Source organism: Flavobacterium okayamense, from assembly GCF_019702945.1.
Lineage (GTDB): Bacteria > Bacteroidota > Bacteroidia > Flavobacteriales > Flavobacteriaceae > Flavobacterium > Flavobacterium okayamense.
Map to the genome: position 1 here is coordinate 2,536,832 of NZ_AP024749.1, position 115,343 is coordinate 2,652,174.

Below are 115,343 nucleotides of genomic sequence, written 5' to 3' on the forward strand. Positions count from 1 at the left end.
ACATCTAAAATTAATTTTTTTTTAACAAATACAAAACTTTTGGAGATATTTTTTAACTTTTTAACGAATAAATTTAACTAATCAAAAAATTCCCTTTTAAAAACATTATATAAAAATTAACAATTTGGTATCCTTTTTTTATTTTATATTTGAAAAATTCAATCATGAAAACTAATAAATAGTATTAGAATGAAAAAAATTTCACTTTTCGCTTTAGCTATAATCTTAGCAAGTTGTGCTTCTTCTAAGTCTCAAAAACAAGCAGATGTATCAAAATACATGAATACAATTACACCAGACGAATTAAAAACTCATTTATATATAGTTGCTTCAGACGAAAATGAAGGTCGTGATACAGGTAGTAAAGGACAAAAAAAAGCTGGTAAATATTTAATTTCTCAATATGAGAAAAATGGAATTAGTTACCCTAAAGAAGGAAATGGATGGTACCAAAAAGTTCCTTCAGAATTTATGGCAAGAGGATTTGCTCCAAAACTTCCTGATTCTGAAAACATTTGGGCCTTCATTGAAGGAACTGACAAAAAAGATGAAATCGTTGTTATTTCCGCACATTATGATCACGTAGGCATGAAAAACGGTGAAGTTTATAATGGAGCTGATGATGATGGTTCAGGGACTGTCTCATTGCTAGAAATTGCTCAAGCATTTAAACAAGCTGAAAAAGAGGGTTTTAAACCTAAACGCTCAATATTGTTTTTACATGTAACAGGGGAAGAGCACGGACTGCATGGTTCTCGATATTATTCTGAAAATCCATTGTTTCCAATGGAAAAAACTGTTGCCGATATTAATATTGATATGATTGGTCGTCGTGATACGCTTCACCCAGATACAAATAATTATGTTTATGTAATTGGTTCGGACAGACTAAGTAGTGAACTTCATGCAATTAATGAAGAAATGAACAATAAATACACTAAAATGGAGCTAGATTATAAATACAATGATAGAAATGATCCTGAGCGTATATATTACAGATCTGATCATTATAATTTTGCTAAACATGGAGTTCCTGCGATTTTCTATTTTAACGGAATTCATGCTGATTATCATATGCCTAGCGATACTCCTGATAAAATTGAATATGATGCTTTAGCCAAAAGAGCTCAATTAGCATTTTTAGTGGCATGGGAATTAGCAAACAGACCTGAAAAAATTAAAGTCGATAGAGACGGGAAGTAATTACAATTAATTAAATTACTAATTATGATATAAAAAATCCGAGCATTGCTCGGATTTTTTATATCATAATTAAACTATTTAATTTTCAATTAAAAAACAAACATAGGCTTATCAGCCATAAAGTCGTTTACTTCTTCAGCTACTTGCTCTAATACAGCTTCATCTTGGAAATTCATAATAACCTTATCGATTAAAGCAACGATAGTTTCCATATCCGCTTCAACTAATCCTCTTGTTGTAATTGCTGGAGTACCAACACGAATTCCAGATGTTACAAATGGTGATTTATCATCAAAAGGAACCATATTTTTATTAACCGTAATTTCAGCTTTTACCAAAGCATTTTCTGCTTCTTTACCAGTAATATTTTTATTCCTCAAGTCAATTAACATCATATGATTATCTGTTCCACCAGAAATTATATCATAACCTCTACTCACAAATGCATTAGCCATCGCTTTTGCATTTTTTTGCACTTGAAGTGTGTAATTGAAAAAGTTTTCAGTTAAAGCTTCTCCAAAAGCCACAGCTTTAGCTGCAATAATATGCATTAAGGGTCCACCTTGGTTTCCAGGAAAAACAGCCATATCTAAAACATGACTCATCATTCTGATTTCACCTTTTGGAGTTTTTAACCCCCATGGATTTTCAAAGTCTTTACCCATCAAAATCATACCACCTCTTGGACCTCTTAAAGTTTTATGAGTTGTAGTAGTTACTATATGACAATGTGGAATTGGATCGCTTAACAAACCTTTCGCGATTAAACCAGCTGGATGTGATACATCAGCCAATAATAGTGCTCCTACACTATCAGCTATTTCTCTGAAACGTTTAAAGTCCATATCACGAGAATAAGCAGAAGCACCGGCAATAATTAATTTTGGTTTTTCAGCAGAAGCAATTTCTTGAATTTTATTATAATTTAATCTACCTGTCTCCTTCTCTACACCATAGAAAACTGGACTGTATAATTTCCCAGAAAAATTTACAGGAGAACCGTGCGTTAAATGTCCGCCATGTGATAAATCAAATCCTAAAATTTTATCTCCTGGTTGTAGACAAGCAGCAAAAACAGCAGTATTAGCTTGTGAACCTGAATGCGGTTGAACATTAACATATTCTGCTCCAAAAAGTTCTTTAGCTCTATCAATTGCAATTTGTTCAACAATATCAACTACTTCACATCCACCATAGTATCTTTTACCAGGATACCCTTCAGCATATTTATTAGTTAAACAAGATCCTGCAGCTTCCATAACTTGGTCGCTAACAAAATTTTCAGAAGCTATTAATTCAATACCGTGTTGTTGTCTATCTTGCTCGTCAAGAATTAAGTCAAAAATTTGTTCGTCGCGTCGCATTTCTTTAGTAATTCGTTAAAATTTGCTCAAAATTACGAAAAAGGTTTGTTAAATAGACAGTAAAGTTTATATTTGATTTATATTTTTTCAACAACAAACTAACAACTTATTATGCCAAATATAGCAAACGACCCAAACAGAAAATCTTGGATTTATGTGAAAGAAAATTGCGATTTCCCAATCCAAAATATTCCATTTGGAGTGTTCATAACAAAAAACAACGATATCACAATTGGAACCCGAATTGGTGAAACTGCTATCGACATGGGAGCTTTACAGCGACTTGGTTATTTTGATGGGATTGAGCTAACAGACGACATGTTTATGCAAGATACCTTAAACGACTTTATTTCTGATGGAAAAAAAACATGGCGCTTGGTAAGAAATCGCCTTGCAGAACTTTTTGATGCTGAAAATCCAAAATTAAGAGATAACGCAGAACACAAAGAAATAATCTTATTCAATGTTTCTGAAATTGAGATGCTATTGCCTGTTCAAATTGGAGATTATACCGACTTCTATAGTAGTAAAGAACATGCGACAAACGTTGGTAAAATGTTTCGTGATCCAGAAAATGCTTTATTACCAAACTGGTTACACATTCCTGTAGGTTATCATGGTAGAAGTTCTACAATTGTTCCTAGTGGTGTTCCAGTGAGACGACCAAACGGACAAACGTTACCTGCTGGTGAAACTCAACCTGTTTTTGGGCCTTCAAAATTAGTAGATTTTGAATTAGAAACTGCTTTTATAACAACTGATGCTAATTTAATGGGAGAACCAATTCCTGTTTCAGAAGCCGAAGATTATATTTTTGGAATGGTGCTTTTCAATGATTGGAGTGCTCGAGATATTCAAAAATGGGAATATGTTCCTTTAGGGCCATTTCTTGCTAAAAATTTTGCGTCTTCAATTTCACCATGGATTGTAACCATGGATGCTTTAGAACCTTTCAGAGTTAAAGGCCCTGAACAATCTCCTACTCCTTTATCGTATTTACAGCAAGAAGGAGCACACGCTTTTGATATTAATTTACAAGTTGCAATTCAACCAGAAAATAAAGAAGAAACAGTAGTTTCAAATTCAAACTTTAAATATATGTATTGGTCAATGTCGCAACAATTAGCACATCACACAGTTAATGGTTGTCGTGTTAATTCTGGTGATATGATGGGAAGTGGTACAATTTCTGGACCTACAGAAGATAGTTTTGGTTCAATGCTTGAATTGACTTGGGGTGGAAAAAATCCAATTCAAATGAAAGACGGAAGTGAAAGAAAATTCATCAACGATAACGATACTGTTATTATTCGTGGTTATTGTAAAAATAATGATGTAAGAATTGGTTTTGGAGAATGTTCTTCGAAATTACTTCCTGCAGTTGAGATAAAATAAAAAAGTAAAAAAACCGGAAATTAATTTCCGGTTTTTTTTTAATTAAAGAATTGGCATCTTTTTTGTTTTGAGCATTTAAACGAAAGATATAAGCAATTCTATTTTCTAGCAATCAAAAAATTATATCTTTGCCAAAATCAATATTTTATGAAGAAAATTACCTTCCTATTTTTAAGCCTAATTGTTATAAGTTGTGGAGTAAAAAGTACTGAATCTTTACTTAACACAGGAAATTATGACGCTGCAATTGATAAAACTGTAAATGCACTACGTACAAATAAAACTTCAAAAGGAAAGCAAGATTATGTTTATCTTTTAGAAGAAGCTTTTGCAAAAGCAAAAGCAAGAGATCTTGAATCTATAAAATTATTATCAGTTGAGAATAATCCTGCAAACTATGAGCGAATTTTTAATCTTTATAACCAACTTCATAACCGTCAGGAAAGAATAAAACCTTTACTTCCACTTCCATTACATAATGAAGGAAGAAATGCAATTTTCCCAATGGATAATTATTCTGAAAAAATTGTTTCAAGTAAAAACAATTTATCTGGATACTTATATTCTAATGCAAGAAAATTGATGCAGTCTAATAATAAAATGAACTATCGTCAAGCGTTTGATGATTTAAGTTATTTAGATCAATTAAATCCAAATTATAAAGATGTAAGAACTTTGATGGATGAAGCTCAATATAAAGGTACTGACTTTGTTCACGTTTCTACTAAAAATGAAACGGGAATGGTAATTCCGAAACGTTTACAAGATGATTTATTAGATTTTAGCACTTTTGGATTAAATGACAAATGGACTGTTTATCATAATAATCGCCAACAAAGTGTTTATTATGATTATGGAATGATTGTTAACTTCCGCCAAATAAATATGTCGCCAGAACAAGTTCGTGAAAAGCAATTTATCAAAGAAAAACAAATTAAAGACGGTGTAAAAAATCTTCTTGATGCCAATGGTAATACTGTTAAAGACAGTTTAGGGAACCCTATAAAAGTTGACAACTTCAAAACTATTTCAGTAAATATTTATGAATTTACGCAATTTAAATCGTGCCAAGTAACAGCAAAAGTAGATTATATTGATTTTAGAAGTAATCAGTTAATCGAAACTTTCCCACTAGCAAGCGAATTTGTTTTTGAATATATATATGCAAACTACAATGGAGATAAACGTGCTTGTGAAGAAACGTATTATCAATATTTCGACAGAAGAGCTGTTCCATTTCCAACTAACGAACAAATGATATTTGACTCTGGTGAAGATTTAAAAGCCAAATTAAAAGCAATTATTACAAATAATCGATTCAGAAGATAAATAAAAAAGCAACTCGGTGAGTTGCTTTTTTTATACATATTTTTCTAAAGCTTCTGCTTCAATATCACTGTGCGAAGCATCATAAACTGCTACTCCATTTTTAATTACAATTAATTGTGGAGATTGATGAATTACTTGAAAACGATTTGCAATTTCATTTGAAACATCACGATGATTTAATAAATCGAGAAAATACAAGTCTACTTTATTTTCTATATTATATTCGCTCTCAAATTGTTTTAAAGTAAACCTACTTATACTACAACGTGTACTATGTTTGAAAATTCCAATAGTTTTATCATTCGAATTTTCTACAATTTCATCTAATTGAGAAAATTCTGTTAAAGGAATCCAATTCACTTTTGAATTTACTTCGCTGTTCTCGCTACCAAATATTTTATCAAAAAAACTCATGATTTGTCATATTTTACGACATTTTGACCGATTAAAAAAGTATAAATCACTTAAAATCAGTCATTTTGTCTTATTTTTTACATTGGAACATAAATTGACTTATGCTATACAAAGTTAGTAAAACAACTTAAAAATAACTTGAAAGGAAAATTTTATATATGAACTTAAAAAACTTAACTATTAAATCGCAAGAAGCCTTACAACAAGCACAACAAATTGCCCAAGGTTTCGGACATCAACAACTTGAAAATGAACATATTTTCAAAGGTATTTTAGAAGTTGATGAAAATGTAACGCCGTTTCTTTTGAAAAAACTAAACGTAAATGTTGACTTATTTAAACAAATTTTAGACAGCACTTTACAAAGTTTTCCAAAAGTTAGTGGTGGAGAGATTATGCTTTCTCGAGATGCTGGCTCTACTTTAACAGAAGCCAACATTATTGCAAAAAAAATGAACGACGAATATGTTTCTATCGAGCATTTAATTTTAGCCATTTTTAAATCTAAAAGTAAAGTAGCACAAATCTTAAAAGATCAAGGTGTAACCGAAAAAGGTTTAGAAGCTGCCATTGCTGAATTACGCAAAGGAGAACGAGTAACCTCAGCATCGGCCGAAGAAACGTATAATGCATTAAATAAATATGCTAAAAATCTATGCGAATTAGCTAGAAATGGAAAACTTGACCCAGTAATTGGTCGTGATGAAGAAATTCGTAGAGTTTTACAAATTTTAACACGTAGAACCAAAAACAACCCAATGTTAATTGGTGAACCTGGTGTTGGTAAAACGGCAATCGCAGAAGGTTTAGCGCATAGAATTGTAGATGGTGACGTTCCAGAAAACTTAAAAGATAAAATCATTTATTCACTCGATATGGGTGCACTTATTGCTGGTGCAAAATACAAAGGTGAATTTGAAGAACGATTAAAATCGGTTGTAAAAGAAGTCACTTCTGGTGATGGTGAAATTGTATTATTCATTGATGAAATTCACACACTAGTTGGTGCTGGTGGTGGCGAAGGCGCAATGGATGCGGCAAACATCTTAAAGCCAGCTTTAGCACGTGGAGAACTAAGAGCAATTGGTGCGACGACTTTAGATGAATACCAAAAGTATTTTGAAAAAGATAAAGCACTTGAAAGACGTTTTCAAAAAGTAATGGTTGATGAACCTGATACGGAAAGTGCGATTTCAATTTTACGTGGTATTAAAGAGAAATACGAAACACATCATAAAGTTCGCATTAAAGATGATGCAATTATAGCTGCGGTAGAATTGTCGCAACGTTATATTACGAATCGTTTTCTACCAGATAAAGCTATTGACTTAATGGACGAAGCCGCTTCTAAATTACGTATGGAAATCAATTCGAAACCAGAAGAATTAGATGTTTTGGATCGTAAAATTATGCAGTTAGAAATTGAAATTGAAGCGATTAAACGTGAGAACGATGATGTAAAATTGAAAACATTAAATCTTGAATTGGCGAATTTAAAAGAAGAACGTAACGAGATTTTTGCCAAATGGAAATCAGAGAAAGATGTAGTTGAAAATATTCAAAATGTAAAACAAGAAATTGAAGATTTCAAATTGGAAGCTGAACGTGCTGAACGTGAAGGTGATTATGGAAAAGTGGCCGAATTACGTTACGGAAAAATTAAAGAGGCTCAAGAAAAATTAGATGCTTTTCAAAAAGAATTACAAGAAAATCAACAAGGGCAAACTTTAATAAAAGAAGAAGTTACGCATGATGATATTGCTGAAGTTGTCGCAAAATGGACTGGAATTCCTGTAACGAAAATGCTTCAAAGCGAACGCGAAAAATTGTTGAAACTAGAAGACGAATTACACAAACGCGTTGTAGGCCAAGAAGAAGCTATTGAAGCCATAAGTGATGCCGTTCGAAGAAGTCGTGCTGGTTTACAAGATGCGAAAAAACCAATTGGTTCTTTCTTATTCTTAGGAACAACTGGTGTTGGTAAAACTGAATTAGCCAAAGCATTAGCTGAATATCTTTTCGATGATGAAAATGCTATTACGCGTATTGATATGAGCGAATATCAAGAGCGTCATAGTGTAAGCCGATTAGTTGGTGCACCTCCAGGATATGTTGGCTATGATGAAGGCGGACAATTAACAGAAGCGGTTCGTAGAAAACCCTACTCTGTTGTATTGTTAGATGAAATTGAAAAAGCTCATCCTGATACTTTTAATATTTTATTACAAGTTTTAGATGAAGGTCGCTTAACAGATAATAAAGGTCGTGTAGCTGATTTTAAAAACACTATTATAATTATGACGTCTAATATGGGGAGTCATATTATTCAAGAAAAATTTGAAAATCTAAAAGGTAGTATTGAAAGTGCTGCTGAAGCAGCAAAAGTGGAAGTTTTAGGTTTATTAAAACAAACGGTTCGCCCAGAGTTTATTAATCGTATTGATGAGATAGTAATGTTTACTCCATTAACGCAAGCTAATATTAAACAAATTGTTGGCTTACAATTAAAAAGTGTTACTAAAATGCTAGCACACCAACACATTACAATGGATGCAACTCCAGAAGCTATAGATTATTTAGCTATAAAAGGATACGATCCAGAGTTTGGAGCACGACCGGTAAAAAGAGTTATTCAAAGAGAAGTTTTAAACGAACTTTCTAAAGAAATTCTATCGGGGAATATTAAAACCGATAGCATAATATTATTAGATAGTTTCGATGGAAAATTAGTTTTTAGAAATCAAGAATAAAATAGTTTTTTTTCATACAATTAGGTTTGGTTAGTTTTTAAAAAGGCTTGGAAGTTATCCAAGCCTTTTTTGTATTCAATTTCAATTAATCCTTTAAAATCTCACCTGATGGTGAAAGTATAATTCGTTTTGTTTTGTTACCGTTTTTAATTTTTAGTTTATATTGTTTTTTTAAAACATCTCCATCTGCTTGAGTATATAAATACTTGTCGTTTACGATACCCCAACCTGGATAATTTTTAAAAACAGAAAATATAATCTTATCTGGTAATGTTACATTCTCATATTTTTCAACAACATGTACTAACTTTCCGTTTTGATTATATGTTGCTGTTAAAGTACCTTTATCATTTCTCATTAACACTAAAAAATTATCATATCCTTGATAATCTTTGCCTAAGTTGTATGCAATGAAATGGTTTTGTAAATTTTGAACACTTAAGTCCGGGTTTTTATCTGTTAAATAAAATGAAAAGTCATCACCAATTTTAGTAATTACAATTTCTGGAAGATCTTCTAATTCAATATTCTCTTCAATTATTGAATTTTGTGAATTAGATTGCGCGTGAGTTAATAGCACAGAGCAAAACATAAAAATGATTGGAATTGTCTTCATAATGTTGGCCTTTTTATTCGATTAACTCATTAAGATTAGTTAATAACAGGACTTACAAGGTTTATAATTTCTTCCCCTTTTTGTTAATTAATAAGACATCATTTTAATTGCATTCTATTTAAATTTTAGTTTACCCAAAATTAACTACTTCTATTAATTTATCACGTTAATTTATTTTCTAATTATACTTAATAAAATGTTATTTATTCTTTTAAACAAGCATTAAATCGATATAAATTATAGCTGTAAAAATTTTACTAATAAATACGTTAAAAAGGCTTAGTTAAACTAAGCCTTATAAATTTTATCCTTTTAAAATTTCACCATTAGGTGTTACAAGTAATCTTTTTGTTTCTCTCCCTTTTTTTATTTTAACTTTATAATGTTTTTTTAATACATCACCATCAGTTTGGGTGTACATGTATTTATCATCAACAATTCCCCAATCTGGAAATTTTTTTATGACGGAATAAATAACACTACTCGGCAACCTAACATTTTCATATTTTTCAACAACTTTTATTAATTTACCTTTATGATTATAGGTAGCTGTTAAAGTTCCTTTCGCATTATTCATAATAACCAAATAATTATCATACCCTTCAAAGTCTTTTCCTAATTCATAAGCTATGAAATAATCTTGAAGTTGCCTAACATCTGTGTCAGGGTTTCTATCTGGTAAGTAAACTGAAAAATCTTCTCCAATTTTCTTTAATACAATTTCGGGTAATTCTTCAATTTTAAAATCTTCGTTTTCATTATTATTGGTTGTTTGAGAAAAACCAATTGTAGAAAAACTAACTAATAAAAATAAAATAATTGCTTTCATAATTGTCCGTTTTTTGATTAATGATTGTGATATAATTAAATCAATAACAAATAAATGAAGGCTTAAAAATTTCTTCCCCTTTTAGTTGAATTACTTTTGTTACTGACAGATTTTAAATCTTTTTCATTGAGGCAAAAAGGACTTGTCTCAAAATTACCCAATAAACTAAAATTTCAATGTTAACAAATACCTTATAATTAGTTAATTAACAATCTATTGGATTAACAAAAAACTTTGTTAAAAGTATATTTAAAATTAAAAAATTATCACGATTTTTACCTTATGCTAGAATTAAACTTTAAACCTTTTCCTAATTTACAATCTGAAAGATTAACTTTTAGAAAATTGAAAGATAGTGATGCTCCTGAAATTTTAAAATTACGCGGAGACAAGGAAACTATGAAATTTATACCTCGTCCGTTTGCAACTTCTCTTGAAGATGCACTTAACCACATCAAAATAATCAATGAAAAAATCAAGGAGAATGCTGATATTAATTGGGCAGTTACTGAAAAAGGGAATAATAAATGTATTGGGATAATGGGTTTTTATAGAACACAACCTGAAAACTATCGTACAGAGCTTGGTTATATGATATTACCCGAATATTGGGGAAAAGGTTATGTAACTGAAGCTGTTAAAACATTACTTAATTATGCTTTTAATACTTTAAATTTTCACTCTATAGAAGCAGTTATAGACTCAAGACATATTGCTTCAGAAAAAGTTTTAATTAAAAATGGTTTTCGAAAAGAAGCACATTTTAAAGAAGATTTTTTCTATAACAATGAATTTAGTGACACCGTAAAATATGGTATTTTAAAACGTGAATTTAATCGATAATGATTTATACAATTTCAAATAATAACACTTCAGCAGAAATTAACACAAAAGGTGCCGAATTAATTCGATTAACAAAAGGAAATCAAAATTACATCTGGGATATTGATGAACAATTTTGGAATAAAACTTCACCAATTTTATTTCCAATTGTAGGTAGGCTAAAAAACGATGAATATCGTATTGAGAAAGAATCGTATAATTTGCCGCGACATGGTTTTGCTCGTGATTTCGAATTTGAAGTTGTCGAAAAAAGTGATTCTAAAATTGTTCTCGAATTAGTATCAAATCATACTACTTTAATCAATTATCCTTTTGAATTTCGTTTGAGATTAAGTTATGAATTAATAGAAAATAATATTGTTTTGACTTATGAAACAAAAAATTTTTCGAACAATAAAATGCCATATTCTATCGGAGCACATCCAGCGTTCAAAATTGAAAACATTGAAGAATATAGTTTAAGTTTTCCTAATGATAACGAGCTAACATTTTATTCATTAGAAAATGAATTATACAATACTAAAACAAATAAAATTAGTCTAGAAAATAATAAACTAGCCTTACATTACAACCATTTTAGAACTGATGCATTAGTCTTAAAAAAATTTAATTCGAATGAATTTAGCCTTTTAAAAGCAGAAAAACCATACATAACATTTAGATTGACGAATTTTCCTCATTTAGGAATATGGACTAAAAATAATGCCCCTTTTATTTGTATTGAACCTTGGAATGGCTTCGCAGATTATAATGATTCAAATGGTAATATTTTTGATAAAAGAGGAATTACAATTCTTGAACCTGAAGAATTAGCCACAAACAAAATTGAAATTACCATGCATTAAAAAAATCCCTCAGTTGAGGGATTTTTTTAAATAATCTTATGAATTCTATTTATTGGAATTACAACGCCTTGCTTTAGTATAATTCGGTCAGAAGTTACTCCCCAAACTGTAGTTTCTACTACATGACCACATATGTCATCTTCAAAATAAATTTTCATTTTCACATGCTCTAAATTACCTAAAGTTAGTGCTCTCTCTAAATCAGTTTTACGTTGAAGAACTTCCTGTGCATCATTTAAAACCTCTTGCTTAGGAAATGATAAAGACGCTACTGCTTCCTTATCAATTAATTGATAATCTACTACCATAATTATATTTAGTTAGGTTAATTAACATAAATATAGTAATTATTTTTAATTAAATTGTTAATTATTTAATTTTAACAATCAATAAATCATTCATTCCTTTATTTTCTTCTACATCAAAATCTGAACTTTGTGTTTCTCCAACAATTATTAAATTGTTATCTAATAATTGCGTACAGTCATAGGCAAAATCAAAACTTGTTCCCCCAAATGTTTTTTCCCAAAATAATTTTCCTCCTGAATCTATATTCAAAACCCAAAAATCATTTTGACCTATATTATTAGAAACATCACCATCGTTGCTTCTCGTATGACCAACAATTACAAAACTTTCATCATGAATTTTTTTAATAGAATTTGCAGTTTCATATTGTAAACCTCCAAATGATTTATCCCAAATTTTTTGTCCCATATCGTTAATCGCTAAAACCCAAATATCGTTACCTCCTATATGACTAGAAATATCTCCATCTAAACTACTAGATGTACCAACGATAAGATAATTACCATTTCGCGTTTTAGAAATTCCATATGCTTGATCTAGATCAGATCCTCCAAAAGATTTTTTCCAAATTAAATCTCCCAAGCTATTTACTTTTATAACCCAATAATCATAGCTACCATGATTGTCTGTTGCATCAAAATCATTACTCTCAGAATATCCAACCATAACATAACCTCCATCATTAGCTTCTACAACATCAAAAACTCTATCATTTTGTGTTCCTCCAAAAAACACATCCCAAATCATATTACCATTAGAATCTAATTTCATTCCATAGAATTCACCTACACCATGTAATATATTTTTATTACCTATTCCTCCACTATAGTCTGTAAAACCTACTACAAAAAATCCATTATCCGAAGTTTTTATAATTTTATGAGCATGATCATGACTCGTGTAGCCATATGTTTTAGACCAAATTAAATTTCCATTAAAGTCAATTTTGAAAACAAAAAAATCATGCATACCTAAATTGCTTGAAACATCACCATCAATACTTTTAGTATAACCAGCGACAACAAAATCTCCATTTTCCAATTCAACTGCACTATAAGAATAATCATCTAAAGAGCCTCCATATGTTTTACTCCATAATAAATCGCCTTCTGAATTATATTTAGACAACCAAGCATCTTCAATATTATCATTAGTATCAACTATATCTCCATCACTACTTTTTGTGTAACCAATTACCAAAAACCCACCATCTTTAGTAGTAATTACACTTTTAATAGTCTCATCATTTGAGCCTCCAAAAGTTGTCGACCAAACTTTTTCCCCTTTAAGCTTGTAAAATGAATTATCACCAAAATCTTCATCTTTTTGACATGCAATGATGACAAGCAAACAACATATTAAAATAATCTTTTTCATATTTTTAATTGATCACAATTTTTTTAGTGGTAGCGTTATTAATCTTAACAATATAAACACCTGAATTTAAATCCGAAATATCTAAATCTAGTGTTAATAATTTATTTCCGTTACCATTTTTTACTTGACTACCTAAAATATTATACATACAAACTTCATCTATTTCATTTGAAGCTTCTATCTTCAATAAATTTGATTTATTATCAACGTAAACCCTAAATTCATTTTCATTAAATGTATTTGAACTTAAAGTATTGGATTTTTTTAAAACAAAAAGTCCTCTTTCTATATCACTAACAATAATAGATCCACTAGCAAAATAAGGATAAACACTCCATGCACCATTATAGTTAGCCGTATTACTAGTTGGATATGTATCAAAAAAAGCTACTTCATTAAGATTACCATTATCAATATCTGCAATATCAATTATTCTAAGACCAGCTCTGTAATTTGCTAAGTAAAAATCATTACCATCAACGTATCCATTATGATCTATTGCATTTGTTGGACCAAAATAATTTGTTTTAAGCACTGGATTATCCAAATTACTCATATCAATAATAACTGATTTTGTATTAAACCCATAAGTAGATTCATCAGTTTCATCTCCTAAAATAAAGTATTTTTGATCATCTGTTAACCAACCTTGATGTACATAATCTGCATTTGTGTAAGTAAACGTTGATAACAAAATAGGATTAGCTTTATTTGAAACATCAACAACTACAACCTGATTTTCATTTGCTCCAAAAAATATTTCTTTTCCGTTATGTTCAGTATCAGGACCATTATAAATAACAACTTGAGCATCATGAGTATAAGCTTCTGCACTATATCCACCAGCAGCTGTAGGGTTCAAAGGGTCTTGAATATTAATAAAATGTGGTCCTCCACTAAATGTCAAAGTTCCAACAGCATATGCAAATCCAGTAGCTTCATTTATAACAATGTTATGACATCTACCAAAACCATTATAATAAGCATCTTGAGTAAAATTCACTGGTGGTGAAACAACATTTCTAAGCTTTGTTAAATCAAATACTTGCATTCCATGATTGGAAGCTTCACTAACAATAAAAGCATAGTTATTGTAAACTTTAATGTCTCTCCAAATACTATTAACTGTTGCAGTTGGCAATTTACCTAGATAAATTGGGGTAGTTGGATTTGTAATATCTACAAAAGCTGTATGACTCGTCAAACCAATAATTGCATATTCTTTATTATCTAGCGGATCTGTCCATCCCCAAATATCATTCCCTTCAGCAGTTGCAGTTCCTCCTAATTGAGTAATAGTTAAATTTGAATAAAGATCAATTTCATTACAAGGAAAAGAAGATGCAAATCCACCACTACAAGGTGTTTGAGAAAATACTTGTATACAAAATATTAGAGTTAAAGTAAAGAAAAGTTGTTTCATTTTATTATTAATGTTTAGACTTGGGCTATAAAAATACTAATTTTAAAAAAGATTTAATCAAATAAAATTATATTTTATCTTAAATTTGCATCCCTATGCAGAAAACCATAAACATACTCAATAAAAGAGCAAAATTCGATTACGAAATTTTAGATAAATACACTGCTGGAATAGTACTTACAGGAACCGAAATCAAATCAATCCGTTTAGGTAAAGCTTCTATTGCTGAAAGTTTCTGTGAATTTCATAATGGCGAATTATTTGTAATCAACTCTAATATAGAAGAGTATGCTTTTGGAACACATTACAACCATAGAGCTAAAAGCGAACGCAAACTTCTTTTAAACAAAAAAGAATTGCGTAAGCTTGAAAAAGATGCTCAAAATAAAGGATTAACTATTGTTCCATTACGTTTATTCACAAACGAAAAAGGATTAGCTAAACTCGATATCGCGCTTTGTCGTGGTAAGAAAAACTATGACAAACGTGAAACTATAAAAGATCGCGATACCAAACGTGATTTAGATCGAATTAAGAAAAGTCATTAATTCGTTATGAAAGATTTACTTAAAAAAGGTCGAGAAACAAAAGGTTATTCTACAAGAAAACTTGGAGAATTAGCCGAAATTGACCAAGCTTTGATAAGTAAATTTGAAAATGGTTTTCGTATTCCTACTAAAAAACAAATTCAAACCTTATCGAGTTTACTTGAAATTGATTTAAAACAATTATTAGTCGCTTGGTATAAAGTTAAATTAGATAAAAACTTCGATTTAAATCCGTTTGCCATTCAAGCAATTACTGAAATTCTTCAAGAAAAAGGAATTGAAGTTAGTCCAAAATCGAAAGAAAAAGAAATTGCTTCAATCTTAGACGAAATCGAAATCTTGAAACAAAAATTAACGGGATTAAAATAATCAGTTACGTTTTTCATTTTACCCAAATCTAATTTTTATCTTCTAAAAGTGGAACAAATCGAAATTCACCAAATTCATGCTTTTCAAACTGTGTTTCATTCTTGCGAATTAAAAGTGTCATAATTTGTTCTTTATCACCTAAAGGAATAACTAGCCTTCCTCCTACTTTTAATTGCGCCATCAATGGTTCAGGAATAAATGGCGCTCCTGCCGTAACTATAATACTATCAAACGGAGCTTCTTCTGGTAAACCTTTATAACCATCTCCAAAAATTAATCGTTTTGGGCGAATATTCAACTTTGGAAGTAATAATGATGTTTTTTTAAATAATTCGTTTTGTCTTTCAATGGAAAAAACTTTGGCTCCCATTAAACATAAAACAGCGCATTGGTAACCACTTCCCGTTCCAATTTCTAGAATTTTATCGTCTTTTTTAACTTCTAAAAGCTGACTTTGAAATGCAACTGTATAAGGTTGTGAAATGGTTTGTCCTGCTGCAATAGGAAAGGCTTTATCTTGATAGGCAAAATCTTCAAAACTCGACTCCATAAAGTTGTGCCTCGGAATTTTTCGAATGGCTTCCAATACTGTTTTATCGGTTATCCCTTTTTCTTCTAAAAGTGTAACCAGTTTATTACGAAGTCCTTGATGTTTTTGGGTATCTCTCAATTTTGAAGGATTTAGTTTCGGTAAAATTATAGCTTAAAAAACAAAAAATCAAACAGAAAAACTTTAAACTTTAAACTTTTAAACTCAAAACTAAAATAGTACATTTGTTGAAAATACTTTGTTTATGTTAAAAGTTGGTGTTCTGGGTGCTGGCCACTTGGGAAAAATACATTTACGATTACTTAATCAATCTTCAAAATATGAATTAGTTGGTTTTTATGACCCTTTTGAAGATAATGCCAATAAAGTTTCTAAAGAGTTTGGCTATAAAAAATTCAATACTATTTCCGAATTAATTGCAGCCGTTGATGTTGTGGATATTGTAACACCTACATTATCCCATCATGATTGTGCTTTAGAAGCAATTAGAGCTGGAAAACACGTTTTTATTGAAAAACCTATTTCAAACACTGTTGCTGAAGCCGAAGAAATTATTGCTTTGGCAAAAGAATACAATGTAAAAGGTCAAGTTGGACATGTAGAACGCTTTAATCCTGCTTTTACTTCGGTTAAAGATAAGATAGAAAACCCAATGTTTATTGAAACGCATCGTTTAGCAGAGTTCAATCCAAGAGGAACTGATGTTCCTGTGGTTTTAGACTTAATGATTCATGATATCGATGCTATTCTAAGTGTAGTTAAATCGAAAGTAAAATCAGTTAATGCTAGCGGTGTTGCCGTAATTTCAGACTCTCCAGACATTTCAAATGCACGTATCGAATTTGAAAACGGTTGTGTTGCGAATGTAACGTCGAGCCGAATTTCAATGAAAAATATGCGTAAATCGCGTTTCTTTCAAAAAGATGCTTATATCTCTGTTGATTATTTAGACAAGGTTTGTGAAGTTGTAAAAATGAAAGACGCTCCAGAAGTTCCTGGTGATTTTGATATGATTCTTCAAAATGCCGAAGGCGTTAAAAAACAAATCTATTTCGATAATCCACAAGTAAGTGCTAACAACGCTATTTTAGACGAGTTAGAAACATTTGCTGATGCTATCAATAACAACACCACTCCTATTGTTACATTAGAAGATGGAACGGAAGCATTACGCGTAGCCTATATGATTATTGAATCAATGGAAAATAAAAAATAGTTTAAAAATTTAAGATTTAATTAGTTCAAAAGTTGAAACAACTTTAAACAAATTATTAAACAAAATTAAAACTCAAATAAAACAAACAAAACTTAAAAAATGAATACAATCGCAGTTATAGGTGCAGGAACTATGGGCAACGGTATTGCTCATACATTTGCACAATCAGGATTTACAGTAAAATTAATCGATATTTCAGAAGCCGCTATTGAAAGAGGTATGAAAACTATTGCAACTAACTTAGACAGAATGGTTGCTAAAGGTAGTATTACCGAAGACGATAAAATGAAAACCATTGGCAACATCATTACATATACTGATGTTAAAGATGGCGTTGTAGGTTGTGATTTAGTAGTTGAAGCGGCTACAGAAAACATTGATTTGAAACTTAAAATCTTCAAACAGTTAAGTGACGTTTGCGACCATAATACTATTTTAGCAACAAACACATCTTCGATTTCAATTACACAAATTGCAGCTGCTGTGGTTCATCCAGAGCGCGTTATAGGAATGCACTTTATGAATCCGGTGCCAATTATGAAATTGGTTGAAATTATACGTGGTTACAATACTTCAGATGAAGTAACTAAAATCATCATGGACTTATCAGTTAAATTAGGAAAAGTTCCAACAGAAGTTAACGATTATCCTGGATTCGTTGCGAATAGAATTTTAATGCCAATGATTAACGAAGCTATCGAAACGTTATACAATGGTGTTGGTGGTGTAGCTGAAATTGATACGGTAATGAAATTAGGAATGGCACATCCAATGGGTCCATTACAATTAGCCGATTTTATTGGACTTGATGTGTGTTTATCTATCTTAAACGTAATGTACAACGGATTTAAGAATCCTAAATATGCTCCATGTCCATTATTAGTAAACATGGTAATGGCAGGAAAATTAGGAGTAAAATCTGGTGAAGGTTTCTACGATTATTCTGAAAGTAAAAAAGCAGAAAAAGTAGCTTCTCAATTTAGTAAATAGTAAAAAGGGATTAGGGATAAGTATATTTTGCTTATCCCTTATTTCTTATCCCTGACAACTTAAAGTAAATGGCTAAAATCATTCCTTTTAAAGCGGTTCGTCCTGCTGAAGATAAAGTTTCCTTGGTAACTTGCAGAAATTACGACGATTATAGTCAGGCTGAATTAGCGGCTTGGTTAAACTTTAATCCGTATTCATTTTTACATGTTATCAATCCGGCTTATGTTCATTCACATACCACAAGTTGGGACAAACGTTTTAAAGGTGTAGCGCTAAAATATCAAGATTTTAAGCGAGAAGGTGTTTTTGTGACTGAAGAAAAGCCTAATTTTTACATCTACGAAATTAAATCGAAAACCAATTCTTTTACTGGAATTTTAGCAGGAACTTCGGTTGATGATTATCAAAATAATCACATAAAAAAACACGAAGACACTTTACAATATCGTGTAGAATTGTTTAAAGATTATTTGCATCAAACACGTTTTAATACTGAGCCTGTTCTAATTACGTATCCTGATAGTGTTGAACTGAATACTTGGATTTCTCTCAAGAAAAAAAGCAAACCTTTATATTCATTTTCAACAACTAACAAAGAAACACATACACTTTGGAAAATTGATACTGAAAGTGATATCGATTGGTTAGTACAACATTTTGAAAATATTCCGAATCTTTATATTGCCGACGGACATCATCGTTCGTCATCGGCAGAATTGTTAAGACAACAGGACCAACATCTAAACAATCCTAATTTAGATTATTTCCTAAGTTTTTTAATTGCTGAAAGTAATGTAAAAATTTACGAATTCAATAGAGTAATTCGCGATTTAAATGATTTTAGTAAAGATCAATTTTTAGAAAAATTAGGAGAAAATTTTAATATTGAATTAAAGGAACAAGAACTTTGGAAACCTTCTAAAAAGGGGAAATTCGGAATGTACTTAGATGGAAAATTCTATGCTTTAACATTTAAAGACTCTGATTTTCTGGACAAAAATGCTTCGGTATTAAACCAACTCGATGCGCAAATTTTATACGATACGGTTTTACAGCCCATTTTAAATATTGGTAACTTACGTAACGACGAAAGAATCGATTATATTTCTGGGAAACAACCCATTACTGAAATTAAATCTGCTGTTGATGGTGGCGAATTTGCCGTTGGCTTCATGTTATATCCTTCTGATATTAATGAAATTAAATCAATTGCCGACGCCGATTTAATTATGCCTCCAAAATCTACTTACATCGAACCTAAATTTAGAAGCGGTTTGGTTGTTTATGAATTATAAACAATGGATAATATATTAAAAATACAATTTAAACCATTAAAGGTAATTCTATTATTCACCTTTTCATTAATAATATTGCTTCTTGCAATCTATGGCTTTTTAAATACAATTTATTTATTAATACTCCCTTTTATTATTTTTATATTTCATATTTTATTCTATGTAATTAACTTTTATCATCTTTTAAAATATAAATACGTTTTAGAAATAAATGAATCTGAAATAATTTATCTTCCATTAAACTTAAAAATAGAATTTACAAAAGTTGATTACATAGAAATTGGTAGTTATTCTAGAAGTGATTTGTTAGTTATAAAATTATCGGATTTTGCTTTAGTGAAAAAGCTATTAACTAGTAATTTATTGAGGTATTTGTTTTACATTAATTTCAAATCAATGGGAAAAAATATCATTTTTTTTCGCTTTTCAATTTTAGATATATCTGAAATTGAATTAAAAAAACATCTAATAAAATATATTTCTAAAGAAAAAATATCAATTTAACAAACAATGTCAATCTCACAAAACCTAAATAACATAAAATCTTCACTACCAGAACACGTTACTTTAGTTGCGGTTTCAAAAACAAAACCAAATGCTGATATTTTGGAAGCGTATGAAGCTGGTCAACGTGTTTTTGGAGAAAATTATGTACAAGAATTAGTCGAAAAACACGACCAACTTCCTAAAGATATTGAATGGCATTTTATAGGACATTTGCAATCGCGTAAAGCCAAATTAATTGCGCCTTTTGTAAGTTTAATTCATGGCGTTGATAGTTTAAAATTACTTCTTGAAATCAACAAACAAGCGCAAAAAAACAATCGAGTAATCGATTGTTTACTTCAAGTTCATATTGCCGATGAAGAAACGAAGTTTGGTTTAGATGAAAGTGAGTTAGAAGAGATTCTTCACTTCGTTCAGAATGACAAAAATGAGATAAAAAATGTTCGAATTGTTGGTTTAATGGGAATGGCAACCTTTACCGAAGACCAAAACCAAATTAAAAAAGAGTTTGAGAGTTTAAAATCACTTTTCGATAAATTCAAGACTCAAAATCCCGATTTCAAAACGCTTTCATTGGGTATGAGTGGCGATTATGAATTAGCAATTTCTTGCGGAAGTACTATGGTTCGAATTGGAAGTAGTATATTTGGAAACAGAAATTACAATTAAATTACATTTTTTAAAATTACTTGTACGCTATTCTCGACATAGAAACAACTGGAGGCCAATACAACGAAGAAGGTATTACCGAAATTGCTATTTATAAATTCGATGGCCATGAAGTTGTGGATCAATTTATAAGTTTAGTTAATCCCGAAAAACCTATCCAACCTTTTGTTGTAAAATTAACGGGTATTAATAGTGCTATGTTACGTAGTGCTCCAAAATTTTATGAAGTTGCCAAAAGAATCATAGAAATTACAGAAGGTTGTGTTATTGTAGCTCATAATTCATCTTTTGATTATCGAGTAATCCGTACAGAATTCAAACGTTTAGGCTACGATTTTAAAAAACCAACACTTTGTACTGTTGAATTAGCTAAAAAATTAATTCCAGAACAAAAATCGTATAGCTTAGGAAAATTGGTTCGTGGATTAGGAATTCCAATTGCTGATAGACATAGAGCAAGTGGTGATGCTATGGCTACCGTAAAGCTTTTTAAACTTCTTTTATCGAAAGATAAAGAGAAAGAAATAGTAAAAAGTTTTGTAAAAACGGAAGTTAAAGCTGGAATGTCGCCAAAACTTTTAGACATTGTTGAAAGTTTACCATCCAAAACGGGAATTTATTACATTCACAATGAAAAGGGTGAAGTTATCTATATAGGTAAAAGTAAAAACATAAAGAAACGTATAAATCAACATTTTACTGGAACTTCTAGTAAAAGTAAGAAGATTCAGCGTGAAGTTTATGCAGTAACTTTTGAAGAAACTGGAAGTGAATTAATTGCTTTACTTAAAGAAAGTGAAGAAATAAAAATTAACAAACCCATTTATAATCGTGCACAAAGGCGAACCATTTTTCAATGGGCTTTGTATCAAGAGAAGACAGAAAAAGGATATATTTCTTTAAAAATTCAAAAAGCTGACGGAAGAAAAAAAGAAATAACTTCCTTTAGCACTTTACAAGAAGGAAAAGCATTTTTGTTTAAAATTACTGAGAAATACAATCTTTGCCAAAAAGTAAACGGATTGTATGATACTAAAAAAAGTTGCTTTCAGTACGATATAAAACAATGCTTTGGTGCTTGTATTGAAAAAGAAGACCCGAAAACATACAATGAAAGAGTAAACCAATTTATCACCGATTATTCGTTTACAAACAATAATATGGTTATTATTGATAAAGGAAGAACTCACGATGAAAAAAGTGCTGTTTTAATTGAAAATGGTATATACAAAGGCTATTGCTTTTATGATTTAAATTACCAAATAACAAATATCGATATACTTCGAAATTTAATCATCTCTATGCAGCACAATAGAGATATTAAAACCATTATTCAAAGCTACATGAAGAAAAACAAAGTAAAGGTTGTTTCATTTTAAATCTCTATTTTTGTTTTATGACTTCGAATAAATCAAAGTGGGAATCTATCCAACAGAAAATTAACATTGTTATTTATGGCACAAGTACGCCAGCTGGAAGATTATTCGATTTAGTGTTACTTGGTGTTATTTTACTTAGTGTTATTTTAGTTATGCTTGAAACCGTTCAAGGTTTTGATGCAAAATATCACGATGAAATCATTTTACTAGAATGGATAATTACTTTTTTCTTTACAATCGAATACGTTTTTAGAATAATAGCTTTAAAAAAACCTTGGAAATACATTTTCAGTTTCTATGGAATTATCGATTTAATTGCGGTTTTACCCATGTATTTGTCTTTATTCTTAACAGGAACAAGTGTTCTAACTATTATTCGAGCTTTCCGATTAATTCGATTATTCAAAATATTAAATCATCCACAATTTACTGGTCAATCGATACATTTGATTGATGCCTTGTATGCAAGTCGCGGTAGAATATTTGTCTTTATCTATTTCGTTTTAATCAGTACTGTCTTTGTAGGTTCACTTATGTATGTGATTGAAGGTCCTGAAAATGGATTTACAAGTATTCCTACAAGTATTTACTGGACAATAGTTACGTTAACAACTGTTGGTTATGGCGATATTTCACCAGGAACTCCATTAGGTCAGTTTTTAGCTTCTTTTGTAATGATATTAGGTTACGGAATAATTGCAGTTCCCACAGGAATTATTACTTCTGAAATAGCTTTAAACAGTAAAAAAGGCGACACAAAACCAAAACAACATCCATGTTCTAATTGTGGGATTGAAGGGCATCAAAATAATGCTAGCTTTTGTTTTAATTGTGGAAGTGAATTAAATGATGAATAACTACTTAATTACAATAATTGGTCCAACAGCCATTGGAAAAACAGCTTTAAGCATAAAATTGGCACAGCATTTCAATTGTGAAATTATTTCGTGTGATAGTCGCCAATTTTTTAAAGAAATGAAAATTGGAACTGCAGTTCCCAGTGAAGAAGAATTAGCAGCTGCTAAACATCATTTTATCCAAAATAAATCCATTTTTAAAAACTATTCAGTTGGTGATTTTGAAGTTGAAGCTTTACAAAAATTAGACGAACTTTTTCAAACCAATACCATTCAAATTATGGTTGGCGGAAGTGGTTTATATGTTGATGCAGTTTTGAAAGGTTTTGATGAGTTTCCAGATATTGATGCTTCGGTTAGAGATGAAATCAATTCAAAATATGACGAACTTGGAATTGAATATTTACAATCGACTTTAAAAGACTTAGATTCCGATTATTATCAAAAATTAGAAACCGAAAATCCACAAACATTAGTCAATCCGCAACGCATGAAACGCTTTGTTGAAGTTTGTTTAGGAACAGGTAAACCCTATTCTAATTTTATAGGGAAACGTTCAGTTAAGCGAGATTTTATTCCAATTATAATCGGTTTACAAGCCGATAGAGAAATAATGTACGATAGAATTAATCAGCGCGTTGATATAATGCTTCAGGAAGGACTTCTGGATGAAGTTCAACAATTATATCCACATAAAGATTTAAATGCCTTACAAACGGTTGGTTATCGTGAATTGTTTGATTATTTCGATGGGAAAACTACTTTAGATTTTGCCATAGAGCAAATCAAAATGAATACACGCCGATTTGCCAAACGACAAATCACTTGGTTCAAACGAACAGAAAATACTTCTTGGTTTGATTATAAAACGGATGTAAATGAAATCATACATTCCATAGAATCAAAAATCAATAACTTTTAATTTATATTTTTTACATGCCTATTTCACCTGAATTCACTTCAAAATTTGAACAAAAACACGAAATCAACTTTTTACAATGTTATCCTAATGGTTGTTTGAAGTATACTGATTTGTGCAATTTATTACAATTAACCGCAGGAAAACATGCCGAATTAGGTGGAATTAGCTTTAAAGACATGATGCCTTTTAATCAAACTTGGGTTTTGAGTAGAATGCTTGTTGAAGTAAAGAAATTACCTAAATGGAATGATACAGTTGTGGTAAAAACTTGGATAAATTCGTTAGAGAATTCTAGGTCTATACGCTGCTTAGAAATGTATTTAAATGATGAAAAGATAGTAGGTTGTGAAACATTATGGGCTATTTTAAATACAAAAACTAGAAGACCTGATACATTAGCCGTTGAACATGAACATTTTGAAAAATTTCCGATTAAAGCAACTGAAAAAAATGTAGACCGAGTTAATTTAAACGATGTAAATACAACAATCTTTGAAAGAGAAGTACACTTATCTGATTTAGATGTAGTAAATCACGTAAACAATGTTAAATATTTAGAGTGGTGTTTAAATTTAATAAATCCAAAAGATGTTTTAAATCAAAACATTACTTCTTTTGAAATGAATTTCCTTAAAGAGCTTTCACTTTTCGATAAAGCTTCTATAAAACAGTTTGAAAATAGTTTTGCTATTACAAAAGATGATAAAGTTTGTTTTGCTTTACAACTTACTTTAAAATAAAAAAGCTCTGATTAATCAGAGCTTTTTTATTATTTTTTAACTACTAGTCTAAAACCTTCACCGTGAATATTTAAAATTTCCACGTTTTCATCTTGTTTTAGATATTTTCTCAACTTCGCGATATATACATCCATACTACGAGAAGTAAAGTAATTATCGTCTCTCCAAATTTTAGTTAATGCTAATTCTCTTGGCATTAAATCATTTTCATGAAGTGCTAACATTTTTAAAAGTTCACACTCTTTTGGTGATAATTTCACTGGTTCTTCTCCATTATATGACAAGAAACGTAATTTTGAATTCAAATGAAACTTACCGATAATAAATTCAAACTTAGTATTATCAGGCTTAATTTCAGTTGCTTTACGTTGCATAATAGCCTTAATCTTCATTAGTAAAACTTCTGAATCAAATGGCTTATTTAAATAGTCATCAGCTCCTACTTTATATCCTTTTAAAACATCTTCTTTTAGTGTTTTAGCAGTTAAGAAAATAATAGGCACTTCTTGATTCTTTTCACGAATTTCACGAGCTAAAGTATATCCATCTTTGTAAGGCATCATTACGTCTAAAATACACAAATCATAAGTGTCTTTTTTAAACTTTTCAAAACCTTCCATTCCGTTTTTAGCCAAAGTAACATCAAAATCATTTATAATTAAATAATCTTTTAGTACCGCTCCAAAGTTTGGATCATCTTCAACTAATAATATTTTTCTTGCTTCCATAGTAATAGTCGTTGTGTTATTTCTTAATTTATTAATGGCATTTTTAAAATAAAAGTACTGCCTTTTCCTTTTTCACTTTCAACAAAAATTTGTCCGTTATGATCGTCAACAATTTGTTTAACATAAGCTAAACCTAATCCGTGACCTTTAACGTTATGTATATCACCTGTATGTTCTCTATAAAATTTCTCAAAAACTCTTTTTTGAGCCACTTTACTCATTCCCGCACCTTGATCTTGAATTTTAATTAAAATAAAATCTTTTATATTTTCAGTATACACATCAATAATTGGTGCATCAGGCGAATATTTAATAGCATTATCTAGAATATTTACCAATACATTAGTAAAATGCATTTCGTTTAACAAAATTGTTGTTCTATTTGCATTAAAATGTGTATTGATAACTCCTTCCCTATCTTCTACAATTAAACTAATATGTTCAATTGCATTTTCAAGTGTTTCGATTACGTCAGTTGGTTCTTTAGAAATATCTAATTCATTTTTTTCTAGTTTCGAAATTCTGAGAACATTCTCAACTTGTGCATGCATTCGTTTGTTTTCATCCTTAATCATTTGAAGATAACGTTGAACTTTTTCTTTATCATCTATAATTTTAGGATTTTTAATAGCATCTAAAGCTAAATTAATTGTAGCAATAGGTGTTTTAAACTCATGCGTCATATTATTTATAAAGTCAGTTTTAATCTCAGAAATTTGCTTTTGTTTCAATAATTGATTTAAAGCACTCGAATAAGTTAAAACAATTACCAATGTAAACAATATCGACAAAGCAGTAATTCCAACGATAGAAGAAAATAAAAATTTACTCTTTTGAGGAAATGAAACTAATAATTGATATTGTGCTACACCATCTCCATCTTTAAATATGGGTACACCATAAGTTGATTTTTTATCGTAACGAAATAAATTTGATCTTACTTTTGTTGCTAATCCGTTACTATAAACACCAAATTCAAATGGAGTGTTTACACCATATTTTATAAGTTCTTCTGTCAATAAAGCTTCTATTTCTTCTTGTGATATTCTTTGTTGTATAGGTCTAACGCTAACAATATCTTTACTATACAATTCAAAATATGCTTTTTCTAAAGATGAAATTCCACCTTTCTTTTGAATGGTAACATCTGGTGTTGGATTCATCGATACCCCTGAGTTGTCAATAGGATTTCCTTTATAAATTTCAGTTTTTCTATCAGCAACTAAACCACTAACATTAACCGAATCTAAACTTTTATCAAAGAACGAACCACTTATCCCATAATTTTCAGCAATTAATGTATTCGTGTAAATTATGGTTTCTTTAGTTTTAGTATCTTGTTCTAAGAAGAATATTTTTCTTAAAACTGATGTTTCAGGCTCTTTACCTATACTGTCTTTAAGTTCCTCGAATTTTGTAACAAACTCTTTTAACTCTTTATTATTAATCTTATCCGCAACGCTACCTATAACTTGCTGAACATGATACTTAAACTGTTCATCATTTTTTGCAAGAGAAGTATTAATCCAATATAATTGTACTAATATTATTCCAATTAGCGACAAGCTCATAAAAAAAACTAGTAATCGGAATCTTTTCTTGTTCATCGATACAAATTTAACTTTTTAACATTTATAGTTAAAATACATTAACCAAAGATTAACAATTAATTATTTTTTTGAGGATTTTATATAATTTTAAGTAACTTATCTATTTGATTATAAGTATCATTTAACACTATATTATGAATAACATAATCAGATTTTGATATTTTTTCTTCCTCAGACATTTGATTATTCATTCTGGCTAAAACATCTTCTTTTGAAACATTATCACGTTGCATTACTCTCATTAGACGAACATCTTCAGGAGCTGTTACTAAAATTACCTTATCACAATCTAAATGTCCATTTGTCTCAAATAAAATAGCAACTTCCTTAACAATAAAAGGTTCGTTTTTATGTAACAAAACCCATTCCATAAAATGCTTTTTTACTTTAGGGTGAACTATGCTATTTAACTTGTTTAATTTCTCTTTATCGCTAAAAACTAAATTTGCTAATGTCTTCCTTTTTATTTTTCCTTTTTTGGAAATAACTTTTTCTCCAAAGTAACTTTTAATTTCGTCAATAACTTCTTTTGATTCCATTAATTTTCTTGCTTCAACATCTGCAATGTAAACAGAAATACCTTTCGAAGCTAGGTATTTAGCTACAGTAGATTTACCACTACCAATTCCTCCTGTTAAACCAATAATTCTAGTCATTACTTAAAAAATAATTCTGGAAAAGCATTCTCTGGTTTTTTCTTTAAAATTGAAACTTTATAAAAAGACAATAAAAATCCTTTACCATATCCATAAAACTGTATAATAGCAGCTATAATACTATATAACGCAATTTTAATGCTCTTATTTTGAATTAACGATAAAATTCCTACTAATATAAAATATAAAACGTAACAATAAAGCAATTGATTTATTCCAAAAAACAAAAGTAAAATTGCTAATGTAAATCCTAATAGAAATAATGAAGGAAGCCAAAAAGTTGGTTTAGCATATTTTGGATACCAGTGATTTAAAATTGGTCTTGCTTTACCAAATTTATTTACTTGTGTGGAAAACCTTTTCCAATCGATTCTTCTTTTATGATATACTGAAACATTCTTTAAGAGTTTTGTTTGATAACCTAAACTCCAAAGACGGATTGATAAATCTGGATCTTCACCAGGATGAATATTTCCAAAACCTCCTGACTTTTCAAAAGCTTCCTTCGAAAGTCCCATATTAAAACTTCTAGGCTGAAACTTTTCTAATGCTTCACTACCTCCTCTAATTCCACCAGTAGTAATGAATGAAGTCATTGAAAAGTTGATTGCTTTTTGTATGTCAGAAAAAGAAGATAATGCATTATCAACTCCTCCAAAACAATGAACATAATCTGTTTGAAGGCTATCATATGCGTTTTTCAAATAATTAGCAGGTAAAATACAATCTGAATCAAGAATAAGAAAATAATCTCCTTTTGCAACACGCATTCCAAAGTTTCTAGAATCACCTGGCCCAGAATTTTCTTTATAGAAATAAGAAATTTTAAGTTTAGAATTGTACTTTTTAATTATATCCTCACAATTAATAGATGAACCGTCTTCAATTACAACAACTTCAAAATCATTTTCATAATTCTGATGTGTTAAACTTAGAAGTAATTCATCTACTTCTTCAGGTCTATTATATACAGGAATAATAAAAGAGAAATACATTTATTAAAATTTCACCAAAGATAATCTTAAAAAAGAAAAGTCCCGAATAAATCGGGACTTAACATTTTATATTTAGTGTACAATTATTGTTTTACAACTTTAATTGTTTTTTGAACATCACCTGAAGTAACATTTACTAAATAAGTACCTGCTGCTAATTGAGACATATCAACTTGAGCAGAAGTTGCATTAACTGTTCTTGTTAATACCACTTGACCTAACATATTAATTACGTTAACATCAGTAATATCAGAAGAATATTCTAAAGTTAATACATCTTTAACAGGGTTTGGATATGCAACAAACTCATTAGAATTGAATGTATTTGTTGATAATGAAGCATCGTATGCAGAAACTTGGAAAGTATCTTCAGTTCCTCCACCAAACTCCCAAACTACAACATAAAGAACTTGGCCTGGTGTTAATCCCATCAAAGAAACTAATGAGAAGTTACCATCAGCACTATCATCATCATCACACTCAATTAATGTTAAAGAACCACATGTACCACTATAAACTGCGATAGCTGTGTCAGTTAATGAACTTGAGTTGTTATTAGTCTCAATTGTAATATTACCTGAAGCAGGAACTGTAACTGAATACCAAACATCAGCTCCAGCATAAGAACCGCAACCTGGTGCTGGTACTCCAGAATTTGTACCGCCAACTAATGTACCTACTACAGAATTATCTGCAAATACTGCACCTGGAGTTAAAACTTGTGCATTAGTACAGTCATTGTTTGCTGGAGGACAAACTGCATAATTAAATGTTCCTACTGGAATATCACAAACGTTATCTGAACCATGAAGTAAAGTTAAAGTAACTGGTGTACCATAAGTAAATGGACCAACTGTAACAACACCTGTTCCAGAAACTGGCCATGATGAAGTACCATCTGTAATTGAAGGAGAACCACTACCTAGAGCAGTAATATCTATATCAACACTAAATTGTCCATTTCCACAATCATGAGAAACTGTAGCTGTTGCAAATGCAGGTGGTGTACAAGATGGTGCTATAATGTTAACAGTAAAGTCTGAAGTTACACCCCAAGTACCATTATAACAAGGATTTGGTGGTACTTGACCTGAATCAGCAGTTCCAATTCTCATTCTATGTTGTCCTAATGGAGCTCCACCAGGCATTAAGAATGATGCATCTAAAGTTGTTGGATTTGTAGCTGTAGAAACTCCTGTATAAACTAATTCACCAGCATCGTCAAAATCAAAATCATCATTAAAATCAATCCAAATGTTAGTATCATAAGTAAATCCTGTAGCAAATGTTATTTGAACATTAGATGTTACACCTTGCGCTAAGTCAACAACTGTTGCAGTATTATCATAATACGTTAACACACTTCCACTAGGGAAACTTGTTGCTCCTAAATCCACATTTGTAATACCTGAAGCATCTACAGATGAAGGATTTGATGTACAATAACATCCATTAGCATTTGTAGTAAAAGAAACTTCTGAACAACCCGTAGCAGGTCCATTAACATTATATGGAGAAACCGTAAAATAATATGTAGTTCCAACTGTTCCTGCAAAAACATAAGAAGTAGTTGAACCTAAATCTTGGTTGTTAAGAATATCTGTTCCACCTGTAGTAGTACCAATGGTTAAATAGTATCCATCAGCTCCAGTTACTGCATCCCAAGTAAGCGTGTTATCAAAATTACCACAAGAGGCATCTGGTGTACCAACAACATTTGTAGCACAAGCTGGTGGTGTTGCAGGTGTTAATCTAATTTCAAAGTTATCAACTGAAAAATCAATATCTGCAGAACCATTGGTTGCACCTTCAACAGCTCTAAAAGCAAATCTTACAGTTTGACCTGCATAAGCATCTAAATCAATAATGTTTGTTGTTCCAGTGTTTGAAGGTACGTTTGCATCATTATATGTATAAAGTACAGTCCAGTTTGTAGTACCAGTTGAAACTAAAACCTCAACAAAATCATCAGATTCCCAAGGATTTGTAGGTGGATTTGTACTTGCAAATTGCGTTGCAGCAGCATCAAATTTTAATTCCCATCCTGTCGCTGGGATATCATATAACGGTGATAATACCCAATCATTAGCTCCAGTTGTGAAAATATTATTTTTTATGGCTCCAGTAGTTCCAACATTTCCAAAACCATCAACAACCCAACCACCTGTACCGAAAGTATTTGGTCCAGCTACAAGATCTCCACCATCAGCTTCTTCCCAACAATCTGGTAAAAACACAGCAAAATCTTCTAATTCAGGAACTGAATAAACACCACATTCAGTAGTAATTGTAAGAGGACCAACCCAAGTAGTACTACAATCTGCTCTAACATATACTTCATAAGCTGTATTAGATGTTAACAATGTATTAGCACAATCAGTAATATCTGTACATGTAACCGTAAAAGGTGTACCACTAGAATAATCGTAATAGTTTTCAGGGTTTGCTACTGGTAAACCTGTACCTGCTGGTTGTACAACATAATAAAAATCAAACTGCGAACCACCTGAACCATCTACCCAGTCTAAATCAAATGAACCTGATGTTACATTTGAAAAAGCTAAATTAACAGGATTAAAACATGTTGGTGCTTCATTAATTCTCACATCATCGATAGCTATATCATCATAAAAACTTGAAGACTCAACAATAATAAAACGAACTTGAATATCACCTGTTATAGTTAATGTAGATAAATCAATTATTCTTTCTACCCAACCATTTGTGTTAGTATTGTATGTTGCAACAGCATTCCAAGCAGCACCATCCCATACTTCAACATTTAATGTTGAGTTTGGATTACCGCCCTCATTATCACTTAATTCATAAAAGAATAATGTCGGAGTTGTTAATGGAGTAACATCAATAAAAGGAGAAGTTAAACTAGCATCAGCAGTATCTGGGGTTGAATCATCAACCCAAGCAAAATAACCATTTGAAAGTGTTGTACCTACAATTGTACCATTATTTCCAATGTGATTTCCTGCACCTGTATTAGAAAATCTCCAGTTTTCACTTCCAGACATATTCCAACATGATGGAATCGTTCCTCCATTTTCAAAATCTTCAGCATATGGAGCAATAAATGTAGAACACAAAGTAGTTACATTTAAAGGACCAACCCAGTTTGCACTACAATCAGCTCTCAAATAAACTTCATAAGCAGTATTTGAAGCTAATAATGTATTAGCACAATCAGCTAAATCAGTACATGTAATAGTAAAAGGCGTTCCACTTGAATAATCATAATAATTCTCAGGATTAGCTACAGGTAAACCAGTACCTGCTGGTTGAACAACATAATAAAAATCAAATTGTGACCCACCAGAAGCATCAGTCCAATCTAAATCAAACGAATTTGAAGTAACATTTGAAGCTGCTAAATTAATAGGATCAAAACAAGAAGGAGCTTCTGTAACACTGATATCATCAATAGACATATCACTTTCAAAACTTGATCCTCTAATTCCTCTAAATCTAACTTGAATATCTCCAGTTATTGTTAATGAGCTTAAACTTACTACACTAAAAGTCCATGCGTCAGTATCAGCTGTTTGTTGTTGACCAACAACTACAAACATATCGTTATTCCAAGCAGCACCATCATAAACATCAACATGTAACTCTCCCATGTTTACACCATACATATGATAATAAAATTGTACAGTAGGAGTTGTTAAGCCACTAACATCAATCATTGGTGTATATAATTCAGCTACAACACCAGCTGTACCACTTGTAGCTTCTGTGTAAAAATATTTAACTCCACTATAAGCACCAGAAGGACCTGTTCCAGTAGAAGGCGTTGATCCCGAAGCATCTACATCCCATCTGAACGCAGCAGTTGTCCCTGTTGGATTTGATGACCAACAATCAGAGATTGATGAATTCGTTGTTGCTGCAGCAGCTTCAACATCATAAGTCCATGGAGCTACAAACGTTGTACATAAAGTTGTAAAGTTAAATGGTCCTACCCAATTACCGTTACAATCTGCAGCGACATAAATTTCATAATCTGTATTTGAAGACAGAGAAGATACTGGAATCGAATAATTGATTCCGTCAACAGAATTTGAACCATCTTCATAAACACCTGAAGGAAAAGTAGCTGGCACACCAGTTCCAGCTGGTTGTACCACATAATAAAAATCAAATTGAGAACCACTCGAAGCATCTGTAAATAAAACATCAACACTATCTGAGGTAATATTTGCTACACCTAAATTAATAGGATCAAAACAAGCAGGAGCTTCTGCAAAACTAATGTCGTCAATTGAGATATCTCCAGTTATACCTGTACCCCTTAATGCTCTAAATCTAACCTGAACATCACCAGTAATAGTTAAAGAATTTAAACTTACTATACTTAAAGTCCATGCATCAGTAGCAGCAGTTTGCTGTTGACCTGTTAAAACTAAAAGATCATTATTCCATGCAGCACCATCGTAAACATCAACATGTAATTCACCCATAGTTGCGCCATACATGTGATAATAAAATTGAATTGTAGGAGTTGTTAAACCACTTACATCAACCATTGGAGAAACTAACTCTGCAACAGCACCTGTAGTCCCACTTGATGATTCTGTATAAAAATATTTAACTCCACTATAAGCAGCAGAAGGACCAGTGTTTGCCGTAGGTGTAGAACCTGCACCATCAACATCCCATCTAAAAGCAGCTGTAGTTCCTGAAGGATTTGATGACCAACATTCAGCAATTGTAGAGTTTGTTGTATTCGCAGCCGTTTCAATATCATAAGTCCATGGAGCCATCATAGTACCACAAGATGTAAAAGTTGTTTCTGAACAACCCGTTGCATCCCCTATTCCATTATAAGGAATAACAGTGACATAATATGTTGTTCCTGGCAAAAGTGAACCTAAATCATAAGATAATACATTTCCAACGTCAAAGTTGTTTAAAATATCTGTTCCTCCTGTAGAAGTACCTACATTTAATCTGTATCCTGTTGGAATACCTGGAGCTAGTGTCCATGAAATTACTGATGAACTTACATAAATTGCGCCATCAGCTGGTGTTGATAATACAGTACATGAAGGTACTGCAGTTGGAACTTGGGTTGCAGAGATATTATCAAAATAAATATCATAATCTCCTGACACCCATGTCATACTAAATCTCATTCTAAAATCTGAGCCAACTGGTAAGCTAGCAGCAGGAATCACATTAGTAAAAGTAGCACAAGTATTTGCTACTACGTGATTACCATCATCAACAGTAAAAAAGGTATTCCAGTTTGTTCCATTATCAGTTGAATACTGAACAACAAAGTTACCCCAACCTGCTGGAGCTGCTGTAGTACTATTCCAGTTTTCAATCTTGTAATCAAAACTAACCGTTAAATCGGTACCGTTTGAAGCTGCAACTTGATTTGGAGACACTAAAGTACCCGTTGTACTAGAACCATATAAGTTATCTCTAATAGAATTTCCAGCACATGCATCAGCAGCGGCAATAGTTTTACCACCAGTTTCAGTCCATCCCGTTGCAGCAAGGGAGGTGCCTGAATCGAAATTCTCTACTATATTTACTTGTGCAGTGGCCTGCAAACAAGCAAATACAAATAATAGCCATAAAGTAATTTTCTTCATCTTTTATTTAGTTATGTTTATAATTAGCTAATTTACAATTTTTTAATACACGTTTAAAGATGAAGAAATCTACAATCGTTGAACTGTAAGGTTTTAACGATAAAAAACAACGCCTGTCCTTTGAAGGACAGGCGTTTAACAAAATTATTCAAAAATGTGAGATTTTTTTTATAACAAAATTATCGCACAGTGTTATTATTCTTTAACAAAAGCTTCCATAACTTCTTGACTTACTCCCATGTTAGAGAAACCTCCATCATTATATAAGTTTTGTAATGTAACTCTTTTCGTTAAATCTGAGAACAATGAAACAGTATAATTAGCACAATCCATTGCAGTTGCATTACCTAATGGTGACATTTTATCAGCATATGCGATAAAACCATCAAATCCTTTAACTCCTTGCCCAGCAGTTGTAGGCGTAGGCGACTGAGAAATTGTATTTACACGAACTTTTTTATCTTTTCCAAAGAAATATCCAAAACTTCTAGCTATAGATTCTAAATATGCTTTATTATCTGCCATGTCATTATAGTCAGGAAAAACTCTTTGAGCCGCCATATATGATAGAGCAACAATACTACCCCATTCATTCATAGCATCTTTTTTATATAATACTTGCATTACTTTATGAAAAGAAACTGCAGAAACATCCCAACCTTTGTGCGTATAATCATAATTTTGATTAGTATAATGATTCCCTTTACGAACATTTACAGACATCCCAATTGAATGTAAAACAAAATCAATTTTTCCACCTAAAATTTCCATTGCCTTTTCAACTAAATTTTCTAAATCTTCAATTGAAGTTGCATCTGCTGGAATTACTTGTGAACCTGTTTTATCTGCTAATTGATTAATTGTTCCCATTCTCATAGCAATAGGCGCATTTGTTAAAACAAAAGTTCCTCCTTCTTCATGAACTCTTTCAGCAGTTTTCCATGCAATTGAATTCTCATCTAAAGCTCCGAATATTATTCCTCTTTTTCCTTTAAGTAAGTTATACATCTTTGGTATCGTTTATTTGTTAGTTTATAATTTGTTTAAACAAAAGTAATAAATTTAGTTCAATAAGTTTTTTGCATGTATTAAAGCAGAATCAGAAATATTTTTACCTGATAACATTTCTGCAATTTCAACAATTCGTTCATCATTTGAAAGTAGCTTTAATTCTGATAAAGTTGTTTCTCCTTGATTGTATTTAAAAACTTTATAATGTTGGTTTCCTTTTGCTGCTATTTGAGGTAAATGAGTAATAGCAAAAACTTGCATATTTAAACTCATTTTTTCCATTATTTCGCTCATTTTTAAAGCAACTTCACCTGAAACCCCAGTATCAATTTCATCAAAAATGATTGTTGGCAGTTCTGAATGTTGAGCTAAAATTGATTTTACCGCAAGCATTATTCTTGACATTTCGCCTCCTGAAGCCATTTTCTTTATTAATCCTAGTTGCATTCCTTTGTTTGCTGAAAATTTAAGATTCACTATATCTTGTCCAAAATTATTTAGCTTATCTTTTTCAATGGCGAACTCAATCTTTGCGTCTGGCATACCTAATTGGGTAATAATTTTTTCTATTTGAGAAGAAACTTTTTGAGCAACAATTAATCTTTTAGTAGAAATGTTCTCCGCAATTTGTATGACTTCACTTTCTTTTTCCTCTATGTTTTTTTCCAGTTTCGAAATTAAACCATCTATTGAATCTGATTGTTGTACTTTTTCATCTAAACTATCTTTAATAACCAATAATTCTTTTATAGTACTAACTTGATGTTTCTGTTGTAAATTATAAATCGTTTGAAGCTTAGTATTTACTAACTCTAATCGTTCAGGATCACTAACAACTTTTTCTGATATTGTAAAACATTCATCAGAAATATCTTGGAATTCTATTAAAAAGCTTGAAATACGTTCAAAAAGTTCTTTGTATTCTTTTGAGAAATTTGATAATCTTCCTAAAGCATTTTTAATCTCTTTTAAATTAAAAATCACACCAATTTCTTCTTCATTAGAAATAGCTAAAACTCTATCTAAATTCTCTTTGATTAATTCAACATTGTTAAGCTTTTCAAGTTCTTCTTCTAGTTCAATTTGTTCATCTGCTTCAAGATTTGCCGCTTCAAGCTCATTAAATAAAAATGAAACATAATCTTGTTCTTTTTTTAATTCTTCTCTTTCAGAAACTGCCTTACTAAGTTCTTTCTTATATTGCTTTAAAAGATTTAGTTCACTTTGATAACTCTCAACTTCATCTTTTAAATTAGCAACACTATCTAAAATATTTATTTGATAACTTTCTTCAGCTAAATCTCTAGTTTCATGCTGGGAATGAATATCAATAAGATATTGTGCCAAATTTTGTAATTCTGAAAGATTAACCGGACTATCATTTACAAAAGCTCTTGATTTTCCAGAAGGTAAAATTTCTCTTCTGATGATTGTTAAATCTTCATAATCGAAATCATTATTTTCAAAAACCTCTTTTAGGTTATATTTGGATACTAAGAATTGTGCTTCTATTACACACTTAATCTCTTTATCTTTTAATGAACTTAAATCGGCTCTATTTCCCAAAACCAATCCTAATGCGCCAAGTAAAATTGATTTACCAGCACCGGTTTCACCTGTAATAATTGAAAACTTATCAGAAAAATCAATTTCCAACGATTCAATTAAAGCGTAGTTCTTTATGGAAAGCGATAAAAGCATATAAAATAAGAAAGAAATTAACGGATATTATTCCACTTACTAGAGTTTAATGGAGAAATTCTATTAAGTGTATCTACTAAATCTGCATTATTCATTGCGGGACCACCTGTAAAGATTTGTACAATCTCATCGGTCTTTGCATCGAAGAAAGTTCTCGTTAATAATGCATTTGGTCTCGACTTTTGAATTTTGGCTAACTCTTCTATTGAACCCGCAATATATTCTTTTCCTTTCTTTAGATCTTGATGCATAATATCTAAGCCTTCATTATGAAACATAAATAAAGCTTTTCTATAAGGTACAAAAGTATTAGATAACAAATCTGAAATTAAGAAATAACGATTGTTATTATTTTTTTCACCTTGCGTCCATCCAGAAAAACCAGATGTTTGAGCAACATTTGCAATATTTGAAGCGGCAGAAAGATATTTTGTACCGCCTAGCTCTTCAAATGAATCTTTATCTAAACCAATAATGACATTTGCATAAAAAGCAACAATAGAAACTAAGTTAGAAGTAAATGAGTTTTGATCATAAATTAATTGCTCAAATTCTAAAAACCTAAAATTAACATCTTTATCATTTATATTAAGAATAGGTGATGAATATGTTGAATTAAAAATTGGTCTTGATGATTGAACTTGTAAAGTGGCTTCAAAATTATTGTTATTGAATTTTGAAACATTTATAAAAAAGTTACACTCTATCTTTTCTTCAGGTAAGTAGGTTTCATTAGTCCATTTTGTGTTATTTAAAAACTCTCTAACTTTTGTTTCAAGGTTTTTAAAAATTTGCGGACTAACATCGGTCATTCTATCTGCATTAACAGAAACAGTTGCATTAAGTTCTTGACCAAAACTAAATGACACAAAAAATAATAAAAATAAAACCGAATATAATCTACGCATTGAAATGTTGAATTATTTTATTTACAATATCTGAAGCAACTTCTTCTTTTGATTTTAAATCCATAGGTTCAATGTTTCCATTGCTATCAATAAAAGTAACTTTATTTGTAGCATGTCCAAAACCAGCACCTTTATCGTTTAATGAATTTAAAACTATCAAATCTAAGTTTTTTTTCTGAATTTTTAGCTTAGCATGTTCAATTTCATTTTCAGTTTCTAAAGCAAAACCTATTAAAAACTGATTTTTTTTCTTTTCACCTAATGATGCTAAAATATCTTTTGTTTTTTCTAACTCAATAACAAACGTAGCTTCATTCTTTTTTATTTTCTGAGATGCAATATTTTTTGGTCTATAATCCGCAACAGCGGCAGCGGCAATAGCAACATCAACTTTTTCAAAATACTGATGACAGACATCATACATATCTTGAGCCGACCGAACCCTAACCAAGTTAATAGAAGTATTTGATGTGCTTAAATGAGTAGGTCCTGAAACCAAAGTAACCTCAGCCCCATTCATTGCCAATTCATTTGCAATATCAAACCCCATTTTTCCTGAAGAATGATTACCTATAAAACGAACAGGATCTATTGCTTCATATGTAGGCCCAGCTGTCACTAAAACTTTTTTCCCTTTTAGAGGTAGTTTTGATAAAATATCTGCTTCTATAAACGAAACTATTTTTTCAGGTTCTGCCATTCTACCTTGACCAGACAATCCACTTGCTAATTCTCCTGATTCAGCTGGAATCATAATGTTTCCAAATTTTTTAAGTTTAGAAAAACTATCTAAAGTCGATGGATGTTTGTACATATCCAAATCCATTGCTGGAGCAAAATATACAGGACATTTAGCTGAAAGATAAGTGGCAATTAGTAAATTATCACAATTGCCATTAGCCATTTTAGAAAGTGTATTAGCTGTAGCAGGAGCAATCAACATAAAATCAGCCCAAAGACCTAATTCTACATGATTATTCCATAAATCATTTTCTTCTTCAGAATAGAAATCAGAAAGTACTGGATTTTTTGAAAGAGTAGATAATGTTAAAGGGGTAACAAAATCTTTAGAAGCAGGTGTCATTACAACACGTACTTGAGCACCTGCTTTTATAAAAAGTCTAACTAAATGAGCCGTTTTATAAGCAGCTATACCTCCCGAAACACCGAGAATTATTTTTTTTCCGCTTAGAACAGCCATTTGTAAATTATTTTGCTTCTCTATAGTAGATTTTATCTTCTAACCACTCTTGAACTGCTAATGCATGCGGTTTTGGCAGTTTTTCATAAAACTTTGAAACTTCGATTTGCTCTTTGTTTTCAAAAATTTCTTCTAAACTATCGTTATAAGTAGCAAACTCATCTAATTTTTCAATTAATTCCTTTTTAATTTCAGTATTAATTTGGCTTGCTCTTTTTGCCATAATTGTAATGGCCTCGTAAATATTTCCTGTAGGTGCTTCAATTACACTTTTGTTGTAAGTGATTGTATTAACAGGCGCAGTCGTCTTTTTTAAATCCATGACTTAATTACTATTTGTATATTGTTGTAACTCTTTATCTATATCTGCCAATATTTTATCGGCTTTTTCTTTATATTCTGTTTCTGGTCTAAATTTTACTAAACTAGTGTACGTAGTTTTAGCATAGTTTAAACGTTCTTCCTTTTTACTTGGAATACTCTTCATCGCCATTTTATATGCAGAATCTAAACGATAAAACATAGCTTCTTCCTTAAATGGTGTTCCAGGATAATCAGCAATAAAATTTTCTAAAGCTTTTAAAGCTACATTATACTCGTAGCGATAATCTGCTAACATATGGTATTGTTTAGCAATTTCAAAAGCTTTTTTCTCTAGTTTTTCGTTTAAATCTTTGAAATACTCATTTGCTTTTGGTAAATATTCAGAGTTTGGATAAGTATCGATAAATTTTTGTAACTTACCTAAAGCTTTATCAGTATCTGTTTGATCTAGACTATAAACTGGAGATAATTTATAATAACATTCAGCAGCTAAAAAAGCAGCTTCTTCTCTTTTTTCACTTTTTGGATAACTAGCTACAAAACTTTCAAACTGATATCCTGCTAAATAATACTGTTTTGTTTCATAATATGATTTTGCATAAAAATAAAACATCCTTTCTGCATTTGGTTTACCTTTAAATGCTGGAGCTACTTGCTCATACAAACGCAAAGCTTTTTTATATTTTCCATCATTAAATTTTGCTTCAGCCACTTTACTTTTAAAAGCGTTATCTTCACTTTTTAAAGCTTTTTGATATTCGCTACAAGAAACAAAAGTCAATGCAACAATTAAGAAACTTAGTATTCTATTCATTTTATCTTTCATATTTTTACGCAAAAAAAGCGTCTAAAAAAGCAACTGCAAATTTAGACATAATTTCTCTACTAGAAAAACTTTTTTTATTGTATAGATTTTGTAAAATTATTTAAACGATTGGCTAAATCTTCATTTACATTTACCAAAGGAAGTCGGACAGTATTTTCAGAGAGACCTAGTGATTTAAAAACTTCTTTAATTCCTCCAGGATTCCCTTGTTCAAAAATCATATCGATGGAATCTGCAAGTTTATAATGTAACGCATAAGCTTCGTCTACTTTTCTTTGTAAACCCAAACGCACCATTTCAGAAAATTCTTTTGGAAAACCTTCTCCAATAACAGATATTACACCTGCACCTCCAGCTAGAACCATTGGCAATGTAATCATATCATCTCCAGAAATCACAAGAAAACCTTTAGGCTTATTTTGAATTAATTTCATAGCTTGAACAATATCGCCTGCCGCTTCTTTAATTGCTATAACATTTTCAAAATCATTAGCTAAACGTATAACTGTTGCAGGTAACATATTACTTGCTGTACGTCCTGGAACATTATATAAAATAACAGGAAGCGGTGAAGCTTCTGCCACAGCTTTAAAATGCTGATAAATTCCTTCTTGCGTTGGTTTATTATAATACGGAGAAACTGATAAAATTGCGTCAAATGCAGATAAATCTCTAGTTTTCAATTCTTCTATAACTTTAGCAGTATTATTCCCACCTACTCCTAAAACTAGAGGTAAACGTTTATTGTTAGCCTCAACAATCGTCTTGATTACTATTTCTTTTTCTTCATTTGAAAGTGTGGCACTTTCTGCAGTAGTACCTAAAACTACAAGATACTCTACTCCTCCTTCAGTTACATAATCTACTATTCTTTTTAATGCATCAACATCAACAGAACAGTCTTTTTTGAATGGTGTTACTAATGCCACACCAGTGCCAATAAATTTTTGCATTTTAGACTTTATTAAGTATTCTTAAATATTTTACTAATTCTGAAGTAAAAACTTTTACATTTTCTAAATCACAATCAATGATTAAATGATTAATTCTTTTGTCAATAGTTGAAAATCCAACTTTAAATTTAGCTTTCGACTTTTTAGCAATTACATTTAAAGAAGCCTTAGGCTCTTCATAAAAATTAATTAATAAGTCAAAATCAGCTTCAATAAACTTTTGTACCTCTAACTTATTAATTTTACCAGATAACGATAAATCTTTTAATGTGTAGAAAGGCTCTTGAATTACTTCTTTATTCTTAATTTTTTCTTTAAACACTAAAACCTCAATAGCTTCTACTTCAAGATTATAACTTTTTAATTCCCTGAGAATCGTATCTCGATTCAAAATTTCTGATTCATCAACTAAAATTCCAATCGTTTTAATTTTTTCTTCTGAATCTTCTAATTTATATCCTAATAAGCCTTTGCTAACAACTTTTTTTAGAAAAAACTCCTTTAAAATTCTATAAAACATAGTAACTTTACCTATTCGACAAAAATAACTATTTAATACTAGTTACACATGGTAAAAATAAAAAAGAATAAAACGATAATTTCGTATTTTGTTTTTTTATTAACATTTTTCATTCTGATAGCTTGTCAATCACAAAAAGACATAGTCTACGAAGTTAACGCCAAGCAAATCAACATTAATGAGAAAGCTGAAACAGTAAATGCAATTGATTCATTTATTACTCCTTATCGTTATCATATAAATGAAGATTTAAATCACGTTTTAGCTTATAATCCTATTGATCAGGACAAAAGCAAAGGTGAATGGGAAACCAACATTGGAAACTTATTTGCAAGGGCTACTTTTGAATTATCAAATCCAATTTTCCAAAAAAGAGAAAACAAAAAGATAGATGGTTGTATTTTAAATCATGGCGGAATTAGATCTGTTATTCCAAAAGGAAACGTAACAACAAGAACTGCTTACGAAATAATGCCTTTTGAAAACAGTATTATTGTTGTAGTCTTAAAAGGAAGTGAAATTTTAAATTTAGCCAACTTCATACTAAAAGAAAAAAAACCACATCCACTCTATGGTATAACCATTTTTACCAATGAAGATTTTTCCGTTGTAAAAAAAGTAGAAATACAGAATAAGGTAGTAGAGAAAGATAATATTTATTACATCGCAACTTCAGATTACCTAGCCAATGGTGGTGATAATATGACTTTTTTAAAAAATAGCACTCAAAAATATGATCTTGATTACAAATTAAGAAGTTTATTTATTGATTACTTTACTAAAGTTGACACATTACCAAACATCACTACTAAACACGTAATAACAGAATAATGAAAAGGAGAGATTTTATACAAAAAACAGTAACTGGTTCGGCATTAATTACGGTTGGAAGTTTGTCTTTAAGTAGTTTTAGTACAATAGAAACTTCTTCAAAAACAAAAAAAATTACTATTTTACATACAAACGATACGCATAGTCATATTGATGCTTTCGAATCTGATCATCCAAAATATCCTAATATGGGAGGTGTTTCTAGAAGAGCTAGTGTTATTAATAAAATTAGAGAAGAAGAAAATAATGTTTTACTTTTAGATGCTGGTGATATTTTTCAAGGCACACCTTATTTTAATTATTACGGAGGCGAACTAGAATTCAAATTAATGAGCATGTTGGAATATGATGTTTCCACTATGGGCAATCATGATTTTGACAATGGAATCGAAGGATTTTACAAACAACTTCCCCATGCAAATTTCGATTTTGTTTCAGCAAATTATGACTTTAAAAATACTATCCTAAACGGAATAGTAAAACCTTTTAAAATCTTAGAAAAAGACGGAATTAAAATTGGGATATTTGGTCTTGGAGTTCAACTTAATGGTTTAGTTGACAAAAAACTTTATAAAGAAACTGAATATAATGATCCAATAGAAGTTTCCAAAGATATTGTTAGCCAACTTAAAAAAGAAGGTTGTGATTTAATAATTTGCTTATCTCATTTAGGTTATTTATACAAAAACGAACCTGATAAAGTTTGCGATATTACATTAGCTAGAAAAACAAAAGACATCGATTTAATTATTGGCGGACATACGCATACTTTTTTAGACAAACCAACTATTGAAACTAATTTAGAGGGAAAATCGGTTTTAGTAAATCAAGTAGGTTGTTACGGAATTAATTTAGGGAGAATAGATTTCTATTTTACAAATGATAAAAAATATGATTCATCAACTCGAAATATTGTTGTCTAGTTTTTCTTGTTCTACATCTCTATTAATAAAATAATTTACTAAAAAGTAATAACAAGGTAATTCAATAAAACAAGCAATTATTATAAATGCTTTATTAGAATAATAATATTGGTTAACAACATAAAAAATATCTGATAAAAAGAGAGATAATAATGTTAACAATAAGAAACGGGAACTTAAAGTTTTATGTTTAAAAAAATTATAAAAACTAAAAATCAAAACTGTTCCAAAAACTATAATATAGTTTGTTACAAAATAATAACTATGAAATTTTTGTTTTACAATATATAATGAAACAATTTTCAAAAGTAAAAACGAAACAATTCCAACAATTGTTGCAATACCTAAATATTTGTCAATTTTTGAACCTTTTTTTAAAAGCATAGAATCTCTTAAAATCAAATACATGAAAACAAATAATATAACTAGATAAAGAGACAGTGCCAATTGATAAAAAATTGTTTCCATCAATAGATTTACATTATCTGCAATAAACAAAATTCCAAGAATAATAAAATGCAATTTAGATTTATTGTGTGTATTATTATAAAAATAGTAATAAAATAAGATTGAAGCTACAATCATTGGTTTAAATAATAAAGCGACTTCTTTATCTATTTTTAACCTAAAAAAAATCTGATAAAGTATGTAAGAAACAAAATAAAGTATTAAAGCCGGATTTTTTAATTTCATTTGGTTCGTTCTAAAAAGTATTTTACATAAAACATATAAGAAACTGTTTGAGTTAAGCCATTTATTATTTTAAAAATCATAAGCTCGTGCAAATTTTTGTTTAAAATAAAAAACAAGTCAGACATAATAAAAGTAGGCACAGCAAGAATTAAAAAAAAACTTTGTTTATTAGCTTCATTATAATAAACTACTGAAGTTAAAACTCCCATTGTTACTAATTGTAATCCTAAAAACAAGAATATTATAAATTCTAAAGTAGATTTAATTTCTAGATAAGACAAAACTGTGCTCAATAAAATAGAAAGAATAACTAGAATAACTAAAAAAGTAAAGTCATTTTGTTTCCCTCCATTTCTTTTAATCAATAAAATATCTTTAATAACAAAGTATATAACAAACAAATAGGGGACAGAAAAAACCAATAAACCAATATAATACAACTCCTCAATTTTGAGCATATAAAGCATATCTCCTAAAAAAAACAAAAACAAAGAAGCAAGAAATGCTAGATTATATTTCCTTTTAATTTCAAAGAAATAATACATCACAATTGATGGAATTATCGCAGGTTTAGAAATTAATTCTAAAAACTCTAAATTAAAGAAAATAGAGATTAAGAAAAGTAAACCTGCAACTAAAAAAAACTGTAAAGCAACTTTAGATTTATTCATTCAATAAATTGGTAAATTCTTGTTCAGAAATAATCGGAATACCTAATTTAGATGCCTTATCTAATTTAGAAGGCCCCATATTTGCTCCCGCAACAACATAATCAGTTTTAGAAGAAATTGAGCTACCAACTTTACCGCCATTATCTTCAATAGCTTTCTTTAAATCATCTCTAGAAAACGTTTCAAAAACACCAGATACTACAAAAGTTTTACCTTTAAGTTTTTCTGAAAAATTTCCGTTCTCGTCTTGAACTATTTCAAACTGAACTCCAAATTTTTTGAGCTCATCAATAATACGTACATTTTCTTGATTTTCAAAGAATTGAACTACACTTTGTGCAATTTTCTCTCCAATCTCATCTACTAAAACTAAATCTAATAACGATGCGTGTGCTATTGCGTCAATATTTTTATAATGTTTAGCTAACTTTTTGGCTACAGTTTCACCAACATATCTAATCCCTAACGCATATAAAACTCTTTCAAATGGTACTTCTTTCGATTTTTCAATTCCATTAATTAAATTTTCTGCAGATTTCTCTGCCATTCGCTCCAATGGAATGATTTGTTCTTTTTCCAACTTATATAAATCAGCATAATTTTCTATAAGTCCATTATTATACAATAATGCAACCGTTTCTCCACCAAGTCCATCAATATCCATTGCTTTTCGGCTAATATAATGTTGTACTCTACCAATAATCTGCGGCGGACATCCATAAAAATTCGGACAATAATGTTGCGCTTCACCCTCATTACGAATTAACTCAGTGTTACATTCAGGGCAATGTCTAATATATTCAACTGGTTGTGAATTGACACTTCTTTGTGTAACATCTACACCAACAATTTTCGGAATAATTTCTCCTCCTTTTTCAACAAAAACAGCATCGCCAACTCTAACATCTAACTTTTCAATTTGGTCTGCATTATGTAATGAAGCTCTTTTAACTACTGTTCCTGCCAATTGTACCGGCAATAAATTAGCAACAGGTGTAATTGCCCCTGTTCTTCCTACTTGATAAGAAATTGATTCCAATGTAGTAACCGCTTGTTCCGATTTAAATTTATAAGCAATTGCCCAACGTGGCGATTTTGCCGTATATCCTAATTCTTCTTGATACTGAATTTGGTTTACCTTAACCACTACTCCATCGGTTTCATAAGGTAAATCATGTCGATGTGTATCCCAATAATTAATAAAATCAAAAACTTCTTCAATAGATTTAGCCAATTTAGATTGTTTAGGAACTTTGAATCCCCAGGCTCTAGCTTTTTCTAAACCTTCATATTGATTTTGTATTGGTAAATTATTTCCAATTAATGAGTATAACAAACAATCCAAAGGGCGTTTTGCAACTTCTGCTGAATCTTGCAATTTTAAACTTCCAGAAGCTGTATTTCTCGGATTTGCATAAGGCGTTTCTCCTATTTCAATTAAATCTTGGTTCATTTTTTCAAATCCAGCTAAAGGCAGAATAATTTCTCCACGTATTTCAAACTTTTCTAGAAAATCACCTTTTAATTTAATTGGAACCGATTTAATTGTTTTTATATTATTGGTTACATCATCGCCTTGAAAGCCATCACCACGAGTTACAGCTCTCTTTAGCATTCCTTTTTCATATAAAATACTTATTGAAGCTCCATCATATTTTAACTCACAAGTGAATTCTAAAGGAACATCACCTAAAATCTTTTGACAACGCTGAACCCAATCTAATAAATCTTCTTTTGAATACGAATTATCTAGTGAATACATCCTGTATTCATGCTGAACAGTTTCAAAGTTTTTAGTAATTGCTCCACCAACACGTTGTGTAGGTGAATTTTCATCAAAAAACTCAGGATACTTAGCTTCTAATTCTTGAAGTTGCTTCAGCTTTTGATCAAATTCAAAATCAGAAATGGTTGGATTATCTAAAACATAATAGCTATAATTATGTTGGTTTAATTCTTCACGTAAAGCATTTATTGTAGCTAAAACATCCATATTTATTGATTTAAAAGCAAATCTAATTTATTAAAAAGCTCTCCTTTACTTATTAAACCTCCTTGCTTAATAATTTCAAATAAAGAGCCATTTCTATCATCTGAAATATCTTTCTTCCCTTTTTGAATAACTACTTCATCAGAACTCATATTTTCGCTAAGCCAATTTATTCCTTCTTGACTTAAAAAATTTATTTCATTAGATGTTGCATTAATAACATATGAGAAAACTGTTGCTCCAACACACTTAAAAAGAAAAATATAATTTCTAGAAAAATGATCTATATAACTTACATTAGTTAGAGCTCTTTCCCAGATCATATCGGAAAAAACATCAATCTCTTGTTCAGCAATTTCAGGTTTGTTTTCTTTTAAATCGTCCCACTCATTTTTATCTATAGATTGAGTAGCCAAAAAAGTTATAAACTCTGGATGGAGTTCTTCTAATTGTTCTTTTGTTAATCGAGCGTATTTCATAGGGTATAAATATAAAAAAAGCTCCGCTAATTGCGGAGCTTTCAAAATATATTTTTTTTACAAAATTAAGCTTGTTCAGCAACAATTTCGTAAGGTAAATCTACAATAACTTCTCTGTGTAATCTTACAGAAGCTGAGTATTTACCAATTCTTTTCACAATACCACTTGTGATGAATTTTTTCTCGATTGATTGCCCATTAGCTTCTAGTGCAGCAGCAATATCAGCATTAGTAACAGAACCGAATAATTTTTCACCACCTGCTTTAGCAGTAATTTTGATATCTAAAGCTTTAATAGCTTCTGCAATTGATTGTGCATCAGCAACTAACTTAGCCTCTTTGTGAGCTTTTTGCTTTAAATTTTCAGCTAAAACTTTTTTAGCAGAAGGAGTTGCTAATACAGCAAAACCTTGAGGAATTAAATAATTACGACCGTAACCATTTTTAACAGTTACTACATCGTCTTTAAATCCTAAATTTTGAACGTCTTTTTTTAAAATTAGTTCCATGTTGTTGTCCTTATTTTAGAAGTTAGTTCCGATTGTATCGGAACAACAACTATATTAATATTATTTTAATAAATCAGCTACGTATGGCATTAAAGCTAAGTGACGAGCTCTTTTAACAGCAACAGACACTTTTCTTTGATACTTTAATGAAGTTCCTGTTAAACGACGAGGTAAAATTTTACCTTGCTCGTTAACAAATTTTAATAAGAAATCAGGATCTTTATAATCTACATATTTAATTCCTGATTTTTTGAAACGACAATATTTCTTTTGTTTGTTAGTTTCAATATTTAATGGAGTAAGATATCTAATATCTCCCTCTTTTTTACCTTTTGCAGATTGCTCTAAAGTTGACATAATTAGTTTGATTTAGATTTTAATTTTTCTCTTCTTCTCTCAGCCCAAGCAACTGCATGTTTGTCTAACGATACAGTTAAGAAACGCATAACACGTTCGTCACGACGGAATTCAGTTTCATAAGCTCTGATGATATCAGCAGGAGCTTCAAATTGAAATAAGTGATAAAAACCACTTTTCTTGTGTTGGATTTCATAAGCTAATTTTTTTAAGCCCCAATCCTCTTTAGAAACCATCTTTGCCCCTTTTGAAGTAAGAAAATCTTCAAACTTGCTTACTGTTTCCTTTATCTGTTGCTCAGATAAAACGGGATTTAAGATGAAAACAGATTCGTAATTGTTCATAATCTTATGTTATTTTTATTAAATTGGGTGCAAAAATAGTGATTTATTTCTAAGTAACAAACAACATTATACTTATTTCACAAAAATTATAGAATTGTGTTGTTTTATATCGATATTTGGTATATATTTATCGCTACTAAACTTAGGCTTATGAAATTAAATTCTATTGTGGTTGACGATAGCGCCATCCAAAGAATGACAATTACAAAACTAGTAAATGAAACTGCTAACTTAAACTTAGTGGGTGATTTTGCTAATGCCCTAGAAGCCAAAAACTGTATTAACCACCAAGAAGTTGATTTAATTTTTTTAGACATTGAAATGCCTCTAATTAATGGATTTGATTTACTTGATGGATTAAAAAACAAACCTCAAATTATTTTTATCACTTCTAAAGCTGATTATGCTGTAAAAGCTTTTGATTATGAAGCAACTGACTTTCTACAGAAACCTATATCAAAAGAACGTTTCCTGAAAGCTGTTAAAAAAGCAACAGAATTACATCAACTTAAGCATGAAAGTCATGAAGATTTAGGTGAAGCTATTATTATTAAGAGTAATCTTAAGAAATTAAAAATTTATACCTCTAAAATTAAATGGGTAGAAGCCTTTGGTGATTATATCAAAATTATAACTGATGAAGAAAGTCACTTAGTTCTGTCTACAATGAAATCTTTTGAAAACGAACTTCCTGAAGGCAAGTTTGTACGTGTTCATAAATCCTACATTGTTAATGTAGAACGTGTAGATAAATTTAATAGCAAGTTTGCTGAAATAGGGCAAACTAAAATTCCAATTAGTAGAAATAAGAAAGATGTAATTTCTGAAGCAATTGAAAATCTTTAATAATAATCTACGTTAGTTGTAATCTTAACACTTTTATAAAAAGCAATAGACTCAAAACTATTCAATATTTTTTGGATAGTTTTTTTTGTATTTCCTAAATGTGCTTCATTTGGTATTTTAATCAATATAGTTCTTATATACTCATTTCGAACTCGACTAATTGGTGGTTCTTCAGGGCCCAAAATTGGCATATCCAAATTTTGTTTCAAAACATTATATAACCACATTGAAGATTCTTTTAGCTTATCAAAATCTCTATTTTTTAACGTGAACTTTATTAGTCTATAAAAAGGTGGATAATTAAAATTGCGTCTTTCATAAATTTGCTCTTTAAACATCGACATATAATCGTTATTTAGAACTTGTTGAATTGTATTATGATAAGGATTATACGTTTGAATAAGAACTTTCCCTTTTTTTTCGGACCTTCCTGCTCTACCAGAAACTTGTGTTAACATTTGAAAAGCTCTTTCATAAGCTCTAAAATGAGGCTGGTTTAACATGTTATCTGCATTTAAAACACCAACTAAAGTAACATTATCAAAATGAAGTCCTTTAGCTAACATTTGAGTTCCAATTAAAACGTCGTATTCTTGATTTTTAAAAGCGTCAATAATTTTCTCATATCCAAATTTTCCACGAGTAGTATCTTGATCCATTCTACCAATCTTTTTATTAGGAAACAAAATTTTTAACTCTTCTTCTATTTGTTCCGTTCCAAAACCTTTCGTTGTTAAATCAACTGAATTACAGGCATGACAATGAGAAGGATTAGCAATTGTATGTCCGCAATAATGACATTTTAATTGGTTTTTGTATTTATAATACGTTAAACTAACATCACAATTTGGACAATGTGGAACATGTCCACAAGTTAGACATTCTAGATATGGAGAAAACCCTCTTCTATTTTGAAACAAAATTACTTGTTCACTTTTCCCCAAAACCTCAGTAATATTTTCAAGCAAAACATCAGAAAAATGTCCGTTCATTCGTTTACGAAAATATTTATCTTTCAAATCAATTAACTCAATTTCTGGTAATACTACATTTCCAAAGCGTTCCGACAAAGTAGTTAACCCATATTTTGAAACCGAAACATTATAATAACTTTCTAGACTTGGAGTAGCACTTCCTAAAAGCACTTTAGCTTGATGCTGTTTTGCTAAAACAATAGCTGCATCGCGCGCATGATAGCGAGGAGCTGGATCTTGTTGTTTAAAAGTTTGCTCGTGTTCTTCATCAATTACAATTAAACCCAAATTTGAAAAAGGCAAAAACAAAGCACTTCGTACACCAATTACAATTTTTGCTTTTTCTAAAGATTCTAAAACTTGATTCCAAACCTCAACACGCTCATTATTAGTATATTTTGAATGAAAAACCGCTACTTGATTTCCAAAATATGCAGTTAAACGCTGAACTAATTGAGTTGTTAAAGCTATTTCTGGCAAAAGAAATAACACTTGTTTATCATGCTCAATGTACTTTTCTATTAGTTTTATGTAAACTTCTGTTTTCCCAGAAGCAGTTACACCGTGTAAAAGATTAACATCGTGATTTTCAAAATTACTTTCTATAGATTGAAGAGCATTATTTTGAGCTAAACTCAAATTAATTTTTAAATCTTCCTCTTCTTCAAAAACAACTCTGTCTTGATTTAAATGATATTCTATAAAAATATCCTTATCTATTAATGATTTTAAAACCGATGCTGTTGTGTTACTAAACTCTAATAATTCTTTAACCGAAATTGGTTTTTTCTCACGAGCGTTAAGTTGGAAATAACTCAACACTAACTCACGTTGTTTTTTGGCACGCGATAGAATTTCAAGTAGTTCTGTAAGTTGTTCTTGATTAGAATAAGCTTCATGAAGTTTTACATAACGAATTAGTTTTGGCTTATAAACTTCCTTTATTTCTTCCTGCAAAACCAAAACACCTTTTTGAAGCATTTTATTCAAAATAGGAAGCACAGTTTTTTTTCCTAAAATTTTACTAACTTCTTGAATTGATATTGAAGATTGATTTTCTAGCGCTTCCAGAATTAAAAACTCATCATCTTGCAGTTCGCTTTTATCAATGTTTTCATCATTTGACGAAGAAACTATTGTTTCACTTTCAAGAATAAAACCTGTTGGCATTGCCGCACGAAAAACCTCTCCAAGGGAACACATATAATAGTTAGCAATCCACTTCCAGTGTTCAATTTGAATAGCATTTACAACAGGCTTTTCATCTAAAATTTGATGAATTTCCTTTGGTTGATATAATTGTGGAAGATTGTGATGTTTAGAAATTACTAATGCTGTATAAATTTTAGTTTTACCAAACGGAACTGCCACTCGCATTCCTTCTTGAATGTAGTGAAACTCGGTTTGTGAAACTTGATAAGTAAAGGTTTTACCTACTGCTAATGGTAAGACAACTTCAATAAAATACAGCATAAAGCAAATATACTTTAAAAAAGAGAAAAGTTTAAGGAATTAAAAAAAGAAATGCGCCCATTTCTGGACGCATTTTGATATTATTTGTATTAAAATTATTTTCCTAACATACCAGCTTTTAAGTCTTTATCAGCAGGTTTGTTTGATAACCAAATTCCAAATAAAGCTTTTTTGAAATCAGCCCCATCAATAGTACCTTTAGCTACTCCATTTTTAGAAACCATAACTCCTTTACCTGGAACATTTGCAATTAAAAACTCATCTCCTTTTTTAATTTCATCTTTAAAAAATGATTTAAACTTATCAATTTTAGCTTTTAATGGCGCTGTTTTTCCACCCGTTGCATTCTCAAAACCTTCGTTAACTGCATTTATCATTTTTTCAGATGTAATCATACCTGAAACAATATTTAATTTAATTGCTTGGGCATCATTACTACTCATAATTTCAGCTGCATTACTTGATTTTTTTGGCAAATACAATGATCCAACGTAAAGATCAATCCACATTTTCTCTCTTAAACCAGCTCCATTTAGCATTAGATCATGTCCTTCAACTACTAAATTGTTGCTTACTTTAACACCTGAAACTTCTTTTTGTGCATTTACTGAAAAAACTGTACTTACTACTAGTAAAACAGCCATTAAAAATTGCTTTCTCATAATTTTAAGATTAATTTTTGTTAAATATATAAATTTTTTCTTTTTAATTTACTGAGTGTTGCATTTAATTCGAAACCTAAAAGCAAAACCACACAGTTTATCCATATGTAGAACATTAATACAAGAAGTGTACCAATTGAACCATAAAGCTCATTATATCTTGCAAATTTTTCTACATAAACTCCAAAAACATAAGAAGAAATTACGAACAAAATAGTCGTAAATACTGCACCATAACTAATAAAAGTAATTTTTGAAGTTTCCTTAGTTCCAAACTTATAAAGTATTGAAGTTGTAATTAAAATCATTAAAATTAAGAAAACATATCTGCCTAATTCTATTAAATAAACATCATCAGATATTAAACCTCTACTTTTAATTTTTTGAATTAACACTTCAAAGAAAATGATAGCCACAACAGTTACAATCAATATTAATGAAAAAGCTATTGATATAGCCAATGCAATAAAATATTGTTTAAAGAAACCTCTTGTGATGGTTATATGTTCTGACAATTCAAATCCTCCTAAAATAGCATTAATCCCATTAGTCATTAAAAAAATTGACAAGATAAAACCCGACGATAATAATCCTTTGTAACTATTATTAAGAATATCGTAAACTATTTCTTGAATTGCGTCATAGGTATTAGGTGGCACATTTTGAGAAATAAAATACAAAAAATCATCTTGGAAATTTTCTATAGGAATATAGGGTATTAAGTTTAAAATAAATAAAGCAAAAGGAAATAGTGCCATAAAAAAACTAAATGCAATAGCACTTGCTCTATTTGAAAAGGCTCCTTTTAATATTCCTAAAATATACATCTCAATAATATCATAAAAAGATAATCCTTGTAAAGATTCAAATGTTATTTTCTTTGCAAGAACAACCAATTGTTTTATTATTGGGATTTTGTTTAATCTATTTTCTATAGCTTCTGACATCTATTCGATTGCTTTCAAACTTAAATCCATATTATGAACCGAATGTGTTAAAGCGCCAGAAGAAATATAATTTACACCACATTCTGCATAATGTCTAATGGTATTTTCATTAATTCCACCTGAAGACTCAGTTAAACATTTAGAGCCAATTAAGTGAACAGCTTCTCTTGTCATTTCATAATTGAAATTATCAAGTAAAATTCTATACACTCCATCAGATTGAAGAATTTCTTTTACTTCATTTAAATCTCGAGCTTCTACTATAATTTTTAAATCTTTATGATTCGATTTTAAGTAATTCTGCGTTTTTTCAATTGCTTTTGTAATTCCGCCAGCAAAGTCAATGTGATTATCTTTAAGCATAATCATATCGTATAATGCAAATCTATGATTTTCGCCACCACCAATTTTTACTGCCCATTTTTCAATAGCACGAATTCCTGGTGTAGTTTTACGTGTATCTAAAATATTAGTATTTGTTCCTTCAAGCAATTTTACAAACTCACGTGTTTTAGTCGCTATTGCACTCATTCTTTGCATCGCATTTAAAACTAATCGTTCTGCTTTTAAAATAGATTGAGAACGACCTGTAACATGAAGAACAACATCACCATAAACTACTTCTTCTCCATCATTTATAAATGTTTCAACATACATATCTTTATCTACAAAATTAAAAACCATTTTAGCAAATTCAACACCTGCAATTACACCCTCATCTTTAACTAAAAGCTTTGCCTTTCCTTGAGCTCCTGATGGAATACAGGCTAAAGAACTATGGTCGCCATCTCCAACATCTTCTCGTATAGCATTACTAATTATTATCTCTAATTCTTTTTGAAATTGTTCTTCTGAAATCATACTCATATTATTGTAATGCTAAATTAGGAATTCATTAGTAGATTAAAAATTTTTGTATAAAAAAATCCCGACAAAATGCCGGGATTAATCATTTATAGTTTAATTTTATTTATAAACCGATTCTTTTTTGAAATGCTTAGTCAATAAATAATAAACAACAGCTCTATATTTACTCTTATTAGATCTGCCGTATTGATCTATAACTGCATCAATTCCTTTGTCTAAATCAGCTCCATCTTTTAACCCTAATTTTTTAATTAAAAAGTTATTTTTCACTGTAGCTAATTCTTTCTCATCTGAACCTGCAACAGTAGATGAATCCGCATTATAAATTGAAGGACCACATCCAATTGTTACTTTTGTTAACAAATCCATGTCTGGAGTTACACCACATTTATCTTTTAAATCAGCAGCGTATTTTGCAATTAGTTCATCTCTTTTACTCATAATATTAATGTTTTTGTTAATTAAGATTTTACCAAATATACACTTTTTTTGTAATAAAATAAGCTGATTTTTGTCAGATTTTTACTTTTATAACAATTTCTTAAAATAGTCTTTTAAAATTTTATCATTTTCTTTTTCTGGAGTGAAAATTTCAAGCAATGAAGGTTTTTCATTTTTTTGAAAAAACTCATGTAAATTACTATTTACATCGTTCTCATTTATAGCAGAATAATAATCAAAGTTAAACATTTGACATAATTGACTGGCATTTAAGTTGTGCGACGTTTCAAAATACTTCGTAAAAGTTTCCGTTTCTTGGTGACCTGGCAAAATCCTGAAGATACCTCCTCCTCCATTATTTACTAAAATAATTTTGAAGTTCTTCGGAATATAATTATTCCACAGCGCATTACTATCGTAAAAGAAACTTATATCACCAGTAATTAAAACCGTAGGTTTGTTATTTGCTAAAGCGGCACCAATAGCCGTTGTTGTGCTTCCATCAATTCCACTAGTACCACGATTACAAAAAACTTCTACTGATTTGTCTAAATCAACTAATTGTAAGTATCTAATTGCCGAACTATTACTAACTTGAAGTTGGATGTTTTTAGGCAACGCTTTTGTTATTGCATCAAACACTTTAAAATCGGAATATGGAACTGTAGATAAGAAATCAAATTGCTTTTGTTTTCGTACCTCAACAATTTCTTGTATTTTAGCATTGTAAGTTCTCGACTCCGCTCGAACTGACAAATCAAATCTTAACAACAATTCATTAAAAAAATGATTCGGATTTGTTTTAAAATGATTTGACAAACATCCAAAAGTATCATAAGCTCTTAATTCATCAATATGCCAATGATTTTCGGGTTTATATTTTCGTAGAAACGCTTTAATTCGTTTTGAAACTATCATTCCTCCAAACGTGATTAATAAATCAGGTTGAAATTCCCTAAAATCTTCTTCGGTAAATGGCGTTATAATAGTATCGATATTCGAAATAAAACTTTCATGATGTAGGTTTGAAGTTTTTTCTGTGAAAACAACTACACTTTCATCTTTTGCTAAAAAATCAATAATTTCAGATTCAATAGTATTTGGATATAATTCGCCAACTAAAATCAATTTTTTTTGAGCTTTTTCCCAAACATTCAAATCTGATTCAGTTATTGTAAAAGAATTTTCCAAAGCAACTGCTTCTGTCACATTTGGCTGAGCCGAACAAAAATCTTGAGTATCGTATAAAGGTTCTTCAAACGGTACATTAATATGCACAGGACCTTTTTGAATTATTGAAATAGAAATTGCTTCATCAATTAACTTATCATTTTCAGTAGATGCGTCTTCGGTGAGATTTGCATTAAACAAACTATGGTTTGCGAATACATTTTCTTGACGAATAGTTTGACCGTCTCCAATATCAATTTTATCGTGTGGCCTATCTGCCGAAATTACAACCAAAGGAATTTGACTATAAAAAGCTTCAGCTAAAGCTGGATAATAATTTAACAACGCGGAACCCGAAGTACAAACTACAGCGACTGGTTTTTTAATTTGTTGCGCAATTCCTAAAGCGAAAAATGCAGCACATCGTTCATCAACAATGCTATAACATTGAAACGCTTCATTATTGGAAAAACCAATGGTTAAAGGCGCATTTCGTGAACCTGGTGAAATTACGATATGTTGAATTCCTTTTAATCGGCAAATTTCGATTACACTTTGTGCCAAAGGAATTTTAGGATAAATCATATTATTTTAATTCTTAAAACAAAGATACAAAGTAACTACTCTTTTATTATTTTTACTTCATAAATATTTTAGCAATGTCAATTGAAATCCGTTCGTATAGCAAAAATGATTGCTCAGCAATATTAGAAATTATCAATTTCAACATTATTAATTCAACTGCACTTTACGATTATAATATTAGAACACTTGAACAACAAGAGTCAATTTTTGAAGATAAAATTTCGAAAAACTTTCCAATTCTAGTTGCTGTTGAAAACGAAACAATTGTTGGTTTTGGTTATTACAGTGAGTTTCGATTTAGAGAAGCTTATAAATTTACTGTTGAACATTCGGTTTATGCGCATCCAAACCATCAAGGCAAAGGAATTGGAAAACTTATTTTATCGGAATTAATCAAAAAAGCGAAAGCACAAAATTTACATACAATGATTGGAGTTATTGATGCTGAAAATACAGGAAGTATTTCCTTTCACGAAAAATTCGGATTTAAACAAGTTGGTTTTATTAAAGATTCTGGATACAAGTTTGACCGTTGGTTACATTCTGTATTCATGCAATTAATATTATAAAAAAAGCGACTAAAAAGTCGCTCAAATTATTTTCCTTCTATCCAATTCAATATTTTTTCATCATTAGGTAATGTTCTTGGTGAAATAATCATTTCAAGTTCTCCCTTTTCATTTAAAAGATATTTTTGAAAATTCCATTCTACTTCGCTATCTGCAATTCCATTTTTACTTTTTTGCGTTAAAAACGTGTACACTTCGTGCATATCATCGCCTTTTACAGAAATTTTACTCATCATAGGAAATGAAACACCATAATTTCGTTCGCAAAAAGTTGCAATTTCTTCATTTGTTCCTGGTTCTTGACTCATAAAATTATTTGCTGGAAAACCTACGATAACAAAATCATCATCTTTGTATTGCTGATAAACTTCCTCTAACTGTTTGTATTGAGGTGTTAATCCACATTTTGATGCAGTATTCACCACCATTATTTTCTTTCCAGATAAATCGTTAAAACTAAATTCATTTCCTTCAATATCTTGAACAGTAAATTGATGTATTGATTGTTTTTCCATTTCGTTTTCACCTGTTAGTTTTTTGTTTAAACTCTCTTGTTGTTTACAACCAATAATTGTTAAACCGAACATAAAAAGTTGTACAAATTTCTTAATCATAATTTTCTTTTCTTCAAAGTTACCAAAATAATTATCTTTACTTCGTTAAACAACTCATAATTCTTACTAAATTAGTACAACATTATTTTAGCATGTTTTTCTTTAAAACTATTATATCATTTTTACAAGACGATGAATATCGTGATTTATTGATTACAACAATTATAATATTAATGGTTGGAACACTAACCTATCATTATCTTGAAGGTTGGAGTGTTGTTGACTCTTTGTATTTTTCGGTTGTAACATTAACAACAATTGGCTATGGTGATTTTAGCCCTAAAACAGATGCAGGAAAAATATTCACCATAATATACATTGTTGTTGGCATTGGAATGATTTTAAGTTTTATCAACACCATTCAACATCATTACACCTATATGAGATATCGAGAAAAGAGAGAAATTCTTAAAAATAAAAACCGAACCAATATTCATACAAAAAAAAGGGAGAAATATTAATTTCTCCCTTTTCATTTATACTTTTAAATACTTTCTATACTTGAAATAGGACGCTATTGACAATAAGGTTACTAAAGCCACCGAAACATAAACAAATGTTGGCGTAACAACTTTTTCACCACTTGCATAAGAGTGTAATCCTGTTAAATAAAAATTTACACCAAAATAGGTCATCATAATCGAATAAAACGCAAATACACTCATTACATTGTAAATCCATCGTCCGCGTAAACCTGGAACTAATCGAGCGTGAATTACAAAAGCATATACCATAATACTAATCAACGCCCAAGTTTCTTTTGGATCCCAACCCCAATAACGACCCCAACTTTCATTTGCCCATTGCCCTCCTAAAAAGTTACCTATAGTTAGCATAACTAAACCAATTGTTAACGCCATTTCGTTAATGTAACTTAATTCATCAATTGCTAATTTTAATCTTTTTTTATTTGATTCATTGGTTAAAAGCATTAATAATAATGTAACGACTCCTAATATCATCCCTAAAGTAAATGGCCCATAACTGGCAACAATAATTGCTACGTGAATCATTAACCAATATGAATTTAAAACGGGTTGAAGGTTTGCAATAGAAGGATCCATCCAATTCCAATGTGCTACCATTAATATCATGGAAGTTACAAATGCTGTAGCCGATACAGCAAGTTTTGATTTCTTACCAAATAAAACTCCGAATAACATGGTTGCCCAAGCAACATAAATCATACTTTCATACGCATCACTCCAAGGTGCGTGACCTGAAACATACCATCGCGCAATTAATCCTAAAGTATGAAGTATAAAAAAGAAAATGATAATTCCATAGAATGTATTAACTACATAATTTATTGTTTTATTTTTTGTAAACAATTGTAAAATTGCAAAAATCAACATAAAGACTCCAGCCAACATATATAAATAATACAGACGTTTAAAAATATCGTATTTATTATAAAGTATCTCTGTATCAATTCTCTTTTGAGAAGGAATAACTTTTGCTCCAAATTTTGCCTGATATTTTTGCAAGCCTACTAAAAGTGTATCAGGAAATTTATAATTATTTGTTTCAGCTGATTTTGTTATTGCATCTAAATAAACTGGCATCAAATTTTTTACTGTATCTAGAGCTGTTCCTGTAGGTTCTTGAATCTCTAAATACGAAACCCATTTATTATTTGGATCATTAGGAATTGGATAAACTTTTAAAATTTCTCCACTTAATGCACTATATAATAGATTAACACGCATATCGGTTTCTTTAATGTCTTTTTGAAAAACATTAGGCATATTTGTAGCGTATGCTTTTTCTAAAAAAGGTGCTAATTTATAATTACCTTTTTCATCAAAGAAATCAATTAGTTTAGCTTTTTTAATTGAAGTTTCAATACCAATTAGCTTTCTAATACTATCATTTCCTCTTTTTAAATAAATAATTGGAACATTGTACCAATATTGAGGGAATTGCGTCATAGATAAAAGCACTTGATCAGAATCCATTCCTTCAAAATTGTCACTTTTAGAAACTTTACGAAGTAATTCTGAGGAAAATGTATTGATTGGCTTCATCCTTCCTCCTTGATCTTGGATAACCATTTTTCCAAAATTATCAGCGTGTTCTTGAGAAACTTTATACTTATTAATCAATTCAAGAGCTTTTGATTCTTCAGTAATTTGATGATCGTGATCTTGAGCAAAAGTTAAAAATGAAGATAAAAACAATAGAACTGATAAAGCAGCTTTTTTACTTTCAATTTTATCTATTTTTTTTATTAAATCTCTAAAACGAGAACCGTTTAAGAATAAAATCAACATTAAACCTAAATACAACAAAAAGTATCCTATGTACGTAATATTTGTTCCCCATGAATCGTGATTTACAGATAATATGGTTCCTTTTTCATCAGGATCAAAGCCTGCTTGAAAGAAACGATAACCTCTATAATCTAAAATATTATTCATAAAAACGCTATCTCTAAATATTTTATTCTGTTCTGAATCTTGTATTTCTAATTTTGATTTAAAAGCTGCATAACTTTTTTCAGTTCCTGGATATTTATCGGCAATAAAATCTTCTAACTTAATTGAAAATGGTAATTCGTAAACTTTACTACCAAAGAATAAAGTAAACTCTAAATCACCAACTTTTACAGTTTGAGGAACACCTTGTTTCCCTTTAGAGCCTACAAGAGTTATTTTTTCTTCTTTACTTTGTGTTTTAACGGTTACAGTCAAAGCATCATCAGTTTGCTTATCTTTATAATCATTGTTTGATTGATATTCTAATCTACCCGCCATTGCTGGTTCTGGAAAAACAAATTGAGTACCTGCAAGTGAATATAATGAACGTAAATTTAAAGGTTGTACAGAATCTTTTACTACTTCGCCTTTCATTTGATCAGCCATTCGCATAAAGTTACCTTCAAATGGTGTTTGCAATAAATAAGCCCCTTCTAAGATTGTTACATTTATAGCTCCTTCTGTATGTTTATTAAAAGCAAATAAAACATTGTGAATACTTTGAACTTCTCCTGATTTTAAGTAATGCTCATGTCGAGTTCCATCTCCAGATTCAACCATTTTTAAATACAAATCCCCATTTCCATCTTCAACAAGTACCTGCTTTGCATTCATTATGTAATTATCATACGTAACTTCAAAAGGAATTGAACTAAAATCTCCTTTAATTGTAAAGTCGTTATTTGTAACAGGAGAAAAATACTGAGACATTTCAAAAGGTCTACGTCTCATTTGCCCTTCATGCATTCCATCAACAAGAACTGTTACATATGTTTTATCCGAATACATTACATTTGAAGACTCGCCTTCTCTTATAGGCATTACACCTTCATAGCTAATGTAACGAGTAATGAATGCTCCAACTAGAATAAAAATGAAAGACAAGTGTAAAATTAATGTTGGCCACTTTTCTCTTTTCCATAATTGATATCTTCCAATATTTCCAAAAAAATTAATAACGAAAAATGCCATGATAATTTCAAACCATTTTGCATTGTAAATAAGAATTCTAGCTGTTTCAGTATTATATTCACTTTCAATAAAAGTACCAGCTGCCATTGCTACAGCAAAAACAATAAATAAGACAGCCATTAAACGAGTTGAAAATAGAAAGGAAAATATTTTTTTATCCATTTTTATAGATTGAGTTTTTCAAAGTCTGGCAAATTTACTCAAAAAGAAAAACTTTTACATCTATTTAACATAGGTTTAGAATGAATTAATCATTTGTTTAATAAAGTAGAGATACTTCTTTCACTTCAAAACTTTGTAAATTATCATCTTCTAACAATACTTCTAACCTACCTTCTTCGTTAACTTTTGTAATAATCCCTTGAAACTTTAAGCCATTAACATCCTGAAAAACAGAAGGAATATCTTTTCTAAATAAAAATTGATGATATATATCCCAAAAAAAATCTTCTTTGTTTAAACCATCAAGAAGTGATTGATAATTATTTTTGAGTTGTAAAATTATTTTTTCTAATAATTCATCCTTGTTTTTAAAATGACCTGATAAAAGCAAAATAGAGCTTGCTTTAGGAAGATTATCAAAATCAGATTGGTTAACATTTAAGCCAATACCTATTACAGCTTCAATAAAATTTGTCTTCTTAAAAGTATTTTCAATTAAAATTCCGCCAATTTTCTTATTTTCTGCCAAAATGTCGTTAGGCCATTTTATCTTCAAATTATGCAAGTCATACTTTTCTAAAACTTGAACAATACTTACTGAAACTAAAATATTTAAAAGAAAAGGATTAAATTTTAAAAGTGAAAAATCTTTGATTAAAGTACTAAAAGTAAGATTTTTACCCTCTTCAACGTGCCAAATATTTCCACGTTGACCTTTTCCTTTAGTCTGGAATTCAGTAACAACAGTAGTGAAATTTTCAAGATTTTCAGTGGCAGATAATTCCTTCAAAAAAGTATTTGTAGAAGGTATGGCATTGAGTTTGATGATATTCATCTAAAGAAATTAAATTTAATCTTATGTTAAGGTTCAAAATTAATAACAAAAAATGATAACTTTGCATAAATATAAAACTTTTAAATGACAAAAAACTTAGTAAGTAAAGACGATTTGTTGGCAAATATCATAAAAGGGATAGAAGATGTTAAAGGAGCCGACATTGATATTTTAGATTTAAGAGAAATTGAAAATACAGTTTGCGATTATTTCATTGTTTGTAATGGTAATTCAAATACTCAAGTTGTTGCAATTTCAAATTCCATCCAAAAAGCAGTTTCAAAAGAATTACATGAAAAACCTTGGCATGTTGAAGGTTTAGAAAATGCCGAGTGGGTTTTAATGGATTATGTTAATATTGTTGTTCACATTTTCCAAAAACATGTTCGTGAATTTTATAATATAGAGAGTTTATGGGGTGATGCAAAAATTACCACAATACCTAATAACTATTAAGAATGTCAAAAGAAAACAATAAAAAAAACAATTCAAATTTAAAGTTTAGCCCATGGATGATCTACGGATTATTCATTGTTATGTTTTTGGGTATTTCGTTATTTGGTAACGGATTCGATTTTAGTAACCCAAGACCTACAACTTTGTCTAAATTTCATCAATATTTAGATTCTGGTCAAGTTGCAAAAGTTGTATTTACTAACAATCGTGCAAATATATTTTTAAAAGAAGAAGCTTTAAAAAATAAGACTCACGAAAAAGTAAGCAAAGATGTTTTTGGAAAACCTAACACTAAAGGCCCTCAATATTTTACAGAAATTGGAAATTCAGAACTTTTCCAAAAGTCACTAGAAGAGCAAGGAAAAAAAGATCCAAATTTCATTTATGAAAAAGAACCTGAAAGTATGTGGGGAGAGGTTTTATCTATACTTCTACCATTCTTACTTATTGGTGCTTTATGGATTTTCATGATGCGACGTATGTCTGGAGGCTCAGGAGGTGGTGGTGGACAAATTTTTAGCATTGGGAAATCTAAAGCTAAACTATTTGACGAAAAAACTGATACAAAAGTAACATTTGAAAATGTAGCTGGTCTTGAAGGTGCAAAAGAAGAAATTGAAGAAATAGTTGAGTTTCTTAAAAACCCAGACCGATATACATCATTAGGTGGTAAAATACCTAAAGGAGCTTTATTAGTTGGTCCTCCAGGTACAGGTAAAACTTTGTTAGCAAAAGCAGTAGCTGGAGAAGCAAAAGTACCATTTTTCTCACTATCTGGATCAGATTTCGTTGAAATGTTTGTAGGTGTGGGTGCATCACGTGTAAGAGATTTATTTAAGCAAGCTAAAGAAAAATCACCTTCAATTATATTTATTGATGAAATTGATGCTGTAGGTCGTGCACGTGGTAAAAACAATATGACTGGTGCTAATGACGAACGTGAGAATACATTAAATCAGCTTTTGACCGAAATGGATGGTTTTGGTGGTAATTCAAATGTAATAGTATTAGCAGCTACAAACCGCGCAGATGTTTTAGACAAAGCATTATTACGTCCGGGTCGTTTTGACCGTCAAATTTATGTTGACTTACCAGATATTAGAGAGCGTAAAGAAATATTTGAAGTTCATTTAAAACCAATTAAAAAAGCTGAAGAGTTAGATGTTGAATTCTTAGCAAAACAAACCCCTGGTTTTTCTGGTGCTGATATTGCAAACGTTTGTAATGAAGCAGCTTTAATCGCTGCTCGTAAAAACAAAAAAGCGGTAGATAAACAAGACTTCTTAGATGCTGTTGATAGAATTATCGGTGGTTTAGAAAAGAAAAATAAAATTGTTACTCCAGAAGAAAAAAGAGCTATTGCAATTCACGAGGCTGGTCATGCCACTGTGAGTTGGATGCTTGAACACGCTGCTCCTCTTGTAAAAGTAACTATTGTTCCTCGAGGACAAAGTTTAGGAGCTGCTTGGTATTTACCGGAAGAGCGTTTAATTGTACGTCCTGAGCAAATGCTTGATGAAATGTGTGCAACTATGGGTGGTCGTGCTGCTGAAAAGGTAATCTTCAATAAGATTTCAACAGGTGCTTTGAGTGATTTAGAAAAAGTTACTAAACAAGCCCGTGCGATGGTTACTATTTATGGTTTAAATGATAAATTAGGTAACATCACTTATTATGATTCATCAGGACAAAGTGAATATAACTTCTCTAAACCATATTCTGAAGAAACTGCACAAATTATTGATAAGGAAATTTCAGAATTAATTGAAACACAATATAAAAGAGCAATTAAAATTCTAGACGAAAACAAAGATAAATTGAATCAATTAGCTGATATATTAATTGAAAAAGAAGTTATTTTCAAAGATGATTTAGAATCAATTTTTGGTATGCGTCCTTTCGAAAACAACAGTAATACAAAGGCCGAAGAAAAATCTGACGAGATTGGTAATTCACCTTCTGAAAGTGCTTAATTAAATTTTATATAAACTTATATTAAAAATCTTAACTCTTTTTATTGATTGAGTTAAGATTTTTTTATCTTTGAACTTTACTAGTGAAACAAAAAAAAAACAGCTGTAATTTTTAATGAGTCTTTTTAGAAAAATTTTCGGAAGCTCTAACGACACTTCAAAAAGCGATAAAGAAAAAGAAGAAAAAAGCCCTTATACGCCAGAAGTTAAACTTCCCATTGATGAAATGTTTATGCTCAATTTTAAAAAAAATGGGGGTAAATTTATCTATTGTGAAAATTTAGATGAAATTTCTGATAACTTCATAAACATATTGGAAGAAAACGATTGGTTTGAAAAAGATGCTATTTGTTACGATTCACGCTTACATTATCTTTTAGATGACAATAAAATTGAACATAAAAATGTTCAACAACCTTCTTTTATTTTATCAACTTGTGAAAACTTGATTGCAGATGAAGGTTGTATATTATTTTCATCTAATCAATTTAGACACCATAAACCAAACGATTTACCTACTAATATGATTGTTTTTGCCACTACGAGTCAGTTAGTTGGAAACAAAAGTGATGGTTTACGTTTTATTAAAAATAAATACGATAAAGAATACCCTTCTAATATTACTACTATTAAATACTTTGAAGAAGTAAAAGAAGAAGATTTTTTACATTATGGTAGTTGCCATAAAAATCTTTATTTACTTTTACTTGAAGATTTATAAGAATGAATGAAACCCTAAAAAGAGCTATTTCGGGTGCAGTTTATATCATCTTGTTACTGACCTGCATATTATATTCAAGAGAGAGTTTAGCTTTGCTTTTCGGTATCTTTTTAGGAATAGCTGTTTACGAATTTTCAAAAATTTTACATCTTAATTTTTGGGTTTGCCTTATTGTTTCTATAGCTTCATATTATTATTTATGGGATAAAGAGAACTGGTTTATTACAAGAACAGTTTTAACTGTTACAAGTTCTACTGTTGCCATTAAATTGATATTTTATCTTTTCAATTTAAAGAAAACTAATTTCCATTTCATTACAAGATACTTTTTATGGATTGGTTATTTATTATTTACATTTATTTTAACCAATTATGTACCAATGGGAATTAATGGATACAATCCGAAAATCTTAATTAGCATATTAATTCTAATTTGGACAAACGATACTTTTGCTTACTTAGTTGGTAAAAATTTTGGAAAAAGAAAATTATTTCCAGTAATATCACCTAAAAAAACAATTGAAGGTTTTATTGGCGGATTAATTTTCGCTGTAATAAGTGGATTAATTTTATCGCATTATTACATTGGAGCAAAAAACCTTTACTTTTGGGTTATCATAGCCGTTATCGTTAGTATTTTTAGTACACTTGGCGATTTAGTAGAATCTAAATTTAAACGTGTTGCTGGAATCAAAGATAGTGGTAAAATTATGCCAGGTCATGGTGGCATATTAGATCGATTAGATAGTATTATATTTGTAATTCCATTCATAAATTTATTTTACTTAATTTTACATTATTTACAATATGTTTCATAAAGAAGGCGCTAAATCCATTTTAATTACGCTGTTACTTACAGTTGTAATCTTATTTGCAACCGATTATATTTCAATTGCTTGGTTGCGAATTGCATTAATAGTTCTTGCTATTTTAATTTTAATTTTGGTTTTACAATTTTTTAGAAATCCAAAACGTGAAGTTGATAATAGCGATAATCATATATTAGCACCTGTTGACGGAAAAGTTGTTGTAATTGAAGAAGTCTTCGAACCTGAATATTTTAACGATAAAAGATTAATGGTTTCCATTTTCATGTCACCCATAAATGTTCACGTTACTAGATATCCAGTTAACGGAGTAGTTAAATTTAGTAAATATCACCCTGGAAAGTTTTTAGCTGCTTGGGAACCAAAATCGAGTACCGAAAACGAACGTACTACTATTGTTATCAACAATAGAATTTATGGCGAAATAATGTATCGTCAAGTTGCAGGAGCTCTAGCTCGTAGAATTGTAAACTACGCAGAAGAAGGAATGCGTGTTGTTCAAGGTAAAGATGGTGGTTTTATAAAATTTGGTTCTAGAGTAGATATATATTTACCATTAGGTACTGAAATAAATTTAAAACTAGGACAAATAGCTATAGGAGCGAAAACAATTATTTGTAAAAAATAATGAGTGAAAAAGATTTAGATACTTTATTTGATGAAGCATTTGAAAATGCAAACTTAATTCCAAAAGAATCTGTTCCTCAAAATGTGCAATTGGTTCTTTATGCTTTGTACAAGCATGCAATTTCGAGTCGATTAAATGCTTTTCCAAATTATTATCAAAATAGTGATGATACTGGCGAAGATTTACGAAATGCATTTAAATTAAATGCACTCATGCAAGTAAAGAACCTATCTATTGATGATGCGAAGCTACAATACATTGATATCATTAATCAATTAATGAAAGAAAGAGGAATATCTAAATAAGTTTTCATAAAATGAAAAACTTACTTTCTGAAATACAAAACTGTACACTTTGTAAAGATTACCTTCCATTCCACCCTTCCCCTATTTTAAGAGCGAGTAAGACTGCTAAAATTATTATTATTGGACAAGCTCCAGGTATTCGAGTTCATAATAGTGGTATTCCCTGGAATGATCCAAGTGGAATTGAACTAAGAAGATGGTTAAACATTGACTCAGAAGTCTTTTATGACACTTCTGAAATCGCTATTATTCCAATGGGATTTTGTTATCCTGGGACAGGCAAAAGTGGTGATTTACCACCTAGAAAAGAATGTGCACCAACATGGCATGAAAAGCTTTTTAATTTTATGCCTAATGTTGAGTTAATTTTGTTAATAGGACAATATTCACAAAAGTTTTACTTAGAGAAACCCAAGAAAAATTTAACCGAAATCGTAAAAAGTTTCGAAGAATACTTACCAAAATATTTTTGTTTACCACATCCTTCTCCTCGTAATCGAATATGGATGAAAAAAAACTCTTGGTTCGAAGAAGATGTAATTCCTGTTTTAAGGCAAAAAATTGAAACTATTTTAAAAAAATAAATCCCGATTTCTCAGGATTTATTTTATTTATTCAAACTCTTGAAGTGTTTTAGTTATAATTGAAATACAATCTAACAATTGCTCTTCATTCATTACTAAAGGCGGAGCAAAACGAATAATGTTTCCGTGAGTTGGCTTAGCTAACAAACCATTATCACGTAGCTTCATACAAATATTCCAAGCAGTATCACTTTCCTCAGTATCATTAATTACGATGGCATTTAATAAACCTTTACCACGAACTAAAGTACAAATATTACTTGTTGATATATATTTATCTAATTCATAACGGAAAATTTCACCTAATTTTTCAGCATTTTCAGCAAGCTTTTCATCTTTTACAACCTCTAAAGCAGCAATTGCAACCGCAGCAGCAACAGGATTTCCACCGAAAGTTGAACCATGCTGACCTGGTTTAATCACATTCATAATAGCATCGTTTGCTAAAACCGCTGAAACAGGATAAACGCCACCCGATAATGCTTTTCCCAAGATTAATACATCTGGTTGAACATTTTCATGTTGAACCGCTAATAATTTTCCTGTTCTAGCAACTCCTGTTTGAACTTCATCTGCAATGAATAAAACATTGTGTTTTTCACATAAAGCTTTTGCTTTTGCTAAATAACCTTCACTAGGAACATAAACTCCAGCTTCACCTTGAATTGGCTCCACTAAGAATCCAGCGATATTAGGTGATGACGTAATTGCTTTTTCTAGAGCATCAATATCATCATAAGCTATTTTAATAAATCCAGCTGTATATGGTCCGAAATTTTTACGTGCATTCTCATCATTTGAGAACGAAATAATAGTTGTTGTTCTTCCGTGGAAATTATTTTCACATACTATAATTTGTGCTTCATTTTCGTGAATTCCTTTTTTCTCATAAGCCCATTTTCTACAGATTTTTAAAGCCGTTTCAACAGCTTCTGCACCTGTATTCATAGGTAAAACTTTATCGAAACCAAAATATTTCGTTACAAACTCTTCGTAAACTCCTAATTTATCGTTGTAGAAAGCTCTGGATGTTAATGTTAATGTTTGTGCTTGTTCCATCATTGCACCAACAATTTTCGGATGACAATGACCCTGATTCACAGCAGAATAAGCTGAAAGAAAATCGTAATATTTTTTCCCTTCAACATCCCAAACATACACACCTTCTCCTTTGCTTAAAACAACAGGTAATGGATGATAGTTATGAGCTCCATATTTATCTTCTAACGCAATAGCTTCTGCAGAATTTAATTTTTCTAAAACTGACATTCTTTTATTTTTTAATTTTTGAATATGCAATTCCTTCTTAATTTGGAGAGAAATCATCCATACTTGCAAAGTTAAGAATTAAAATATTTTATAAAAACCATTTTAATTTAAAACTTGAAAAATAAAAAATATCTATATATTTGATTTCTAATCAATTTGCAATCTATGAGAAAAAAATTACTACTCCTCTTTTTACTATTAACTCAATTTTTATTAGCCCAAGAATGGGAAATTAATTCAAACAACCGCTATAATTCTTTTTTCCAAGAAGCTTATAATTTATATCCTTCAATACCAAAAGGAATTTTAGAATCTGTTGCATATACAAACACTCATATTCGACATATTCAGCCAGAAAATGAAGCGCCAAGTTGTAGTGATTTACCACAATACTTTGGAGTAATAGGATTAGTTGAAAATGGAAAAGGTTATTTTAGTGAAAATTTAAAAATAGTCGCTCAACTATCAGGCTTTTCTGAAAAACAAATTAAAGATAATCCGAGAACTAACATTTTAGCATTTGCAAAGGCCTATGAAATTTTAAGAATTAGGCTAAATATCGATTCGAAAATAGAAAATCAATATCCTATTCTATTAGAATTGAGTGAACTACCAAAATCATCAGAAAAGAATGAAGCATTTATTTTTGATACGTATGCTTATTCCGTTTTCAAAAACTTAAATTCTGTTACGTTTCAAAATACACATCAATTGCCTCAATATGAAATTGATTTGAAATTGATATTTGGTGATGAGAACTTAAAAGTTTTAGAAGCCAAAAAGGTTATTATTGAAAATAATAGAATTTCAAATCCAAACGGAAATAATTATAATCCATATAATAGTCGTTTTGCTCCACCATGTGGAGATGTTTCAGGAAGTTTTCCTTATACTGTTTTATCAGCTCCTGCAGATCCTTCAAACTATAGCTCAAGAAGTGGAACTCCAATTACTCATGTTACTATTCATACTATGCAAGGAAGTTACGCCGGAGCAATTTCTTGGTTTCAAAATCCATCTGCAAATGTTTCTGCTCATTATAATATAAGAGCTTCAGATGGTCAAATTACACAATCGGTTTGTGAAATCGATAAAGCTTGGCACGTAAGTAATTCAAACCCTTATGCAATTGGAATTGAACATGAAGGTTACATTGCAGACGCAACTTGGTATACCAACGTAATGTATACTGTTTCTGCAGAACTAACAAAAGATATTGCTTCAAGAAGAAGTATAAATTTAATTAGAACATACGATAAAAATGGAGATAACGGATTAAATCCTTTAAGTGATGGCTGTTTTAAAATTAAAGGTCACCAACATTTCCCAAGTCAAACACACGTTGATCCAGGTCAGTATTGGGACTGGAACAAATATTACGATTTATTAAATCCGGCAACAAGTGCCCCAACATCAATTTATACAGCTTGTAGTGGAACTTTTTATGACAGCGGAGGTTCTGGAGGAAATTATGGTAATGACGAGCGTAATTTCTATTTGATTAAACCAACTGGTGCTGGAAGTGTTTCGATTGATTTTACAAGTTTAAATTTAGAAACCAATTACGATTATCTTTACATTTATGATGGTGAAAGTTATAATGACCCGTTAATAGCTACTTTAAACGGAACAACATTACCTGGAACGATTACTGCAACCAGTGGAAAAATGCTTTTAGAATTCAGGACTGATTGTGCAACCGTTACATCAGGTTGGGTAGCAAATTGGTCATGTAATATGGCATCACCTATTTGTGAAGAACCAACAAATCTTAACGAAATAAACCTAACTCATAATCAAGTTACTTTGGATTGGGATGATGTTCCTTCTGCACAATCTTACGAAGTGAAATTTAAACACATTTTAGCTTCATCTTGGCAAACTTTTACAACTAATAATTCTTATTTAGATGTAACAGGATTAGCTGCTGATGGACATTATCTATGGCAAGTGAGAACAAATTGTGGTAGTGGAAATTATTCGCAATGGGCAGGAACCGAATTTACAAATACAAATGCCATTGTGAATACCACAACTACACTTTGTGAAGGAACTTTTACAGATACAGGTTCAGAAATAGGTGGCTATAGAAATAATGAAAGTTACAATTTTACTATTGCTCCAACAGGCGCTTCAAGTGTAACGCTAACTTTTAGCAGTTTTGACATTGAAAACAATTATGATTTCCTAAGAATTTATGATGGCCCTACAACGGCTTCTCCTCTATTGGGAACATACACAAATACAAATATGCCTCCTAGTATTACTTCAACCAGTAATAGTTTAACTATTCGTTTTACTTCGGATACGGCAACTACAAGACCAGGTTGGGTTGCCAATTGGTCGTGTTGTAAAAATCCAACGATTACTTCTTTAACAGCTTCAGATAATTCCATTTGTGAATTAGAAACTGTAACATTAAATATTAATGGAAGTTTGAATGATGCAACGCAATGGGCAATATATAGCGGAACTTGTGGTGGAACTTTACTTGGAACAACAACTTCAAATACATTTGATGTTACACCAAGTGCTACAACTACTTATTTCGTAAGAGGAATTGGTGGTTGTCCTTCAACACAACCTTGTAGTTCAATAACTATAAATGTTGGAAATCCAGAAATTGATGTTTTAGGAAATTCAATAAGTATTGTAAATAATGATGTTACACCTTCAACTACAGATGATACTGATTTTGGTACAGTAAGTACAAATACAACAAATACGTTTACAATTGAAAATAACGGAAGTGACGATTTAGTAATTACAGAAATTACTCTTTCAGGTGTTGACGCTACCGATTTTTCAATTAGTGGAATTACATTACCTGCAACTATTACTTCTGGAAATTCAATAACTTTTGATGTTAATTTCATCATTGTAACAAGCGGAACTAAAAATGCAACAGTAACAATTGATAATAACGATTGTAATGAATCAAGTTATAGTTTTGATATACGTGCCACTTCAGGTTGTGGAAATACTACAACTTGGAACGGAAGCTCATGGAGTAATGGCTCGCCTTCATTAACAAAAGCGGTTGTATTTACTGGAAATTATAGTTCTACAGCAAGTATTTTTGCTTGTAACATATTAATTACAAATAACGCTCAAGTAACTTTTAATAGCGGACACACATTAATTATTGATAACGAAATTACAGTTGACGTTGGTTCTTTATTAACAATTGAAAATAATTCGGCTTTACGTCAAGTCAATGATAATGCAGTTAATTCTGGAAATATTATTGTAAAAAGAAATTCAGCTCCAATGATTCGTTTGGATTATACAGCATGGGGAAGTCCAGTTGAAAACCAACAATTGCAGGCTTTTTCGCCAAATACAATATCAAATCGTTTTTATGAATATTTGTATACCGGAACTACAACAGCTACTGCATTTCAAAATGTAAATCCAAATACGAATTTTGAAATTGGAAAAGGATATTTAATTCGTGTCGATAATACTTGGCCGGCCGCTACTCCAACGGTTTTCAACGGAACATTTAATGGAATTCCTGCTAACGGAATTTACTCAAAATCGGTAGGATTAGGATACAATTTATTGAGTAATCCCTTCCCTTCTCCTATAAGCGGAAATTCATTCTTAGGTCAAAATCCATCAATAAATGCACTATATTTTTGGACACATACTGTTCCTTCTTCTGGAGGAAGTTATCCTTCTAACAATTATGCCAGTTATACAACTTTAGGAGGAACAGCTTCTGCTTCAGGAAGTGCCATTCCTAACGGAACTATTGCTGTTGGTCAGGGTTTTTATATAAACAAAACAGGTTCAGCTGGAACGGCAAATTTTAAAAACAACCAACGTGTAAATGCTTCTGCAAGCACACAATTCTTTAGAACTACTGAAGAAACGGAAACACATCGTTTTTGGATAAACCTAAATTCGGTTAATCAACCTATTAATCAAATATTAGTTGGTTACACAGAAAATGCGACAAATGGTTTAGACAATCAAATAGATGGAAGAATGCTAGACCAATCAAAATCAATGTTGTATAGTATTGTTAGTAATGAAAGTTTAGTAATTCAAGGTAGAGCTTTACCTTTTACAAGTGACGATGTAGTTACTTTAGGATTTAAAGCAATTGAAAAAGGAACTTTTGAAATTTCGTTAGAAATGATTGATGGTTTATTTGCAGACCAAGATATTTATTTGAAAGACAAAGCAATTGGTTACACACATAACTTAAAAGAAAATAAATATAGTTTTATTACTGAAGTTGGTGAATTTGAAAACCGATTTGAGATTGTCTATAAAAAATCAAGTTCTCAATTAAACGAAATAACAAATAATGAAGTTTTTGCTTATTCGAGTAATGAAAATATTACAGTAAATTCTAACAACAAAAAGGTAAATAAAATTGAAGTTTACGATATTTTAGGTCGAAAATTGTTTGAAAGTAAAAATGTGAATCATAATAGTTTTTCTATTAATTCAATTTTAAAAGAAAACCAACCTTTACTACTGAAAATTCAATTAGAAAACAATGAAATTCAAATAAAGAAAATAATCCACTAAGAATAACCCCATTTTGGGGTTATTTTTTTATTTATCTCTTACCAAAACATTTTATCTTTGCCGTATGGGAAGAAAAAGAACCGAACGTATAGTTTTTGAAAATATTGAAGTATTAGATGCTGGCGCAAAAGGCGTTTCAGTAGCTAAAGCACCTGATGGAAAAGTAATCTTTTTACCAAATGTTGTACCAGGTGATGTAGTTGATGTACAAACTACAAAAAAGAGAAAAGCATACTACGAAGGAAAAGCAACAAAAATTCATTCGTACTCAAAAGATAGAGTTGAACCAATTTGCGAACATTTTGGTGTTTGTGGTGGATGTAAATGGCAAAATATGAAGTATGAGAGTCAGTTATTTTACAAAAACCAAGAAGTTCAAAATAACTTAAAACGAATTGGCAAAGTTGAATTACCTGAATTTGAACCGATTTTAGGTTCTGAAAAACAATTTTTCTATCGCAATAAAATGGAATTTGGTTTTTCTAACGCCCGTTGGATGACACAAGAAGAAATTGCCAGTGGAAAAGAATTTGAACATAAAAACGCTTTAGGTTTCCATATTCCAAGAATGTGGGATAAAATTTTAGATATTGAAAAATGTCATTTACAACAAGATCCTTCTAATGCAATTCGAAACGAAATCAAAGAATTTGCAGTAAAGAATGGATTAGAATTTTACGATGCTCGTAATCAAGAAGGCTTTTTAAGAACGTTAATGATTCGTACGGCTTCTACTGGTGAAATAATGGTTCTTATCCAGTTTTATAAAGAAAATAAGGCGAATCGCGAATTATTATTAAATTTTGTTGCAGAACGTTTTCCTGAAATCACTTCCCTACTTTATGTAATCAATAGCAAAGGAAACGACACCTTATACGACCAAGATATTAAGTTATTTAAAGGTCGCGAATACATTTTAGAAGAAATGGAAGGTTTACATTTTAGTATAAATGCAAAATCTTTCTATCAAACGAATTCTGATCAAGCCTACGAATTGTATAAAATTACGCGTGATTTTGCAGGATTAACGGGTGAAGAATTAGTGTATGATTTATATACAGGTACTGGAACAATTGCACAATTTGTGTCTAAAAAAGCAAAGAAAGTTATAGGTGTTGAAGCAGTACCAGAAGCTATTGAAGACGCTAAAGCTAATGCAGAACGCAATAAAATTACAAATTGTGAGTTTTTTGTGGGTGACATGAAAAATGTTTTCAACGATGAGTTTATTGCAACTCACGGACAACCAGACGTAATTATTACAGATCCTCCTAGAGACGGAATGCATAAAGATGTAGTAGAAATGCTATTAAAAACTAATGTTCCAAAAATCGTTTATGTAAGTTGTAATTCAGCAACACAAGCAAGAGATTTAGCTTTAATGGATGAAAAATATAAAGTTATAAGAGTTCGACCTGTTGATATGTTCCCGCAAACACATCATGTTGAAAATGTTGTACTTTTAGAAAAAAGATAAAATGACCCTCATCGAGGGATTTTTAAAAAACAATATAATAAATTAGATTTATTAGTATGAAAAAAATAGTTACTCCTCTTCTTCTTTTAATCTTTGCAGTTTCTTTTTGGAATTGTGAAAAAGATGATATTTGTGCCGAAGGAACAGTAACAACTCCAAGACTTGTTATTGAGTTTTACGATGTAGCAAGCCCAACAACTCTAAAGAATGTTACTAATCTTAGAGTTGAAGAATCTGGAACTGGAATTGGAGTTGTTTTTAATACCGCTCTTGCAGAAACTGATGCAAATAGATACTTAATAAATTCGAATAAAATTGAAATTCCTTTAAAAACTTTTGCAGATCAATCTCAGTTTGATTTCAAATTGAATTATGGAGATACAACTAATGAAGTAAATGATATAATCACTATTGATTATTCAAGAGAAGACATTTATATTTCGAGAGCTTGCGGATATAAAACAAATTTTACTTTAAGTAATTTTAATTTTGAAACTAACTGGATTAGTAATGCAACTATCGAACAAACAAACGTAATTAACGAAAATGAAGTACATGTTAAAATATATTTTTAGTCTAAGTTTTTTGGTTATTTCATTTTTAGGAAAAGCTCAAGATTCAACAAAAGTTTATCCACAACGATATGGCTTAAGAGTTGGTGTTGATTTACATCGCTTATCAAAATCATTTTATGATAAAGATTATAAAGGATTAGAAATTGTTGGAGATTATCGACTTACGCGTAAATTTTATATTGCTGGTGAATTAGGAAATGAAGATAAAACAGTGGACGATGATCGTTTTAATTTTACCACAAAAGGAACCTATTTTAAAGTTGGATTCGACTACAATGCATTTGAAAATTGGCTCGATATGGAAAATATGATTTATGCCGGAATGCGTTTTGGAGTAAGTTCGTTTTCTCATACGTTAAACTCGTATAAAATTTATGACCCAACTAATTACTATGGCGAAAACATTGTTTCTAGTGGTGAAGAATTTAATGGCTTAAATGCCTCTTGGCTTGAAGTTGTAGGCGGTTTAAAAGCCGAATTATTCAACAATGTATATTTAGGTGTATCTGTTCGTTTAAATTATTTATTATCAAATAAAGAACCTGAAAATTTTGGAAACTTATTCATTCCCGGTTTTAATAGAACCTATGATGGAAAATTTGGCGCTGGATTTAATTATACGCTAAGCTATTTTATTCCAATTTATAAGAAGAAATAAAATGGTTGAACAATTTTTACCTTTCAAAAGATTACCTTCTTTACAACAAGCTTTAGAAATCAAAGATAAACTTGAATCAAATTCTATACAAGTAATTTTAGCGGATAATGTACCTCCAGTTGATATCACTTTTAGTGGAAGTACTGTTCAAAATCAAATTGATTTAAAAATAAAAAAAAGTGATTTTGAAAAAGCTAATAAAATTTTAGAAGCCGACGCTGAAAAAATTATCAACGATTTAGATAAAGAATATTATTTATTTGAATTTACAAATGACGAATTATATGAGATATTACTGAAACCAGATGAATGGAATGAATTTGATTATAAATTATCTCAAAAAATATTAACTGAAAGAGGAAAATCGATTGATGCGGATTTATTAAATTCCTTAAGAAATCAAAGGTTAAAAGAATTGGCTAAACCTGAAGAAAATCAAAGAGGTTGGATTTGGGTTGGCTATATTTTAACATTACTTGGTGGCTTTTTTGGAATGATCATAGGTTATTTAATTTGGACTTCTAAAAAAACATTACCTAACGGAGAAGTTGTTAATTCTTATTCAGAACAAGATAGAAAACATGGAAAATATATATTTTTTCTAGGCTTATTTTTACTTCCATCCTATATTATTTTGAGAATATTAAACTTTTTATAAATAAAAAAAACCACTCAATTAAGTGGTTTTTTTATATAGAAAAATCTAATATCTAATTAAGATAAAGCTGCTTTAACTTGATCTGCTGCTTCTTGGAATTGAACCGCTGATAAAATTGGCATTCCAGAATTATCGATTAATTCTTTTGCAATTTCAGCATTAGTTCCTTGTAAACGTACGATGATTGGCACATTAATAGCATCTCCCATGTTTTTGTAAGCATCTACAACTCCTTGCGCAACACGGTCACAACGTACAATACCACCAAAAATGTTAATTAAGATAGCTTTTACATTTGGATCTTTTAAGATAATACGGAAAGCTGTTTCAACACGTTTTGCATCTGCAGTTCCTCCTACGTCTAAAAAGTTTGCTGGTTCAAAACCTGCATACTTAATTAAATCCATAGTTGCCATTGCAAGACCAGCACCATTTACCATACATCCTACAGTACCATCTAAATCTACATAGTTTAATCCAACTTCTTTAGCTTCAACTTCAATTGGATTTTCTTCACGAACATCACGCATTTCAGCTAAATTTGGGTGACGGAATAATGCATTGTCATCTAAAACAACTTTTGCATCAACTGCCATTATTTTATTATCTGAAGTTTTTAAAACTGGATTAATTTCAAACATTGAAGAATCTGAACCAATATAAGCTTTGTATAAAGCATCAACGAATTTTACCATTTCTTTAAAAGCATTTCCTTCACAACCTAAGTTGAAAGCAATTCTTCTTGCTTGGAAACCTTGTAAACCAACAGCTGGGTCAATTTCTTCTGTAAAAATTAAATGTGGAGTATGTTCTGCTACTTCTTCGATATCCATTCCACCTTCAGTAGAATACATAATCATATTTCTACCTTTTCCACGGTTTAATAAAACCGACATGTAGAACTCTTTAGTTTCACTTTCACCTGGATAATAAACATCCTCAGCTACTAATACTTTATGAACTTTTTTACCTGTTGGAGGTGTTTGAGGCGTAATTAAATCCATTCCGATAATTTGCCCAGCAATTTCCTTAACTTGATCTAAATTTTTAGCCAATTTAACTCCACCACCTTTTCCACGACCACCAGCGTGAATTTGAGCCTTAATAACATGCCAACCCGTTCCCGTTTCAGCTGTTAATTGTTTTGCTTTTTCTACTGCTTCTTCAGCATTGTTAGCTACATGTCCGCGTTGTACTCGAACTCCATAACTAGCTAATATTTCTTTACCTTGATATTCGTGTAAGTTCATAATTGTGTTATTATACAAATTTTAAGTGCCACAAAAATAACAAACAAATCTTTAACAGACTAACTTTTTTTGGAGTTAATTTAACACATGATAGCAGGAACAATTATTAAAAAATATAACTATATAATTAATTAAATAAAATTATTAAACAATTAATGATTTAATATAACAATAAGTTAATAATTGTTTTAAAATGTTATTTTTTATGTTTATATGTTTTTCCTTTATTTATTTGCAAAAAAATTAATCATGAATAATTCAGAACTTTTAAAAATTGTAGAAGAATTTGGTAGTCCCGTTTATGTGTATAATGCTGAAAAAATTGAGCAGCAATATAATAGACTAACAAAAGCTTTTTCAAAAGTAGAACAATTTAAGATACATTATGCAGTTAAAGCATTATCAAATATTTCTGTATTAAAGGTTTTAAAACGTTTAGGTTCTGGTTTAGATACAGTTTCAATTGAAGAAGTTCAACTAGGATTGTATGCAGGTTTTGATCCTTCAGAAATAATGTATACCCCAAATGGTGTTTCGTTAGAGGAAATAGAAACCGTTGCCGCTTTAGGTGTAAAAATAAACATTGATAATTTATCTATTTTAGAACAATTTGGTGCTAAACATCCAAACATACCTGTATGTGTTCGAATAAATCCGCACGTTATGGCTGGTGGAAATGCGAATATATCTGTTGGGCATATCGATAGTAAATTCGGGATTTCTATTCATCAGTTACCACATTTATTGCGAATTGTTGAAAACACAAAAATGCATATCAATGGTATTCACATGCATACTGGTTCTGACATTTTAGATGTTGATGTTTTCTTGTATGCTGCAGAAATTCTATTTGACACCGCAAAGCATTTTACTGATTTAGAATTTATAGATTTTGGTAGCGGATTTAAAGTTCCTTACAAAAAAGGTGATATTGAAACGAATGTTGAAGAATTTGGTAAAAAGCTAACAAAACGCTTTTTAGCCTTTGAAAAAGAATATGGAAAACCATTAACATTAGCTTTTGAACCGGGTAAATTTTTAGTAAGTGAAGCTGGATATTTTTTAGCAAAAGTGAATGTTGTTAAGCAAACAACCTCGACCGTATTTGCTGGAATTGATAGCGGTTTTAATCATTTAATTCGACCAATGTTGTATGGTTCACAACATCATATTGAAAACATAAGTAATCCGAAAGGAAAAGAGCGTTTTTATTCGGTTGTAGGATATATATGCGAAACCGATACGTTTGCTTCTAATAGAAGAATTACTGAAATTACGGAAGGAGATATTTTATGTTTCCATAATGCTGGAGCGTATTGCTTTTCAATGTCATCTAATTATAATTCGCGGGTAAAACCTGCGGAAGTTTTATGGTTAGACGGAAAAGCACATTTAATTAGAAAAAGAGAAACTTTTGACGATATTTTAAAAAATCAAATCGAAGTAGCTTCCTTACAGGAAAGTGTTTTAGTTTAAATGATTGGTTAAATAAAAAGCCCTTAGTTAAGGGCTTTTTTTACTTACTCTATCTTCTGGCCCAATTAAAATATCGTCAACTAATTGTCCATGAACATTTATTATTCCAATATAATTATTGACTTTTAAAACCTGAAAACTTAATGTTTCAACATCAGAATTATTCTTAAAATGAATAACAGCAATAAAAATTTTTACGTTTTCAATGGAATAAACTTCTTTTAAAAAAAAATTACGATCTATTAAATCTACTTTATTAGTTTTAATTTTTTTAAGCTTAAAAGTAGTTTCATCTATTTGCTTTTTAAATTCATTTATTTCATTTTTTAAATTCTTGTCTGAAATATTATTCAAACTGTCAGATATAAATATATATGATGTAACATCATTTGCTCCTTGAATAATTTCAGAAACTTTATTTTCAATAATATCCTTTAAAGAATTTTGAGCATAAAATGTACTAAATGAAAAAAGAAAAATAAATATAAACTTCATACAATTATTTTAAAACCTCCTCTAAAACTTCTGCTTCTGTACTATTAGGTAAGGTAATTTTCAATTTTAATGCAATTGTTGGTGCAATTTCTGTAATTACATGCTTATTGTAATTTTCTCCTTTAGGAATATTCCAACCGTACCAAAGCAAAGGAACATGTGTATCATAGGTATATAAAGAACCATGTGATGTTCCAGTTGTTGAATATTCTATATAGGCAGGCTTGAAAACATAAACTAACTCGCCATTTTGCGTAGGATCGTATCCTTTTGCTATAGCGTTTAGGAAATAATCAGTTCCCGAATTTTCTAAAATATCTTCTTCAGAATATACTTTTTTAATGAACTTCTGTTCGTATAAAAATGCTCTAAAAGTTTCAATTACATCTTCTAATTCTAAATTTTGTTCTTCAATTAATTTTTTATTCAAAAACAAATTAAAGTTAGAATTGTTCAAAACTACGTCTACACCAAATTTATCTTCAGAAAATTTTCGCAACGTATTGTCAAAATTCTTCGAAACAATATTATCGACATCGTATTTGTTATCTTTCAAATATGTTACATTTTCAGCACCAGCATGATCTGCAGTAAGGAAGACTAGATAGTTGTTTTTACCAACTTTTTTATCCAAATAATTCAATAAATCGGCAATGGTTTCGTCCAAGCGTAAATAAGCATCTTGTAATTCAATAGAACGTGGTCCAAGTACATGACCAATATAATCAGTTGAAGAAAAACTTAAGGCTAGAAAATCTGTTATTGCATCATGCCCCAATTGTTCTTTTTCAATAGCAACTTTAGCAAAATCGGCAATTAAATTATTTCCAAAAGGAGTCGAACGTAAAATTCCAGCATTATTACTTTCATACATTTCCTTTAAATTGTATGGAAAAAAAGGTGCTTTCTTAAATAGTTTTCCTTCGTAAGGATTGTTATCAGTTAAACTCTCGTTATATGTTTCTTTAGGTTTAAATAACTCCCATTTTTGATTGGCATATTTTTCAAAATGCTTTTCATTGTTAAATTGAGAAACCCAACTTGGTAATTCTTTCCCGTAAAAAGTACTTGAAATGAAACTTCCCGTTTTACTAAACCAAAAAGCCCAATCCGCAAAATGTCCAGCTGGTAATATTGCACCTCTATCTTTTATACTTATTCCAATTACTTTTCCTTTAAAATTTGTTGCCAATTTTAGTTCATCAGTAATGGTTGAGCTTTGTAAGTTTGATGGCGACATTTTACCTTCACTTTCTGTACCATCACCAATTGTGGTTACCGAATTATCATCGGTACAATACATTTCCTTACCTGTAGCTTTGTTGTACCATTCGTTTCCAACAATTCCGTGAAAAGCCGGCGTTGTTCCAGTATAAATAGAAGCATGTCCTGGCGCAGTATATGTTGGCAAATAATTATAATGCATGTTATGATAAGCATAACCATCTCGCATTAATCTTTTAAAACCATTTTCAGAAAAATCGTTTGAAAAACGGTATAGATATTCCATTTTCATTTGGTCAACAACGATACCTACTACAAGTTTTGGTCGTTCTTGAGCAAATGATAATGTTTGTATAGCAAGCAAACTGGCTAAAAGAAGTTTTTTCATAGTATCTATTTATTTTTAAAACTTGTAATCAAAAAGTATATTGAAACTATAAATGAAGGAATAAACATTAACAATAAAGTAAACAATGCTAAAGTAGATTCTTCAAAACCATAAAATCTCATTAATACAAAAGGTAAAAATAAGCAGAAAAAACTTCCTACTATTAATGAAAAAATACTTAATAGTTTTGAAAATCTATATATAATAAAATCTGATAATCCATATTTTCTAAAATATAGACCAAATAAAGAATTCCCAACAAATATTATGAAAGTTAAAAAATGAGAAATCTCAAATTTTTCTGTAAAAATTATAATCACTGACACAAATGACATTATCGAAAATAATATCAAAGTATACCAAGCAAATATCCTAATAATCTTTTCTTTCAAAATGACAAGTTATCCCTTATAACTTTTTACTTTTTACTTTTTACTTAATTAGTTTCTTCTATAATATCATAACAGAAAATAATATCAGTAAAATAGATGTATAATTGCGTTTTATTCTTTTCGTTTTTACGAACTATGAAAGAAAGCTTCGCTTGTTCGCCAAACTGATTTTTACATAGAAACGAGTTGATTTCATCTACTTCTGTAACTTCTTTAGGCAATGATTCAATAATTTTATAATGTTGGATTTCTCGAGAATAAACAACAATTCTATTTTTATCAAAATCTAATGTTACAAATAATTGCGTTTCTAAAGGTTCTGACCATTTTCCCCATTCGTTAAATTTTCCTCCTCTTTCTAAAACAGTTAGCGAAGTTGTTTTAAACTTAAATTGTTGCGCAAAAGCACTAGCCGAAGCTATTAAAAATAAAAAAACAAAATATCTTAAAATTCTCATTTTGTATCTATTAAAATTCAATTGAACTCATTTCTTTTTTAGCGTGTTCAAACTCGCTAATAACATTTTTAACTATTTCCTCAACTGGCAAAATATCATGAATTAATCCTGCAATTTGACCTATTTCTAATTCGCCTTCTACTAAATCGCCTTCAAACATTCCTCGTTTTGCTCTTGCTCTACCTAACAGTTCTTTCAAATCGTCTGGTGTTGGACATTTTGCATATAACTCTTGAACGTCGTTAAAAAATTTATTTTTTATTAATCGTACGGGTGCAAGTTCCTTCAAAGTTAACATGGTATCACCTTCATTCGTTTCCACAATAGTTGTTTTAAAATTATCATGCGCACTAGATTCGGTTGAAGCAGCAAAACGACTTCCCATTTGAACACCATCAGCTCCTAATGTCAATGCAGCTAACATTCCTCTACCAGTAGCAATACCACCAGCAGCAATTAAAGGAATCGTAACTTGTTCTTTAACCATTGGAATTAATGTTAAAGTTGTAGTTTCATCTCGACCGTTATGCCCGCCAGCTTCAAAACCTTCGGCTACGATTGCATCTACTCCAGCTTCTTGCGCTTTTAAAGCAAATTTTGTACTACTTACTACATGAACAACAGTCATGCCATTTTCTTTTAAGAAAGGCGTCCACGTTTTTGGATTACCTGCCGAAGTAAAAACCATCTTCACTTCTTCTTCTTTAAGGATTTGCATGATTTCTTCAATGTTAGGATATAACATTGGAACATTTACACCAAACGGTTTATCGGTAGCTTTTTTACATTTTTGAATATGCTCACGTAAAACATCAGGATACATAGAACCTGCACCAATTAAACCTAGTCCACCAGCATTACTAACTGCACTTGCCAATTTGTATCCGCTATTCCAAATCATTCCACCTTGAATGATCGGATATTTTATATTAAAAAGTTGTGTAATTCGATTCATTATCTTTTAATCAATTTCCCTCGCAATTTACTATTATTCGAAGAAAAATCATAGAAGTAAACGCCAGAATTCAAAACACTAACATCAATTGAATTTTGATTATTTAACAAATCAAAACTTAAAACATTCTGACCTAATTGATTATAAATTCTAATTGAAGCGTTTTGCAATTGAACACCTTCAATTGTTAATATTGAACTAACTGGATTTGGATAAATTGAGACCTGATTTGTAGAAAAACTTTCCGTATTCAATGCATTTGTTAATGCCAATTGAAAATCAGGAACACCATAACCTTTATAAATATCGGGAGTATTGTATTGATCAGCTGATTCTTTTACATATTGAATTACTTGTGATGCCGATAAATTTGGTACCGCTGACCAAAATGTTGCGACCATTCCTGCTAATATAGGACTAGAAAAGGAAGTTCCACTAGCAGTTGTAATTGCACCTGAAGTATTACTGATTGTTGCACCTAAACCTTTTGCACAAACATCGGGCTTTATTCTTCCATCTGCTGTATTTCCAATAGAACTAAATGACACGTAGGCTTCTACATTATTAACCGCTCCGATTGTCAAAATATTATCTGCATCGGCAGGAATTCCAATGTGTGGTTCAGTATTATTCCCTTCATTCCCCGCACTAATTACGCAAACAATTCCTTTTTGAAATGCCATTGAAGCACCACGAGAGGCAAATCCTATTTGTCCGTTTCTTTGTGCATATGAGTATGAATAATTGGGATTATCATAAGCGCCATATCCTAATGAAGAATTAATAACATCAACACCTAAACTATCAGCCAATTCAGCAGCTTCCACCCAATAAGATTCTTCAACAGGATTCTCAGAATTTATATCCTCAGTAATAAATAAATAATATTGAGCATCTGGTGCAGTTCCGACTAATTGTCCGTCAACATAACCTCCCATTGTTGATAAAACCATAGTTCCATGATTATGACGCATGTAAAAATTTGCATTTCCATCTGGAAAATTATATCCTCCTAAAATTAAATTATTATCATGCAATCGTTGAAAAGGAGTTGCCGTATCAACACCTGTAAAACCTGAATCTAAAACTGCAATAATTTTTCCTTGTCCCGTATGATCTTGTTGGTGTAGTAAATGTCCATTCAACATCTGAATTTGATTGTCTGAATTCCCATAATTGAAATTTACTTGTACATCAAATTTATCGTTCGTATCGCTTGATTTACTTTCTGAAATTGGCGTAGTAATTGGATTCCCACTTCTTAAATTCAGGGAATGATTTGCATAGTAAACATAATCTACAAAAGCTAAGTTTTCTAATGCTTGAATATTCGTTAAACTTCCTCTAACATGTAAAGCATTCATCCATTTTGATTTAGCCATAACCGTAATTCCAGTTGCATTTTCAATTTGGGTAATGTAATTAGGATAAACAGGAACGTCTGTATTATCTAAAGAAATTCCTTGAACTGTTCTTCTATCTAATGCTCTTTGGGATAACATTTCCAAAGGATTTGCTAAATAATATGCTGCATCAGGCTTATCAGTTAAATAAACCCACGCATCTTCTTGCGCATGAATTATAATTGAGAAGAATATAATAAATATGGAAAGTAATTTTCTATTCATTTCTGGTAAATATTTGGTAACCAAATATATAAAATATATTCTTTACTGAATAGTAAAATAAATGAAAACAGAATAGGCTAAAACTAAAAGAATACCTTCTTTAAAAGATAAATTATTCCTTTTAGGAAGAAAAACCAATGGTAAAAGAATGAAAGAAAATGCTAAAAGCCAATAAATGTCGAAAGTCATTATTTTTTGATCAACATTTTCAATAGGTTTTAGAATTGCCGTAAAACCAAGTACACTCAAAATATTAAAAATATTTGATCCTATAATGTTACCAATAGAAATATCACTTTCTTTCTTAATAGCAGCAATCACTGATGAAGCGAGTTCTGGTACACTTGTTCCTATAGAAACAACAGTTATAGCGATTACTCGCTTACTTACTCCAAGGCCTTCAGCCAAACTTACAGCACCATCAACTAATAACTCAGAACCTAACCAAAGTGCAAAACCACCAACTGCAAGAAAACCGAATATTTTAAAATATGACATTTCGGTTTCGGTATCTTCATCAAGTTCAATTTCAACTTTTTTATTTTGCCTTATCAAAACAACCAAGAAAGCCACAAGCAATAGAACAAATATAAAGCCTTCAATTCGACTTAACTTTCCATCGATTATTAAGAAAAAAAACAATAATACCGAAGCTAACATTTTCATTGGCCAATCGGTTTTATAGAAATTAGTTTCTACATTAATTGCATTGATTAGTAAAACAATACCAAGGACTAATCCAACATTTCCAATATTTGACCCAACAACATTTCCTACAGCTATATCAGGAAAACCATCTAAGGCAGCTTTTATACTAACAATCATTTCAGGTGCTGATGTAGCAAATGAAACAATAGTTAAACCTACAATTATCTTAGATATATTTAATCGTAAGGATAAACCTACTGATGATTTTAACAGCCAATTACCACCAACAACAAGTAGCAATAAACCGAGAATGATATAGAGAAGATTCATAAAATATATTTCTGCTAATATAATTTATTATTTACTTTTTAATCTAATAAATAAATTATAAAAAAACAAACTTATAACAGCCAAGAACAAGCCTTGAAAAAAAAACATACTTGTACTATACATAAAACCAAAATTATATTTTGACCAACTAGAAGGTAAATAATCTCTATGAAAACTAGAAAGTATAATTACATATCTCTCAAAATAGAATCCAATTTTAATACAAAAAGCCACAATTAATACGTACCAAAATTTATTTCTTAATTTTTTAAAAAGTAAAGTATATGGTAAAATTGTTGCACAAATAAACATTAACCAATATGACCACCAATATGGTCCAGTTGCTCTATTATAAATAGCAACATTCTCATAGTTTACAAAAGCTTCAATCAAAAAACGTATCAAAATAGTTAGACTGTAAAAAATAATAATCCAACCAACAACATTTAATATCTTTCTAGAATGAAATTTCTCTTTAAAAATTGAATTTATAGTCCAAAGCATAAAAATCATTGGCAATAAACACAAAATTATATTTGTGTCTATAATATCAATAATTCTATCAAAAAGCTCCATAAATTAAGAAATCACACCACTACCAAGAATCTCTTCACCACTATGCCAAGCTACAAATTGCCCTTCTGTAATTGCCGATTGTGGTTCATCGAACTCAACGTACAAACCATTTTCAAATTGATACAATTTAGCTTTTTGCAACGGTTGTCGATAACGAATACGAGCCATTACTTCCATTGTTTCATTTGGTTGCAAGACTAAGTCTTCACGAACCCAATGTACTTCATCTTGTTTAATAAATAAAGCTTTTTTAAACAATCCAGGATGATTATTTCCTTGACCTGTGTAAATAATGTTTTTTTCGACATCAGTTTCAATTACGTACAAACCTTCTTTGGTTCCTCCAACATTCAAGCCTTTGCGTTGTCCTTTTGTGAAATAATGAGCTCCTTGGTGTTTTCCTAAAACCTTACCTGGAACTTTCAAATAATCAATGTTTGCAGACAAAAAAGCTAATTCTTGTTGTTTATTTTCAAACGAAGGAATTTGATTTTGATAAATAGCAGCATCAGCTGGAATTTCAATAATAACGCCTTCTTTTGGTTGTAATTTTTGTTGTAGAAACTCTGGCAAACGAACTTTTCCTATGAAACACAAACCTTGAGAATCTTTCTTCTCAGCAGTGATTAAATCGAGTTTCGTAGCAATTTCGCGAACTTCTGGTTTTGTTAATTCACCAATAGGAAATAAGGCTTTAGACAACTGCTCTTGTGACAATTGACATAAGAAATACGATTGATCTTTATTTCCATCCTTACCAGCCAGCAATTGATAAATTTCATTGCCATCTTTCTCTATCGTTCCTTTGCGACAATAATGTCCGGTTGCAACATAATCAGCACCTAATGACAATGCGATTTTCATGAAAACATCAAATTTGATTTCACGATTACACAATACATCAGGATTTGGCGTACGACCTTGTTCGTACTCGTTGAACATGTAATCAACGATACGGTCTTTATATTGTTCAGATAAATCTACGGTTTGAAAAGGAATTCCAAGTTTTTCGGCCACAAGAAGCGCATCATTACTATCTTCTAACCAAGGACACTCATTTGAAATTGTAACTGAATCATCGTGCCAATTTTTCATAAAAAGTCCGATAACTTCGTACCCTTGCTCTTTTAACAAATAAGCAGCTACACTTGAATCTACTCCACCAGAAAGTCCAACGACTACTCTTTTCATTTGCTTATTTTTTATTTTTTTCTTCTTTTAATTCTTCTTTGTATTCAAGTTCGTTAGGATTATCTAACTTAAATGTTTTTCCAGAAAACTCAGCAGCTGATTCTTTTTTAACCAACTTACCATTTTCATAAGTTTCCCAAGTTCCTGATTTTTTATTCTTTTTATACTGACCTTTTATTAACATGTTTCCTTCTCCATCATAAAAAATAGCAGTTCCATGCAATTCACCATTTTTGAAATTAGACTCCTCAATTGGCTTTCCATTTTCAGCATACTTAATATACTTCCCCTCCAGTAAATTATTTTTGTAGTACGATTTTTCAGCTAATTGACCGTTTGTATAATAAACATTTTTCTCACCATCAAGCTTTCCTCGTTTGTAGTTTTCTAAATTCATAATTTTATCACTTCTATAATGATAATATTTCCATAGTCCTTCAGGTTGCTTATTTACTAAGTCACCTTCACTAACTTTAAATTTACCATTATAAAAAACAGTGTAACAACTTCCATCACCTTTTGAAAAGTCACGAGTAGCCATTAACTGTTTGTTTTTAGAATCGGCATAAAACTTAAACAAACCAACTTCTTTTCCGTGTTCAAAAGTTCCTTCATAACGAAGATTCTTTGATTTTTCATAGTTTCCTTTCCATAATCCATGACGCTTACCTTCTTTATCAAATTCATTTTCTTGGGCAATGCCAATTGAAGAAGTTACTATTAAAATTAATATTAGTTTTATTTTGCTTAACATTTGTTTATTCAATATTTTAATTTATAAGACTTTAGTAATCTGACAGTTAAACAAACTATTAATTTAAGTTAAAAACATTCTAACTCTTTTATTTTGTTTAATTGTTTTATAATTTTGATTAAACAAAAAAATCAATAGTTATGAAAAACTCCACAAAATTAATGAAATTAATGTTATTGGTAGCAATACCATTAACATTGTTGTCATGTTCTGATGATGATTCAAACAACATGCCAGAAAATAATAGCATTGCTGCTATTGCTTCTAGAGCCCCACAATTCACAATTTTAGTTGACGCATTAGAAAAAGCCGACTTAGTAACTACTTTAGATGGTTCAGGTTCATTTACTGTATTTGCTCCAACAAATACTGCATTTACTAACTTTTTAGCAGACAACGGATTTAATTCATTAGATGATGTACCTGTTGCAACTTTAAGAGAAATTCTTTTAAATCATGTTGTTGAAGGAACTAACCTTTCTTCAAATTTATCTACAGGATATGTAAAGACTTTAGGAAAAGGTGCTGCTTCTGCTACAAACACATTAAGTATGTATATTAATGTTTCTTCAACTGTAATGCTTAATGGTGTTTCTACAGTAACAACACCTAATATTATGGCAGACAATGGTGTAATCCATGAAGTAAATGCAGTTATTGGCTTACCAACAGTAGTAACACATGCAACTGCAAATTCAAACTTTTCTACACTTGTAACTGCTTTAACAAGAAATGACCAACCAGATTTTGTTGGAATTTTATCTGGTACAACAAATTCACCGTTCACTGTTTTTGCCCCAACAAATTTAGCTTTTGGTGATCTATTAACAGAATTAAACGCTACATCGTTAAATGATATTGACCAACCTACTTTAGAGAACACACTAAAATATCATGTTGTAGCTGGTGGAAACGTTCTTTCCACTGATTTAACTAATAATATGATGGTTACAACTTTTCAAGGACAAGATTTTACTATCGGATTAACTGGAGGAGCAAAAATTACAGACGCTCAAAATCGTGTTAGTAATATAGTTGCAACAGATGTTCAATGTGCAAATGGAGTAATCCATGTTATTGATAAAGTTATTTTACCAACATTTAATTAATCCTTACCTATACTTTTACTCAAAAATTGCTAGAGAAACTCCGTTTTCAACGGAGTTTTTTTTTATTTCCCTAAATCTTCTGCTCTTTTATTAGCCTCTTTAATTGCTTTTTCAATATTTTCAAATACTTTTTCATTTGCAAATACATCTAAAGCAGCTTCTGTTGTGCCTCCTTTGGAAGTTACTTTATTAATCCAATCTTCATGACTTAAGTTACTTCTACTTTGCAACTGAACAGCACCTAAATAGGTATTATTAACTAAAAAAGTAGCTTCTGAATTTGAAAATCCTAAATTTTCAGCTGCCTTAATCATAGCATCCATAAAGTAATAAACATAAGCGGGTCCACTTCCTGAAATTGCTGTTGCAGGGTTTAACATTTTTTCATCAGAAACATACAATGATTTTCCTGTTGTATTAATTAAATTTTGAATGATAAATAATTCTTTTCTATCAATTTCTTGAGAAGCACTAAAAACTGTAATTCCTTGTCCAATCTGTGTTGGAATATTTGGCATTGAACGAACTACTTTTTCAACGTTTAATTCGTTTTGAATTCTCTCAATAGAAATACCTGCCATAACGGAAAGGAACAAATGCTCTTCATTTAAAAAAGGCTTAATTTGATGAGACATTACCATGAAATCTTGGGGTTTTACAGCTAGAATAATAATATCTACTTCAAATAATGCCTGAGTTGATTTAATTGTGAAATTTTCTTTAGGAATTGAAGCACGTTTCGTTTTTTCAACTTCACTTCTATTTAAAACAAAAATGTCATTAGAATTTACAAATCCAGAGCCTATAAAACTATTCGCATAGGTTTGCCCCATATTACCAAAACCAATAATTAATACTTTCATAAAATATAGTAAAAAAAAGAAACCCTGCCAAAAGCAGGGTTTCTATCTGTAATTATTTCTTATTTTTTTGTTGCGCTTCAGCTTGTTCCATCATTTCGCGCATTTTCTTTTGGAATTTACTTTCCTTTTTTTGTTTTCCTTTATTTTCTTGAATTTTAGCATGAATCTTATCATTATCAATGATATAGTTTTTGATTACAAACATAATTCCAATGGTAATTAAGTTCGAGATAAAGTAATATAATGATAATCCAGAAGCATAATTATTAAAGAAGAATAACATCATTAATGGAGAAATATACAACATCATCTTCATGATTTTACTCATATCTGGCATACCTTCTTGTTGAGGCGCTGCCATTTGTTGATCTCCTGTTGTCATTCTCATATAAAAGAATATTGCGACTGATGCTAAAATTGGAAACAAACTTACGTGATCACCATAAAATGGAATTTTAAATGGTAATTGGAAAACCGCATCATACGAAGATAAATCATCTGCCCAAAGGAAGCTTTTTTGACGTAAATCGAACATCGATGGGAAGAATTGGAACAATGCATAGAAAACAGGTATTTGCATTACTGCTGGAATACAACCTGCCATAGGACTTACACCAGCTTTCGAATATAGCGCCATTGTTTCTTGCTGGCGCTTCATTGCATTATCTTTATATTTATCGTTTATTTCTTGAATTTCAGGACGAATTACTTTCATCTTTGCTTGAGACAAATATGATTTATAGGTAATTGGCGACATTACAATTCTTACTAAAATTGTAAAAACAATAATTGCAATTCCGTAACCTATTCCTAACGATGTAATAAATCCGAATGCTGGAATAAAAATGTAACGGTTAATCCAACCGAAAATTCCCCAACCTAATGGCATTACCTCGTCTAAGTTTCTATCGTAATCATTTAAGATTTGATATTTAGCTGGTCCATAATACCAATTCATATTATAATTTACTGCACCATTTTTAAATTCTAAAGGCAATTTTGCAGTGAAGTTTTTAGTATAAACAGTATCTACATCTTCATTTGCTACTAAATTTTCAGATTTAAATTCAGCTGTTTTAAAAGGCGTATCCGTTAATAAAATTGATGTAAAATGATGTTGTTTGAAAGCAACATAAGTAACTTCCTCAGCTGTTGTTTGAGCTAATTCTTTTTGTGCGTTTAAATAGTCATCTTTACCTTCTTCATATTCATAAACCAATTCAGTATATCTATTTTCATAAGAAATACTTTTTTCATTGCGATATGTTTTTAATTGCCATTCTAAATCTAATGGTTTTGAAGTATTTACAACATTTTCTAAACCTTGTGAACGAATACTAAAATCTAGCATATATTCTCCTGGTTTCAACACATAACGATACTCTAAAAACTGATTCGGTCCAGCTTTTAATTGCATTGTTAGCACTTGATTTTCTCCTTCTGTTGAATATTTTGGTTCGAAGAATAAATCTTTCGTATGTAACGTTCTATTGTCGTTAGTATTTAATGTAATGTCGAAATTAGCATTATTATCATTTATAATTTTTACTAATTCGCCAGAGTTCTTCTCAAACTTTTCAAAACCTAAAACAGTAGCTTCGGTAATATAACCACCTTTATTAGCAATTTTTAATGCTAAAACGTCGTTTTTAATTTCAGTTACATTTTCATTTGCAGAAGGTAATGAAGCCGAATAAGCAAATGAACCTAAAGCTTGTTGTGCTTTTGCAATACTTAAAGAATCTGTTAGTGTCGCAACTTCAGGAGTAGCTTGAGTATTTTCTACTACTTTATTTTGTTCAACTTGCTCTTTCTTCTCTTGTTCTTTTAATTCTTCAGGTGATGGTGTATTTGTATACATCATCCACATTAAAAGACCTGAAATTAAAACAAAACCAACAATGGTTTTTACGTCTAGCTTTTTTTCTTCCATTTATGTTTAAGTCTAAAGTCTATAGTTGAAAGTCTAAAGTTTTTTTAGATTCAACTAAAACTGTTTATTTATTTTTATGTTCGACAGCTGCTTTTACCAAACTCACAAAAAGTGGATGTGGATTTGCTACTGTACTTTTATATTCTGGATGGTACTGAACTCCAATAAAAAATGGATGGTTTTCAATTTCTACAACTTCTACTAAACCTGTATCAGGATTAACTCCAGAAGCTTTTAAACCCGCATTTTCTAATTCGTTCAAATACTTACCGTTAAATTCATAACGATGACGATGGCGTTCCATAATTTCTGACTTTCCATAAATCTTGTTAGCCAACGAATTTTCTTTTAAACTACATTTCCATGCACCTAAACGCATAGTTCCACCTTTATTCTCAATATTCTTTTGCTCTTCCATTAAGTTAATTACTGGATGCGCTGTATTTTCATTCATTTCAATTGAGTTCGCATCTTTGTAACCTAAAACATTACGCGAATACTCAATAACTGCCATTTGCATTCCTAAACAAATACCTAAAAACGGAATATTGTTTTCTCTTGCATAACGAACCGTGTCTATTTTCCCTTCAATTCCACGACTTCCAAATCCAGGAGCAACTAATATACCATCTAATCCTTTTAAGTGTTTTTCTGCCGAATTGTCATCTAAATGCTCAGAATGGATGGAAACAACGTTCACTTTTGTCTCATTTGCAGCTCCAGCATGAATAAATGCCTCTAAAATTGATTTGTATGAATCTTGCAATTCAACATACTTACCAACTAAACCAATTCTTACTTCGTGCTTAGGATTTTTCAGTTTGTGTAAGAACTCATTCCATTGTTTTAAATCTGGAGATTGTTTTTCTGGTAACCCTAATTTTTTTAAGGCTACTTTATCTAAACCTTCTTCCAACATTAAATTTGGAACATCATATATTGTTGAAGCATCAATAGATTGAATTACTGCTTCTTTTTTAACATTACAGAACAACGCTAACTTTTGACGTAAATCTTCTGATAATTCGTGCTCAGTTCGACACACTAAAATATCAGCTTTAATTCCACTTTCCATTAAGGTTTTAACCGAGTGTTGCGTTGGTTTTGTTTTTAACTCACCTGCTGCCGCTAAATAAGGAACTAAAGTTAAATGAATACAAATTCCGTTTTCTTCACCTAATTCCCATAGTAATTGACGAACCGATTCTATATAAGGTAACGATTCAATATCACCAACCGTTCCACCAATTTCAGTAATTACGATATCGTAATCTCCTGATTGACCTAACAACTGCATGCGTTGCTTGATTTCGTTAGTAATATGAGGAACAACTTGAACTGTTTTTCCTAAAAACTCACCACGTCTTTCTTTTTCAATAACCGATAAGTATACTCTTCCTGTTGTTACGTTATTCGCTTGCGATGTAGGAACGTTTAAGAAACGCTCGTAGTGACCTAAATCCAAATCCGTTTCGGCGCCATCATCGGTTACATAACATTCTCCATGTTCGTATGGATTTAATGTTCCTGGATCGACATTAATGTAAGGATCGAACTTTTGAATGGTTGTTCGATAACCTCTAGCTTGTAACAATTTTGCTAAAGAAGCTGCAATAATTCCTTTTCCTAAAGAAGAAGTTACACCTCCTGTAACGAAAATATACTTTGTTTGATTCATTGTATTGTGTGTTGTTGCGTTGTTGTAGTTAAAAACGGGGCAAAGATAATACTAATTAAGCAATATGCCAATTTGAAAATGAAGCAATTTGAAAATTTGAAAAGGATAAAATTTGATAATTAAAATAAGGAAGTTATAACTTTCTAATATTTCGAACTAAATCTTCTAAACCATTTAATTGAAGTTCGTAAACTAAAGCCATTTGTTCGCCTAGTTTACCTTTTGGAAATCCTTTTTGTTTGTACCAAACGAGATAATATTCGGGTAAGTCGATAAGAAAACGTCCTTCGTACTTACCGAAAGGCATTTTTGTATTGGCTAGTTTTATGAGTTCTTGTTGATTGTTCATTTTTAGTTTATCATGAATAATTTAAAATAAAAAAATCAATCATACTAAATAGAAATTTTAACATTAACTCTAATGATTCATCTTTTTTATAAAATCCTAAATAATACTTAGCAGAAAAAACATAAACATTATTTGAAAAATTCCCCTCAATCAATGGTTCAAAAGCTTCCTCATTTGCTAATCTATTTAATCCAGAATCAGTTAAAATTTTAAAGATTTTTTTTTCAAAAATTTCATTTTTACAGGAAATGTTCCAAACTCTGCTTCTTTCATAAAATAGTCTAAAAAAATTATCTCTTGTTGATAAATAAAAGTTTGGTATTCGATTTCCAAACTTTAATTCAAATCTAAATTCAGCCATATTACTATTACCAAACTCAAAAACAACATCAATATCTATTCCAGAGTAATTTATTGTAATTGAATATATTGTTACAGGAAGCTTAGAACCTATTAAACCGTTAACAGTAAAATTTTCTACTTTATATTCACAGTTATATAATTGGGCTAATTCAATAAATTTATTTTCTATCATTAAAATTTATCACTTCCAATTAAAAGTAACTTCTTTTTCAATTTCAGGATGTAAACTTAACAATACAGGACACGTCAAAGCGGCGCGTTCAAGTATCGTTTTGTTTTTATCGGAAGTTGTAATTGACATATTTAAAACCACTTCAATTTTAGCAATTTTTCGTGGTTCGGCTTGCATGATTTTTGTAATCGATACCGTAGAGTCTTTTAAGTCAATATCTAAATCTCTTGATTTTATGCCCATAATGGAAACCATACAACTTCCCAAAGCTGTTGCTACTAAATCGGTTGGTGAAAATGCTTCTCCTTTACCATGGTTATCTGTTGGCGCATCGGTAAGAATTTTAGTACCCGATTGTAAATGCATACAAACGGTTCTTAATTCTCCAACATAAGTAATATTAGCTGTTGGCATTATTCGGCAGTTTTAACAGTATAATCTGTATCGTAGAATTGTATGTAAATCGCTTTGTTAACCCAAGTACCATTTTCATTTACATAATTAAATCCATTTTCAACTCCATCTGTAGAAAACTTTTGAGAAGTTTCTTCAAAATTTTCACTTTGACAAATTCTTAATAAAGTATCAAAAGTTACATCAAAACCTTTAACAACATAATAATTTGGATTCAATTTGTTTGCAGTAACCATTTTTTTTACTGCTACTAACTCTTCAATTGTTTTAGCTTCTTTAGTTACTGAAGGAAATAAAAGCTTTAGTTCAATTAGATTTTGCATTTTGATTTCCTCATAATCTAAAGTATCGTAAATTTCAAAAACAACTAATTGAATATCAAACTCTTCCTTAAGCTTCATCAAGCTTGAAGTAATATTCATTACTTGTCCGGCTTTTTCAGAATCTAATATTACAAAATTCTTTTTCCCTTTTACTAATTGAGTTCTAATTGCATCAATAGTAAATGCGCCTTTTTCATCTGCTGTAGGAAATTTAACTAAAGCATGATTTTTTTGTAAATACTCTTTTGAAGCGTTTTTCTTCTGACTAATTACAGCAACAATATTTCCTTCTTTTGCATACAAATATTGCATTAAGGCTTCATTCAATTGTAGTTGAGAAGGAACAGCATTATATAAATTAGAAATTGGCTTGCTTAATTCTTTCGAGAGTGGAGAAATAACAGGTGTGTTATATTTTGACAAATATTGAGCAGCTGACTCAGCATGAGAATTATAAAAGGGTCCAATTACTGCATCAACCCCAGAAAAATCATTTCTAGAAATAATTTGTGCAATATTAGATGATTTTGGAGAGCTTTCAACATCAATAATTTTCACATTAACAGGCAAACCTAAAGTTTTAGCAGAATCAATCGCAACTAAAGCACCTGAATAAAAATCTAGCGTTAGATTTAAAAATTTACTTGTCTTAATAAAATCTTTAGAAGTTTTTGTAGAATCAGCTTCCATTTTAGCAAGATTGAATGGAAGTAATAATACTAATTCTTTCTTAGTATTGTAATCAATAGTTGCTAATAAATTAGCTTTAGGTTTCGTTGAAGCAAGAGAATCTTTAATAACTAAATTAGTTGGTAATTTTAACAACATACCTTCTCTAACACCTAGTTTTAAATCAGGATTTAAACGCACTAATTCTTCTTCCGTAACATTAAACTGTTTAGTTAGGCTAAATAATGTCTCATTTGGCTTTACAGCATAAAAATTATTTTCAAGATTGTTTACTACTTGAATTTGACTTTGTTGTTTAATTTTTAAAACATCACCAATGTTTATAGCATCTTCAATTTGAGGGTTTAAAGCTTTTAATTCATCTACAGTAATGTTATATTTTCTAGATAAACTATATAAAGTTTCTCCTGTTTTTACAACATGTGTAGAAACTGAACTTGTATTTTTTACTTCTTGAACTTCTACCGTATTTACACCCGAAGTAGGCTTATAAACTTTAGATACAATTAAGTCTTGACCAATTTTTAATCCGTTCTTTTCAACATCCGGATTCCATTCTTTTAAATCGGCAACAGATACACTGTATTGTTTTGCTAAACTGTAAAGAGTTTCTTTTTTAGCAACTTTATGAGTAGTAACTTCTGCAGCTCCATCATCATTAGTTGATGTTGAAGCTGTAGAAATTGCTTTTGGAATCAATAAAGTAGTATTTTCTTTAATTCCTTCTTTAGCATCAGGATTTAAACGATAAATATCAAAAGGTGTTACATTATATTTCTTAGAAATTGAATAAACAGTTTCTCCTTTTTCAATTGTATGTCTTAAATATGGATCTTGCTTTACTGTATTAGCAATACAAGACGAAAAGAATAAAACTAAAAATAAAACTTTTAAAATTCGCATAAATTATTCCCATTCTATGGTTGCAGGTGGTTTTGAACTGATATCATATACCACTCTATTTACACCTTTAACCTTATTAATTATTTCATTTGATACTTTCATTAAGAACTCATATGGCAAATGTACCCAATCTGCAGTCATTCCATCTGTTGATTCAACCGCTCTTAAAGCTACAACTTTTTCATATGTACGTTCATCTCCCATTACTCCCACACTATTTACTGGAAGTAATATTACACCTGCTTGCCAAACTTTATCATACAAACCGTGCTCTTTTAATCCGTTGATGAAAATTGCATCAACCTCTTGCAATATACTAACTTTTTCTGGAGTTATATCACCTAAAATTCGAATTGCCAATCCTGGTCCAGGAAATGGATGTCTTCCTAATAACTCTTCATCTATTCCTAAAGTTCTACCTACTCTTCTTACCTCATCTTTAAACAACATTCGTAATGGCTCTACAACTTGTAACTTCATAAAATCAGGTAATCCTCCTACATTATGATGCGATTTAATCGTTGCAGAAGGTCCGCCAGTTGCCGAAACTGATTCGATAACATCAGGATAAATCGTACCTTGTCCTAACCATTTCACATCAGTTAGTAAATGTGCTTCATCATCAAAAACTTCAATAAACGCTTTTCCAATAGCTTTACGCTTCGCTTCAGGTTCATCTAACCCAGCTAATGCATCCAAAAAGCGTGCCGAAGCATCAACTCCTTTTACATTTAAGCCCATATCTTTGTATTGATGCAATACACTTTCGAACTCATTTTTACGTAACAATCCGTTATTTACGAAAATACAGTATAAGTTATCTCCAATAGCTTTATTCAATAATACTGCAGCCACAGTTGAATCTACTCCACCAGATAAACCTAAAACAACTTTATCGTTACCAATTTTTTGTTTTAATTCTTCAACGATTTCTTCAACAAATGCGCTAGGTGTAAAGTTTTGAGGGACTTTTGCAATTTTAACTAAGAAATTTTCCAACATTTGTTTTCCATCAGTTGAATGGTATACTTCAGGATGGAATTGTATAGCATAAGTTGTTTCACCTTCTATTTTGTAAGCTGCATTTTCTACATCTTTTGTACTCGCAATCATTACACCATTAGTTGGTAATTTCTTGATAGAATCTGAATGCGACATCCAAACTTGGCTGTTATCAGAAACACCTTCTAAAAAAACTTCGTTTTTATCGATGTAAGACAAATTCGCTCTACCATATTCTCTTGTGTTTGAAGCTGCTACTTCTCCACCGGAAAAATGCGCTAAGTACTGTGCTCCATAGCAAACTGCTAATAGAGGCAATTTTCCTCTAATTTGAGATAAATCGGGATGAAGCGCTTCTTCTGAGCGAACTGAACATGGGCTTCCTCCTAATATTACCGCTTTATATGATGATAAATCTGCTGGAATTTTATCGAAAGGGAAAATCTCGCAAAATATATTTAATTCTCTTACTCTACGTGCAATTAATTGCGTGTATTGTGAACCAAAATCTAAAATTAAAACGTTGTGTTGCATTATGTGTTGTGTGTGTTTTTAATATTCAAATTTTCCGTATTCGGAAGTTATTGTTAATTTCTTCTCAGTAGAAGCTTCCACTCTACCTACAATTTGCGCATCGATATTAAACGATTTTGAAATGGCAATTATATCTTGAGCAATTTTTTCGTTTACATATAATTCCATTCTATGTCCGCAATTGAAAACTTGATACATTTCTTTCCAATCCGTTTTTGATTGCTCTTGTATTAATTTAAATAATGGTGGAACCGGAAACAAATTATCTTTTATCACATGAACGTTTTCTACAAAGTGAAGTACTTTTGTTTGCGCACCACCACTACAGTGAACCATTCCGTGAATATCTTGAGAATTGTATTTTTCTAAAATTTTCTTGATAACTGGCGCATACGTTCTTGTAGGAGAAAGTACTAACTTACCTGCATCGATTGGACTATTTTCAACAGCATCAGTCAATTTAGTTTGTCCTGAATACACTAATTCATTTGGCACAGAAACATCGAAACTTTCTGGGTATTTTTCAGCCAAATATTTCGCAAAAACATCATGACGAGCCGACGTTAATCCGTTACTTCCCATTCCGCCATTGTAACCTTTCTCATAAGTTGCTTGACCGAATGAAGCTAAACCAACAATTACATCGCCCGCTTGAATATTTGCATTATCGATAACATCTGAACGTTTCATCCGTGCTGTAACAGTTGAATCGACGATAATTGTACGCACTAAATCACCAACATCAGCAGTTTCTCCACCTGTTGAATGAATCGTAACGCCGTGTTCTTTTAAATCTTCAATTAATTCTTCCGTTCCATTGATAATAGCAGAAATTACTTCACCTGGAACTAAGTTTTTATTACGTCCTATTGTTGAAGACAACAAAATATTATCGGTAGCTCCTACACAAAGTAAATCGTCGATATTCATGATCAACGCGTCTTGTGCAATACCTTTCCAAACTGATACATCTCCGGTTTCTTTCCAGTACATATAAGCCAAAGATGATTTTGTACCCGCACCATCAGCATGCATAATGATACAATACTCTTTGTCGTTTGTTAAGTAATCGGGAATAATTTTGCAGAAAGCTTTAGGGAATAATCCTTTATCGATGTTTTTGATTGCATTATGAACATCTTCCTTTGAAGCGGAAACCCCTCTTAGATTGTAGCGTTTGCTATTTTCAGAGCTCATGAAATAGTGTGTTGTGTTGTGAGCTGCAAAGATAGTTTTTAAAATTAGAATTTAGAAATTAGAATTTAGAAAAGTTAATCAATATTTTCAATAGACTTAAAAGCATCGTAAAAGCACTTTGTATTTAAAAACTCTTGAACAACTTTTTCTATTAAATCTCTTTCAATTCTTTCAACAATAATCATTTCACTTGCCCAAAAATAATTTCCCGACAGACATTCTCTAGATTTTTTGTTTTTTTCTCTTAATGATAATAAATTTTTATAAGTAAAAAATGTTGCCACATAACTAGTTACATTTTCAAAATGCACTATAACATCACTATTATCATCTAATCCATCAACATCTTCAATAATTGAACCTTTATTCTCACTTTCAATCCAAATAGATTTAACAAATTCGTTATTAAACATCAAAAGTCTAAATTTTTACTTTAAAGATTCCATTAGCTAATTCGTTATCGTTATCAGGAAATGTAACCGAATTAGTTTTATATTGTGTGTAGCATTCTTCGTCAAATCTCTCTGTTGAATAAAACAACTTAATTGAATCTTTTTGCATTGTTTCAGGATTATTCAATTTGATATAGATGGTATCATCAACCATATTTTTTTTCTCTAAAACAATATGCATTAATCGACTATCAAAAACTACATTAAAAGGAACATCATTTTCTTCAAAATCTAGAACTAAAACTTGAGTATCTAAGTATATTGAATCTTCAAATACATTTTCTTCTGTTACTTCGTCGATTATATCTAAAAACAATGATGGAGATGCAGGAGCATCTAAATCGTTACAATTATCATTACAACTAACAATTGTTATAGATAAGATTAAAAAGAAAATATATTTTTTCATGAATTATATACTAATTAGATATTGAAAAAGTTTCAGCTTGACAAAAATAGTGATTTTATTTACTTAGAATTTCAATTTCTACTCTACGATTTGCAGCTGCTTGTTCTTCGTTAGCTTCAGGAATAGGATACAATGGTTTTGTGGTTCCAAAACCCGTAACCGAAACTCTTCCTGGCGGAATTCCTTTCCATTGTAAAAATCTTCGAACTTGTTTTGCTCTATCGAGTGATAAATGTCGGCGATCTAAATCAACACAACAAATATGTCCTTGAATTTGAATTTTTAAATTTGGATTGTTTTGCATCACAAACAACAAATCATACAATGCTGTTTGAGATTCGGGAGTTGTTTGGAAGGTGTTTTGAAAGAAGTTAATATTTTTTAATGTGATTTTTGTTCCCACTTTTGCCAACTTCACTTTTTCATGTAGTGGAAGATTATCAGGAATTACAAATTCACCTTCTTCAATACCTAATATTTCATTTTCCTTACTTAAATCGGCTTCTTTTAAATAAAAAATTGAAGCTCTACGATTTTTTGCTTGTACTTTATCTCTTTTGAAATTTTCCCCAAAACCAACCGTTTTAAAATCTTCTCGAATCTTTACTTTTCCATTTACTTTTTCAAAAATATAGTTCACTCTATTTTGAGATAAAGTATCATTAGCTTCAGATGTTCCTACTTCATCCGTAAAACCGTGAATGGCTAATATTTTTGAAGTTGAATTTTCGCTAATCCATTTAGAAAGTCGCTCATTTTCTTTTGTAGAAAGCTCAAATTTTCCAGAATCAAAATAAAATGATGTTGTGTCTTGTGCAAAAGCAACAAAACTAAATGTTAAAAAAAGTATGTATAAAAAATGTTTTCTCATAGATTCTACGAAGTAACGATTTTTTGAGGAAAATTTAAAATTGAAAACTACTTTTCTAAAATTAAAATTTCTACGCGGCGGTTTGCATTTCTTTCGTCTTCATTTTTTTCTGGAATACTATATATTGGTTGTGAACTTCCAAAACTTTTAAAACTCATTCTACTTTTATCAATCCGATTCTTTATTAAGTAATAATAAACTGCTTCAGCTCTTACTCTAGATATCAATTCATGCGGTTCGTTTGGCTGACAGCATATGTGTCCATGAATTTCAATCTTTAAATTAGGGTTTTCTTTCATCACTTGCAATAATTCTGCCAAAATTGGTTTTGACTTGGGAACAAAAATTCCAGAATTATTATAAAAATATAGATTCTTAAGTTTTATTTTATCGCCAATTTTAGATTGCTTTATGATTGAATCTAACTTGTTAACCTTAACATCTTTGGTAAAAATAATTATTGGTTTTGAGGCTTCAGTTAATTCTTCAACATAAAAATTATAATAGATATCTACTCTACGATTTAAATGTTGCTGCTCATTTTGTTCAAAACGTTTACCATATCCATTTACTTCAATTTGACTAATATCAAATTGATTTTCTTTAAATATTTTAAGAATTGAATTAACTCTTTTTAATGATAACGAATCATTATAAGCATAACCACCAACCCAATCACAAAAACCTTCAATTTTAATAATTTTAATATTTGGATATAATTCAATCCAATTTAAAACTTGAGTTTTTTGCTCTTCATTAAATTCATGTTTATTAAAATCGAAATAAAAACTTTGCTTTTCCTGAGCGAAGATTGTAATAGAGAAAAGCAATAAATATAAAATTCTCAACTTCATTAATAATGATTTAAAATAAAACGAATTTACTCACAATTTAGTATAAAAAAATCCCGAGTAATCGGGATTTTAAATTTATAAATTAGATGGAATTATCTTACAAATAATAATTCTCTATATTTTACTAATGTCCACATTTCGTCATCTACTAATAATTCTAGCTTATCGGCATGGTAACGAATTTCTTCAAAGAATGGTTTTACTTTATTACAATACGCTTCTGCCATTTTCTCAACACTTGAAAGGTTGTTTGCTTTTTTACGCTCTTCAATCATAGCTTCTGTTTTACTATTGATTCCTTCAATGTGTTCAGAAATTTCTTTAATCAGCGTCATTTGCTCTTTAGCTAATTTCTCGAAGTCTTTTCCGAAAATTTCTTTCAAGCCTTTAACATTTTCAATTAAAGTGTTTTGATATTTTATAGCTGTTGGAATTACATGGTTACGAGCAATATCACCTAAAACTCTACCTTCAATTTGAATACGTTTTGCATATTCTTCTAATTCAATTTCATAACGTGCTTCAACCTCAACATGATTCATAATGCCTAACTCTTCAAATAAAGCAATTGCTTTTTTAGAAACCTTAGCTTTTAATGCTTCTGGAGTAGTTTTATGATTACTTAAACCGCGTTTTTTAGCTTCTTTTTGCCAATCGTCACTATAACCATCTCCTTCGAAAAGAATATTTTTAGTTTGCTTGATATATTCTCTTAAAACATTGAAAATCGCTTCATCTTTCTTCAATCCCTTTTTCTCAACTAAAGCATCAACTTCTGCTTTAAAATCAATTAATTGCTTAGCAACAATTGCATTTAGAGTTGTCATTGGGTTAGCACAGTTTGCCGTAGAACCCACAGCTCTAAACTCAAATTTATTACCAGTAAATGCAAATGGAGAGGTTCTATTTCTATCTGTATTATCTAATAAAACGTCTGGCAATTTACCAACAACATTTAATTTTAAATCTGTTTTTTCTTCAGGCGATAATTTACCTTTAGAAACACCTTCTAATTCATTTAAAACTTTCGTTAATTGATCACCAATAAACACTGAAATAATTGCTGGCGGTGCTTCGTTTGCTCCAAGTCTATGATCATTACTTGCCGATGCAATTGAAGCTCTCATCAATTCTTCATATGTATAAACAGCCTTAATTGTATTAATGAAGAAAGTCAAAAACTGTAAGTTACTCATTGGCGTTTTCCCAGGACTTAATAAATTAATTCCTGTATCTGTTGCCATTGACCAGTTGTTATGCTTTCCAGAACCGTTTACCCCTTTGAATGGTTTTTCATGTAATAATACTTTTAAATCATGGCGTTCTGCAACTTTTTGCATTACATCCATTAAAAGTGAATTATGGTCTACTGCTAAGTTAGTTTCTTCAAAAATAGGTGCAAGCTCAAATTGTCCTGGAGCAACCTCATTATGACGTGTTTTAACAGGAATACCTAATAACATACATTCGTTTTCTAAATCACGCATGTAGTTTAAGACTCTTGTTGGAATTGACCCAAAATAATGGTCATCTAACTGTTGCCCTTTTGCAGCAGTATGACCTAATAATGTTCTACCAGTAGCATTTAAGTCAGGTCTAGCAGTAGCTAATGCTTTATCAACTAAGAAATATTCTTGTTCCCAACCTAATGTTGGAGTCACTTTTTTAACGTTTTTATCAAAATATTTTGCAACTGCTGTAGCTGCTTCATCAATTGAGTTTAATGCTCTTAATAAAGGAGTTTTATTATCTAAAGCTTCACCTGTATAAGAAACAAAAATTGTAGGAATACACAATGTAGTTCCATATATAAAAGCTGGGGATGTTGGATCCCAAGCTGTATATCCACGAGCTTCGAAAGTATTACGAATTCCTCCATTAGGGAAAGAAGAAGCATCTGGTTCTTGTTGTACTAATTGACTTCCACCAAATTTTTCAACAGGATCACTTCCATCAAAAGAAGTTTCAAAGAAAGCATCATGCTTTTCAGCAGTAGTTCCAGTTAATGGCTGAAACCAGTGTGTATAATGCGTTACTCCTTTAGAAAGTGCCCATTCTTTCATTCCCATCGCAACATACTCTGCAATATTACGGTCGATTTTTGTTCCGTATTGAGTTGCATTTTTTACTGCTTTGTAAGCATCTGGAGTTAAATACTGTCGCATTGTTTTATCGTTAAAAACATTGCTACCAAAAATCACTGATTTTTTGTCTAGTTTTTCAACTAAAACTGTTTTTCTTGTTGCAGTTTCTGCTAATGCTTGAAAGCGAAGTGTTGCCATGAAAATAATTTTTTAAATTAATACCCTTAATTTTTCAGTGCAAATATATAAAAAATCAACGCAATTGACAAAACACCCCTAAAAAAATAGGGTGTAATTTAATTTTTACTATTTTTACATCATGAAAAATGAAAAATTACACATGATTATGCTTGGTTGTACTCCAAAAGGACGTTTAACAGAGCAACACGATATTTTTTTTGGAATTGCACCTACCCTTTCTGAACTTAAAACTGACATGTATGATTTTTGGCCTGAGGCTGAAAAACAAATGCACATTGATGCATGGCAAGAAGTAACTCAAGTAAATGATTATAAAATTGAAGTAATTTCTAGAAATGAATTAATAGAAAACCCCTTAAAATTATTCTTCATTAATTTAGGAGGTTACCAACCAAAACAATTTGAAGAATTTCATCACAAATTATTAATTGTTGCTACTTCTAAAAGTGAAGCCATAAAAAAAGCTAAACAAAGTAGTTTTTATAAAGAATTTAGTTTTAAGGGCGCTACATCACATATTGATGATCAATATGGAGTTGACATTGACGAAATCTACAATATTGAAGAAATACTTGTTGAAAAGTTTAAATCAAAATTTGCCTTAAAGATTTCACCAAATAAAGGTTTGGAAGATGAATTGCATATTGGATACTTAAAAATGAGTAAACTATAATAAAAAAGGCAGTTAATTTAACTGCCTTTTTAAAACCAAACTCCAACCATTATTGTGAAATTTTCACAATATCTTTTTCTTTAATATTATAATAAGTAGTTACAGCATTGTAATCACTAAAATCAATAGCTGTAGCCATTTTATTTCCGTAGTAACCAGGAATCACAACTACTCTAAATATTTGATCAAACTTAAAAGCATCGTTAAGACCAGGTAAATCGTAACCAAACATTGATACTTGAGCATCATATATAGTTGCATCATTTGAATATCCAAAATCAACAGTTCCATCACTAAAATAATACGTTTCTGGTAATAATTTCCATACATCTCCTGCAGAACCATAATCAGCTAATCGATAAACTAAAATCATATCAGAAGTATACGTTGTGTGGGGAAAATCTAAAAATACACTGTATCCATTTCCAGAATGTAAATCCACATTTGTATATTCCCAAACTTCACTTATCGTATCATTATCATATCCATTATCAACAACATAAGTCTCTTCTACTGTACAACTTGTTAGCGATATCATCCCGATAAAAGCTAATATTAGAGTAATTTTTCTCATAACCTTTTGTATTTATAATTTCACTTATTATACCATTACCAATTGTCGTGCCATTTTTTTAAACCAAATAAAGAATACTGATAATAATCATCTTTTATTTCTTTTATAATGAGTAATTTCATACTATAAAATAATTTAATTATGAGACGCCAAAGTATTATAGAATCCGTTATAGATAAACAAAAAGAATTCTTAAAAACACTTGTAAAATCTGTATCACAATATAAAGTTGCTTCCGATATTGATGAAGACGATACCATCGACCCTGAAGATTTTTCACATCAAACTGAAGCAAAAGAAATGCAATTTCGATTAGAAGAGCATTTAAAGGAAGAAGAAATAAAATTATCAAAACTTGAAAAGAGTATTGATAATGAAAAATTATTACGAATAATTATTTCAGAAAAAACAATTTTATTATTAGGAATATCAATTCCTAAATTTGAAATTGATTCAAAAACTTGCATTGGTATTTCTGAAACTGCACCTATATTTCAAAAAATTAACTCCTTAACTATTGGTGATGAATTCAGAATATTACAATCTGATGAAAAAGTACTTTCTATTCTTTAGAATAATTATATAACAAATACCGAAAATATTATAATAAGTCAATAACCATTCACTTATAAATTTGTAGTATAAAAAATTCACATCATGAAAACTACAAAAATTTTAGGAATAGTATTGTTACTAATTGGTTTATACACTGGGTATTTAGGAATGCAAAAAATCAATAATAATTCAGCCGAAATTAAAGCATTGGGAGTCGAATTAGATGTTTCAAATGAAAATGGCAAACAAGAAGGTTTTATATATTTGGGTATAGGAGCTGTACTTGTTTTTGGCGGAGCTTATTTAACAGGAAAAAAATAAAAAAAGCCATTCTAAAGAATGGCTTTTAATTTGTATATAAATATTATTACATATTACGTCTGTACTGACCTCCTACTTCAAATAAAGCTGAAGTAATTTGACCAAGTGAACAAACTTTGGCAGCTTCCATCAATTGTTCAAAAATATTTTCATTTTGAATAGCTGCTGCTTGAATTTTTTCAATTTGAGATTTCACTTGTGCTTCTTTCGCTTTATGTAAATTCTCTAATGTTGAAATTTGAAATTGTTTTTCTTCTTCAGTTGCACGAATTACTTCCGCAGGAATAACCGTTGGCGAACCTTTCGAGCTTAAGAATGTATTTACACCAATAATTGGGAATTCACCTGTATGTTTCAAAGTTTCATAATACAATGATTCTTCTTGGATTTTTGAACGTTGGTACATTGTTTCCATAGCACCCAAAACTCCACCACGTTCCGTGATTCTATCAAATTCAGTTAAAACAGCCTCTTCCACTAAATCGGTTAATTCTTCAATAATAAACGAACCTTGAATTGGATTTTCGTTTTTCGCTAACCCTAATTCTTTATTAATAATTAACTGAATTGCCATTGCACGACGCACCGATTCTTCTGTTGGCGTTGTAATAGCTTCATCATACGCATTAGTATGCAATGAGTTACAATTATCATAAATCGCATATAATGCTTGTAAAGTCGTACGAATGTCGTTGAAATCAATTTCTTGTGCGTGTAATGAACGACCTGAAGTTTGAATGTGATATTTCAACATTTGAGCTCTTTCATTAGCGCCGTATTTATTTTTCAAAGCTTTCGCCCAAATTCTTCTCGCTACACGACCAATTACAGCATATTCTGGATCGATACCATTTGAGAAGAAGAACGATAAGTTTGGACCAAATGCATTGATGTCCATTCCTCTACTTAAATAATACTCTACATACGTAAATCCGTTAGCTAATGTAAAAGCTAATTGCGTAATAGGATTGGCTCCGGCTTCCGCAATGTGATATCCTGAAATTGAAACCGAGTAGAAGTTACGCACATTCTTTTGAATGAAATATTCTTGAACGTCACCCATTAAACGCAGTGCAAACTCCGTAGAGAAAATACACGTATTTTGTGCTTGATCTTCTTTTAAAATATCGGCTTGAACTGTTCCACGTACTTGCGCTAAAGTTTCTGCTTTAATTTTTGCATAAACATCAGCAGGTAAAACTTGGTCACCTGTTAAACCTAAAAGCATTAAACCTAAACCGTCATTTCCTTCTGGTAAAGCTCCATTATAACTAGGACGCGTTAAACCTTTGTCCTCATAAAGTTCCTTTTTCTTTTTCTCAACCTCAGCTTCTAAACCATTTTCTTTGATGTATTTTTCACAATTTTGGTCAATAGCGGCATTCATAAAGAATCCTAACAACATTGGCGCTGGACCATTGATTGTCATGGAAACGGAAGTAGCAGCGTGACTTAAATCGAAACCTGAGTATAATTTCTTCGCGTCATCTAAACAACAAATTGAAACTCCCGCATTACCAATTTTTCCATAAATATCTGGACGTAAGTCAGGGTCATTACCGTATAAAGTAACTGAGTCAAAAGCAGTAGATAAACGTTTTGCCGGCATTCCTAATGAAACATAATGGAAACGTCTATTAGTACGTTCTGGACCACCTTCTCCTGCAAACATACGTGTTGGGTCTTCTCCTTCTCGTTTGAATGGATACAATCCTGATGTAAAAGGAAACTCTCCAGGTACATTTTCTTGTAAACACCAACGCAAAATATCGCCCCAAGCTTGGTATTTTGGTAACGCTACTTTAGGTATTTGTGAATGAGAAAGTGATTCAGTATGTGTTTGAATTTTAATTTCTTTGTCACGGACTTTAAATGAATAGATAGGATTTTTGTATTTGTTTACTTTTTCATCCCAAGTGGTAATTACTTCCCAATTGTATGGGTCTAAATTCATTTTTACACGATCGAATTCTGCTAATAGCATTTTTACAAATTGCTCATCTGCTTTTGCTTTGTTTTCGATTTCAATTCCCGATTTTGTAATTACTGGTAAACTTCCAGTTACTGATTCAATCGTTTTAAAAATTCCGTATAATTTTTGTGCAACTTCAACTTGTGTTACTGCAGTTGCATCGTAATTTCTATTATTTTCTGAAATTTCAGATAAGTATCTTGTTCTATTTGGCGGAATAACAAATACTTTTTCACTCATTTCTTTCGTAATTTCAAAAGTTGAGTTTAAATCGGCATTTGTTTTTTCTACAATCTTATCCATAATCGCTTTGTAAAGCGAGTTCATTCCTGGATCGTTAAATTGAGAAGCAATTGTACCAAAAACAGGCATATCATCAGGATTTTTATCCCAAAGATTATGATTGCGTTGGTATTGCTTCTTAACATCACGAATGGCGTCTAAAGCACCACGCTTATCAAATTTATTAAGCGCTACTAAATCAGCAAAATCTAACATGTCGATTTTCTCTAACTGCGTAGCCGCACCAAATTCTGGTGTCATTACATATAAAGAAGCATCTGAATGATCTAAAATTTCCGTATCAGATTGACCGATACCAGAAGTTTCTAAAATAATTAAATCGTAATTCGCTGCTTTTAAAACTTCAATCGCTTCCTGAACATATTTTGACAATGCAAGATTCGATTGACGAGTTGCTAATGAACGCATGTAAACACGTGAATTGTTGATAGCATTCATACGAATTCTATCCCCTAATAAAGCTCCACCTGTTTTACGTTTTGATGGGTCAACCGAAATTAATCCGATTGTTTTTTCTGGAAAATCGATTAAGAATCGGCGAACTAATTCATCTACTAATGACGACTTACCAGCACCACCCGTTCCTGTAATTCCTAAAACAGGAATATTTTTAGTTTTATTTTCAGCATGAATAGCGTCTAAAACTTCTTTTGCATTTTCAGGAAAATTTTCTGCAGCAGAAATTACACGTGCAATTGCAAATGGATTTTTGTCTTTTAATTGATTTACTTCACCATTTAGATTATCTCCCACAGGAAAATCTGAACGTTGCACTAAATCATTAATCATTCCTTGTAAACCTAATTCACGACCATCATCTGGCGAATAAATCTTAGTAATTCCGTAAGCATGTAACTCTTCAATTTCAGATGGAAGAATTACTCCACCGCCACCTCCAAAAATCTTAATATGACCTGCTCCTTTTTCTTGAAGCAAATCGTACATGTATTTGAAATATTCATTATGACCTCCTTGATACGATGTCATTGCAATCGCATTTGCATCTTCTTGAATAGCGGTATTTACAACTTCTTCCACGCTTCTATCATGTCCAAGATGTATTACTTCACATCCTGTAGATTGAATAATTCTACGCATTATATTGATTGCTGCATCGTGTCCATCGAAAAGTGAAGCTGCTGTTACAATTCTTACTTTATTTTTAGGAATATAAGGTTGTTGTTGTTCCATTTGTAATTTTCTGTAAAATTTGGTGGTGCAATTTACGAATTTAATAAAATTTAAGCTAGACAAATTCTTTAATTTTCATTCCGAAAAAAAAGGCACTATATTTGGTAACTATTGAAAGTAAAATACAATATTATGACAAAAAAAATCTTTATTAGTTTATTCGCTTTTACGTTATTTGGATGCGCTGAAATGCAACAAGTATTAGATCAAATGCCTCAAGGAACAGGTTTAACGCAAGCTGAAATTGGGAACGGTTTAAAAGAAGCATTAAACAATGGAATTACTAAACAAGTTTCGAAATTAACAGCTACTGATGGCTTTTTCAAAAATGAAGCAGTTAAAATTTTACTTCCAGAAGAATTACAAAAAGTAGATAAAACCCTACGTGATATTGGCTTATCTAATTTAGCCGATGAAGGTCTAAAAGTGATCAACCGAGCTGCAGAAGATGCAGTAAAAGAAGCTACACCAATTTTTGTTGATGCGGTTAAACAAATGACTTTTAACGACGCTAAAAACATTTTAATGGGAGATGATCGTTCGGCTACAACGTATCTTCAGAATACAACTTCAAATGCACTTTACACTAAATTTAATCCTGTTATTAAAAACTCATTTTCAAAAGTTGGTGCTGATAAAGTTTGGAATCAAATCATAACGAAATACAATTCCATTCCATTAGTTAAAAAAGTGAATCCTGATTTAACAGATTATACGACAAATAAAGCGATGGATGGTGTTTTCAAAATGATTGCTGTTGAAGAGAAAGATATTCGAAATAATTTTGCTTCTCGAACATCTGATTTATTGAAAAAAGTATTCGCTTTACAAGATTAATTTACTTCTTGTAGTTAATTTTTTACAATGAAATCGTTTTCGTAAAAATTTAATAATCATTAAGTTATAAATAACAATTTATTAACATAACCTATTGAAAAATAAGCGGATATTTGCATCATAATAATAAATGATTTTCTCATTTTGGTTAGGGTTAGTTTAAAAAATAGCTCCGGAGTTCTCACCGGAGCTTTTTTTATGTCAATTTATTATGAATTGCTTTAAAATACTCGAAAGATTTTACCAATCTCGAGCCATACCAACTAAACATTTCTCCATCTACAAAAATTGCTTTAGCGTGATGTGTAAATCGTCCAATTTCAAATGCATGTTCATCTTTAAACGGATAAGGTTCTGATGACAGTAAAACGATATCAGGATCACCTTCAAGTCGCATTTTTTTGAGTTCAATTTCAGGATAACGTCCTTCTTTTCTTTCGTAAATATTTATGAATTTATTTAGTTTCAATAATTCATTAATGAAAGTATTATTTCCTGCAACCATATATGGATTTGCCCAAATAAAGTAAGCTGTTTTATTTTCTTTTTTATCTTTTATGAAATTCTTAAAATCTTCTAGACAAAAGTTAATTTTATCTATCCATTTTTTGGCATCTGTTCGTTTGTTAAACAATTCACCAAAATCATGAATCATTTTGGTGTTATCTTCAATCGTATAAATATCAGTCACCCAAACTGGACAAATTTCTTGTAATTCTTCAACAATTTCTTTTGTATTTTCTTCCTTATTACAAATAATAATATCGGGCTGAAGTTCTTTTATCTTATCAAACTTTACATTCTTTGTTCCACCAACAATATTTTTTGTCGATTTAAAATGAAATGGATGTACGCAAAATTTAGTGATACCAACAATGGAATCTTCTAAACCTAAATCATATAATAATTCGGTTTGTGAAGGAACTAAAGAAACGATTCTTTTTGGAGTGGTTTCAAAAGTATGTTTGATTCCTATTTGGTCTGTTAAAGTTATTGGCACAAATTTTATTTTGAAAGAATTTCACTCATTTCACTTTGAAGCTTTTTAGCTTCTACTCTAGCCTTTTCAACAAAATCAGTTCCGTTTGAAGCATAAATGATTCCACGAGAAGAATTGATTAATAATCCAACATTTTCTGCTAAACCATATTTACAAACCTCAGCTAAACTTCCGCCTTGTGCACCAACACCTGGCACTAATAAAAAGCTAGTTGGAACAATTTTTCTAATCTCAGTAAAATATTCTGCTTTTGTAGCTCCCACAACGTACATTAAGTTATCAGAATTTTTCCAAGATTTTGATGTTTCTAAAACTTGTTTGTATAATTCCCTGTCATCAACATTTTTAGTTTGGAAATCAAAAGCCCCTTCATTTGAAGTTAAAGCTAATAGAATAGTATGTTTATTTTCAAATGCTAAAAAAGGTTCAACCGAATCTTTTCCCATATAAGGCGCAACCGTAACGCTATCGAATTGTAAATCATCAAAAAATGCTTTCGCATACATGGTTGAAGTATTTCCTATATCACCCCGTTTTGCATCAGCAATGGTGAATATTTCAGGATACTTTTCGTTGATGTAATTGATTGTTTTTTGAAGCGATTGCCAACCTTTGATTCCATATGCTTCGTAAAAAGCAGTATTCGGTTTATAAGAAACGCATAAATCATGTGTGGCATCAATTATAGCTTTGTTAAACTCAAAAATAGGGTCTTCAGTTTCTAATAAATGTTTCGGAATTTTATTTAAATCGACATCTAAACCAATGCATAAAAACGAATTCTTTTTTTGTATTTGTTCGAAAAGTTGTTGAGTTGTCATGTTGTAGTTTTATGGTTGCAAATTTACAAATGCATTGTTTATTTGTAAAATTTAATTGAAATTTTGTAAAACAAATCGTATTGATTGCCTCTAAATTTGCTTTAATATTTGTAAATTTACCCTAATTCACTTTTATATGAAGTTATTTCTTAAGGTTGACCAAAACTTCTTAGCTAATAAAATTTTAGCAGAAAAATTAGATTCATTTAATCTAAAATACTCACTTATAAATACAAACGAGGTGCTTTTTCTAGAAAATGTTCCTGAAGAAATTTATAAATCACTCAGTCAACAATTAAAAGAATATGGTTTCGAAATTATAGAAAACCAGAAGAACATATTGGTTCAACGAATGAAAGACTTAATTGTAGAAACTATTCAAAAAGAGGAAGCTTTAAACGTGAAGTTTTCTTCTTACCTAGCTGATAATTTGGGGCATAGTTACGGATATTTGTCTAATTTATTCTCTGAGGTTACTTACACTTCGATAGAAAATTTCATTATTTTACAAAAAATAGAAGTTGCAAAAAAATTAATTGCAAACGAAAAAATGAGCCTAACTGAAATAGCTTTTCAGCTGAATTATTCAAGTGTAGCACATTTAAGTTCTCAATTCAAAAACACAACTGGAATCACTCCTTCTGCTTTCCAAAGAATTGTTAAAAAAAGAAGAGAATTAATTAATAATTCAATCGTATAATTTATGCAAAAAGATTTCACGTTAATCACTCTAGCAGATGATGACGAAGACGACCGTTTGTTATTTACAGATGCATTTGACGAACTTAAAATAAATACTGTTGTTAGTACTTTTAACAACGGACAATTGCTAATGGATTATTTAAACAATCCAGATAGTGTTTTACCACATATCATTTTTCTAGATTTAAACATGCCTATCAAAAACGGTATTGATTGTTTAAAGGAAATTAAGCAAAATGATAAATTTAAAAACATTGCAATCGCGATTTATTCAACTTCTTCTTCAGACGAAGATGTTGAAAACACTTTTGTGTTAGGCGCTAATGTTTACATCAAAAAACCTTCAGACTTTAATACTCTTAAGGAAGTTCTTAATGATGTTGTAACAACAAATTGGCAATATTATACTTCAGGTTTAAATAAAGACAACTTTTTATTACGCTTATAATGTTTAATTCTAGTTATTTTAATTCTATAAAATTTATACGAACTATATTTTATGTAGCTCTCTTTATTTTGATTGCACTTTCATCGGTAACTTACCGTCATTATAAAGAACAAGAAAATATAAGTGAAGCCCTTCAAAAAAGATATGAAATTGCCATAGAATTAGAAAAACTAATTTCTCACATTAAAGATGCTGAAACTGGAGATAGAGGTTTTACATTAACTAACGATTCCATTTTTTTAGAACCCTATTTAAATGCTCGAAGTAGAGTTAATCAGTCATTTAATAAACTAAAAATTGCTACACGAAATAATGAAAAACAACAAGAGCATTTAAAAAAAATATACAATCTAGTTGACAACAGATTTGTTTACTTTAAAATGCAATTTTCTACGGGTAGAGAATTTAAAAACAACCTCAGAAATGGTAAATTAATCATGGACTCATTACGCATTGAAGTAAACGAGATGATTGATTATGAGAAAGATTTACTTGTTGCAACTGATAAGATATACGAATTAAATAGCTCGAATTCACCTATAATTATCTTTACTTCATTTTTAGTAGCTATTCTAATAATCGTTTTAGGCTATTTAAAACTATCTAAAAATTATAATAGACTACTCACTTCAAATGCTCAATTACGCATTTTTGATGAATCTAGTAAACAAGCAGAAATTTTAGGTAAATATGGTAGTTGGACCTACAACCTAAAAAATAATGAATTCTATTTCTCTGAAAATTTTTATAGATTGTATGGCTATGAACCTCATCAAAAAGGCATTGATGTTGAAACCTTTATTAATCTAGTTCATCCTGAAGATTTAGAAGGTGTTCAGGAAAATTTTACAGTTTCTAAAACAAGAGAATTTAATGCTCCTTTTCCTTTTAGAATTTTTAGAAGTGATAACAACCAAATTTCACAT

General features: G+C 30.5%; 108 protein-coding genes (1 of these 108 cut by a window edge). 42 read left to right on the plus strand and 66 right to left on the minus strand.

Features of this window, described 5'->3' with window-relative positions:
• Nucleotides 1–189: 189 nt before the first annotated feature.
• Entirely contained in the window at nucleotides 190–1,203 is a 1,014-nt protein-coding gene (locus KK2020170_RS11910; RefSeq protein WP_221258542.1) for a M28 family metallopeptidase, read from the plus strand.
• An 89-nt stretch (nucleotides 1,204–1,292) separates the two neighbouring features.
• Here KK2020170_RS11910 and glyA read toward each other — a convergent pair whose 3' ends face one another.
• A complete protein-coding gene (gene glyA, locus KK2020170_RS11915) occupies nucleotides 1,293–2,567 on the minus strand; it encodes a serine hydroxymethyltransferase (protein ID WP_221258543.1) in 1,275 nt (424 codons plus the stop codon).
• Nucleotides 2,568–2,678: 111 nt separating this feature from the next.
• Between glyA and fahA the strand changes: the two genes are divergently transcribed.
• The gene (fahA, locus tag KK2020170_RS11920; protein WP_221258544.1) at nucleotides 2,679–3,962 is read left to right on the plus strand and encodes a fumarylacetoacetase; all 1,284 of its coding nucleotides are present in this window, start codon (nucleotides 2,679–2,681) and stop codon (nucleotides 3,960–3,962) included.
• Between the two features lie 147 nt (nucleotides 3,963–4,109).
• Nucleotides 4,110–5,291: a hypothetical protein gene (locus KK2020170_RS11925; protein ID WP_221258545.1), complete on the plus strand. Its 1,182-nt coding sequence runs from the start codon at nucleotides 4,110–4,112 to the stop codon at nucleotides 5,289–5,291.
• 30 nt (nucleotides 5,292–5,321) lie between these two features.
• Here the strand turns inward: KK2020170_RS11925 and ytxJ are convergent, their stop codons facing one another.
• Nucleotides 5,322–5,705: a bacillithiol system redox-active protein YtxJ gene (gene ytxJ / locus KK2020170_RS11930; RefSeq protein WP_221258546.1), complete on the minus strand. Its 384-nt coding sequence runs from the start codon at nucleotides 5,703–5,705 to the stop codon at nucleotides 5,322–5,324.
• Between the two features lie 158 nt (nucleotides 5,706–5,863).
• On the opposite strand from ytxJ, the gene clpB reads away from it, so the two are divergent.
• The gene (gene clpB / locus KK2020170_RS11935; RefSeq protein ID WP_221258547.1) at nucleotides 5,864–8,455 is read left to right on the plus strand and encodes an ATP-dependent chaperone ClpB; all 2,592 of its coding nucleotides are present in this window, start codon (nucleotides 5,864–5,866) and stop codon (nucleotides 8,453–8,455) included.
• An 85-nt stretch (nucleotides 8,456–8,540) separates the two neighbouring features.
• Here the strand turns inward: clpB and KK2020170_RS11940 are convergent, their stop codons facing one another.
• Both KK2020170_RS11940 and KK2020170_RS11945 read right to left on the minus strand, forming a co-directional pair.
• Nucleotides 8,541–9,071, minus strand: a complete 531-nt coding sequence (locus tag KK2020170_RS11940) for a hypothetical protein (protein ID WP_221258548.1) — start codon at nucleotides 9,069–9,071, stop codon at nucleotides 8,541–8,543.
• A gap of 304 nt (nucleotides 9,072–9,375) precedes the next feature.
• Complete coding sequence (locus tag KK2020170_RS11945; RefSeq protein WP_221258549.1) at nucleotides 9,376–9,900, minus strand: hypothetical protein; 525 nt, start codon at nucleotides 9,898–9,900, stop codon at nucleotides 9,376–9,378.
• A gap of 282 nt (nucleotides 9,901–10,182) precedes the next feature.
• Here KK2020170_RS11945 and KK2020170_RS11950 point away from each other — a divergent pair, with 282 nt between their 5' ends.
• Complete coding sequence (locus KK2020170_RS11950; RefSeq protein WP_221258550.1) at nucleotides 10,183–10,743, plus strand: GNAT family N-acetyltransferase; 561 nt, start codon at nucleotides 10,183–10,185, stop codon at nucleotides 10,741–10,743.
• Entirely contained in the window at nucleotides 10,743–11,588 is an 846-nt protein-coding gene (locus KK2020170_RS11955; RefSeq protein WP_221258551.1) for an aldose 1-epimerase family protein, read from the plus strand. The genes KK2020170_RS11950 and KK2020170_RS11955 overlap by 1 nt, the downstream gene beginning before the upstream one ends.
• A 26-nt stretch (nucleotides 11,589–11,614) precedes the next feature.
• Here KK2020170_RS11955 and KK2020170_RS11960 read toward each other — a convergent pair whose 3' ends face one another.
• The 3 genes from KK2020170_RS11960 to KK2020170_RS11970 all read right to left on the minus strand — a co-directional run bounded on the left by KK2020170_RS11960 (nucleotide 11,615) and on the right by KK2020170_RS11970 (nucleotide 14,697).
• A complete protein-coding gene (locus KK2020170_RS11960; protein ID WP_221258552.1) occupies nucleotides 11,615–11,896 on the minus strand; it encodes a hypothetical protein in 282 nt (93 codons plus the stop codon).
• 61 nt (nucleotides 11,897–11,957) lie between these two features.
• Entirely contained in the window at nucleotides 11,958–13,274 is a 1,317-nt protein-coding gene (locus KK2020170_RS11965) for a hypothetical protein (protein WP_221258553.1), read from the minus strand.
• 4 nt (nucleotides 13,275–13,278) lie between these two features.
• The gene (locus tag KK2020170_RS11970; RefSeq protein ID WP_221258554.1) at nucleotides 13,279–14,697 is read right to left on the minus strand and encodes a choice-of-anchor B family protein; all 1,419 of its coding nucleotides are present in this window, start codon (nucleotides 14,695–14,697) and stop codon (nucleotides 13,279–13,281) included.
• 95 nt (nucleotides 14,698–14,792) lie between these two features.
• Between KK2020170_RS11970 and smpB the strand changes: the two genes are divergently transcribed.
• Nucleotides 14,793–15,245: an SsrA-binding protein SmpB gene (gene smpB / locus KK2020170_RS11975; protein ID WP_221258555.1), complete on the plus strand. Its 453-nt coding sequence runs from the start codon at nucleotides 14,793–14,795 to the stop codon at nucleotides 15,243–15,245.
• A 6-nt stretch (nucleotides 15,246–15,251) separates the two neighbouring features.
• Nucleotides 15,252–15,614, plus strand: a complete 363-nt coding sequence (locus tag KK2020170_RS11980; RefSeq protein WP_221258556.1) for a helix-turn-helix domain-containing protein — start codon at nucleotides 15,252–15,254, stop codon at nucleotides 15,612–15,614.
• A 28-nt stretch (nucleotides 15,615–15,642) separates the two neighbouring features.
• Here KK2020170_RS11980 and KK2020170_RS11985 read toward each other — a convergent pair whose 3' ends face one another.
• Nucleotides 15,643–16,284: a protein-L-isoaspartate(D-aspartate) O-methyltransferase gene (locus tag KK2020170_RS11985; RefSeq protein WP_221258557.1), complete on the minus strand. Its 642-nt coding sequence runs from the start codon at nucleotides 16,282–16,284 to the stop codon at nucleotides 15,643–15,645.
• 124 nt (nucleotides 16,285–16,408) lie between these two features.
• Between KK2020170_RS11985 and KK2020170_RS11990 the strand changes: the two genes are divergently transcribed.
• The 8 genes from KK2020170_RS11990 to KK2020170_RS12025 all read left to right on the plus strand — a co-directional run bounded on the left by KK2020170_RS11990 (nucleotide 16,409) and on the right by KK2020170_RS12025 (nucleotide 24,739).
• Nucleotides 16,409–17,380, plus strand: a complete 972-nt coding sequence (locus KK2020170_RS11990; protein WP_221258558.1) for a Gfo/Idh/MocA family protein — start codon at nucleotides 16,409–16,411, stop codon at nucleotides 17,378–17,380.
• 99 nt (nucleotides 17,381–17,479) lie between these two features.
• Nucleotides 17,480–18,370, plus strand: coding sequence for a 3-hydroxyacyl-CoA dehydrogenase family protein (locus KK2020170_RS11995; protein ID WP_221258559.1), 891 nt, complete (start codon nucleotides 17,480–17,482; stop codon nucleotides 18,368–18,370).
• A gap of 68 nt (nucleotides 18,371–18,438) precedes the next feature.
• The gene (locus KK2020170_RS12000) at nucleotides 18,439–19,665 is read left to right on the plus strand and encodes a DUF1015 domain-containing protein (RefSeq protein WP_221258560.1); all 1,227 of its coding nucleotides are present in this window, start codon (nucleotides 18,439–18,441) and stop codon (nucleotides 19,663–19,665) included.
• Between the two features lie 510 nt (nucleotides 19,666–20,175).
• Nucleotides 20,176–20,841, plus strand: a complete 666-nt coding sequence (locus KK2020170_RS12005) for a YggS family pyridoxal phosphate-dependent enzyme (RefSeq protein WP_221258561.1) — start codon at nucleotides 20,176–20,178, stop codon at nucleotides 20,839–20,841.
• Between the two features lie 20 nt (nucleotides 20,842–20,861).
• A complete protein-coding gene (locus KK2020170_RS12010; protein WP_221258562.1) occupies nucleotides 20,862–22,220 on the plus strand; it encodes an exonuclease domain-containing protein in 1,359 nt (452 codons plus the stop codon).
• A 17-nt stretch (nucleotides 22,221–22,237) separates the two neighbouring features.
• A complete protein-coding gene (locus KK2020170_RS12015; RefSeq protein WP_221258563.1) occupies nucleotides 22,238–23,077 on the plus strand; it encodes an ion transporter in 840 nt (279 codons plus the stop codon).
• The gene (gene miaA / locus KK2020170_RS12020; protein WP_390640861.1) at nucleotides 23,067–23,999 is read left to right on the plus strand and encodes a tRNA (adenosine(37)-N6)-dimethylallyltransferase MiaA; all 933 of its coding nucleotides are present in this window, start codon (nucleotides 23,067–23,069) and stop codon (nucleotides 23,997–23,999) included. Before KK2020170_RS12015 ends, miaA begins: the two co-directional genes overlap by 11 nt.
• A 14-nt stretch (nucleotides 24,000–24,013) precedes the next feature.
• Nucleotides 24,014–24,739 carry an acyl-[acyl-carrier-protein] thioesterase gene (locus KK2020170_RS12025; RefSeq protein WP_221258564.1) on the plus strand — a complete coding sequence of 242 codons (726 nt, stop codon included), beginning with the start codon at nucleotides 24,014–24,016 and terminating at the stop codon, nucleotides 24,737–24,739.
• Nucleotides 24,740–24,768: 29 nt separating this feature from the next.
• On the opposite strand, the gene KK2020170_RS12030 is transcribed toward KK2020170_RS12025, so the two are convergent.
• The 13 genes from KK2020170_RS12030 to KK2020170_RS12090 form a co-directional block, all read right to left on the minus strand.
• Complete coding sequence (locus KK2020170_RS12030) at nucleotides 24,769–25,467, minus strand: response regulator transcription factor (protein WP_221258565.1); 699 nt, start codon at nucleotides 25,465–25,467, stop codon at nucleotides 24,769–24,771.
• Nucleotides 25,468–25,490: 23 nt separating this feature from the next.
• Nucleotides 25,491–27,074, minus strand: coding sequence for a sensor histidine kinase (locus tag KK2020170_RS12035; RefSeq protein WP_221258566.1), 1,584 nt, complete (start codon nucleotides 27,072–27,074; stop codon nucleotides 25,491–25,493).
• Nucleotides 27,075–27,154: 80 nt separating this feature from the next.
• Nucleotides 27,155–27,733, minus strand: coding sequence for a dephospho-CoA kinase (gene coaE / locus KK2020170_RS12040; protein ID WP_221258567.1), 579 nt, complete (start codon nucleotides 27,731–27,733; stop codon nucleotides 27,155–27,157).
• Entirely contained in the window at nucleotides 27,733–28,728 is a 996-nt protein-coding gene (locus tag KK2020170_RS12045; protein WP_221258568.1) for a glycosyltransferase family 2 protein, read from the minus strand. The genes coaE and KK2020170_RS12045 overlap by 1 nt, the downstream gene beginning before the upstream one ends.
• Before the next feature lie 83 nt (nucleotides 28,729–28,811).
• A complete protein-coding gene (locus KK2020170_RS12050) occupies nucleotides 28,812–34,343 on the minus strand; it encodes a T9SS type A sorting domain-containing protein (protein ID WP_221258569.1) in 5,532 nt (1,843 codons plus the stop codon).
• Between the two features lie 195 nt (nucleotides 34,344–34,538).
• Nucleotides 34,539–35,351: an enoyl-ACP reductase FabI gene (locus KK2020170_RS12055; RefSeq protein WP_221258570.1), complete on the minus strand. Its 813-nt coding sequence runs from the start codon at nucleotides 35,349–35,351 to the stop codon at nucleotides 34,539–34,541.
• 54 nt (nucleotides 35,352–35,405) lie between these two features.
• Entirely contained in the window at nucleotides 35,406–37,055 is a 1,650-nt protein-coding gene (gene recN, locus KK2020170_RS12060; protein ID WP_221258571.1) for a DNA repair protein RecN, read from the minus strand.
• A 17-nt stretch (nucleotides 37,056–37,072) separates the two neighbouring features.
• On the minus strand, nucleotides 37,073–37,963 hold the full coding sequence (gene porD / locus KK2020170_RS12065) for a type IX secretion system protein PorD (protein WP_221258572.1): 891 nt from the start codon (nucleotides 37,961–37,963) through the stop codon (nucleotides 37,073–37,075).
• Nucleotides 37,956–39,164 carry a bifunctional phosphopantothenoylcysteine decarboxylase/phosphopantothenate--cysteine ligase CoaBC gene (gene coaBC, locus KK2020170_RS12070; protein ID WP_221258573.1) on the minus strand — a complete coding sequence of 403 codons (1,209 nt, stop codon included), beginning with the start codon at nucleotides 39,162–39,164 and terminating at the stop codon, nucleotides 37,956–37,958. The genes porD and coaBC overlap by 8 nt, the downstream gene beginning before the upstream one ends.
• A 7-nt stretch (nucleotides 39,165–39,171) precedes the next feature.
• On the minus strand, nucleotides 39,172–39,486 hold the full coding sequence (locus tag KK2020170_RS12075; protein ID WP_221258574.1) for a DNA-directed RNA polymerase subunit omega: 315 nt from the start codon (nucleotides 39,484–39,486) through the stop codon (nucleotides 39,172–39,174).
• A gap of 3 nt (nucleotides 39,487–39,489) precedes the next feature.
• Nucleotides 39,490–40,302, minus strand: coding sequence for an outer membrane protein assembly factor BamD (locus KK2020170_RS12080; RefSeq protein ID WP_221258575.1), 813 nt, complete (start codon nucleotides 40,300–40,302; stop codon nucleotides 39,490–39,492).
• 86 nt (nucleotides 40,303–40,388) lie between these two features.
• Nucleotides 40,389–41,267, minus strand: coding sequence for a 4-hydroxy-tetrahydrodipicolinate synthase (gene dapA, locus KK2020170_RS12085; RefSeq protein WP_221258576.1), 879 nt, complete (start codon nucleotides 41,265–41,267; stop codon nucleotides 40,389–40,391).
• A gap of 1 nt (nucleotide 41,268) precedes the next feature.
• On the minus strand, nucleotides 41,269–41,787 hold the full coding sequence (locus tag KK2020170_RS12090; protein WP_221258577.1) for a DUF6913 domain-containing protein: 519 nt from the start codon (nucleotides 41,785–41,787) through the stop codon (nucleotides 41,269–41,271).
• A gap of 48 nt (nucleotides 41,788–41,835) precedes the next feature.
• Here KK2020170_RS12090 and KK2020170_RS12095 point away from each other — a divergent pair, with 48 nt between their 5' ends.
• Nucleotides 41,836–42,618 (plus strand): 5'-nucleotidase C-terminal domain-containing protein, encoded by a 783-nt coding sequence (locus KK2020170_RS12095; protein ID WP_221258578.1) that lies wholly within the window; start codon nucleotides 41,836–41,838, stop codon nucleotides 42,616–42,618.
• Complete coding sequence (locus KK2020170_RS12100; RefSeq protein WP_221258579.1) at nucleotides 42,618–43,541, plus strand: bifunctional metallophosphatase/5'-nucleotidase; 924 nt, start codon at nucleotides 42,618–42,620, stop codon at nucleotides 43,539–43,541. The genes KK2020170_RS12095 and KK2020170_RS12100 overlap by 1 nt, the downstream gene beginning before the upstream one ends.
• Here the strand turns inward: KK2020170_RS12100 and KK2020170_RS12105 are convergent.
• From KK2020170_RS12105 to rpsF, 7 genes are all read right to left on the minus strand, one after another.
• Complete coding sequence (locus tag KK2020170_RS12105; protein WP_221258580.1) at nucleotides 43,518–44,234, minus strand: hypothetical protein; 717 nt, start codon at nucleotides 44,232–44,234, stop codon at nucleotides 43,518–43,520. The two genes, KK2020170_RS12100 and KK2020170_RS12105, sit on opposite strands and share 24 nt — an antisense overlap.
• Nucleotides 44,231–44,905, minus strand: a complete 675-nt coding sequence (locus KK2020170_RS12110) for a lysoplasmalogenase family protein (RefSeq protein ID WP_221258581.1) — start codon at nucleotides 44,903–44,905, stop codon at nucleotides 44,231–44,233. Before KK2020170_RS12110 ends, KK2020170_RS12105 begins: the two co-directional genes overlap by 4 nt.
• Nucleotides 44,898–46,898, minus strand: coding sequence for an NAD-dependent DNA ligase LigA (ligA, locus tag KK2020170_RS12115; protein ID WP_221258582.1), 2,001 nt, complete (start codon nucleotides 46,896–46,898; stop codon nucleotides 44,898–44,900). The genes KK2020170_RS12110 and ligA overlap by 8 nt, the downstream gene beginning before the upstream one ends.
• Nucleotides 46,899–46,900: 2 nt before the next feature.
• Nucleotides 46,901–47,374, minus strand: a complete 474-nt coding sequence (locus tag KK2020170_RS12120) for a DUF6495 family protein (protein ID WP_221258583.1) — start codon at nucleotides 47,372–47,374, stop codon at nucleotides 46,901–46,903.
• A 65-nt stretch (nucleotides 47,375–47,439) separates the two neighbouring features.
• Nucleotides 47,440–47,883, minus strand: coding sequence for a 50S ribosomal protein L9 (rplI, locus tag KK2020170_RS12125; protein ID WP_221258584.1), 444 nt, complete (start codon nucleotides 47,881–47,883; stop codon nucleotides 47,440–47,442).
• Between the two features lie 60 nt (nucleotides 47,884–47,943).
• A complete protein-coding gene (gene rpsR, locus KK2020170_RS12130; protein ID WP_072785428.1) occupies nucleotides 47,944–48,240 on the minus strand; it encodes a 30S ribosomal protein S18 in 297 nt (98 codons plus the stop codon).
• 2 nt (nucleotides 48,241–48,242) lie between these two features.
• Nucleotides 48,243–48,584 (minus strand): 30S ribosomal protein S6, encoded by a 342-nt coding sequence (gene rpsF, locus KK2020170_RS12135; protein WP_221258585.1) that lies wholly within the window; start codon nucleotides 48,582–48,584, stop codon nucleotides 48,243–48,245.
• Between the two features lie 150 nt (nucleotides 48,585–48,734).
• Between rpsF and KK2020170_RS12140 the strand changes: the two genes are divergently transcribed.
• Nucleotides 48,735–49,430 carry a LytR/AlgR family response regulator transcription factor gene (locus KK2020170_RS12140; RefSeq protein ID WP_221258586.1) on the plus strand — a complete coding sequence of 232 codons (696 nt, stop codon included), beginning with the start codon at nucleotides 48,735–48,737 and terminating at the stop codon, nucleotides 49,428–49,430.
• Here the strand turns inward: KK2020170_RS12140 and priA are convergent.
• The 6 genes from priA to menD form a co-directional block, all read right to left on the minus strand.
• Nucleotides 49,427–51,877, minus strand: coding sequence for a replication restart helicase PriA (gene priA / locus KK2020170_RS12145; RefSeq protein ID WP_221258587.1), 2,451 nt, complete (start codon nucleotides 51,875–51,877; stop codon nucleotides 49,427–49,429). The genes KK2020170_RS12140 and priA overlap by 4 nt on opposite strands.
• A gap of 95 nt (nucleotides 51,878–51,972) precedes the next feature.
• Entirely contained in the window at nucleotides 51,973–52,539 is a 567-nt protein-coding gene (locus tag KK2020170_RS12150) for a chalcone isomerase family protein (protein WP_221258588.1), read from the minus strand.
• A gap of 20 nt (nucleotides 52,540–52,559) precedes the next feature.
• Nucleotides 52,560–53,486, minus strand: coding sequence for a YihY/virulence factor BrkB family protein (locus KK2020170_RS12155; RefSeq protein WP_221258589.1), 927 nt, complete (start codon nucleotides 53,484–53,486; stop codon nucleotides 52,560–52,562).
• Nucleotides 53,487–54,347, minus strand: coding sequence for a carboxylating nicotinate-nucleotide diphosphorylase (gene nadC / locus KK2020170_RS12160; RefSeq protein WP_221258590.1), 861 nt, complete (start codon nucleotides 54,345–54,347; stop codon nucleotides 53,487–53,489).
• Between the two features lie 105 nt (nucleotides 54,348–54,452).
• Nucleotides 54,453–54,794: a DUF2853 family protein gene (locus KK2020170_RS12165; RefSeq protein ID WP_221258591.1), complete on the minus strand. Its 342-nt coding sequence runs from the start codon at nucleotides 54,792–54,794 to the stop codon at nucleotides 54,453–54,455.
• Nucleotides 54,795–54,881: 87 nt separating this feature from the next.
• Complete coding sequence (gene menD, locus KK2020170_RS12170) at nucleotides 54,882–56,549, minus strand: 2-succinyl-5-enolpyruvyl-6-hydroxy-3-cyclohexene-1-carboxylic-acid synthase (RefSeq protein ID WP_221258592.1); 1,668 nt, start codon at nucleotides 56,547–56,549, stop codon at nucleotides 54,882–54,884.
• A gap of 74 nt (nucleotides 56,550–56,623) precedes the next feature.
• Here menD and KK2020170_RS12175 point away from each other — a divergent pair, with 74 nt between their 5' ends.
• Entirely contained in the window at nucleotides 56,624–57,118 is a 495-nt protein-coding gene (locus KK2020170_RS12175; protein ID WP_221258593.1) for a GNAT family N-acetyltransferase, read from the plus strand.
• Between the two features lie 26 nt (nucleotides 57,119–57,144).
• Here KK2020170_RS12175 and KK2020170_RS12180 read toward each other — a convergent pair whose 3' ends face one another.
• Nucleotides 57,145–57,732, minus strand: coding sequence for a glutathione peroxidase (locus KK2020170_RS12180; protein ID WP_221258594.1), 588 nt, complete (start codon nucleotides 57,730–57,732; stop codon nucleotides 57,145–57,147).
• Between the two features lie 92 nt (nucleotides 57,733–57,824).
• Here KK2020170_RS12180 and KK2020170_RS12185 point away from each other — a divergent pair, with 92 nt between their 5' ends.
• Complete coding sequence (locus KK2020170_RS12185) at nucleotides 57,825–58,193, plus strand: potassium channel family protein (protein ID WP_221258595.1); 369 nt, start codon at nucleotides 57,825–57,827, stop codon at nucleotides 58,191–58,193.
• 15 nt (nucleotides 58,194–58,208) lie between these two features.
• Here KK2020170_RS12185 and KK2020170_RS12190 read toward each other — a convergent pair whose 3' ends face one another.
• Together KK2020170_RS12190 and KK2020170_RS12195 are read right to left on the minus strand one after the other, a co-directional pair.
• The gene (locus KK2020170_RS12190) at nucleotides 58,209–61,343 is read right to left on the minus strand and encodes a cytochrome c biogenesis protein CcsA (RefSeq protein WP_221258596.1); all 3,135 of its coding nucleotides are present in this window, start codon (nucleotides 61,341–61,343) and stop codon (nucleotides 58,209–58,211) included.
• Between the two features lie 97 nt (nucleotides 61,344–61,440).
• Nucleotides 61,441–62,178, minus strand: coding sequence for a biotin--[acetyl-CoA-carboxylase] ligase (locus tag KK2020170_RS12195; protein ID WP_221258597.1), 738 nt, complete (start codon nucleotides 62,176–62,178; stop codon nucleotides 61,441–61,443).
• An 84-nt stretch (nucleotides 62,179–62,262) separates the two neighbouring features.
• Here KK2020170_RS12195 and rsfS point away from each other — a divergent pair, with 84 nt between their 5' ends.
• From rsfS to KK2020170_RS12230, 7 genes are all read left to right on the plus strand, one after another.
• Complete coding sequence (rsfS, locus tag KK2020170_RS12200; RefSeq protein ID WP_221258598.1) at nucleotides 62,263–62,634, plus strand: ribosome silencing factor; 372 nt, start codon at nucleotides 62,263–62,265, stop codon at nucleotides 62,632–62,634.
• A 2-nt stretch (nucleotides 62,635–62,636) separates the two neighbouring features.
• Nucleotides 62,637–64,607, plus strand: coding sequence for an ATP-dependent zinc metalloprotease FtsH (gene ftsH / locus KK2020170_RS12205; RefSeq protein ID WP_221258599.1), 1,971 nt, complete (start codon nucleotides 62,637–62,639; stop codon nucleotides 64,605–64,607).
• A gap of 115 nt (nucleotides 64,608–64,722) precedes the next feature.
• Nucleotides 64,723–65,328, plus strand: coding sequence for a lactate utilization protein B/C (locus tag KK2020170_RS12210; protein ID WP_221258600.1), 606 nt, complete (start codon nucleotides 64,723–64,725; stop codon nucleotides 65,326–65,328).
• Between the two features lie 2 nt (nucleotides 65,329–65,330).
• On the plus strand, nucleotides 65,331–66,146 hold the full coding sequence (locus KK2020170_RS12215) for a phosphatidate cytidylyltransferase (protein WP_221258601.1): 816 nt from the start codon (nucleotides 65,331–65,333) through the stop codon (nucleotides 66,144–66,146).
• Entirely contained in the window at nucleotides 66,136–66,783 is a 648-nt protein-coding gene (locus KK2020170_RS12220; RefSeq protein ID WP_221258602.1) for a phosphatidylserine decarboxylase family protein, read from the plus strand. The genes KK2020170_RS12215 and KK2020170_RS12220 overlap by 11 nt, the downstream gene beginning before the upstream one ends.
• Nucleotides 66,783–67,088 carry an acyl-CoA-binding protein gene (locus tag KK2020170_RS12225; protein WP_221258603.1) on the plus strand — a complete coding sequence of 102 codons (306 nt, stop codon included), beginning with the start codon at nucleotides 66,783–66,785 and terminating at the stop codon, nucleotides 67,086–67,088. Before KK2020170_RS12220 ends, KK2020170_RS12225 begins: the two co-directional genes overlap by 1 nt.
• A gap of 11 nt (nucleotides 67,089–67,099) precedes the next feature.
• Nucleotides 67,100–67,672: a uracil-DNA glycosylase family protein gene (locus tag KK2020170_RS12230; protein ID WP_221258604.1), complete on the plus strand. Its 573-nt coding sequence runs from the start codon at nucleotides 67,100–67,102 to the stop codon at nucleotides 67,670–67,672.
• 27 nt (nucleotides 67,673–67,699) lie between these two features.
• On the opposite strand, the gene rocD is transcribed toward KK2020170_RS12230, so the two are convergent.
• Nucleotides 67,700–68,941 carry an ornithine--oxo-acid transaminase gene (gene rocD, locus KK2020170_RS12235; protein WP_221258605.1) on the minus strand — a complete coding sequence of 414 codons (1,242 nt, stop codon included), beginning with the start codon at nucleotides 68,939–68,941 and terminating at the stop codon, nucleotides 67,700–67,702.
• Nucleotides 68,942–69,106: 165 nt separating this feature from the next.
• Here rocD and KK2020170_RS12240 point away from each other — a divergent pair, with 165 nt between their 5' ends.
• The 5 genes from KK2020170_RS12240 (at nucleotide 69,107) to KK2020170_RS12260 (ending at nucleotide 76,854) form a co-directional block, all read left to right on the plus strand.
• Nucleotides 69,107–73,486, plus strand: coding sequence for a CUB domain-containing protein (locus KK2020170_RS12240; protein WP_221258606.1), 4,380 nt, complete (start codon nucleotides 69,107–69,109; stop codon nucleotides 73,484–73,486).
• Nucleotides 73,487–73,550: 64 nt separating this feature from the next.
• Entirely contained in the window at nucleotides 73,551–74,963 is a 1,413-nt protein-coding gene (rlmD, locus tag KK2020170_RS12245; protein WP_221258607.1) for a 23S rRNA (uracil(1939)-C(5))-methyltransferase RlmD, read from the plus strand.
• A 56-nt stretch (nucleotides 74,964–75,019) separates the two neighbouring features.
• Nucleotides 75,020–75,538: a DUF6452 family protein gene (locus KK2020170_RS12250; protein WP_221258608.1), complete on the plus strand. Its 519-nt coding sequence runs from the start codon at nucleotides 75,020–75,022 to the stop codon at nucleotides 75,536–75,538.
• Nucleotides 75,519–76,196 carry a DUF6048 family protein gene (locus tag KK2020170_RS12255; protein WP_221258609.1) on the plus strand — a complete coding sequence of 226 codons (678 nt, stop codon included), beginning with the start codon at nucleotides 75,519–75,521 and terminating at the stop codon, nucleotides 76,194–76,196. Before KK2020170_RS12250 ends, KK2020170_RS12255 begins: the two co-directional genes overlap by 20 nt.
• Before the next feature lies 1 nt (nucleotide 76,197).
• Complete coding sequence (locus tag KK2020170_RS12260) at nucleotides 76,198–76,854, plus strand: hypothetical protein (RefSeq protein WP_221258610.1); 657 nt, start codon at nucleotides 76,198–76,200, stop codon at nucleotides 76,852–76,854.
• Nucleotides 76,855–76,910: 56 nt separating this feature from the next.
• Here the strand turns inward: KK2020170_RS12260 and sucC are convergent, their stop codons facing one another.
• The gene (gene sucC / locus KK2020170_RS12265; protein WP_221258611.1) at nucleotides 76,911–78,104 is read right to left on the minus strand and encodes an ADP-forming succinate--CoA ligase subunit beta; all 1,194 of its coding nucleotides are present in this window, start codon (nucleotides 78,102–78,104) and stop codon (nucleotides 76,911–76,913) included.
• 249 nt (nucleotides 78,105–78,353) lie between these two features.
• Between sucC and lysA the strand changes: the two genes are divergently transcribed.
• Nucleotides 78,354–79,580 (plus strand): diaminopimelate decarboxylase, encoded by a 1,227-nt coding sequence (gene lysA / locus KK2020170_RS12270; RefSeq protein WP_221258612.1) that lies wholly within the window; start codon nucleotides 78,354–78,356, stop codon nucleotides 79,578–79,580.
• Between the two features lie 27 nt (nucleotides 79,581–79,607).
• Here lysA and KK2020170_RS12275 read toward each other — a convergent pair whose 3' ends face one another.
• From KK2020170_RS12275 to KK2020170_RS12315, 9 genes are all read right to left on the minus strand, one after another.
• A complete protein-coding gene (locus KK2020170_RS12275; protein WP_221258613.1) occupies nucleotides 79,608–80,075 on the minus strand; it encodes a hypothetical protein in 468 nt (155 codons plus the stop codon).
• Nucleotides 80,076–80,079: 4 nt separating this feature from the next.
• Nucleotides 80,080–81,687 carry an alkaline phosphatase PafA gene (gene pafA, locus KK2020170_RS12280; RefSeq protein WP_221258614.1) on the minus strand — a complete coding sequence of 536 codons (1,608 nt, stop codon included), beginning with the start codon at nucleotides 81,685–81,687 and terminating at the stop codon, nucleotides 80,080–80,082.
• A 436-nt stretch (nucleotides 81,688–82,123) separates the two neighbouring features.
• Nucleotides 82,124–82,537 (minus strand): hypothetical protein, encoded by a 414-nt coding sequence (locus tag KK2020170_RS12285; RefSeq protein WP_221258615.1) that lies wholly within the window; start codon nucleotides 82,535–82,537, stop codon nucleotides 82,124–82,126.
• Nucleotides 82,538–82,547: 10 nt separating this feature from the next.
• Complete coding sequence (locus KK2020170_RS12290) at nucleotides 82,548–83,492, minus strand: NAD(P)H-dependent flavin oxidoreductase (RefSeq protein ID WP_221258616.1); 945 nt, start codon at nucleotides 83,490–83,492, stop codon at nucleotides 82,548–82,550.
• Nucleotides 83,492–85,120 (minus strand): S8 family serine peptidase, encoded by a 1,629-nt coding sequence (locus tag KK2020170_RS12295; RefSeq protein ID WP_221258617.1) that lies wholly within the window; start codon nucleotides 85,118–85,120, stop codon nucleotides 83,492–83,494. Before KK2020170_RS12295 ends, KK2020170_RS12290 begins: the two co-directional genes overlap by 1 nt.
• 42 nt (nucleotides 85,121–85,162) lie before the next feature.
• Complete coding sequence (locus KK2020170_RS12300) at nucleotides 85,163–86,098, minus strand: calcium/sodium antiporter (protein ID WP_221258618.1); 936 nt, start codon at nucleotides 86,096–86,098, stop codon at nucleotides 85,163–85,165.
• A gap of 27 nt (nucleotides 86,099–86,125) precedes the next feature.
• Complete coding sequence (locus KK2020170_RS12305) at nucleotides 86,126–86,674, minus strand: hypothetical protein (protein WP_221258619.1); 549 nt, start codon at nucleotides 86,672–86,674, stop codon at nucleotides 86,126–86,128.
• A gap of 3 nt (nucleotides 86,675–86,677) precedes the next feature.
• Nucleotides 86,678–87,865 (minus strand): tRNA 2-thiouridine(34) synthase MnmA, encoded by a 1,188-nt coding sequence (gene mnmA / locus KK2020170_RS12310; protein ID WP_221258620.1) that lies wholly within the window; start codon nucleotides 87,863–87,865, stop codon nucleotides 86,678–86,680.
• Between the two features lie 4 nt (nucleotides 87,866–87,869).
• Nucleotides 87,870–88,619 (minus strand): toxin-antitoxin system YwqK family antitoxin, encoded by a 750-nt coding sequence (locus tag KK2020170_RS12315; RefSeq protein WP_221258621.1) that lies wholly within the window; start codon nucleotides 88,617–88,619, stop codon nucleotides 87,870–87,872.
• A 140-nt stretch (nucleotides 88,620–88,759) separates the two neighbouring features.
• Between KK2020170_RS12315 and KK2020170_RS12320 the strand changes: the two genes are divergently transcribed.
• Nucleotides 88,760–89,728, plus strand: a complete 969-nt coding sequence (locus KK2020170_RS12320; RefSeq protein ID WP_221258622.1) for a fasciclin domain-containing protein — start codon at nucleotides 88,760–88,762, stop codon at nucleotides 89,726–89,728.
• Between the two features lie 62 nt (nucleotides 89,729–89,790).
• Here the strand turns inward: KK2020170_RS12320 and proC are convergent, their stop codons facing one another.
• The 14 genes from proC to KK2020170_RS12390 form a co-directional block, all read right to left on the minus strand.
• The gene (gene proC, locus KK2020170_RS12325) at nucleotides 89,791–90,591 is read right to left on the minus strand and encodes a pyrroline-5-carboxylate reductase (RefSeq protein WP_221258623.1); all 801 of its coding nucleotides are present in this window, start codon (nucleotides 90,589–90,591) and stop codon (nucleotides 89,791–89,793) included.
• A 52-nt stretch (nucleotides 90,592–90,643) separates the two neighbouring features.
• On the minus strand, nucleotides 90,644–92,524 hold the full coding sequence (gene yidC / locus KK2020170_RS12330) for a membrane protein insertase YidC (protein WP_221258624.1): 1,881 nt from the start codon (nucleotides 92,522–92,524) through the stop codon (nucleotides 90,644–90,646).
• Nucleotides 92,525–92,588: 64 nt separating this feature from the next.
• Nucleotides 92,589–94,202, minus strand: a complete 1,614-nt coding sequence (pyrG, locus tag KK2020170_RS12335; RefSeq protein WP_221258625.1) for a CTP synthase — start codon at nucleotides 94,200–94,202, stop codon at nucleotides 92,589–92,591.
• 133 nt (nucleotides 94,203–94,335) lie between these two features.
• Nucleotides 94,336–94,551 carry a DUF3820 family protein gene (locus tag KK2020170_RS12340; RefSeq protein ID WP_221258626.1) on the minus strand — a complete coding sequence of 72 codons (216 nt, stop codon included), beginning with the start codon at nucleotides 94,549–94,551 and terminating at the stop codon, nucleotides 94,336–94,338.
• Between the two features lie 10 nt (nucleotides 94,552–94,561).
• Nucleotides 94,562–95,086, minus strand: coding sequence for a hypothetical protein (locus tag KK2020170_RS12345; protein ID WP_221258627.1), 525 nt, complete (start codon nucleotides 95,084–95,086; stop codon nucleotides 94,562–94,564).
• A gap of 9 nt (nucleotides 95,087–95,095) precedes the next feature.
• Nucleotides 95,096–95,500, minus strand: a complete 405-nt coding sequence (locus KK2020170_RS12350; protein ID WP_221258628.1) for an OsmC family protein — start codon at nucleotides 95,498–95,500, stop codon at nucleotides 95,096–95,098.
• On the minus strand, nucleotides 95,500–97,416 hold the full coding sequence (locus tag KK2020170_RS12355) for a LysM peptidoglycan-binding domain-containing protein (RefSeq protein WP_221258629.1): 1,917 nt from the start codon (nucleotides 97,414–97,416) through the stop codon (nucleotides 95,500–95,502). The genes KK2020170_RS12350 and KK2020170_RS12355 overlap by 1 nt, the downstream gene beginning before the upstream one ends.
• Before the next feature lie 3 nt (nucleotides 97,417–97,419).
• A complete protein-coding gene (gene guaA / locus KK2020170_RS12360) occupies nucleotides 97,420–98,952 on the minus strand; it encodes a glutamine-hydrolyzing GMP synthase (RefSeq protein ID WP_221258630.1) in 1,533 nt (510 codons plus the stop codon).
• Between the two features lie 18 nt (nucleotides 98,953–98,970).
• Nucleotides 98,971–100,149, minus strand: coding sequence for an AIR synthase related protein (locus KK2020170_RS12365; protein WP_221258631.1), 1,179 nt, complete (start codon nucleotides 100,147–100,149; stop codon nucleotides 98,971–98,973).
• A 74-nt stretch (nucleotides 100,150–100,223) separates the two neighbouring features.
• Entirely contained in the window at nucleotides 100,224–100,562 is a 339-nt protein-coding gene (locus KK2020170_RS12370) for a hypothetical protein (protein ID WP_221258632.1), read from the minus strand.
• 7 nt (nucleotides 100,563–100,569) lie between these two features.
• Entirely contained in the window at nucleotides 100,570–101,010 is a 441-nt protein-coding gene (locus KK2020170_RS12375; protein WP_221258633.1) for a hypothetical protein, read from the minus strand.
• A 55-nt stretch (nucleotides 101,011–101,065) separates the two neighbouring features.
• Nucleotides 101,066–101,881, minus strand: coding sequence for an OmpA family protein (locus KK2020170_RS12380; protein ID WP_221258634.1), 816 nt, complete (start codon nucleotides 101,879–101,881; stop codon nucleotides 101,066–101,068).
• Between the two features lie 47 nt (nucleotides 101,882–101,928).
• Entirely contained in the window at nucleotides 101,929–102,735 is an 807-nt protein-coding gene (locus KK2020170_RS12385) for an OmpA family protein (RefSeq protein ID WP_221258635.1), read from the minus strand.
• A gap of 92 nt (nucleotides 102,736–102,827) precedes the next feature.
• Entirely contained in the window at nucleotides 102,828–105,017 is a 2,190-nt protein-coding gene (locus KK2020170_RS12390; RefSeq protein ID WP_221258636.1) for a glutamine synthetase III family protein, read from the minus strand.
• A 121-nt stretch (nucleotides 105,018–105,138) separates the two neighbouring features.
• On the opposite strand from KK2020170_RS12390, the gene KK2020170_RS12395 reads away from it, so the two are divergent.
• Nucleotides 105,139–105,693, plus strand: coding sequence for a DUF1543 domain-containing protein (locus tag KK2020170_RS12395; RefSeq protein WP_221258637.1), 555 nt, complete (start codon nucleotides 105,139–105,141; stop codon nucleotides 105,691–105,693).
• Nucleotides 105,694–105,742: 49 nt separating this feature from the next.
• Here the strand turns inward: KK2020170_RS12395 and KK2020170_RS12400 are convergent, their stop codons facing one another.
• Entirely contained in the window at nucleotides 105,743–106,267 is a 525-nt protein-coding gene (locus KK2020170_RS12400) for a hypothetical protein (RefSeq protein ID WP_221258638.1), read from the minus strand.
• Between the two features lie 141 nt (nucleotides 106,268–106,408).
• On the opposite strand from KK2020170_RS12400, the gene KK2020170_RS12405 reads away from it, so the two are divergent.
• A complete protein-coding gene (locus tag KK2020170_RS12405) occupies nucleotides 106,409–106,840 on the plus strand; it encodes a hypothetical protein (protein WP_221258639.1) in 432 nt (143 codons plus the stop codon).
• 84 nt (nucleotides 106,841–106,924) lie between these two features.
• Nucleotides 106,925–107,143: a hypothetical protein gene (locus KK2020170_RS12410; protein ID WP_221258640.1), complete on the plus strand. Its 219-nt coding sequence runs from the start codon at nucleotides 106,925–106,927 to the stop codon at nucleotides 107,141–107,143.
• Between the two features lie 46 nt (nucleotides 107,144–107,189).
• On the opposite strand, the gene KK2020170_RS12415 is transcribed toward KK2020170_RS12410, so the two are convergent.
• Nucleotides 107,190–110,609, minus strand: coding sequence for a methylmalonyl-CoA mutase family protein (locus tag KK2020170_RS12415; RefSeq protein ID WP_221258641.1), 3,420 nt, complete (start codon nucleotides 110,607–110,609; stop codon nucleotides 107,190–107,192).
• Between the two features lie 132 nt (nucleotides 110,610–110,741).
• Here KK2020170_RS12415 and KK2020170_RS12420 point away from each other — a divergent pair, with 132 nt between their 5' ends.
• A complete protein-coding gene (locus KK2020170_RS12420) occupies nucleotides 110,742–111,446 on the plus strand; it encodes a DUF4197 domain-containing protein (protein ID WP_221258642.1) in 705 nt (234 codons plus the stop codon).
• A 196-nt stretch (nucleotides 111,447–111,642) separates the two neighbouring features.
• Here the strand turns inward: KK2020170_RS12420 and KK2020170_RS12425 are convergent, their stop codons facing one another.
• Nucleotides 111,643–112,440 carry an ABC transporter substrate-binding protein gene (locus KK2020170_RS12425; RefSeq protein ID WP_390641507.1) on the minus strand — a complete coding sequence of 266 codons (798 nt, stop codon included), beginning with the start codon at nucleotides 112,438–112,440 and terminating at the stop codon, nucleotides 111,643–111,645.
• 11 nt (nucleotides 112,441–112,451) lie between these two features.
• Nucleotides 112,452–113,267 (minus strand): orotidine-5'-phosphate decarboxylase, encoded by an 816-nt coding sequence (gene pyrF, locus KK2020170_RS12430; RefSeq protein ID WP_221258644.1) that lies wholly within the window; start codon nucleotides 113,265–113,267, stop codon nucleotides 112,452–112,454.
• A 136-nt stretch (nucleotides 113,268–113,403) separates the two neighbouring features.
• Here pyrF and KK2020170_RS12435 point away from each other — a divergent pair, with 136 nt between their 5' ends.
• The 3 genes from KK2020170_RS12435 to KK2020170_RS12445 all read left to right on the plus strand — a co-directional run.
• Nucleotides 113,404–113,967 carry a helix-turn-helix domain-containing protein gene (locus tag KK2020170_RS12435; RefSeq protein ID WP_221258645.1) on the plus strand — a complete coding sequence of 188 codons (564 nt, stop codon included), beginning with the start codon at nucleotides 113,404–113,406 and terminating at the stop codon, nucleotides 113,965–113,967.
• Nucleotides 113,968–113,970: 3 nt separating this feature from the next.
• Complete coding sequence (locus KK2020170_RS12440; RefSeq protein WP_221258646.1) at nucleotides 113,971–114,417, plus strand: response regulator; 447 nt, start codon at nucleotides 113,971–113,973, stop codon at nucleotides 114,415–114,417.
• A gap of 68 nt (nucleotides 114,418–114,485) precedes the next feature.
• Nucleotides 114,486–115,343 carry the 5' portion of a sensor histidine kinase gene (locus KK2020170_RS12445; protein ID WP_221258647.1) on the plus strand. The gene runs 840 nt beyond the window's last position, so 858 of the gene's 1,698 nt are visible here — the first part of the coding sequence; the start codon lies at nucleotides 114,486–114,488; the stop codon falls past the right edge of the window.

What these genes read in the sequence shown, in the direction of transcription:
- KK2020170_RS11910 (WP_221258542.1), top strand. Translation starts at nt 190, where the DNA reads ATGAAAAAAATTTCACTTTTCGCTTTAGCTATAATCTTAGCAAGTTGT.
- glyA (WP_221258543.1), bottom strand. Translation starts at nt 2,567, where the DNA reads ATGCGACGCGACGAACAAATTTTTGACTTAATTCTTGACGAGCAAGAT.
- fahA (WP_221258544.1), top strand. Translation starts at nt 2,679, where the DNA reads ATGCCAAATATAGCAAACGACCCAAACAGAAAATCTTGGATTTATGTG.
- KK2020170_RS11925 (WP_221258545.1), top strand. Translation starts at nt 4,110, where the DNA reads ATGAAGAAAATTACCTTCCTATTTTTAAGCCTAATTGTTATAAGTTGT.
- ytxJ (WP_221258546.1), bottom strand. Translation starts at nt 5,705, where the DNA reads ATGAGTTTTTTTGATAAAATATTTGGTAGCGAGAACAGCGAAGTAAAT.
- clpB (WP_221258547.1), top strand. Translation starts at nt 5,864, where the DNA reads ATGAACTTAAAAAACTTAACTATTAAATCGCAAGAAGCCTTACAACAA.
- KK2020170_RS11940 (WP_221258548.1), bottom strand. Translation starts at nt 9,071, where the DNA reads ATGAAGACAATTCCAATCATTTTTATGTTTTGCTCTGTGCTATTAACT.
- KK2020170_RS11945 (WP_221258549.1), bottom strand. Translation starts at nt 9,900, where the DNA reads ATGAAAGCAATTATTTTATTTTTATTAGTTAGTTTTTCTACAATTGGT.
- KK2020170_RS11950 (WP_221258550.1), top strand. Translation starts at nt 10,183, where the DNA reads ATGCTAGAATTAAACTTTAAACCTTTTCCTAATTTACAATCTGAAAGA.
- KK2020170_RS11955 (WP_221258551.1), top strand. Translation starts at nt 10,743, where the DNA reads ATGATTTATACAATTTCAAATAATAACACTTCAGCAGAAATTAACACA.
- KK2020170_RS11960 (WP_221258552.1), bottom strand. Translation starts at nt 11,896, where the DNA reads ATGGTAGTAGATTATCAATTAATTGATAAGGAAGCAGTAGCGTCTTTA.
- KK2020170_RS11965 (WP_221258553.1), bottom strand. Translation starts at nt 13,274, where the DNA reads ATGAAAAAGATTATTTTAATATGTTGTTTGCTTGTCATCATTGCATGT.
- KK2020170_RS11970 (WP_221258554.1), bottom strand. Translation starts at nt 14,697, where the DNA reads ATGAAACAACTTTTCTTTACTTTAACTCTAATATTTTGTATACAAGTA.
- smpB (WP_221258555.1), top strand. Translation starts at nt 14,793, where the DNA reads ATGCAGAAAACCATAAACATACTCAATAAAAGAGCAAAATTCGATTAC.
- KK2020170_RS11980 (WP_221258556.1), top strand. Translation starts at nt 15,252, where the DNA reads ATGAAAGATTTACTTAAAAAAGGTCGAGAAACAAAAGGTTATTCTACA.
- KK2020170_RS11990 (WP_221258558.1), top strand. Translation starts at nt 16,409, where the DNA reads ATGTTAAAAGTTGGTGTTCTGGGTGCTGGCCACTTGGGAAAAATACAT.
- KK2020170_RS11995 (WP_221258559.1), top strand. Translation starts at nt 17,480, where the DNA reads ATGAATACAATCGCAGTTATAGGTGCAGGAACTATGGGCAACGGTATT.
- KK2020170_RS12000 (WP_221258560.1), top strand. Translation starts at nt 18,439, where the DNA reads ATGGCTAAAATCATTCCTTTTAAAGCGGTTCGTCCTGCTGAAGATAAA.
- KK2020170_RS12005 (WP_221258561.1), top strand. Translation starts at nt 20,176, where the DNA reads ATGTCAATCTCACAAAACCTAAATAACATAAAATCTTCACTACCAGAA.
- KK2020170_RS12015 (WP_221258563.1), top strand. Translation starts at nt 22,238, where the DNA reads ATGACTTCGAATAAATCAAAGTGGGAATCTATCCAACAGAAAATTAAC.
- miaA (WP_390640861.1), top strand. Translation starts at nt 23,067, where the DNA reads ATGATGAATAACTACTTAATTACAATAATTGGTCCAACAGCCATTGGA.
- KK2020170_RS12025 (WP_221258564.1), top strand. Translation starts at nt 24,014, where the DNA reads ATGCCTATTTCACCTGAATTCACTTCAAAATTTGAACAAAAACACGAA.
- KK2020170_RS12030 (WP_221258565.1), bottom strand. Translation starts at nt 25,467, where the DNA reads ATGGAAGCAAGAAAAATATTATTAGTTGAAGATGATCCAAACTTTGGA.
- KK2020170_RS12035 (WP_221258566.1), bottom strand. Translation starts at nt 27,074, where the DNA reads ATGAACAAGAAAAGATTCCGATTACTAGTTTTTTTTATGAGCTTGTCG.
- coaE (WP_221258567.1), bottom strand. Translation starts at nt 27,733, where the DNA reads ATGACTAGAATTATTGGTTTAACAGGAGGAATTGGTAGTGGTAAATCT.
- KK2020170_RS12045 (WP_221258568.1), bottom strand. Translation starts at nt 28,728, where the DNA reads ATGTATTTCTCTTTTATTATTCCTGTATATAATAGACCTGAAGAAGTA.
- KK2020170_RS12050 (WP_221258569.1), bottom strand. Translation starts at nt 34,343, where the DNA reads ATGAAGAAAATTACTTTATGGCTATTATTTGTATTTGCTTGTTTGCAG.
- KK2020170_RS12055 (WP_221258570.1), bottom strand. Translation starts at nt 35,351, where the DNA reads ATGTATAACTTACTTAAAGGAAAAAGAGGAATAATATTCGGAGCTTTA.
- recN (WP_221258571.1), bottom strand. Translation starts at nt 37,055, where the DNA reads ATGCTTTTATCGCTTTCCATAAAGAACTACGCTTTAATTGAATCGTTG.
- porD (WP_221258572.1), bottom strand. Translation starts at nt 37,963, where the DNA reads ATGCGTAGATTATATTCGGTTTTATTTTTATTATTTTTTGTGTCATTT.
- coaBC (WP_221258573.1), bottom strand. Translation starts at nt 39,164, where the DNA reads ATGGCTGTTCTAAGCGGAAAAAAAATAATTCTCGGTGTTTCGGGAGGT.
- KK2020170_RS12075 (WP_221258574.1), bottom strand. Translation starts at nt 39,486, where the DNA reads ATGGATTTAAAAAAGACGACTGCGCCTGTTAATACAATCACTTACAAC.
- KK2020170_RS12080 (WP_221258575.1), bottom strand. Translation starts at nt 40,302, where the DNA reads ATGAATAGAATACTAAGTTTCTTAATTGTTGCATTGACTTTTGTTTCT.
- dapA (WP_221258576.1), bottom strand. Translation starts at nt 41,267, where the DNA reads ATGCAAAAATTTATTGGCACTGGTGTGGCATTAGTAACACCATTCAAA.
- KK2020170_RS12090 (WP_221258577.1), bottom strand. Translation starts at nt 41,787, where the DNA reads ATGTTTTATAGAATTTTAAAGGAGTTTTTTCTAAAAAAAGTTGTTAGC.
- KK2020170_RS12095 (WP_221258578.1), top strand. Translation starts at nt 41,836, where the DNA reads ATGGTAAAAATAAAAAAGAATAAAACGATAATTTCGTATTTTGTTTTT.
- KK2020170_RS12100 (WP_221258579.1), top strand. Translation starts at nt 42,618, where the DNA reads ATGAAAAGGAGAGATTTTATACAAAAAACAGTAACTGGTTCGGCATTA.
- KK2020170_RS12105 (WP_221258580.1), bottom strand. Translation starts at nt 44,234, where the DNA reads ATGAAATTAAAAAATCCGGCTTTAATACTTTATTTTGTTTCTTACATA.
- KK2020170_RS12110 (WP_221258581.1), bottom strand. Translation starts at nt 44,905, where the DNA reads ATGAATAAATCTAAAGTTGCTTTACAGTTTTTTTTAGTTGCAGGTTTA.
- ligA (WP_221258582.1), bottom strand. Translation starts at nt 46,898, where the DNA reads ATGGATGTTTTAGCTACAATAAATGCTTTACGTGAAGAATTAAACCAA.
- KK2020170_RS12120 (WP_221258583.1), bottom strand. Translation starts at nt 47,374, where the DNA reads ATGAAATACGCTCGATTAACAAAAGAACAATTAGAAGAACTCCATCCA.
- rplI (WP_221258584.1), bottom strand. Translation starts at nt 47,883, where the DNA reads ATGGAACTAATTTTAAAAAAAGACGTTCAAAATTTAGGATTTAAAGAC.
- rpsR (WP_072785428.1), bottom strand. Translation starts at nt 48,240, where the DNA reads ATGTCAACTTTAGAGCAATCTGCAAAAGGTAAAAAAGAGGGAGATATT.
- rpsF (WP_221258585.1), bottom strand. Translation starts at nt 48,584, where the DNA reads ATGAACAATTACGAATCTGTTTTCATCTTAAATCCCGTTTTATCTGAG.
- KK2020170_RS12140 (WP_221258586.1), top strand. Translation starts at nt 48,735, where the DNA reads ATGAAATTAAATTCTATTGTGGTTGACGATAGCGCCATCCAAAGAATG.
- priA (WP_221258587.1), bottom strand. Translation starts at nt 51,877, where the DNA reads ATGCTGTATTTTATTGAAGTTGTCTTACCATTAGCAGTAGGTAAAACC.
- KK2020170_RS12150 (WP_221258588.1), bottom strand. Translation starts at nt 52,539, where the DNA reads ATGAGAAAGCAATTTTTAATGGCTGTTTTACTAGTAGTAAGTACAGTT.
- KK2020170_RS12155 (WP_221258589.1), bottom strand. Translation starts at nt 53,486, where the DNA reads ATGTCAGAAGCTATAGAAAATAGATTAAACAAAATCCCAATAATAAAA.
- nadC (WP_221258590.1), bottom strand. Translation starts at nt 54,347, where the DNA reads ATGATTTCAGAAGAACAATTTCAAAAAGAATTAGAGATAATAATTAGT.
- KK2020170_RS12165 (WP_221258591.1), bottom strand. Translation starts at nt 54,794, where the DNA reads ATGAGTAAAAGAGATGAACTAATTGCAAAATACGCTGCTGATTTAAAA.
- menD (WP_221258592.1), bottom strand. Translation starts at nt 56,549, where the DNA reads ATGATTTATCCTAAAATTCCTTTGGCACAAAGTGTAATCGAAATTTGC.
- KK2020170_RS12175 (WP_221258593.1), top strand. Translation starts at nt 56,624, where the DNA reads ATGTCAATTGAAATCCGTTCGTATAGCAAAAATGATTGCTCAGCAATA.
- KK2020170_RS12180 (WP_221258594.1), bottom strand. Translation starts at nt 57,732, where the DNA reads ATGATTAAGAAATTTGTACAACTTTTTATGTTCGGTTTAACAATTATT.
- KK2020170_RS12185 (WP_221258595.1), top strand. Translation starts at nt 57,825, where the DNA reads ATGTTTTTCTTTAAAACTATTATATCATTTTTACAAGACGATGAATAT.
- KK2020170_RS12190 (WP_221258596.1), bottom strand. Translation starts at nt 61,343, where the DNA reads ATGGATAAAAAAATATTTTCCTTTCTATTTTCAACTCGTTTAATGGCT.
- KK2020170_RS12195 (WP_221258597.1), bottom strand. Translation starts at nt 62,178, where the DNA reads ATGAATATCATCAAACTCAATGCCATACCTTCTACAAATACTTTTTTG.
- rsfS (WP_221258598.1), top strand. Translation starts at nt 62,263, where the DNA reads ATGACAAAAAACTTAGTAAGTAAAGACGATTTGTTGGCAAATATCATA.
- ftsH (WP_221258599.1), top strand. Translation starts at nt 62,637, where the DNA reads ATGTCAAAAGAAAACAATAAAAAAAACAATTCAAATTTAAAGTTTAGC.
- KK2020170_RS12210 (WP_221258600.1), top strand. Translation starts at nt 64,723, where the DNA reads ATGAGTCTTTTTAGAAAAATTTTCGGAAGCTCTAACGACACTTCAAAA.
- KK2020170_RS12215 (WP_221258601.1), top strand. Translation starts at nt 65,331, where the DNA reads ATGAATGAAACCCTAAAAAGAGCTATTTCGGGTGCAGTTTATATCATC.
- KK2020170_RS12220 (WP_221258602.1), top strand. Translation starts at nt 66,136, where the DNA reads ATGTTTCATAAAGAAGGCGCTAAATCCATTTTAATTACGCTGTTACTT.
- KK2020170_RS12225 (WP_221258603.1), top strand. Translation starts at nt 66,783, where the DNA reads ATGAGTGAAAAAGATTTAGATACTTTATTTGATGAAGCATTTGAAAAT.
- KK2020170_RS12230 (WP_221258604.1), top strand. Translation starts at nt 67,100, where the DNA reads ATGAAAAACTTACTTTCTGAAATACAAAACTGTACACTTTGTAAAGAT.
- rocD (WP_221258605.1), bottom strand. Translation starts at nt 68,941, where the DNA reads ATGTCAGTTTTAGAAAAATTAAATTCTGCAGAAGCTATTGCGTTAGAA.
- KK2020170_RS12240 (WP_221258606.1), top strand. Translation starts at nt 69,107, where the DNA reads ATGAGAAAAAAATTACTACTCCTCTTTTTACTATTAACTCAATTTTTA.
- rlmD (WP_221258607.1), top strand. Translation starts at nt 73,551, where the DNA reads ATGGGAAGAAAAAGAACCGAACGTATAGTTTTTGAAAATATTGAAGTA.
- KK2020170_RS12250 (WP_221258608.1), top strand. Translation starts at nt 75,020, where the DNA reads ATGAAAAAAATAGTTACTCCTCTTCTTCTTTTAATCTTTGCAGTTTCT.
- KK2020170_RS12255 (WP_221258609.1), top strand. Translation starts at nt 75,519, where the DNA reads ATGTTAAAATATATTTTTAGTCTAAGTTTTTTGGTTATTTCATTTTTA.
- KK2020170_RS12260 (WP_221258610.1), top strand. Translation starts at nt 76,198, where the DNA reads ATGGTTGAACAATTTTTACCTTTCAAAAGATTACCTTCTTTACAACAA.
- sucC (WP_221258611.1), bottom strand. Translation starts at nt 78,104, where the DNA reads ATGAACTTACACGAATATCAAGGTAAAGAAATATTAGCTAGTTATGGA.
- lysA (WP_221258612.1), top strand. Translation starts at nt 78,354, where the DNA reads ATGAATAATTCAGAACTTTTAAAAATTGTAGAAGAATTTGGTAGTCCC.
- KK2020170_RS12275 (WP_221258613.1), bottom strand. Translation starts at nt 80,075, where the DNA reads ATGAAGTTTATATTTATTTTTCTTTTTTCATTTAGTACATTTTATGCT.
- pafA (WP_221258614.1), bottom strand. Translation starts at nt 81,687, where the DNA reads ATGAAAAAACTTCTTTTAGCCAGTTTGCTTGCTATACAAACATTATCA.
- KK2020170_RS12285 (WP_221258615.1), bottom strand. Translation starts at nt 82,537, where the DNA reads ATGAGAATTTTAAGATATTTTGTTTTTTTATTTTTAATAGCTTCGGCT.
- KK2020170_RS12290 (WP_221258616.1), bottom strand. Translation starts at nt 83,492, where the DNA reads ATGAATCGAATTACACAACTTTTTAATATAAAATATCCGATCATTCAA.
- KK2020170_RS12295 (WP_221258617.1), bottom strand. Translation starts at nt 85,120, where the DNA reads ATGAATAGAAAATTACTTTCCATATTTATTATATTCTTCTCAATTATA.
- KK2020170_RS12300 (WP_221258618.1), bottom strand. Translation starts at nt 86,098, where the DNA reads ATGAATCTTCTCTATATCATTCTCGGTTTATTGCTACTTGTTGTTGGT.
- KK2020170_RS12305 (WP_221258619.1), bottom strand. Translation starts at nt 86,674, where the DNA reads ATGGAGCTTTTTGATAGAATTATTGATATTATAGACACAAATATAATT.
- mnmA (WP_221258620.1), bottom strand. Translation starts at nt 87,865, where the DNA reads ATGAAAAGAGTAGTCGTTGGACTTTCTGGTGGAGTAGATTCAAGTGTA.
- KK2020170_RS12315 (WP_221258621.1), bottom strand. Translation starts at nt 88,619, where the DNA reads ATGTTAAGCAAAATAAAACTAATATTAATTTTAATAGTAACTTCTTCA.
- KK2020170_RS12320 (WP_221258622.1), top strand. Translation starts at nt 88,760, where the DNA reads ATGAAAAACTCCACAAAATTAATGAAATTAATGTTATTGGTAGCAATA.
- proC (WP_221258623.1), bottom strand. Translation starts at nt 90,591, where the DNA reads ATGAAAGTATTAATTATTGGTTTTGGTAATATGGGGCAAACCTATGCG.
- yidC (WP_221258624.1), bottom strand. Translation starts at nt 92,524, where the DNA reads ATGGAAGAAAAAAAGCTAGACGTAAAAACCATTGTTGGTTTTGTTTTA.
- pyrG (WP_221258625.1), bottom strand. Translation starts at nt 94,202, where the DNA reads ATGAATCAAACAAAGTATATTTTCGTTACAGGAGGTGTAACTTCTTCT.
- KK2020170_RS12340 (WP_221258626.1), bottom strand. Translation starts at nt 94,551, where the DNA reads ATGAACAATCAACAAGAACTCATAAAACTAGCCAATACAAAAATGCCT.
- KK2020170_RS12345 (WP_221258627.1), bottom strand. Translation starts at nt 95,086, where the DNA reads ATGATAGAAAATAAATTTATTGAATTAGCCCAATTATATAACTGTGAA.
- KK2020170_RS12350 (WP_221258628.1), bottom strand. Translation starts at nt 95,500, where the DNA reads ATGCCAACAGCTAATATTACTTATGTTGGAGAATTAAGAACCGTTTGT.
- KK2020170_RS12355 (WP_221258629.1), bottom strand. Translation starts at nt 97,416, where the DNA reads ATGCGAATTTTAAAAGTTTTATTTTTAGTTTTATTCTTTTCGTCTTGT.
- guaA (WP_221258630.1), bottom strand. Translation starts at nt 98,952, where the DNA reads ATGCAACACAACGTTTTAATTTTAGATTTTGGTTCACAATACACGCAA.
- KK2020170_RS12365 (WP_221258631.1), bottom strand. Translation starts at nt 100,149, where the DNA reads ATGAGCTCTGAAAATAGCAAACGCTACAATCTAAGAGGGGTTTCCGCT.
- KK2020170_RS12370 (WP_221258632.1), bottom strand. Translation starts at nt 100,562, where the DNA reads ATGTTTAATAACGAATTTGTTAAATCTATTTGGATTGAAAGTGAGAAT.
- KK2020170_RS12375 (WP_221258633.1), bottom strand. Translation starts at nt 101,010, where the DNA reads ATGAAAAAATATATTTTCTTTTTAATCTTATCTATAACAATTGTTAGT.
- KK2020170_RS12380 (WP_221258634.1), bottom strand. Translation starts at nt 101,881, where the DNA reads ATGAGAAAACATTTTTTATACATACTTTTTTTAACATTTAGTTTTGTT.
- KK2020170_RS12385 (WP_221258635.1), bottom strand. Translation starts at nt 102,735, where the DNA reads ATGAAGTTGAGAATTTTATATTTATTGCTTTTCTCTATTACAATCTTC.
- KK2020170_RS12390 (WP_221258636.1), bottom strand. Translation starts at nt 105,017, where the DNA reads ATGGCAACACTTCGCTTTCAAGCATTAGCAGAAACTGCAACAAGAAAA.
- KK2020170_RS12395 (WP_221258637.1), top strand. Translation starts at nt 105,139, where the DNA reads ATGAAAAATGAAAAATTACACATGATTATGCTTGGTTGTACTCCAAAA.
- KK2020170_RS12400 (WP_221258638.1), bottom strand. Translation starts at nt 106,267, where the DNA reads ATGAGAAAAATTACTCTAATATTAGCTTTTATCGGGATGATATCGCTA.
- KK2020170_RS12405 (WP_221258639.1), top strand. Translation starts at nt 106,409, where the DNA reads ATGAGACGCCAAAGTATTATAGAATCCGTTATAGATAAACAAAAAGAA.
- KK2020170_RS12410 (WP_221258640.1), top strand. Translation starts at nt 106,925, where the DNA reads ATGAAAACTACAAAAATTTTAGGAATAGTATTGTTACTAATTGGTTTA.
- KK2020170_RS12415 (WP_221258641.1), bottom strand. Translation starts at nt 110,609, where the DNA reads ATGGAACAACAACAACCTTATATTCCTAAAAATAAAGTAAGAATTGTA.
- KK2020170_RS12420 (WP_221258642.1), top strand. Translation starts at nt 110,742, where the DNA reads ATGACAAAAAAAATCTTTATTAGTTTATTCGCTTTTACGTTATTTGGA.
- pyrF (WP_221258644.1), bottom strand. Translation starts at nt 113,267, where the DNA reads ATGACAACTCAACAACTTTTCGAACAAATACAAAAAAAGAATTCGTTT.
- KK2020170_RS12435 (WP_221258645.1), top strand. Translation starts at nt 113,404, where the DNA reads ATGAAGTTATTTCTTAAGGTTGACCAAAACTTCTTAGCTAATAAAATT.
- KK2020170_RS12440 (WP_221258646.1), top strand. Translation starts at nt 113,971, where the DNA reads ATGCAAAAAGATTTCACGTTAATCACTCTAGCAGATGATGACGAAGAC.